Raw genomic sequence first — 115,343 nt, 5'->3', positions numbered from 1 at the left:
CGCTGCCCGAAGAGCTGGTGAAGGCCGCGCGCATTGATGGCGGTGGCTTCTGGCGCATCTTCTTCCAGCTGATGCTGCCCATGTCCACCCCCATCATCATCGTAGCGGTGATCATGCAGGTGACCAATATCTGGAACGACTTTCTGCTGGGCCTGGTGTTCGCGGGGCGCGAGAACCTGCCCATGACGGTGCAGCTGAACAACATCATCAACACCACCACCGGCGAGCGTTTGTACAACGTCAATATGGCGGCCACCATCCTCACATCTTCGGTGCCGCTGTTCATTTATTTCATATCCGGTCGCTGGTTTGTACGCGGTATCGCGGCCGGCGCAGTGAAGGGGTAACACCCCCAGGCTACAGCGCAAGCGCTTTTCGCCAACCCCCTTTCAGGGGGCAACACCTGCAGCCTGGCGGAGCCAGTTCTGCGGTGTTTCTGGAAGGGTGGTTCAGCACCCGCCGTTGGGCATTTACAAGAATTAGAGGAATCAATAAATATGGCTAGCGTTTCGATCCAACAACTCCACATCCGCCTGGGCAATGTGGACATCCTGCAAGACATGGACCTGGAGGTTCTGGACGGCGAATTTCTGGTGCTGCTGGGCCCCTCAGGCTGCGGCAAGTCCACCCTGCTGCACAGCATTGCCGGGCTTATCGACGTGTTTGATGGCGCCATCCACATTGGCGGCAAGGACGTGACCTGGGCCGACCCCAAGGACCGCTCCATCGGCATGGTGTTCCAAAGCTATGCGCTGTACCCCACCATGAGCGTGGAGCGCAATATGTCTTTCGGCCCCAGCATCAGCGGCATTGCCAAAGACGAGATTGCCCGCCGCGTCAAGAACGCCGCCGCCATGCTGCACCTGGAGCCGCTGCTGCAGCGCAAGCCCTCGCAGCTGTCCGGCGGGCAGCGCCAGCGGGTGGCGATTGGCCGGGCCCTGGTACGCGAGGCCGGCGTGTACCTGTTCGACGAGCCGCTGAGCAACCTGGACGCCAAGCTGCGCAACGAGCTGCGCCGCGAGCTGAAGCAGCTGCACCACGACATCGGCAAGACCATGGTCTACGTGACCCACGACCAGACCGAGGCCATGACCCTGGCAAGCCGCATCGCCGTGATGCGCGACGGCAAGATCCAGCAAATCGGCACGCCCGCCGAGGTCTACGACCGGCCGGTGAACCGCTTCGTGGCAGGCTTTCTGGGCTCGCCCACCATGAATTTTCTGGAAGGCAAGCTGGTGGGCGAAGACGGCCGCCTGCTGTGGCGCGCGCCCGCGCTGACCGTGGACGTCAGCGCCTACCCTTTCGCCACCCTGCCTGTACCCAACCAGCCGGCCGTGCTGGGCATACGCCCCGAGCACATCCAGCTCACCGCGCCCGACACATCGGCCGGCCAGGCCACGGTAACCCTGGCCGAGCCCATGGGTGCCAGCGTGGTGCTGTGGCTGGACCTGGGCGGCAACGCCGTGTCGGTGGTGGCAGAAAGCCACACACCGCACCAGCGCGGCCACAGCCTGGGTCTGCGTTGCGATGCACAGCGGGTGTCGCTGTTTGACACCGAAAGCGGCCAACGGCTATAGCCTATAGGCAGAGTATGCCCATGCACGCGAATGCCCGCCGCTTTCTGGTCCTGATGCTGTTGCAGGCCTTTGCGGTCGGCCTGTCCAGCCTGTTCGTCAACCTGTACATCTGGAACATTGACCGCTCGCTGCTCACCCAGGCCAGCTACAGCCTGAGCAGCTCGGCGGCGATTTTGCTGAGCTTTCCTTTGTGCAGCCTGCACGCGCGGCGTACCTCGCCCATGGCCAGCAGCCGCATGGGGCTGCTAATGTTCATGCTGACCTATGCCACCATCCTCTGGTTGCGCGAGGACTGTGCCCGGCACGTGGTGCTGCTGGGTGGCCTGTTCGGCCTGGCGGTGAGCTTCTTCGTCATCGGCCAGCACATGCAGTTTCTGGAGAACGCGCAGGACGCGCAGCGCGACCGCTTTCTGTACGCCGCCAACTTCCTCACCAGCTTTGCCGCCATCGTGGCGCCGCTGCTGTCGGGCTGGCTGATACGCCATATCGCCGGGCCGACGGGTTACTTCACCGTGTTCGGCCTGTCGCTACTGACCTTTGCCGTGGCCGCCTGGTGGTCGTACCGGGTGCAGGGTCAGCCGCTGGCCCGCCAGTCGAATCTGCTGGGCGCTTGGCGCAACCGACAGCCGCGCTGGCGCGGCATGCTGTGGGTCAGCGTGGGCTCGGCCATGGTGGAGGGCTCGTACACCAGCTTTCTGGTGACCATCATGGCCTATTCCATCCTGCAGGACGAGCTGGCCATGGGCGCCTACAGCGCGCTGGTCGGGCTGGTGGGCCTGCTGTCCAGCATTGCCCTGGCGCGCAGCTCACAGGCCCGGCACCGCATGGGCATTTACGCCAGCGGCGCGGTGCTGGTTTTTGTGGCATCGCTGGGCCTGGCGCTGCTGCCGCAGACCGCCAGCCTGGTGGCCTATGGCGTGGCCAGCGCTATAGGCTTCAACCTCATCACCACCAGCCTGATGGCCTGGAGCTACGCCGCCATCGAGTCCGCGCCCGACTACGCACAGCACAAGCTGGACTACATCGTGGTGCGTGAGATCCCGCTGGGCGCGGGCCGCATGGCGGGCATTGCGCTGTTCCTGGCGCTGCATGCCGCCTTCCCCACCCAGGTGCTGTCGATCGCCTTTGTGCTGTTCTCGGCGGTGTACCTGGCGCTGCTGCCAGCCCTGCAGCGTATCTGGCAGCCGCCACCCTTGGCACTACAAAATATATAGCTACCAGCGCAGGTAATATCTGCGCTAGAGGCCAAAATGACTAAGAACCATCATGGCCCTTAAATGCTGCGCATGCAGCTGTGGACAGCTTGCCGTCCTACATCAAACTACATTAAATCCAATATCCGCGCGGTGTAAATTCACCTAATATGACAAATACCTCTGAGTGGGGTCAGTTACAGTGCGGGAAATAGGCCTTTTGGCGTAAATTTGGCGTAAAGCTTCGTTTCATACCTGCGCTTGCCCACCCAAGCGGCAACATCTTCCGGTGTCAGACCTCCAGGACACCGATTTCTCCATGGATTTCATGGCTGCGTTTTCTGTAAGACGCGGCCATACATGCTACGTGCGCCTTCTCTCTTTGACGGACTAGAAGCGAAGCACGGCATGCACAGCGGGGAAACGTATGAAGCGTGAAGCCGTCACCACAGCCTTGACACGCCGCATCGGCAAATGCACCGACGCGCGCGGTAGCCCTGGCCTTTGCCAGCACCTGGCAACAAATCGCTGACGCGTTGGAAAAAGTGGTAGGCCGGCGTGGTGTTGGCGTGCTGCTGGACCGGGCGCTGTACCTCACCACCAAGCAGCACGGCTGGCTCCAGCCGTCCTCGGACCCAGGCAAAGAAGCAGACCCGCTACCGAATCTGATCGCAGCACTGGAGACCCAAAGTGCCAGCGAAAGCATAGAAGCCAGCCGTCTGCTGCTGGAGAACTTCACCGAACTACTAGATACCTTGATTGGCGATTCCTTGACCGACCGCCTGCTGGGCGCCATCTGGATTGCCCCGACCTCGGCCTCCGCAAAGAAAGACACCAATGAATGACAAAGTGACCATACGCCGCCTGGCCACAGGCGTGCCCGGTCTGGACGAGATCTTGGGCGGAGGCTTGCCGGAGTTTTCCTTCAACCTGATCGTCGGCGACCCCGGGGCCGGCAAAACCACCCTGGCCCACCAGACCATGTTCGCGCTGGCCACGCCCGAACGCTCGGCCCTGTTTTTCACCGTGCTCGGCGAGCCCGCCTGGAAGATGTTGCGCTACCAGCAGCAGTTCAGCTTCTTTGATTTTGACAAGATCGACAGCTCCATCCGCTTCATTAACCTCAGCAGCGAAGTGTCTTCGGGCCATTTTGACCAGGTGCTGGCGCGCATTGCGGAAGAGGTTCGGCTGCACGCCCCGGCGCTGGTGTTTGTGGACTCGTTCCGCTCGGTGATGATCGAGGCGCAGCGCATGGCCAGCGGGGCCGACAGCATGCAGCAATTCGTGCACCAGCTGGGCCTGGCGCTGTCGGGCTGGCAGGTCACGGCTTTTCTGGTGGGCGAATATTCGCCGCAGCGCGATGCACCCCCGGTGTTCACCGTGGCCGACGGCATCTTGTCGCTGGAGCAAAGCGTGCAGCGCAATTCCATGGTGCGCAAAATGCAGGTGCTGAAAATGCGCGGCCAGGCCACCAGCCCGGGCGTACATACCTTCCGCATCAACAACGACGGCCTGCACATCTTCCCCTCGGCCATCATCCAGGACGATAGCAATGCCAGCCGAGCACAAGGCCATGCACGCCAAACCGGTCGCGCGGCGATGGGGGTGCCGCTGTTAGACGAAATGCTGGGCGGCGGGCTGCCCTATGGCTACTCCCTGCTGGTGGCCGGCCCCTCGGGTTCGGGCAAGACCATTCTGGCCACGGCCTTCCTGGCCGAGGGCGTGCGCCTGGGCGAGGCCGGGGTCATCGTCGCGTTTGAGCAGACCCCCAGCCGCTCGCGCACCACCACCATCGACGACCTGGTGCAGGCTGGCTCCATTGGCCTGATCAATACCCGCCTGCGCGACTTGTCGGTGGACGAGGTGGTGCAGCAGCTGCTGCAAAGCATCCGCGACAGAAACGCCAAGCGGGTGGTGATTGACTCCATTTCCGGCTTCGAGCTGACGGTGGCCCCCACTTTCCGCGACGATTTTCGAGAGGCCCTGTTCCGCATGGTGGCCGTGCTGTCGGGCCTGGGCGTGACGGTGCTGATGACCTCGGAGCTGGAAGACCGCTACACCGACCTGCGCTTCAGCCCCTATGGCTCGGCCTTCCTGACCGACGCCATCATCGTGCAGCGCTACATCGAGCTGGACAGCCGTTTGCAACGTGTGATGGCCGTGGTGAAGGTGCGTGGCAGCGCCCACAGCGATGCCATCCGGCAGTACACCATCAGCGACGAGGGCATCTGTATTGGCGACCAGGTAGCCGACCACGAAGGCCTGTTCAGCGGCCGCCCCCGGCGCACGCATGCGCTCTCCCCCACCCCACGAGACCCCACGCCATGACCCACGATCGGATAGATGGCCCACCGCCAGCGCCCGGAGACAGCGACGAGGACCTGCGGCGCGCCGCTCTGGCCCAGCGCGAGGCGGCGTTGAAGGCTGGCGAGACGGCGATAGGGCAACGCGAAAGCGCCGTGCAGGCCCGGGAAGACCGCTCTTTCATCAAGGACGAAATGGCCTCGATCGCCAGCGCGCAGCTGGTGGAAGCCAACGAGCGCCTGGTGGTGGCGACCATCCATGCGCAGTCCCTCACCGAAGCCGCCGAAGCCGCCGCCACCCAGATGAGCTTCATGTCCAAGCACGATGAACTCACCGGCCTGCCGAACCGGGCCCTGCTGACCGACCGGCTGGCCCAAGCCATCACGCTGGCCCTACGGCAAGGCAACCGGGTGGCACTGGCCTACCTGGACCACTTCAAACACATCAACGACTCGCTCGGCCACGCGGTGGGCGATTCACTGCTGCAGGCCGTGGCCAAGCGCTTGCAGGACTGCGTGCGGCAATCCGATTCGGTCTTCCGCCAGGGCGGGGACGAATTTGTGGTGCTGCTGTCGCAGATCCACTCGGTGAACGACGCCACGCTGACGGCACAGAAAATCATCGAAGCCACCGCAGAGCCGTATCTGATCCAGCACCACAGGCTGCACGTCACGCTCAGCATCGGTGTGACCATCTACCCCGATGACTGCGGGGACGCCGAGGCCATGATGCGCGACGCCGATACGGCGATGTACTACGCCAAGAAGAGCGGCCGCAACAACTACCAGATGTTCTCACCGGAGATGAATGTGCGGGCGGTAGCGCGCCAGTCCATGCACAACGCTCTGCACCATGCGCTGGACGAGGGCGGCTTTATGCTGCAGTACCAGCCCAAAATCAATCTGAAGGACAACCAGGTCTTGGGTGTGGAAGCCTTGCTGCGCCTGGTGCGGCCCGACCGGACCCTGCTGCACCCCGAGCACTTCATCGGCATTGCCGAAGAAAGCGGCCTGATCGTATCGATAGGCCGCTGGGTGCTGCGCGAGGCCTGCACCCAGGCGGCGGCCTGGACACGCGAGGGCATTGCCTTCGGACAGATGGCGGTCAATGTGTCGGCCGTGGAATTCCACAGCAAAGGATTTCTGGCGAGCCTGCAAGCCATCCTGCAGGAAACCGGCTTGAACCCCGGCCTGCTGGAGCTGGAGCTGACCGAAAGCGGGCTGCTGCAGCACACCGAGCCCACCATTCTGCTGCTGCAGGCGCTCAAGGACATGGGCGTGCACATCTCCATCGACGACTTCGGCACCGGCTACTCCAGCCTGAGCTATCTGCGGCGCTTCCCGATCGACACCATCAAGATAGACCAGTCCTTTGTGCGCCATATCCAGAGCGACAACGGCGAATCCAAGCTGGTGGTGGCCATCATCGCCATGGGCAAGAGCCTGAACCTGCGGGTGCTCGCCGAGGGCATCGAGACCTCCGAGCAGCTCAACTACCTGAAGTCACAGGGCTGCCTGGAGGGCCAGGGCTACTTTTTCAGCCGCCCCTTGCATGCCAAGGCCTTCGCGGCCGGGGACTGGTCATCCTAGTCTTTGCAGGACTGTCGTCTTCTGCTATTTAATTTATAGCTACCAGCGCAGGAATTACCTGCGCCAGAGGGCTAAATGGCCTGTGTTCCGGAAAGTCTTGCGCGTCTTATACGATAGAGCGGTCCCAACCCCCGCCGCCCCATCTTGCCCGTCTCTCGCCCCAACCATCCCCCCTGGCAGCTGTATCTGCTGCTGCCGCTGCTGCATTTCGCCAGCCTGAAGCTGACCTTTCTGGCCGCTGTCACCCCCGAGAAGGAGGTCGTGGTGTGGCTACCCAATGCGGTGCTGCTGGCCGCCCTGCTGCGCTACCAGGGCCAGCGCGCCTGGGCCATGGCGGCGCTGACCTTCAGCACCGATGTGCTTGCCAACCTGGGGGTATTTGGCTGGCAAGGCGCGGTGCTGCTGAGCCTGGTGAATCTGACCGAGGTGGTGCTGGCTTTTCTGATGATGCGCCGCATGCGGGCCTCGATGGGGCTGCAGAGCTTTCGTGACTTTGGCCGCTTCATCGTCGCCGGGCCGGTGGTGGCGGCCCTGTTCGCCAGCCTTCTGGCTGCCGCGGTGCTGCAAAACCTGCATGCCACCAGCACGCCCTACCTCACCCTGGTGCGCCTGTGGTGGTTTGGCGACGGCCTGGGCCTGCTGATCTACACGCCACTGCTGCTGTCCCTGTCCTCATCGTTCACGCCACCGCCCGGCAGCATCCGCTTCAAGCCGCGCGACTGCGTGGTGCTGCTCATCAGCCTGGGCCTGGCGGCGCTGGTGTTTTCGGCCCATGGGGGTGAAATCCGCGGTGTATCGGCCACGCCCGACCTGCTGCTGCCCTCGGTGCTGTACATCGCGGTGCGCTTTGGCGTGCGCTGGACCGTGCTGGCCGTGGCGCTGGTGTCCTGGGCCACCTCCTGGGTGCTGACGGCCGGCCACCAGCCGTTTGGCGCGGTGGATGTGCACCTGGAGATCGTGCGCGCGCAGGAGTTCATCCTCACGCTGTGCACGGTGGGCATAGGCTTTGCCATTCTGCTGGCCGAGCTGAAGGCGCATGAACGCGAGCTGGAAGACAAGGTGCGCGCACGCACGCGGGAACTGGAAACCTCCAACACCCAGCTGGCCGCTCTGAGCGCCACCGACGGCCTGACCGGCATAGCCAACCGCCGCCGCTTCGACGAAGTGCTGGCCAGCGCCTGGAGCCGCGCCAGCCGCAGCCACCAAAGCCTGGCGCTGGTCATGCTGGATGTGGATTACTTCAAGAAATACAACGATCACTACGGCCACCTGGCCGGCGACGACTGCCTACGCCACACAGCCCAGGTACTGGCCGCGCAGTTTCGCCGCGCTGGCGATCTGGTGGCCCGCTACGGCGGTGAAGAATTCGTGCTGCTCTGCGAAGGCCCCACCGCCGCCGAGGCGCTGCAGATCGCCGAAACCGTGCGCCAGACGCTGCAAGACCTGGCCCTGCCGCATGCGCGCTCGCCGTTTGGCGTGCTCACGGCCAGTCTGGGTGTGGCGCTGGTCGTACCCAGCCCCGACGTCTCCATGGACAGCCTGGTGCAACAAGCCGACCAGGCGCTCTACCAGGCCAAGGCCCAGGGTCGCAACCAGGTGGTGCTGGCTTCTACAATCCCATCCACAAACCCTGCTGGAGTACCCCCATGAGCCTGCACACCTGGTGGCTGTTTTTGATGATGACCTTTCTGGTGTCGGCCACGCCAGGGCCGAACATGCTGCTGGTGATGAGCTCCAGCGCCCGCTTCGGCTTCCAGGCCGCGCTGGCCACCATGGCCGGCTGCATGGTGGTGATGATTCTGATGATGGGCATCTCGGCCGCCGGCCTGGGCGCGCTGCTGCAAAGCTTCCCGACCGTCTTCAACACCCTGCGCTGGCTGGGCGCCGCTTACCTGGCCTATCTGGGCATCCAATGCTGGCGCGCACCGGTGGCCCAGGAGGCGGATGGCAGCGTTGCCAAAGCCAGCGTCGTGCCCAGCAACGCCAGCCTGTTCCGCCAGGGCGTGCTGGTGGCCGGCAGCAACCCCAAGGCGATTCTGTTTGCCGTGGCCTTTTTGCCGCAATTCCTGGACGCCAGCGCCCCCCAGTTGCCGCAGTTCACGGTGCTGCTGCTGACCTTTGCGGTGATCGAGGCCGGCTGGTACCTGGTATATGCCGGCAGCGGCAAGACGCTGGCCAACTTTCTGCGCCGCGCCAGCGTGCTGAAGATGTTCAACCGCGCCACCGGCGGTGTGTTCGTAGGCTTTGCCGCCGTGATGGCCACCGTACGCAACTAAGCTTCCGGTTGCTACCAAAAAAATAGCTGCCAGCGCAGGTAGTACCTGCGCTGGCAGCTATTTTTGCTTACAACAACTACCGGGCAAACGCAATCTGCGGGCTGGCCGCCGTGCCGCCATTGCCCAGCTTGAACACCGCCACCGACTGCACCAGGGACGTAGCCTGGCTCTTCAGGCTGCTGGCCGCAGCGGCCATCTCTTCCACCAGTGCCGCGTTCTGCTGCGTGGCCTGGTCCATATGCACCACCGCCTCGCCCATTTGCGACATGCCCTGCGCCTGCTCTGAGCTGGCGGTGCTGATCTCGCCCATGATCTCGGTCACCTTCTGGATGGCCTGCACCACTTCGCTCATGGTGCTGCCCGCCTGGTCCACCAGGGCCGTGCCCTGGCTCACCCGCTCCACGCTGTCGCCAATCAAGGCCTTGATTTCCTTGGCCGCCAAGGCGCTGCGGCTGGCCAGGCTGCGCACCTCGCTGGCCACCACGGCAAAGCCACGGCCTTGCTCGCCCGCGCGGGCAGCTTCCACGGCGGCGTTCAAGGCCAGGATATTGGTCTGGAAGGCAATGCCGTCGATCACGCTGATGATGTCGCTGATCTTCTTCGAGCTGTCGTTGATGCCCTTCATGGTGTCCACCACCTGGCTCACCACCGCTCCGCCGCGAGTCGCCACATGGGAAGCGTTCAGCGCCAGCGTGTTGGCATGGCGCGAGTTGTCTGCGTTCAGGCGCACGGTGGAACTCAGCTCTTCCATGGACGCCGCCGCCTGCTCCAGCGCACTGGCCTGCTGCTCGGTACGGCCCGACAGATCATGGTTGCCGGTAGCGATCTCCGCGCTGGCGTTCGACACGCTGTCCGCCCCCTGGCGCACCCGCCCCACCACGTCGAACAGGCTGGCCTGCATAGTCTGCAGCGCAGTAAGCAACTGGCCGGTTTCGTCAGTGGAGTCCACCTGGATGACAGAAGTCAAATCACCCGACGCCACGGTTTGCGCCACCTGCACCGCCCTGCCGATCGGCCGCGTGATCGACATTGTCAGCAAGTAGGCCAGAGCTACCGCCAACAAGGTGGCACAGCTTGCAAGAACCAGCATCATGACGTTAGCGCTATGGGCCATGGCAGCGGCCTGGACGCCAAACGCCTCCATGCCATCGGTCTGGCTCTTCAAAAATGCCTCAATGGCTGACAGATAGACGGTTTGCGGCGGCAGCATCTCTTTGACCAGGTAGCTACGGCCCTCGTCAATCTTGCCGGTCTTGATCATGTCCAACAGTTGCTGCTCGTGCTTTTTGAAAATTTCGCGCGCCTCCAGCATGGCGCTGAGCGCCGCTTTGCCTTTATCGCTGTGCACCGTGTTTTGCAACTCCTCTGCCGCCTTGGCGATCGCAACGGCCGAGTCCTCGACCTTGACCAGTTCACCCTGCACCACGGCTGCATCCGACGCAATCAAGGCGGTGCGCAGTGCCCGCGATTGCCGGTTAACATCATTTTCAATAGTCTGCGCTAACGCCACTTTGTGGTAGCGGTCGTGCAAGATGATTTCGGTGTTGTCGTCGACCGCATCAATGCGGCTGATACCCACGGCGGCCATCGCCACCAGCAAGCCAATGACGACCGCGAAGCCCGCCGCCAAGCGGTGGCCGATCTTCATGTTTTTGAGGAATTGCATGTGGACACCTGCTTTCTATAAAAATAAAGTTCACCCGCCCCCGCAGGGCGTTGACGCAACATCCATCCTGCCACGCCCAGCGCGAGGAGGAAAGCCGCGAATACACGAACTGGACTATGCAGGTGTATACACCTAGGAGCCGGTCCATCGCTCTGCGCACTTGAAAAACGGTTGCCAACGCCTTGACCAACAGAAGCACACACGCCAGAGCGTAGCTGAAACAGCCCGCCCCCAAGCAAACCCGTGCATCCATTCGCCCCCGCACCACAATGGATACAAGTGCACCAATACGGGTTTATCATTACAAGGAAAACGTTTGCGCAATCGTTTTCCAATTTATTATGCACGCCACAGAGGTCGATAACCGTGATCACGGCGCACCGCTTTTGGCCTGGTGAAACACCTTCTGTGCATAACTTTCAGCCCCTTTTCCAGGAGACAGCTACATGAAACTGACCCGCCGCACCGCCCAAACCACCCTCGCCCTCAGCCTGCTGGCTGCACTGACCGGTGCCCCGGCCTTCGCCGCCGAGAAACCCAAGGTCGCGCTGGTGATGAAATCCCTGGCCAACGAGTTCTTCCGCACCATGGAAGACGGCGCCAAGGCCCATAACAAGGCCCATGCGTCCGAGTACACCCTGGTGTCCAACGGCATCAAGAACGAAACCGACACCGCCGCCCAGATCCGCATGGTCGAGCAAATGATTGCCCAGAAGGCTGACGCCATCATCATCGCCCCGGCCGACTCCAAGGCCCTAGTGCCGGTGCTGAAGACCGCCATCGACAAGGGCATCCTGGTGGTCAACATCGACAACCAGCTCGACGCCGATGCGCAAAAAGAAAAAGCCATCCAGATCCCCTTCGCCGGTCCTGACAACCGCGCTGGCGCCAAGCTGGTGGGCGACTTCCTGGCCAAGAGCCTGAAGGCAGGCGACAAGGTCGGCATCATCGAAGGCGTGTCCACCACCTTCAACGCACAGCAACGCACCCTGGGCTTCCAGGACGCGATGAAGGCCGCTGGCGCCACCGTGGTCGGCGTGCAGTCCGGCAACTGGGAAATCGACAAGGGCAACACCGTGGCATCCGGCATGCTGCGTGAACACCCCGACCTGAAGGCCCTGCTGGCTGGCAATGACAACATGGCCCTGGGTGCCGTCGCTGCCGTCAAGGCCGCAGGCAAGACCGGCCAGGTACAAGTGGTGGGCTACGACAACATCACCGCCGTCAAGCCCATGCTGAAAGACGGCCGCATGCTGGCCACCGCCGACCAGTACGGCGCCAAGCAAGCCGTGTTCGGCATCGAGATCGCCCTGAAGGCCATCGCCGAGAAGAAGAAGCAAGCCGACATGCCTGCGGCCATCCAGACCGACGTGGTGCTGGTGACCAAAGACACGAAGTAAGCCCCAGAACCGCAACGCGGCAGCCCCAGCTGCGTTGCGTCTCACACACATTGCCATGACCGCCACACCTGTTCTCTCCATCCGTTCCGTCAGCAAAACCTATGTCACGCAGGTGCTGCACGAAGTCTCGCTGTCGCTGCGCGCCGGTGAAGTACTGGCGCTGACCGGTGAAAACGGCGCGGGCAAAAGCACGCTGTCCAAAATTATTTCCGGCCTGGAAAAGCCCAGCGCCGGTGAACTCACACTGGCCGGTCAGCCCTACGCGCCCGCCGCGCGCCGCGAGGCCGAGGCCTTGGGCGTACGCATGGTGATGCAGGAGCTGAGCCTGATCCCCACGCTGACCGTGGCCGAGAACCTGCTGCTCGGCGCCCTGCCCCACCATGGCAGCTGGCGCGCCCACTGGATCGACAAGGCCCAGCTGTACGCCAAGGCCTCGCAGCAACTGGCCAAGATGGGCATCAGTGACATCGACCCACGCGCGCCAGTGTCGCAACTGGGCATAGGCCAGCAACAGATGGTGGAGATTGCCCGCAACCTGCAGGACAACACCCGCGTGCTGATCCTGGACGAACCCACGGCCATGCTGACGCCGCGCGAGACGCGCCACCTGTTCGACCAGATCGCCCGCCTCAAGGCCCAGGGCGTGGCCATCATTTACGTATCGCACCGCCTGGAAGAGCTGGTGCAGATTGCCGACACCCTGGCGGTGCTGCGCGACGGCCGCCTGGTCAAGGTCTGCCCCATGCACACCGTGAACGAGGCCGACATCGTCCAGCTCATGGTCGGCCACGCGGTAGACCAGGACATGGAACGCCCACGCCGCCCGCAGGGCAAGCTGCTGCTGCGCGCCACCTGCCTGCGCCGTGGCCGTGCGGTGCAGGACGTCAGCCTGGATGTGCATGCCGGCGAGGTCTTCGGCCTGGCCGGCCTGGTAGGCAGCGGCCGCACCGAGGTGCTGCGCCTGCTGTTTGGCGCCGACCGCGCCGAGCATGCCGAGATCAGCGTCACCGGGCAGCCACCCACCGACAACAAGGGCTGGCGCTCGCCGTTGCAGGCGATTGCCGCCGGCATCGGCCTGGTCACCGAAGACCGCAAATCCCAGGGCCTGCTGCTAAGCCAGCCGATCCGCGTGAACACCACGCTGAGCGACGTGGGCGCGGTATCCAAAGCCGGCTGGCTCAACTTTGCGCGCGAAAGCGCGATTGCCCAGGCCATGGTGCAGCGCCTGTCCGTGCGCTGCAACGGCCCCGAACAGCCGGTGGGCACGCTCAGCGGTGGCAACCAGCAAAAAGTGGTGTTCTCGCGCTGGCTGCACCACGAATGCAACATCCTGCTGCTGGACGAACCGACACGCGGCGTGGACGTGGGCGCGCGCGCCGACATCTATGCCGAGCTGGAAAAAATGGCCGAGGCCGGTAAGGGCCTGCTGATGGTCTCCAGCGATTTGCGCGAGCTGATGCAGATGTGCGACCGCATCGGCGTGATGGCACAGGGCCGCCTGGTCGCCATCTTTGAGCGCGGCCAGTGGACCGAAAAGTCCCTGCTGGAAGCCGCCTTCAGCGACACCCAGGACCGCACCGGCACCCACGGCTAAGCCCCCCCTATTTCTTCTTCCGATTTTTGCAATCCACCATGTCTACTTCTCCCTCTCCCCGCAGCAGCAGCCAGCTCGGTACCTACCTGGGCCTGAGCGCCGTGCTGGTCGGCATGGCCATTTTGTTTGGCAGCCTGAGCGAATACTTCTTCAGCATGGAGACCTTTGTCGCCATCGCCAACGAAATCCCGGCCCTGCTGGTGATGGCCGTGGGCATGACCTTTGTGCTGATCATCGCGGGCATTGATTTGTCGGTTGGCTCGGTGCTGGCGCTGTCAGCAGCGGCCACGGCTACCGCCATATTGCAGTGGCACTGGGCGACCCTGCCCGCCGCGCTGCTGGGCCTGCTGGTCGGCCTGGCCTGCGGTGCCGCCACCGGCTGGATCGCCGTGGCCTGGCGCCTGCCCTCGTTCATCGTCTCGCTGGGCATGCTGGAAGCCGTGCGTGGCGGCGCCTATGTGGTGACCGATTCGCGTACCCAGTACGTGGGCGATGCGATTGGCGGCCTGGCCGCGCCCTGGGTGGGCGGCGTGTCGGCCTCGTTCTTCATCGCCGTGGCCCTGGTAGTGGTGGCGCAGCTGGTGCTGAGCAAGACCGTATTCGGCCGCTACGTGGTGGGCATTGGTACCAACGAAGAAGCCATGCGCCTGGCCGGTATCAATCCCAGCCCGATCCGCATCGCGGTGTTTGCCGCCACCGGCCTGCTGGCCGGCTTTGCGGGCCTGATGCAGTCGGCCCGGCTGGAGGCGGCCGACCCCAACGCCGGCTCGGGCATGGAGCTGCAGGTGATTGCCGCCGTGGTGATCGGCGGCACCAGCCTGATGGGCGGGCGCGGCTCGGTCATCAACACCTTTTTCGGCGTGCTGATCATCGCTGTGCTCGAAGCCGGCCTGGCCCAGATCGGCGTCAGCGACCCGAGCAAGCGCATCATCACCGGCTGCGTGATCGTGGTGGCGGTGATCATCGACACCCTGCGGCAGCGTCGCGCCGCCACCCGATAATTTCGGCATGGCCTCCATCAAAGACGTTGCGCGCCACGCCAACGTATCCATCTCCACCGTTTCCCATGTGGTGAACCGCACCCGCTTTGTCAGCGACAAGGCGCGGCAGGACGTGGAAGCCGCGATCCGTGCGCTGGGCTATGTACCCAGCGCGGTGGCCCGCAGCCTGAAGAGCAACACCACCAAAACGCTGGGGATGCTGATCCCCAACTGCTCCAACCCCTACTTTGCCGAGATCGTGCGCGCGGTGGAAGACCACTGCTTTGCCAGCGGCTACACGCTGATACTGTGCAACACCGACGACGAGCCGCACCGCCAAAGCGTCTACCTGCAAGTGCTGGCCGAGAAACGGGTGGACGGACTCATCATCATCTCCACCGGCGAAGACAGCGACCTGCTGCAGCTGCTGCAAGGCCTGACCACGCCCACCGTGCTGCTCGACCGCGAGCTCACCCATGTGCACTGCGACCTGGTGGAAACCGCCCACGTGCAAGGCGGCCAGATGGCCGCCGAACACCTGCTGCAGCTGGGCCACCGGCGCATCGCCTGCATTGGCGGGCCGGCCGACCTGAGCTCCAGCGCGCAGCGCATCCAGGGCTGGCGCAATGCGCTGGCCGCAGCCGGCCTGGCGGAAGAGGCCCGCGACTTGCTGTGGCACAGCGACTTCACCAGCCAGGGCGGCTTTAGCGCCATGCAGGCGATTCTGCAATCGTCCCAGCCACCCAGCGCCGTGTTCGTCTGCAACGACCTCATGGGCATAGGCGCGCTCAGCGCCGCCCACGAGGCCGGGGTGCGCGTACCGCAAGACCTGTCGCTGGTCGGCTTCGACGACATCGAGCTGGCGCGCTTCACCAGCCCACCACTGACCACCATCGTCCAGCCCAAGCAGCGCATCGGCATGCTGGCCGTGGACATGCTGCTGGAACGCATACAGGGTGGGCGGCTGGATGCCAAACAAGTTCTTTTGCAGCCCACACTGACCGTGCGCGCGTCCACCGCACCCTATTCAAAACAATGAAACGCACCACCCTCCTCCACGCAGAACTTTCCCAGGTCATTGCCAGCATGGGCCATGGCGACATGCTGGTGCTGGGCGATGCGGGCCTGCCCATCCCCTTCGGCCCCGGCGCTCCGCAGCGCATCGACCTGGCCGTCTGCCCCGGCACACCGGGACTGCAAGAAGTACTGAAGGCCGTGCTGAGCGAGCTGCAGGTAGAGGCCAGCATCATCGCCACCGAAGCCCTGGTCGGCGACGAACGCCAACTGCCCGCCTGGTGTGCCGACCAGTTGCCCGCCAAACCGGCAAACCTCAGCCACGCGGACTTCAAAAAGCTCTGCGGCCAGGCCCGTGCCATGGTGCGCACCGGCGAATGCACACCCTACGCCAACATCATCTTGGTAGCCGGCGTCGCGTTCTAGCTATCGAAACAATAGCTGCTGACGCAGACAGAATCTGCGCCAGCAGCCTGTTCTTATCAAATCGTAACGGCGCGGTACGCCGGCGGCGCTTTCCGCTACAGTGGGTCGCACCATGCCGTCCCAGCGCCTTCAGCGCCTTCACCTCCCTCTGACCACAGCCCTGCTGCGCTGGGCCGGGGCGCTGATCTGCGCGGTACTGACAGGTTGCGCATCGCTGCCCAGCACGGTAGACCGGCCGGTGTCCACGGCCCTGGCCCAACCCGAAGACACGCGGCTGGGCGCGCTGGTGGCCGCGCGGGCGCAGCAGGCGGGCACGCGCAACGACTCGGGTTTTGCGCTGGTGGGCGATGCCCAGCAGGCCTTCAGCAGCCGCATGGCGCTGATCCAGGCAGCGCAAAAAACGCTGGACCTGCAGTACTACGCCATCTTTGCCGACGACACCACTGAGCGCCTGTTGGCTGCACTGCGCGATGCCGCGCATCGGGGTGTGCGCATCCGCATCCTGCTGGACGACTTCAACACCTCGGGCAAGAACGCCCAGGTGCTCAAGCTGGCGTTTGAAAGGAACATCGACCTGCGCCTGTTCAACCCGTTGCCGGGTGGCCGCGGCTCCATGGCGCTGCGGGTGTTGAGCAATCTGAAAGACACGGCGCGCATGCAGCGGCGCATGCACAACAAGATGCTGGTGGCCGACAACGCGGTGGCCATCACCGGCGGGCGCAACCTGGGCGAAACCTATTTCGGTCAGAGCCAGGACAGCAACTTCATCGACATTGACATGCTGGCAGCAGGCCGCATGGCCCGCGAACTCTCGCGCAGCTTCGACCAGTACTGGAACAACCCGCTGGCCTACCCCGTGGAATCGCTGATGACGGTGCAGGAAATCGAGGCCCTGAAGCCCCCGCCAGAGCCCGTATCCGCAGATGCGGCACCCGCCCCGCCCGCGTTGCCCGGGACCATGGACCTCGGCAGCTTCCGCTGGACCTGGGCGCCGTCTGCGCTGTTGGTGGACAAGCCCTCGAAAATCGCGGCCGACGCCGACACCACCGATGCCCAGCAGGACACCGCTGTCGATGGGCTGCTGCAGCTGATGGGGCAGGCCCAGCGCACACTGCTGATCGTGTCGCCCTACTTCGTGCCCGGCGAGCGCATGCTCAAGGCCTTTGCCGACCTGCGCCGGCGCGGCGTGCAAATACGTGTGCTGACCAATTCACTGGCCTCGACCGACGCGCCCGCCGCCCATGTGGGCTATGCGCGCTACCGCAAGGCCCTGCTCGGCCTGGGCATCGCGCTGTATGAAATGCGGGCCGAGCAAAAGGGCACGTTCCGCCGTCTGGGGACCACAGCCCTGGGCAGCGGCAACAGCGGTACACGCGCCAGCCTGCATTCCAAGATGGTGGTGGTGGACGACAGCTGGCTGGTGGTGGGCTCGATGAACCTGGACCTGCGCTCGCAGTTGCAAAACAGCGAGGTGGCCATCATCGTCCGCAGCAGCGCCATCTCCGCCGAAGCCACGCGCCTGGTCGAGCCCACGCTGGCCCATGGTGCTTACCACGTCGAACTGCAGGACCAGCGGCTGCTATGGCGTGCGCCGCCCGGGGCCGCGTTCTCTGATGCCCGTAGCGAGCCAGACGCCAGCCTGGGCCTGCAATTCTTCACCACGCTGATGGCGCCGTTTGCACCCGATGAAATGCTATGAAAACGAGAGCTTGCAGCGCAGATTCCACCAGCGGCACAGGCCCAAAAGGCCTGAATATCTACCTGCCTCAGATCGCAACCACGCACATTAAAGACCCCGTTCGCCCTGAGCCTGTCGAAGGGCTCTATTAGCAAGCCCTTCGACAGGCTCAGGGCGAACGGTTCTGGTGGTGTGTCTGAGCCAAGTATCGAATCAGGCCAAAAGGCTAAAAAGTCAGCCTGGGTTGCGGCGCCGGTACCACTTGGTCAGCTCAACGCTGGCAATGCACACCGCCAGCCAGGCCGTGCCGGACGCAAAGCCGGCCAGCACGTCGCTGGCAAAGTGCACCCGCAGAAACACCCGGCTGGTGCCTATGCTGAAAGCCAGCGCCGCGGCCGCCAGCACCAGGGGCAGGTGCCAGCGGCTGGGCAGAAAGCGCGCCAGCACATAGGCCAGCATGCCGTAGACCACCACCGAGCCCGAACTGTGGCCGCTGGGGAAGCTGTAGCCCTGGGCCATCACCAGGCCGTCCTCGTGCAGCGGCCGCACGCGGGCGAAGATCTGCTTCAGCGTGGTGTTCAGCACGCCGTTGCCAGCCACCGCCAGCACCCAGCCCAGGGCCAGCCAACGCCGCCCGCGCCACACCAGCGCGGCCGCCACCAGCACGCAGATCGCCACCAGGGTTTCGGTATTCGCCAGTACCGTGAGCCAGGCCGCGGCCTGGGCCACCGCTAAAGGCAGGTGCAGGCGCAAACTATCAGCCAGTGCCTGGTCGGCCAGGCCCAGGCCGGCATCGGCACCCAGGGCCTCGGCCAGCTCGGCAAACACCCAGGCGGCCGCCACGATCACCGCAAAGCCCCCGGCCAGGCGCACGGCCAGGTAGAGCGATGGCGGCAGGCTGCTTTCTTCGCGCGGCACGTGGTAGCGCCGCAGCAACCACCAGCTGGTGCCGCACAGCAGCAACAAGAGCAGCAGCAAGCCGGCGTATAGCGGCACCGCGTGGGCGCCGGCTTGCTGGGCCCAGGCTAGCAGCGGCTCTGCATCATTCGGCATGGAGGTTTCTTTCTCTGTCTACTTGCAGGGAATGGGTCTTGGCACACACGAATGCGGCGCTGGCTGCGGCGTAATCCCATTGCTCCACCGCGCAGCGGGCTTGGAGGGGCGACCAGCGCAGCAAGTTCACTGAATTGGGCACACCGGCCCGCACCCGCGACGACACGGCCGTGCCGGCCTGCACCACCCACATCGCCCGCGCCAGGCCGGCCAGCGGCGCCACATAGGGCAGATGGATGTGGCCACCCAGCACCAGGTCAGCCCCGGCGCGGGCCCAGGCACTCTGCGCAGCGGCATGGCCGTGCAGGCGGTCGCCCACATCGCGCGCGCGCACCACTTCCAACGGCTGGTGCACCACCACCACCCGTAGCTGTGCGGGCGTGGCGCCGGCCAGCCACTGGCCCACACGGTCGATCTGCGCGGCCGACACCGCACCGTCGATATGCCGGTAGGGCCGTGTGGTGTTCACCCCCACCACCAGTAACTCGGGCGATGCAAAAACCGGCTGCAGATCGGCACCAAACGCGGCACTGTGCCGCGCATAGGGCTGCACCAGGCGCTGCCACAGGCTCAGCGGAATATCGTGGTTGCCAGGAATAGCCAGCACCGGAGCGCCCAGCCGGTCCAGCAGCGCCCGCGCCGCACGGAACTGGTCCGCGCGCGCGCGCTGGGTGATGTCGCCCGACAGCACCACCAGGTCTGGCGGCTGCGCACGGGCCAGGTCCACCAGCGCCTCCACCACCGGCGCCTGCTCGGTGCCGAAGTGCGTGTCCGAAATGTGCAGCAGCAGTGTCATACAGGACCGGCAGCGCCATTGGGCGCAACCGGCTTCAGCAGATACAGCGGCTGCGGCGCCACGCGGAATTCCAGTGGCGTGCGCATGCGCGTGACCTCGCCGTCAAACGCCACCTTCATCTTGCGCAGTCTGGGCTTGACCACCATGTGCGAGAAGGCAAAGCTCTCCACCGTGTCGGCCTCGCCCAGCGTGCCCAGGGCACCGCGCAGCATCAGGCCCGCCATGGCCCAGGTGCTGATGGGTTTGAGCATGACGGCGGCAACGCTGCCTGCATCCAGAGCGCGCGGCGGTTGCGCGCCAGCCCCCTCACCACCGCCCTCGCCAAGTTGCAGGCCCACCTGCTCCAGCTGCAGCCGGTTATTGCCGACGAACAGCGTGGGCGTGCGCACATCCCGCAGCACGCCGCCCTGGTCTATGCGCAGGCGCAGCTGGCGGTGCACGCGCAGCAGCGTCATGCAGGCGGCGCCCAGTGCGATCCAGCGGCTGCGGCCAAAGCGCGACTTGAAGGTTTCGCGGTCTTCCAGCAGCACCGGGTACAGGCCCAGGCTGGCGTTGACCAGGAACACGTGGCCGTTCACCGTGCCCACTTGCACCGGCACCGGCTGGGCCTGCATCAGCTGCTGCGCGGCCAGCGCCGGCTCGGTGGGTATGCCATGGGTGCGGGCGAAGTAGTTGAAGGTGCCCAGCGGCACCACGCCCATGGCGCAGCCAGCGGCGTGCGCGGCCTGGGCCACGGCATTGATGGTGCCGTCGCCGCCCACCGCCACCACGGCCGAATGCGTGGCCAGGGCCTGGGCCGCTGCCTCGCGCGCCACACGCGGCAGATCGGCCGGGCGGGTGAAGCGCAACTCGCCACGCCGGCCGGCATCCTGCAGGGCCTGCTCGATCACGGCGCGCTTGGCGTCCGCGCCGCTGCGGCCGGATGCGGCGTTGATGATGAAGATCAAGGGCGAGGCGGGGTCAAGCTTGGGCACGATCAGATACTAGCAGCGCCGGTCTAGCACCCACCAAACGCTACCAAAATAATAGCTACCTGCGCTTATATCCATTGCGCCAATGGCATTTTTTACTACAAGACCCGACAGAGCAAAGGTTATCCACCACTTTTAAAATCACAGGGTTTTCCCGCACTTGGCTGCTCCCCCACCGCTCTCCCCCTACTCGCTATGAATCTCCCCTTGCTGGCCCTGGCCGTTGCCGCTTTTGGCATTGGCACCACCGAATTCGTGATCATGGGCTTGCTGCCCGACGTGGCTGCCGACCTGGCCGTGTCCATCCCCTCCGCCGGCATGCTGGTGTCGGCCTACGCACTGGGCGTAGCCGTGGGTGGCCCCATCCTGGCGGTAGCCACCGCGCGCCTGCCGCGCAAGACCACGCTGGCCTGGCTGATGGCCTTGTTCGTGCTGGGCAATGTGGGCTGCGCGCTGGCCCCCAACTACACCTGGCTGATGGTGGCGCGGGTGGTCACATCCTTTTGCCACGCGGCATTCTTCGGCATTGGCGCAGTGGTGGCGGCCAGCGTGGTCGAGCCGCACAAGCGAGCCCAGGCCATGTCGCTGATGTTCGCCGGCCTGACCCTGGCCAATGTGCTGGGCGTGCCGCTGGGCACGCTGCTGGGCCAGCACACCGGCTGGCGCTCCACCTTCTGGGCCGTGGCCGTCATCGGCGTGCTGGCCACGCTGGCGGTGCTGCGCTGGGTACCGGTGCTGCGCCAAACCTTGGTGGGCAGCCCGCTGGGCGAGTTCCGCGTACTGCGCATCAAGCAGGTCTGGCTGGCGCTGGGCATGAGCGTGCTGGCTTCCACCAGCCTGTTCACCATGTTCACCTACATCACGCCCATCCTGCGCGATGTGACCGGCGTGGCGCCGCAAAACGTCAGCGGCGTGCTGCTGCTGTGCGGCGTGGGCCTGACCATAGGCAATCTGCTGGGCGGCCGCCTGGCCGACTGGAAGCTGATGCCCTCGCTGATGGCCATCTTCGCCGCGCTGGCCGCGGTGCTGACCACCTTCTCCTATACCAGCGCCTGGCTGTGGCCGGCCATCATCACGCTGATGGTGTGGGGCATGGCCTCGTTCGCCGTGGGTGCGCCGCTGCAGGTGCGCGTGGTGTCGCAAGCGGGCGAAGCGTCCAGCCTGGCGTCGACGCTAAACATCGGTGCCTTCAACCTGGGCAACGCCCTGGGGGCCTGGCTGGGCGGCACGGTGATCGACCTGGGCTGGTCGCTGCAAACCCTGCCCCTGGTGTCGGCCGGCGTGGCCGTGTGCGCCCTGGGGCTGACCGCCTACACCGCCCGGCTGGACCGCCGCCCGGTGGGCCTGCAGCCGACCATGGCGGGTTGCAACCCAAGTTAGCGCGGGCTGCGCCCAAAAGTGGGGCGTTAGGTGGCTACACTCCAGGCCTCCCCTAACGCCTTTACTTGGTTCAGCATGGATTTCTTGACTCTGGCGATTCTGGCCGCCATGGGCGGCTTTGGGCTCAACGCCTATGACCAGCGCCAGCGCATCGCGCTTTTGGGCAGCCACCTCAGCAACTACCAGGTAGAAAAGCTGATGGAAGCCCTGACCCAGGGCTATCTGCGCGCGCTGGGCGAAAAAGACGCCGAGCGGCGCGACCAGATCTGGGGCCTGCTGGGCAGCACCGAGGCCCAGCTGTGCAGCCAATTCGAGCGCTTCGCCAATGAATTTTCTAAGGTCGATGCTGAGCAGGCCCGCGTCAGCACCCTGCCAGCCGGTCTGCCCTATGCCAGCCGCTGGTGGCCGCAAGCCAGCTTCGACCTGCGCGCCATGTTCAAACTGCACGCCCAGGGCCTGGCCCGGGCGGTAGCCAACCAAGCCCAGCGCTCGCCGCGCGACAAGGCCTTCACCGTGTCGGCCGAGCTGTTCTTGATGCAGCACAGCTGCCACTGGTTCTGCAAATCGAAAAACGTGGCCTCGGCCCGCCTGCTGGTGCGCCACCAGACCGCCTACGCCCAGGTGCTGGATGCTGTGGGCAGCGAAACCCGGGCTGCCTACGACAAGCTGGTCAACGGCTAAGGCCTATCCGCGCTACATAAAAAGTAGCTACCAGCGCAGTTAAATACTGGGCGGATTCAATCCCAAGTGCAACACAAGGGTCATTGGATAGGAGCGTGCTGGGGATGGTGTTTGGGCAAGAAGTCGCGATAGTCCTCGATAGCCTCGGCCGACGCAGTCTTGATCCACTCGTGGGCGCATTCGGGGCAGATGTAGAGCTCACCGTCTTCGTAGATGAAGGCGGATTAGCATTGGGGGTTGGCGAGCAAGATCACGGTGCATGGGATGTCGTGCCCACAGGAGCGTGATGGCCGACACTGTTCCCCCACTGGTGTCCGAGCTTCGGATCAGGCCTCCTGGGCCCGGTACGGGTTCTGCCGGTCTGCGGCGTCCTGCTCGCGGAACTGGCGTGGCGACTGACCGATGGTGCGCTTGAACACCTTGGAAAAACCGAAGGCGTCCTGGTAACCCACGGCCTGCGCGATCTGTTCCAGCGGCTGCCGGGTTTCGGCCAGCAGCTGCATGGCCTTTTGCATGCGCAGCGTACGCAGGTGGTTCAGCGGCGTGTCGCCCAGCGCGTTGCGAAAGCGCTCGGCCAGCGCCGAACGCGACAGGCCGGCCTGCTGGCCCAGTTCTTCGAGCGTCCAGCCGTAGCCGAGGTTGCCATGCATGAGTGTGAGTACCTGGCGGATCGGTCGATCGGCGATTGCGTGGTGCAAGCCCGGTCCGTTGGGGCTTTGGCGCTGTGCAATCTCGCGCAAGGCAAAGGCAAACAGCGCGTCGAGCAGGCCGTGGGTGGCCGAGCTGGCGCCCAGCCCCTCTTCACCCAGCTCGCGGTCCAGCAGGCCGAGGGTCAGGGGCAGGGCTGAGAGTGGCGGGAGAGTGTGGCCGCGCACCACGAACCACGGCGGCAGGCTGCGCAGGAAAGGATGCAGCGGGTCGTGCCAGAACTGGTAGGCCGCGCTGATGACTTGCGCGGAGGACTGGGTGCGCGGATTGTCGTCGGCCCCGGCCCTAGAGAACGGTGCTCCGTCTGCCAGACCAGCGCCTGCGAATGGTGTGATCGTCATGGTGGTGCTGTGCGTAGGCGTTGTGCGGTCCAGCGACAGCTGGTGCACGCAGCCGCGGGCCATCAACACCAGATCGCCCGCCTGCAGCTCCAGCGGCGCATCCAGGTTGGGCGCGTGCACGAAGGCGCGACCACGCGTGACCGCGTGCAGACCGAAGCTGCGGTCGCAGGGAAAGCGTAGCGACGCTCCGGACGCGAGCGCGTGCAGGTTGAGCAGGCGGCGGCGCAGTCCGGCGATACGCAGGATGTCAGAGAGTATGTCCATCATTGAAATTTTAGGACGTTTAGACATGAATTGTGGAATTTCATGCATTCATATTTTTGCGAGCACAGTACACACTGGAAGCCTTCCCAACCACAAACAGGAATTTTGCATGACCACCACCCTCGTGACCGGCGCCAATGGCCAGAACGGTTCGCCCCTTGTTGAGCTGCTCACCGCCCAGGGCCAGACCGTGCGCCGCGCCACCAGCCGCACCCCCACCCAGGCCGGCGAGGTTCACCTCAACCTGGCCACCGGCGAAGGCCTGGCTGCGGCCCTGGCCGGCGCCGACCAGCTGTTCCTGTTGACGCCTTCCGGCTTTTCCAACCATGACGAGTTGCTGATACCCGCCATCGACGCCGCCAAAACCGCCGGTGTGCACAAGGTGCTGCTGATGTCTGCCATGGGTGCCAACGCCGACGACAGCATCCCGCTGCGCCGCGCCGAGTTGCACCTTGAGCGTTCGGGTCTGGCCTGGAACGTGATCCGCCCCAACTGGTTCATGCAGAACTTCCACACCTTCTGGCTGCAGGGCATCCAGACCCAAGGTCAGATCCTCCTGCCGGTGGGCGCCGCGAAGGGCAGCTTCATCGACACGCGCGACGTCGCGGCCGTGGCCGCCAAGCTGCTGAGCAGCGACGACTTCGTGAACCAGTCGTACGACTTGACCGGCAGCGAGGCGTTCGACCACACCCAGGTGGCGGCAATCCTGTCGAAGGCCGCAGGCCGGACCATTGGCTACACCGACGTTCCCGAAGACGCAATGCGCCAGGGCCTGCTGGGCGCGGGCCTGCCGACGGACTACGCCGAGTTCCTGCTGGCGATCCTGGGTGCCTTCAAGACCGGCTATGCCGAGCACACCACCGACGCGGTGCAGCGCATCACCGGGAAGGCGCCGATCCGTCTGGAACAGTACGCGCAGGACTTCAAGGCCCACTGGGCCTAAACACCGACCGGGGTCGGAAATCTGTTTGCCCGCCAGCAAGCGCGGTCAGAACTCCGTTCGCCACCTCGGTTTGACGTGACCTGAAAAATATAGCGAAACAGGGCTCTCTTGGGATCTGCGCTAGAGCCGCTGAAGCGCTTCGGCACGCCCGAGGAGCTGGCCAGCGCCGTGGTCTACCTGGCGTCGCCCTTGGCGGCCCTCATCGTCGGCACCGAGCTGATCGTGGACGGCGGCATGAGCCAGCTGTGAGCAGGACGCTTGCTACACTTTCAATAGCTTCCAGCGCAGATGCCATCTGCGCCAGAGCCCCAAAAGATTCAAGAGTTCTCCGGGGCCTGCAGCAGCAATGACTCGCCCGTCACATAGAACTGCCCGCCGGCCACATAGTGCAGGCTGCGCAGTTCTTCCGGCGCAGTGTCGAAATGCCAGTGACCGTCGCTGAACACCCGCGGGTCGGCCCAGGCGGCCACCACCTCGGCGATGAACAGGTCGTACTGGTTTTGGTTGTGCGGCTCGGGCAGCACCCGGCATTCCAGCCAAGCCACACAGCCCTGCACCAGGGGTGCCTCGATCAAGCTGGCGGCAAAGGTGCTGACACCCAGGCGTGCCAGCTTGTCGGGCGTATCCAACGCACTCTCGGAACCCACGGCCAGCGTCTGCGCGGCGATGCCGCGGCAAGGCACATTCAGCGCCAACACGCCGCTGGCCTCAACCAACTGGCGCGTCAGCGTAGCCTTGTCGATCACTACCGTGACCTTGGGCGGGCTGAAGTCCAGCGGCATGGACCAGGCCGCCGCCATCACATTGCTGCGCCCGGCAGAGGCCGAAGACACCAGCACCGTGGGGCCATGGTTGAGCAGGCGGTAGGCTTTTTCAAGCGGAACAGGAAAACAGTGTTCAGGTAAGGACATGGCTGCACTGTAATGTCTTGTGGGTCCCCACTTGGTACCACTTGGCCCGCCACCCTGTAGGCCATACCATCAAGATGGACACCGCATCGATAAGCGGGACCGTGAACGCTTGTTCGCAGCCCAAAAATAAGAAAACCCCTGAGCACACTAGGCACTCAGGGGGTATCTTGGCGGAAACGGAGGGATTCGAACCCTCGATGAGGCTCTACACCCCATACTCCCTTAGCAGGGGAGCACCTTCGGCCACTCGGTCACGTTTCCAATCCAGCTATTATGGCATGGTTTTGGGTTGTTTTTATGCCGTCGGCTGGTCCAACTCGAAGGCTTTGTGCAGTGCGCGCACTGCCAGCTCCATGTATTTCTCGTCCAGCACCACCGAGGTCTTGATCTCGCTGGTGGAAATCATCTGGATGTTGATGCCCTCTTCAGCCAGGCAGCGGAACATCTTGCTGGCCACACCAACATGGCTGCGCATGCCGATACCGACGATGCTGACCTTGCAGATCTTGGCGTCGCCAATGATCTCGGTGGCCCCCAGCGTGGGTAGCACTTTTTCTTTGAGCAGATCCACCGTCTTGGCGAAATCATTGCGGTGCACGGTGAAGCTGAAGTCGGTTTTGCCATCTTTGCTGACGTTCTGGATGATCACGTCGACTTCGATATTGGCATCAGCCACGGTGCCCAGGATTTGGTAGGCGATACCGGGGGTGTCGGGCACGCCCAGCACGGAGATTTTGGCTTCGTCGCGGTTGAACGCGATGCCAGAGACAATGGCTTGCTCCATATTTTCATCTTCTTCAAAAGTGATCAGGGTGCCAGATTTGGCTTCGATTTCAATGCCGATGTCCCAAGGGGTGAAGCTGGACAAGACGCGCAGCGGCACCTTGTATTTGCCGGCAAATTCAACCGAGCGGATCTGCAGCACCTTGGAGCCCATGGAGGCCATTTCCAGCATTTCTTCAAAACCGATGGTGTGCAAGCGGCGCGCTTCGGGCACGACACGCGGGTCGGTGGTGTAGATGCCGTCCACGTCGGTATAGATCAGGCACTCAGCCGCCTTCATGGCCGCCGCCACAGCCACGGCCGAGGTGTCGCTGCCGCCACGACCCAGGGTGGTGATATTGCCGCCCTCGTCCACGCCCTGGAAGCCGGTCACTATCACGACCCTGCCTTCGGCCAGATCGGCGCGGACCTTCTGGTCGTCAATCGATTCAATGCGGGCCTTGGTGTGCGCGCTGTTGGTCAGAATCGGGACCTGCCAGCCGGCGTAGCTGACTGACTCCATGCCTTCCGCCTGCAACGCAATCGCCAACAATGCGACCGACACCTGCTCGCCGGTGGAAGCCAACATGTCCAGCTCACGCTGGTAGGCATCGCCGGGTTTGCTGGGCGCCAGCTCTTTAGCCAGGCCCAGCAGGCGGTTGGTTTCACCACTCATGGCACTGGGAACCACCACCATCTGGTGGCCGGCGCGCGCCCATTTGGCGACGCGTTTGGCAACAAGACGGATGCGCTCGGTAGAGCCCATCGACGTACCGCCGTATTTGTGAACGATCAATGCCATGGAGTGTAGAAGACGCTAGAAAAACTGCCGTGGGGCACGCATCAAGATGGATCAGGAGGTAGCGCAGAGCACATGCTGGCTACCACGCCTGAAGCCTTTGGATTGTACCAATCCAGTGCCGCGCCACGACGCAGTGCAAAGCCGGCGCCGATCTTGATATGGATCTTCTGCCCACGTGTCACGCAGGCCGCCACCTGGCGCAGTAGTTCCTGCAACTGGGCGGTACTGGGTGTGGTCTGGTGCGCGACAGCCAGCCAATGGCGCAACACATTCGCCTGGCGTGCCACCGACAAGGCTTGCAGGCGGGCAATTACGGGCGGGCTACCCACCGCAGCCAAGTCCTGCACCGCCACCTCGGTCAACAGGGATTGCGCCTGGGCCGCATGGGCTGCGCTGCGCGCGAAAGTCTCGCGGAACTGAGGAAAAGCGGAATCCAGCACGGGCAGTACGCGGGCGCGGATGCGGTTGCGAGTGTAGCGCTCGTCCGCATTGGTCGGGTCGGTCACATAGGCCACGCCGCGTTGCGCCAACCAGGCGCGGATGTGGTCGGCACGCACGCCCAACAATGGGCGCTGGTAGCAGATGCCGTCACGCTCCCAGCGTGCGGGCATGGAGGCCAGGCCGGGCAGGCCCGCACCCCGGCTCAGCGCCAGCAGCAGGGTCTCGGCCTGGTCATCGGCGTGCTGTGCCAACACTATGGTTTTGATAGCTACCTGCGCAGATTCTGCCTGCGCGAACTGGCTAAAAGCCTTGTAACGCGCACGGCGTGCCGCATCTTCCGGGCTGTCGCCTTGGGCCGGCCGCGCATCGACATGCAGCACGTGCAAAGGAACGTTTAAGGTGTCGCAAAAAGCCTGGCAATGGCGCGCAAAACCATCTGCCGCCGCCTGCAGGCCGTGGTGGATATGCAGCGCCCGCACCTGACCGGGCCAACGCTCAGCACAGGCCAACAGCAAGGCAGTGGAATCCGCTCCGCCGCTGAAGGCCACTGCCAGCGGCAGCTGGGGCGCGAAGGCCTGCATGGCCTGGTCCAGCGTCTGGCTCATAACGACTTAGGAGTACAGACGTCGCTCAATTTGGTTCTCGTGGTAGTAGCGGGTTTTCTCGACGTACATGGCGCGGTCGGCACGGTGCAACGCGGCTTCCAACTGGTCGCCAGCGTGGCAGGTGGAGGCACCGATGGCCATGCTCAGTTTATGGCCCGAGTAAAACTGGTTGTTCAATTCCAGCAAGGACTGGATGCGTTCAATGACGGCCTGCGCGCCGCGCTCGTCGGCCCCCGGCAACAGCATGGCGAATTCATCGCCTCCGGTACGGGCCACACAGGCATTCGGGTTGTTCACCTTGCCCAACACCTCGCCCGCGCGGCGCAACAATGCATCGCCGGCCACATGGCCGTCTTCGTCGTTCACCAGCTTCAGACCGTTCAGGTCGATGACCAGCACGCTCAGCGGCCAAGGGCCTTTGCGCGAAAGCCGGTTCAGCTCGTCCATGTAAAAGGCCCGGTTGCGCAGCTGGGTCAGGGAGTCGTGTTTGCCCAGGTATTCCAGATAAGCCTCGGCCTTCTTGCGGGCCGTGATGTCCACCAACGAAACCAGCACCAAATCCCAGTTGACCAGGTGGTCGGGCAAAACAGCGAATTGCATATGGATGTTAATCAGGTCGCCGCTGAGCCGGTAGTTGACCACCTCGCGCATCAAGGTGGTCTTGCCCTGCCACAGCTCAATCAATTGCTCGGCAAACGAGTCGCGCATCTCGCCGCGAAAGACTTCACTCAGGCGGGCCAGCAACTCGGCCTTGTTTTGCGCACCAAACATGCTGAGTGTCTGCTGGTTCACGTCGATGACGCGGATCTCTTGCATGCAGCGCGAGACGAATTCGGGGTGCACATTGATGAAGGTGCGGAAGTCCTCGATGCCGCGCATGCGCAACTCATCCAGCAGCAACTTGACCGCGCTGAAGTCCTCCACCCACAGCGATACCGGGGAGTAGTCGAACAAGTCGCGCGCGTGCTGTTCGCTGGCGACCAACTGCCGAGAAGTCTGCAGCTCTTGCGTGATGTCTTCCAGGGACACCATGACGCGGGCCCAGCTGCCCTCATAGCCTTGCAGCACACAGGCCTGGACCTTCACGTCCAGCCGCCGGCCGTCCAGGCTGTAGTTCACCGTCTGCACGGAAAAGCCCAGCGAGCCCTCCCACATGGGCAAAAGCTGCTCCATCAACCTGCCCAGCATGTCACCCCGGAACACCTGGTCCAGATTGGCCAGCAGCTCATCCTGACTGCGGGCGCCAAAAATCTCCAGGCTGCGTTGGTTGACCTGCAGCACCTGCAGGCAAGCCGCGCACTCTGCCAGGCTGTCCGGATGGGTCTGCACATGGGCGTTCAGGTCGGTGACCCCCTGGCTGCGCCAGCGATCGAACAGGCGCTTGAGCGCACTGAAATCTTCCAGCCACAGCGAAACGGGGGCCAAATCGAACAATTGCGCGTAATCGGCCGGGGATGACACATGGGACACAGCAGAACCTCCTGGCCGGTATTGTGCAGGTTGCCATCGAGCCTCGCCGGCTGGCGCTGCGCGCAGACGAAAAAAAAACAGGCCACAAGGGCCTGGTTTGCGAGGTACAAGAGCGCAGCGAATTAACGTGCGGGCTTGGTCAAACGCTTCTTGGTATCACGGGGCACAAACACCTTGCCGCCATTGCCAGCACCCGCGCCGGGCTTGCTGAAAGCTGGCTTGGAGAAAGCGGGACGGGGTGCATTGAAGTCACCACGTTCGGCACGGTCACCACGGGGAGCGCCGCCGCCGAAACCACGGTCTGCACCGCGATCGCCACCGCCGAAGCCGCCGCCGTTGTCACGGTTGCCTTGATAGCCACCGCCGGTACGTGCTGGTGGACGGCTGTTACGGTCGTTGAAACCGCTGGCGCCACCATAACCGCCACCGCCTTCACGGTTGCCGCCGCCGAAACCACCACGATCGCCGCGTGGCGAAGGACCGAAGCTACGGCCACGGGGAGCGCCGTCACGGCCGCCGAAACCACCGCCTGCACCGCGTGGAGGACGCGAATCGGGCTGGCGCTGTTGTGGCTCCATACCTGGAATCACTTCAGCCTTGAACTGCTGGTGGCTGTAGCTTTCGATGTCGAAAATCTTGCGACGATCGCGCATTTCAGCAAAGGTCACGGCGATACCGTCGCGACCCGCACGGCCAGTACGGCCAATACGGTGGGTGTAGTCTTCGGCCTTCATCGGCAAGCCGAAGTTGAACACGTGGCTGATACTGGGTACGTCGATACCACGAGCAGCAACGTCGGTGGCTACCAGGATCTGCACCTGGCCTTGGCGCAGGGCCATCAGGCGGCGATTGCGCAGACCTTGGCTCAGCGCGCCGTGCAATGCGACGGCGCTGAAGCCTTCTTGTTGCAGGTCGTTGGCCAAGCCATCGCACTCGATCTGGGTGCTGGCGAACACGATCGCCTGAGCGATGCTGGTGTCACGCAGCCAGTGGTCCAGCAGCTTGCGCTTGTGCTGTGCGTTGTCGGCCCAGAACAGGATTTGCTTGATGTTGGCGTGCTTTTCTTGCGGGCTGTCGATGGTCACGCGCTGGGGTTCGCGCATCACGCGGGAAGCCAGTTGCTGGATGCGCGGCGCGAAGGTGGCGCTGAACATCATGGTTTGCTTGCGGCCAATGGTCATTTGGTTCACATCGGCCAGGTCGTCCGAGAAACCCAGGTCCAGCATGCGGTCGGCTTCGTCCACCACCAGGAACTGGACTTGGTCCAGCTTGATTTGCTGCGAGCGCTGCAGATCCAGCAGACGGCCAGGGGTGGCCACGACCAGGTTGGCGTTTTGCAGCTTGGCAATTTGCAGTTGGTAAGGCATGCCACCCACCACGTTGGCGATGCGCAGGCCACGGCAATGCTGTACCAGGCCGATGGCGTCGTGGGCCACTTGCTGGGCCAGTTCGCGGGTCGGGCACAGGATCAGGGCGCCAGGGGTAGCGGCCTTGAAGTTGCGGGCATTGGTGGGGTCCTTGCGCTTGGCGCGCTTGGGAGCAGGTTCGCCCTTGGCAGCGGCTTCGGCGACAGCGGCTTCGTATTCGGCCTTTTCAGCGGCTTCGGCTTCGGCTTGCTGTTTCAGCAAGGTGTGCAGCACGGGCAGCAGGAAGGCGGCGGTCTTGCCGCTACCGGTTTGGCTGGAAACCATCAGGTCGACAAAGCGGGCGGACTCGCTTTGCATGGCCATGGGGATGGTTTGCATTTGCACGGCGGTAGGCTGGGTGTATCCCAGATCGGCCACGGCTTGCACCAGCTCAGGGGCCAGGCCCAGGGTCACAAAGCCATTCGGCACTTCAGGCTGCGCGGGAGCAGCCACTTCGGTTTCGGACTGCAAAGTCTCGGTCACGAAGGTGTCGTTGGAAGAAGAGAAGGAAGCTGCAGGCGAAAAGTCACCCGCGACGTCAAAAGAGTCGTTCATTTAATTACTCACATGGAGAGAACGCGAAGCTGCAATGGCTCGCGGACTGCCCCGTAAATGGTTAAAAAACATCAACCATCAAACGGAGCCGATACCTTTATAGGCCTGCTGGCCTGGCATCAGTTGGCGCAACTTTGTGCGCCAGATGAGTGAAGGGAGATGTGCAAAGTGCACTAATTGATTTCAGTGCAGCCTCGAATTATAGCCCGAATTCGGGTTTCCACCTAATTACTCTGCGGCCATCTTCAAAAAGTGTGTGCGGTAGTGCACAAGTTCTTCAATAGATTCATGCACATCGGCCAGAGCCGTATGCTTTTGCTGCTTTTTGAAGGAGGCAGCCACTTCGGGCCGCCAGCGCTTGGCCAGCTCCTTGAGGGTGCTCACATCCAGATTACGGTAGTGGCAGAAAGCCTCCAGCTTGGGCATGTACTTGGCCAGAAAACGCCGGTCCTGGCCGATGCTGTTGCCGCACAGGGGCGATGTGCCCTTGGGGATGTATTGCGCCAAGAAGGCGATGAGCTGCGCCTCGGCCTCGGCTTCAGTGGTGGTGGATGCCTTGACCTTGTCGATCAGGCCGCTTTTGCCATGCGTGCCCTTGTTCCAGGCGTCCATCTTGTCCAGTTGCGCGTCCGACTGGTGGATCACAAAAACCGGGCCCTCGACACGCGGCTCCAGAGTCGGGCCGGTGACGACCACGGCGATCTCGATCAGACGGTCCACTTCTGGGTCCAGACCCGTCATTTCACAGTCCAGCCAGATCAGGTTGTGGTCCGATTTTGCGAGCAAGGTCGCTGATGACACGGGGGATGGGGTATTGATTTCAGCCATAAATCGCATTGTCGCCGATGGCCTACACTCCCGCCCATGCAAGATACCGCCGTTTTTTCGCCCTCGGCCGCCCTCACGCTGGGCTTTGCCACCCTCCTGATCGTCGGTTTGTGGGTCAAGTTTTGGCTGGCTACGCGCCAGATACGCCACGTGGTCCGCCACCGGGATACCGTGCCCGCCGCTTTTACTAGCAACATCACCCTGGAAGCCCACCAAAAGGCAGCCGACTACACCGTGACCAAGGCGCGCTTCGGCCTGCTAGAGATGGCTTTGAGCACCACGGTGCTGCTGGGCTGGACCCTGCTGGGCGGCCTGAACTGGCTGAACCAAAGCCTGCTGGCCTGGCTGGGCGGCGGCATGCTGCAACAGCTGGCGGTGTTGGCCGGTTTTGTGTTGATTGGCGGCTTGATCGACATCCCCGTGGCGCTGTACCAGACCTTTGTGATCGAAGAGCGCTTCGGCTTCAACAAAACCAGCCTCAAGCTCTGGCTGGCCGACATGCTCAAGTCCAGCCTGGTCGGCATCGTCATCGGCCTGCCGATTGCCGCGCTGATTCTGTGGCTGATGGGCAGCGCCGGCCATTTGTGGTGGTTGTGGGCCTGGAGCGCCTGGATGGGCATCAACCTGTTGTTGCTGATGATTTACCCGACCTTCATCGCCCCGCTGTTCAACAAGTTCAAGCCACTGGAAGACGAAACCTTGAAGGCCCGCGTCACCGCCCTGATGCAGCGCTGCGGCTTTGCCGCCAAGGGCCTGTTCGTGATGGACGGCAGCAAACGCAGCGCACATGCCAATGCCTATTTCACCGGCTTTGGCGCGGCCAAACGCGTGGTGTTCTACGACACACTGCTGGCCAAGCTGGCCCCCGGCGAGGTGGATGCGGTGCTGGCCCATGAGCTAGGCCACTTCAAGCACAAACACATCTTGAAGCGCATCGTGACCATGTTTGCACTGAGCCTGGTCGGCTTCGCGCTGCTGGGCTGGCTGTCGGCCCAGGCCTGGTTCTACACCGGGCTGGGCGTGATCCCGAATATGTCAGGCGCACCGAATGACGCGCTGGCCCTGCTGCTGTTCATGCTGGCCACGCCGGTGCTGACCTTCTTCATCGCGCCGCTATCGGCCCAGGTATCGCGCAAGCACGAGTTCCAGGCCGATGCCTACGCCGTCCAGCAAACCAGCGGGCAAGACCTGTCTACCGCCCTGCTCAAGCTGTACGAAGACAACGCCTCCACCCTCACCCCCGACCCGGTGTTCGTGAAGTTCTATTACTCGCACCCGCCCGCCTCCGAACGGCTGGCACGCATGGCGCAAGGCGCTGCACAAGGAGCATCGGCATGACCTCCGATTTCAAGAAAAAAGACTGGGCAACGCAGAAGCGGCCTGCGTTGAATGCTGCACAAATCGTAGCAAAGCTATCCCACGTCGAGGGCTGGACCCTGGACGGTGACGGAGCCGAGGTAGCCATTACCAAGACCTTTCACTTCGCCAACTACTTTGAAACCATCGCCTTTGTGAATGCGCTGGCCCTGGTGGCCCACGCACAAGACCACCACCCGGACCTGCAGGTGTCTTACAACCGCTGTACGGTGCGCTTCAACACCCATGACGTGGGTGGCCTCACGTCCACCGACTTCGACTGCGCGGCACGCATCAACGGGCTATTGGCCCTGTGAGCAAACACCCTGCCCTGACCCGGGGCCTGGTGGTCGCCACCTATGGTCGGCATTGCATGGTGGAACGCGCGGATGGCAGCCGCCTGATCTGCCACCCGCGCGGCAAGAAGAGCAGCGCCGTGGTCGGCGACAAGGTGCTGTGGCTGCCTGCGGCCGCCGGCCAGGGCGAAGACGGCACTATTGAGAAGCTGGAGCCGCGCCGCAACCTGTTCTACCGCCAGGACGAGATCCGCACCAAGTCCTTTGCCGCGAATCTGGGCCAGGTGCTGATCCTGATCGCCGCCGAACCCGAGTTCTCCGAAACCCAGCTGTCACGCGCGCTGATTGCCGCCGAGGCCGAACGCATCACGCCGCTGATTGTGCTGAACAAGCAAGACTTGACCGTGCCCTTCGAGCGCGCCTGGGGCTGGCTGGCCGCCTACCGCGACATGGGCTACCGCATGCTGCCGCTGTCGCTGAAAGACGGCGGCGGCACCCTGGAGGCCGTGAAAGCCGAGCTGGCCGGCAAGACCACGCTGGTGCTGGGCCCGTCGGGGGCAGGCAAAAGCACGCTGACCAACCATCTGGTGCCCGGCGCGCTCGCCGCCACACGCGAAATTTCGCAGGCGCTGAACACCGGCAAGCACACCACCACCAGCACCACCTGGTACTGGGTGGACAAAGATGCCAACACCGCGCTGATCGACTCGCCCGGCTTTCAGGAGTTTGGCCTGCACCACGTCGATGCCCGGCATCTGTCGGGCCTGATGCCGGACATCAAACCATTCGTGGAGCGCTGCAAGTTTTACAACTGCACCCACTTGCACGAGCCCGGCTGCGGCGTGATGGCAGCAGTAAAAAGTGACGGCAGCGCAGGCAGTATCAGCGACAGGCGCTACAAAATATATAGTGACCTGTTCGCCGAGCTAAACGCCCCGAAGTTTTAGCCCAGGATTTCTGCGAGCGCCTGTACCAAGGCATCGCACTGCGCCGGCGTGCCGATGCTGATGCGCAGGTACTGGGCGATGCGCTCTTGCTTGAAGTGGCGCACCAGCACCGCGCGTTGACGCAGCTCAGCAGCGAGTCTGGCCGCATCGTGCTTGGGGTGACGAACAAATACAAAATTGGCCTGCGATGGCAAGACCTCGAAGCCCATGTCCTCCAGTTGCAGCGTCAGTCCTTCACGGCTGTGCACCACGGCGGCGCAGGTCTGCGCGAAGTAGGCCTGGTCCTCGAAGGCCGCCAAGGCGCCCGCCTGTGCCAGGCGGCCCAAGGGGTAAGAGTTGAAGCTGTTCTTCACCCGCTCCAGCGCCTCGATCAGATGCCGCTGGCCACAGGCCAGGCCGACCCGCAAACCGGCCAGCGAACGTGATTTAGACAGGGTCTGGGTCACCAGCAGATTCGGGTAGCGGTCAATCAGGCCCACGGCAGACACACCGCCAAAATCCACATAGGCTTCGTCCACCAGCACCACGCGCTGCGGATGCAGCAGCAACAGGCGCTCAATCTGCGCCAGCGGCAAGCCGATGCCCGTGGGCGCATTCGGATTTGCCAGCACCACGCCAGCCACCTCGCCGGGGTCAACCAGGGCTTCCACATTGACGCGCAGCCCTTCGTCCAGCGGCACCACATGCATAGGGATGCCGTACAGGCCGCAATACACCTGGTAGAAGCTATAGGTCACATCCGGCACCACCAGCGGCGCATCGCCATGCTGGAACAGCGCAAAAAAGGCATGGGCCAGCACCTCGTCCGAGCTATTACCCACGAACACCTGCTCGGGCTGCAGACCGTATTGCTGGGCGATGCGGCCGCGCAGCAGCGTGGATTCGGGGTCGGGATACAGCTGCAAGCCCTGCTGCGCCGCGGCCTGGATGGCGGCCAGCACCTTGGGGGACGGCGGGTAAGGGTTCTCGTTGGTGTTGAGCTTGGTCAGGTTCTGCAGCTTGGGCTGCTCGCCCGGCACATAAGGCACCAACCCGGCAACAACCGGGCTCCAGAAAGACGGTGGAGAAGAAGTCAAAATGCTACTACTTTCATAGCTTCCAGCACAGGCATTACCTGCGCCAGAGCCTTATTTCTTATAAACACTAGCCGAGCAGATTTGCCAGGGTCAGCAGGGCCAGCAAGCCCATCCAGAGGACAACAGTGCGCCACACCAGTCCGACCACGCTACGCAAGTGGCCCAGCTCGGGGTCGCGGCCGGGGGTGGATTCGGTATCCACATCCATCTCCAGCGGCAGGCCGTGGCCGGACTGCGGGGGTTCGGTGGTCTTCAAGGCCTCGCCGCCCAGGCGCACATTCAAGGCACCCGAGGTAGCGGCCAGCACTACGCCGTCGTTGTCGTTGGGAAAGCGCTGGGCGTAATTGCGCCAGCCGTCGATGGCATCTTCAAAGCTGCCCACAACGGCAAAACCAAACGCCGTGATGCGCGCGGGCAGCCAGTCGATCAAAGTCCAGGCGCCATTAGCCACCTGCTGCAGCGCAGGGCTGGCCAGTTGTTGTGGGTCCTTGTAGCGCCAGTAACGCGATACAAATTCACCCAGGCGGTAGAACACCGCACCAGCCGGGCCCAGGCCCAACGCTGCGCCGATGGAATACCAGGCCAGCACGCCAAACACGTGGCGGTGCGCGGCCAGCACCGAATACTCGATCACATGGCGCACGATTTCACTACGCGGCAGCTCGGTAGCATCGACCTGCTGCCACCGCGCGAGCAGCTGGCGCGCCAAGGGCTCGTCGCCGCTTTCCAACGCATCGCGGATCTCAGTGAAGTGGTGGCTGAACTGGCGAAAACCCAGAGTGACATAAAGCACGACCACGTTCCACACCACCGCGAATGGCCAGCCCGCGAACCAGGCCAGAACCCAATGCAAGCCCAAGGTCACCAGGCTGGGCAGGCCTACCGCCAACAACCAGGTCAACCAGCCATGCTGGGCGGAGCCCGTATCGAAATTACGGCTACAGCCGCGCACCCAGGCGCGCAGCATGCCGTGGATCGGGTTGTCTCGGGCCAGGGGGCGGACCTGCTCCAGCAGCAGCGCAAACATGATCGCGAAAAAGCTCATCCCACGATCATAACGACCTGCGGCGACGCGCTTTCAGGCCGATAGGAAACGGTAGAAGTTTCGCAGCATTCCGGCAGTGGCGCCCCATATGAAACGTTCGCCATGGGCATCCTGGTAGGGCATGGAAAACCATTCGCGCTGCCCGCCTTCCCAGTCGAAATGGTGGCGCCGGTGGTTGGCCGGGTCCATCAAAAATGCCAAGGGCACTTCAAACACATCGGCCACCTCCTCAGGCTGGTGCACCAGGGTGAAGCCGGGCTGCACCAGTGCCACCACCGGCGTAACGATGAAGGCTGTGCCGGTCAAATAAACCGGCAGCTCACCTATCACCTGCACATAGGCACGGGGCAGGCCCACCTCTTCCCAAGCCTCGCGCAAGGCCGTGGCGACAGCATCTACATCGGTGGCATCGGCCTTGCCACCCGGAAAGGCAATCTGACCAGAATGGTTGGACATGCGGGTGGTGCGCTGAGTCAACAGCACGCTAGGGCCGCCCCGCTCCCGGGGGTGCAGCACGATGGGGATCAACACGGAGGCATGCACCGGCGCGCGCTCGGTAAAACGCGGCTCGGCCCGTACTTCAGGCTGCCAGGACGGCGGGAACAGGAAACGCTGGCGCAAGGCATCCGGCTGCAAGGCCGTGGCGGTGACCGCCGGCAAATGCGCGTCGCTACCCACCACCGGCACCTGGCGCGGATCGAAGTTGGGCAGCTTGGACAAAGGAATGGGTGAAGGCTGGGTCACAGCAGCAGATGGTACGCCCCAAGAAAAAACCGCCGCAAGCTTAACGCTTGGGCGGTTTTTCCAAGGAGAACAGTGCGAATTAAGCGGCTGTTGCTGCTGCGGCCACTTTGACACGGTTAGGCAGCTTTTCCTTGATACGAGCCGACTTGCCGCTACGGTCACGCAGGTAGTACAGCTTGGCACGGCGGACATCACCGCGGCGCTTGACTTCAATACCAGCGATCAGCGGGCTGTAAGTTTGGAACGTACGTTCCACGCCTTCGCCGCTGGAGATCTTACGTACGGTGAAGCCGCTGTTCAGGCCGCGATTGCGCTTGGCAATCACAACGCCTTCATAGGCCTGCACGCGCTTGCGCGAACCTTCAACCACATTGACGCTAACGATCACCGTGTCGCCGGGGGCGAAAGCGGGGATGGTCTTGCCAAGACGGGCAATTTCTTCTTGCTCTAGGATTTCGATTAAGTTCATGGTTTTCCTCTAGTGATCATGCATGCGCCTAAAAAATGCTTTTACCGGGATGGCAAAGCGGCCAGGCAGAGGATCGAAAAGCCTTTGATTATAGCATTTCACCCCAACGACACCATTCAGCTACGGGACACTACCTTCAAGGCAGCTTCGTCCTGCCGACTGATGCGACCCGCAGCCCGTGCCGCCTCCAGCAAATCCGGGCGCCGCTGCGCCGTCAATTGCAGGCGCTGGTCTCGGCGCCAGCGCTCGATCTGCACATGGTGGCCGGACATCAACGCATCCGGCACCGGGTGCTCTTCCCATATTTCAGGCCGGGTGTAGTGCGGGCAGTCCAGCAGCCCATCAAGGGCGGGGTTGAAGCTATCCAATTGGTGGCTGCCCTCGTCATTCAACACACCGGGCTGTAACCGCGCCACCGCATCAAGCAAAGCCAGGGCCGCAATTTCGCCGCCGGACAGGACAAAGTCACCCAGACTGATCTGGTGGGTCACAAATTGATCAATGAAGCGCTGATCGATACCCTCGTAGCGCCCGCACACCAGCACGGCACCAGCGCTGGCGGACCAGGCTTCAACCGCTGTGTGATTCAGGGCCTGCCCAAGGGGAGAAAAAAGTACCACAGGCGCCGGCGAGGCATCGGCACGATCCACCTGGATTGCACGCAGACAGCGCGCCAGGGGCTCCGCCATCATCACCATGCCCGGACCGCCGCCAAACGGACGGTCATCGACGCGGCGGTAATTGCCGTCAGCAAAATCACGGGGATTCCAGATTTGGACTTGTACCAGGCCAGATAAAAACGCACGCCGTGCCACGCCGCTGGTCAAAAACGGCGAAAACATCTCGGGAAACAAACTGATGACGTCGAACCGCATACGCAGCGCCTTACAGCCTAGTAGTCCGGCTGCCAGTCCACGGTGATACAGCGCGTGGGCAAATCCACCTTGTCCACATAGGCCGCTACAAACGGGATCATGCGCTCGAGCGTCTGCGCAACGCCCGCGGCATCCAGGGCCTCGTAAGCCACCACCAGCACGGTTTGCGCACCGGTAGACATCAGCTCCTTGACCTGCCCCAATGCCACACCTTCGCGGTTCAGCACATCCAGACCGATCAGATCGACCCAATAGTATTCATCGGTCGCAGCACTTGGAAAGTTGGCACGCGCAATAAAAATACGAGAGCCACGCAAAGCCTCAGCGGCATCGCGCCCCACGACTTCATGCGCCTGGGCCACCACGCCGCCAGAATGTTCCTTGGCTTCAGCCACGCGCAACAGGCGAGCACCTTCAAAGTGCTTGGCGCCACGTTCGGTGGGGAGCAAATACCAACGTTTGGAAGAAAAAAGCGCCTCGGGTGCGGCGCTATGGGAGACGACTTTGAACCAGCCTTTGACTCCCCATGCATCACCGATGCGCCCCACTTCGACGGCATCCGCCGGCAATTCAGCGGTATCTAAAAGAGGCATCATGGGATTTTGCGGGGCAGGCGTGGCCGCATTAGCGACCCGGCTCTGCCCGAATACATTTAATTAAGCAGCAGGAGCAGCTTTTTTGGCCGCTTGTGCAATCAGGCGTTCCACCGTGGGGGAAGCTTGTGCACCAACGCCGCGCCAGTAGGTCAAACGGTCCTGGGCAATGCGGATGCTTTCTTCATTGGCGGTAGCGATCGGGTTGTAAAAACCGATACGTTCAATGAAACGACCATCGCGGCGAGTGCGCTTGTCGGTCACAACAATGTTGAAAAACGGGCGTGCTTTTGCACCGCCACGGGCGAGTCGAATAACGACCATGATTTATCCTTCGGGATGGTTGAACCATTTCAACCGATGTACCAGGCCCAACTTGATGTAGGGACCTAGCGATATATTCCAGCGTTGAGACACGCAACTGACCACCTAGCCAGTGACACGCTGAAAAGCCCTCCATTATAACGTCCTTCTACATGCCAACCATACGCCCCGCCCACGACAAAGATATTCCCGCCATCACCGCCATCTATGGCCACCACGTCCTGCACGGCACCGGCACCTTTGAAACCACCCCCCCCAGCGCCGAAGACATGGCCAGCCGCAGAGCCGACGTACTCGCCAAAGGCCTGCCTTATCTGGTGCTAGAGAACGCAGACCAGGTGTTGGGCTTTGCCTACTGCAACTGGTTCAAACCACGCCCCGCGTACCGATTTTCCGCCGAAGACTCCATCTACATGGCCCCCAATATTGGAGGCAAAGGCCTGGGACGCTTGTTGTTGACCGAGCTGGCCACGCAGGCCGAAAGAGTTGGTGTACGCAAGTTGATCGCCGTTATCGGAGACTCTGCCAACGCGGGCTCCATCGGCGTGCACCGCAACCTGGGCTTCACCCAGGTGGGCATACTCAAGTCTTGCGGCTGGAAATTTGGTCGCTGGCTGGACGTGGTGCTGATGGAAAAAGCCATCGGCGCGGGCGACACCCATTCACCCGAATAGACCCACACATGAAAAATAAAACACTCGCGGCCTGGCTAGCCTTTCTGGGCGGCCCGCTGGGTCTGCACCGCTTTTACCTACGCGGCATGGGCGATATCTGGGGCTGGCTGTACCCCCTTCCCTCGGCACTAGGCTTGTATGGCGTCATTCGTGCGCAGCAGATAGGTCTGGACGACCATTGGAGTTGGGTATTAATTCCGCTGCTTGGGCTGACCATTAGCGCGGGCGCGCTGTCTGCTTTGGTCTACGGACTCAAGACGCCAGAGAAATGGAATGCGGCCTACAACCCCGCGACAGACACCGAAGCGGCGCCTGGCCAATCCAACTGGCTTACAGTAGGCGCACTGGTCTGCGCCCTGCTGGTCGGCACCGGCACCCTAATGGCCAGCCTGGCTTTCAGCTTTCAGCGTTACTTCGAATACCAAATTGAAGTAACGCCCAAAAGCACTCCATGATCAGAAAATCTGCAGGCTGAACCAGTAGGCCACGGCAGCCACAAAAGCGCTGGCGGGGATGGTGAAAATCCAGGCCCAGATGATGGTTCCAGCCACCCCCCAACGCACCGCGCTGGCACGCTGGGTTGAACCCACACCCACAATGGCACCAGTGATGGTGTGCGTGGTGGAGACAGGAATGCCCAAGGCCGTTGCCAAAAACAAGGTCAATGCACCGCCAGTTTCAGCGCAAAACCCACCCACAGGCTTGAGCTTGGTGATCTTTTGACCCATGGTCTTCACGATGCGCCAGCCACCAAACATGGTTCCACCAGCAATCGCCGTGTAACAACTCACGATGGCCCACGTCGGCGGAGAGGCGTCGGTAGCAGCCGCGTGGCCGGTCGCAATCAGCAACATCCAGATGATGCCGATCGTCTTCTGCGCATCATTGCCGCCATGGCCCAAACTATAAGCCCCCGCAGATAACAATTGCAGCCGCCTGAACCAGCGATCCACCTTGGATGGCGTTGCACGGCGACAAATCCAGGCCACCGCCACCATCATCAGCGACCCCAAAAAGAAGCCCAGAATCGGGGACACAAAAATAAAGGCCACGGTCTTCAAAATGCCGCTAGCCACCAGCGCCCCCGAACCCGCCTTACCCACCACCGCCCCCACAATGCCGCCAATCAGCGCATGCGAGGAGCTGCTGGGAATCCCGTAGTACCACGTCACCAGATTCCAGAAAATCGCCCCCATCAGCGCACCAAACACCACGTGAACGTCAATCACACCCGGGTCGGCAATCCCCTTGCCTACCGTCGCCGCAACGCTTAAATGGAAAATAAACAAGGCGACGAAATTGAACAGCGCAGCAAACACCACCGCCTGCACCGGCTTCAGCACCCCCGTGGACACCACAGTCGCAATTGAATTCGCCGCATCGTGGAAGCCGTTCATGAAATCAAACAGCAGCGCCATAACGACCAGCACTACCACCACCCACAAGCCCACCTGCACCGTAGCCATCTAAAGCCCCGACTCAGGAGTTCTCGAGGACAACGCCCTCGATCAAATTGGCAACATCCTCACATTTGTCGGTGATGGTTTCCAGCAACTCGTAAATAGCTTTGAGCTTGATGAGCTCGCGCACATCGGGCTCCTCGCGGAACAGCTTGCTCATGGCGGAGCGCATGACCCGATCTGCATCCGACTCCAGTTGGTCGATCTCTTCACATGTTTTCAGGGCGGCCTCTGCAACCTTGGGCTCGGCAATCTTGGCCAGCATATAAACCGCATCCTTCAGGCGCTCACAGCACTTGAGACTCAACTCCGTCAAGCGGGACATGTCCTCCGTCATGTGGCGCACGTCATACAAAGACATGGTCTCCGCAGAATCCTGGATCACGTCCGCCACATCATCCATGGTGTTGATCAGCTGATGGATCTGCTCCCGGTCAATCGGCGTGATGAAAGTTTTGTGCAACATCTTGTTGACTTCGCGCGTGACGCGGTCGGCCGCATGCTCGGCCGTATCCACCTCACGGGTATAGCGCTCGCGCAACTGCGGATCACCATAGTTCGCCACCAACAAGGAAAAAGCCCGCGCCGCCTCCACAATGCGATCCGCATGCTGGTTGAACATTTCGAAAAAATTGCCTTCACGCGGCAACAGCTTGCCAAACAGCATGGCGAGACTCCTAAGGGGGATTGCGTCAGAAATATGACGAGAAAATGACAGCGCGGAGTTTAACCGCCTCACACACCTCACCCAGGCCCAAAGCCTCAGGCTCTAAACCACACAAGAGCGAGAAACACAAACAAACGCTGATGGTCACGGGGCACGCCTAACCCTCCCAAGTTACACCAGGCAAACACGACAGAAGACATGCGCCACGTCACCTGGCACAAAACATGCTTTTCTAGAAGATAAAACCCCAAAATGGAAACGATGTGCAATCCAACAACTAGTTCGGCTGCAGTTCCAATTAAATCTGCACCGAATGACGAACCAGAGGGCGGACCTGTAGCGTTCGCTTACGAAATTTCACGTCCAAGCTAGGCTTCGTGTCAAATTTCTAAGACATACTTGGGGTAAACACGGGGATGAGTCACAAAGCGAACCAAACATCAGTTTATAAACCCGCAAAAAGACCGCCCAACACCAAAGGTGCCGAAAGCTCAATTGACATAAATTTTCACCCCGAAAAAACTGTCATTTAATGAAATTAGCATTGCGATAATTTATCGCCATAAAAATGAAGTATTTCAGCAGGTAAAAAAGCTGCAGTACATTGGAGCGCCCCTTTATAGCGCCAGCGCCAATTTTCCAAACGATTTTTTACGAATATAGCAAAAAATCAAAGAAGATTAACACCGTTAGCAATTAGACATGCCTCAATTGCAAAAATATTCAGTGGTATTTTTAAAAATACACTAGATACATGTACAACCCGAGGACAGCGACCTCAATGGAATCTCAATCTCTTCTAAACCCCGCCCCAATTGCCCCAGGCAGTGACAGCCCCGGCACGCTCGGCAGAGACAATCTACTGAGCCTAATTGAATCTGCAATTGATCCAGGGGTATTAGTATTGACATTGTGGGCTATTGCTATATATTTTGAAAATAGCGTACCACCCGCATACCTAATCCTATCTGTAATTGTTTTTGCGATGACGTTCCCAGGAACGACGCACTTACAATCTTCGCTGAAAAAGCTTATTGCCCAAACGCTTATCAATTGGGCAGCCATCGCCACTCTTCTGCTTGCAGTTGGTGCCGTCACCCATTACATACAATATTTTCCACATAGCGCCGTAGTTACTTGGTTATGGGTAGCACCCTTAACCCAGATAGCAACACATCGGGCATTACGCCTAGCCGCACCTTTAATCATCAACCTGCAAGGTCCTCCGCATCGCGCGGTAATTGTAGGCATGAATACGCAAGGAATTGCACTTGCGAAACGTATTCGGGAAACCCCTTTTTCCCGCATTGATCTCATGGGATTTTTTGACGATCGCGAATTGCATCGCCTCAATGCGCCCTCTGGTTTTGCCCTTATAGATAAATTACACGCCTTGCCACAGTTTGCAAGAGACAATAACATTCAGAAAATTTATCTATCTTTGCCAATGGCATCCCAACCTCGCATACTGCAAGTGCTGGATGACCTGAAAGATACAACCGCCTCAATTTATTTTGTGCCGGACATGTTTGTCACAGACTTGATCCAAGGCCGGAGTGGTTCGGTGTGCGGTACTTCTGTAATTGCTGTTTGCGAAACACCATTTAGAGGAACCAACGGTGCTGTAAAAAGATTGAGCGATATTCTTCTTTCGCTAATCATTCTTTTGTTGGTTTCACCTGTTTTAATCGCAATTGCGATTGGTATAAAACTAGATTCCCCTGGACCAATTATTTTCCGGCAACGTCGCTACGGACTCGATGGGAAAGAAATAGTAGTATACAAATTTCGCTCGATGTCGGTTACGGAAGATGGCGAAAAAACATACACGCAAGTTACTCGAAATGATGCCCGGGTTACGCGCCTGGGGGCATTCATTAGGAAAACCTCATTGGATGAATTACCTCAGTTCCTCAACGTTCTTGAAGGAAAAATGAGTATCGTAGGCCCACGACCGCATGCTGTTGCAGTAAATGAGCAATATCGCAAGCTGATATCGGGCTATATGATTCGACACAAGGTGAAACCAGGCATCACAGGCTGGGCACAAGTCAATGGCTACCGCGGCGGCGACGATTTGGTTCATATGCGCCATCGCATTGAGTATGACTTGGACTACCTGCGCAATTGGTCGCTAAGACTTGATCTTTTGATTATTTTCAAGACGATTCGTGTTGTATTCAATGACAGCAAAGCTTTCTGATATATACAAAACACTTAGCTCAGACGAACTATTTTTCCCAAAATGTATTTTCAAGACCAATAATTCCATCTGTATGAACAAATGAAATTACAGCCTACACATTGGATAGCCATAACCGTTGCTGCATCCCTTTCGGGTACTTCAGCGGCATATGCAGATGCACAAGACACCTTCAATATGTCTGCAAAATATATGCGGCAGACTGATAGCAATGTGTTCCGAATTTCTTCAAATGTCACACCCCAATCAGCGCTGGGGGTATCAACCAAGTCTGACACAATTGATATCACCTCGATTGGATTGACGTTAGACAAAACTTATTCTCTTCAAGAGTTCCAGTTAAATGCCAACATAATCGACTCTCGGTATAAAAACTTCGACTATTTAAATTTTGATGCACTGAATTACGCAGGTGCATGGAATTGGAGTTTGACACCCCGAGTGCACGGCATCTTGAGCGCGGACCGCAAACAAGCACTCAACAATACGATTCAGTTCGTCACTACCAAAGAGCGCAACGTGCGCACCGATACGGCACTACGCTTTAGTGCAGATGCCGATCTGGGAGCAGCTGTCCACCTGATTGGCGGTATTGAGCAGGTGCGTAGCACCAACGAATTGTCCATATCCCAAGAAGGTGACTCTCGCGTCAACAGTGCATCGGTTGGCTTACGTTACGTTTTCCCATCGGGCAACTCCTTAAGTTATCGCCTGCGAAAAGGTAGCGGCGACTACTACAACAGAGAACAAGACCTCGTTCAGGCCATACCCAATAGCTTTGACGAAACCGAGCATGAGCTGCGCGCGGCGTGGATATTGACTGGCAAAACGAAATTGAGCGCACGTTTAGCCCATTTCCAGCGCAGTCATCCAGATCTAGCGCAACGCGATTACAGCGGGCCTGTTGGAGATTTAAGTCTGACCTGGGATGTCACATCCAAAGTAGATCTAACTGCAGTCGCCGCTCGCACTTTAAGTGCATACCAAACCGATACCAGTAGCTTTATTACAGGCAATAGGCTTGCACTGTCACCTGTGTGGCACGCCACAGCGCATACAAGTCTGCGATTCAACTATGCCTACCTACTTCAGGACTACCGGGGAGCCCTGCCGGGAAGCACGCTGTCCGTCAATAGGCAAGACACCACCCGCTCAAGCCTGATAGCACTGGACTGGAGCCCGAGGCAATCCATCGTGCTGAGCCTCGCCCTGCAAAACGAAAGGCGTTCGTCGAATGTGGCGGACTCTGACTTCAAAAGCAACGGCGCAAGTGTGAGTGCCCAGCTGAATTTTTGACGCAATGTATGACCGGCCCGCTTGGCCGTTACGGACAAATAATGACAAACCTACTGCGCACCTTTCGGTATTTCTTTTTGCTTTTATGCGCTTGTGCGGCCCTTCAGGTGCTGCCTGTCCATGCCCAAGACAAAGCCGACTTTCGGTTAAGCGCTGGGGATGCCATCCGAGTACTGGTATTCCAGAATCCCGACCTCACTGTGGAAGCCCGTGTTTCTGAAGACGGCACCATCAGCTACCCCTTAATTGGCTCTGTCGAGCTCATTGGCCTCACCATTGGGGCCGCAGAAAAGAAAATTGCCACCGCCTTGAAAAGCGGTGGATTTCTGCAGCAGCCGCAGGTCAATATCGTTCTAGTGCAAACACGTGGCAGCCAAGCTTCCGTACTGGGGCAAGTGAATCGTCCTGGACGATTCCCATTGGAAACCACCAATATCCGTGTGAGCGACCTGCTGGCAATGGCCGGAGGAACCACGCCCGTTGGTGACGACAAAGTCATCCTGACAGGTCTACGTGCTGGTAAACCTTTCCGCAAGATAATTGACGTACCATCTTTGTTTCTCGAGGGTAAACCCGAGGAAGACGAGATTATTGTCAGTGGCGACAGGCTGTATGTGCACAAAGCCCCCGTGTTTTTCATCTATGGCGAAGCGCAAAAGAATGGCCAGTACCGCATTGAGCGGGGCATGACGGTCATGCAAGCCCTAGCCACGGGCGGCGGCCCCACCAACAGGGGAAGTGAATCCCGGTTGCGCTTGTTCCGCAGAGATGCCTCAGGAGTTGTGCAACAAACAACCCCAGCACTGACAGATGTCCTGCAGCCTAACGATGTGATCTATGTTCGTGAAAGCCTTTTCTAAATCGCCGAGCACACCATGACACCGCAACAATTCTTCCTGATACTTCGGGCTCGCTACAAAGTCGCACTCATTACCTTGTTGGTAACGACTGCCGCCGCTATAGCAGTCACGCTATGGTTACCCAAACAATACACAGCCAATGCCGCCGTTGTATTGGACGTCAAATCTCCCGACCCCATCAGTGGTCAAATGCTGTCCGGCATGATCGCGCCCGGCTATATGGCTACGCAAATTGACATCATCAATAGTCAAAGAGTAGCCCAGCGAGTGGCCACGCTACTTCCCAAAGGAGAAGGCACTTGGATCCGCAACAAATGGCTGGAAGACGCTGAAGGCAAGGGTGACCTCGATTTATGGCTGTCCAATCTGCTGCAAATCAATCTCAATGCCAAGCCAGCACGCGACAGCAACGTCATTAACATCAGTTTTACCAGTGAAAACGCCGACTTTGCCGCCGCTGCAGCAAACGCATTCTCCCAAGCTTATTTGGACATTAACGTCGACCTGAAGTTAGCCCCTGCTCGCCAATACGCTGCATTTTTTGATGAGCAGCTCAAGCAAACGCGTGAGCGGCTAGAAAATGCTCAAAGGGCTCTCAGCACTTACCAACAACAAAATGGCATCGTGTCTGCCGATGAACGCCTGGACTACGAAACTGCCAAGCTGAACGACACGTCCAGCCAGCTAACCGTCATCCAAGGCCAAACAACCGACAGCGAAAGCAAACGTAAAAACAGCAAGGCCGATACCGTCGCAGAAGTCATGCAAAGCCCTCTGATCAATGGCTTGAAAGCAGACATCGCCCGGCTGGACGCAAAGCTACAAGACAACAACGTTATCTTGGGTAAAAACCACCCCCAAACCCAACGTACAGAAGCCGAATTGGCCATGCTACGCACGCAGCTAGATGCTGAAACACGCAAGATTACGAGCTCTATCGATACCACCTACCAGGTCAGCAAGCAACGCGAACAGCAACTGCAAAGCGCCTTGGCAGCCCAAAAAGCGCGTGTGCTAGTACTCAATAAACAGCGCGACGAACTCAACGTATTGCGCCACGATATCGAAACTGCCCAGCGCGCTTACGAAACCCTCAGCCAACGCTCCTCCCAAACCAATTTGGAAAGCCAAAACGGCCAAACCAACATCTCCGTCTTGAACGCCGCCCTACCTCCCACGCGGCCATCCAAACCCCGCACGCTTCTCAATGTTGTCTTGTCCATTTTCGTGGGTAGCTTGTTAGGCATAGGGCTTGCCGTAGTGCTCGAACTACTCAACCGACGTATACGCTCCACCTACGATTTGGTCGAAACACTGAACCTGCCGGTTCTAGGCTCCATTGCATCTGCCGGCACTATGATCAAACGGTCCAATCCAGGCAAGCTTGCAGCATTGACTTCCAATGGAGCACGCACATGAACGCGCCAGAAAGCCTAAGCAAGTCACCCATTCTGGCAAGTGCCGCCCGCTCTATTGGCGACATATTGGTTTCTAGCGGCCGTTTAACTGCCCAGGATGCAGAGCGTATCCTGCAACGCCAACAACAAGACAAATCCAACTTTGGCGATGCCGCATTGGCACTGCAGTTGCTGACTCGCGAAGATATCGACTTCGCCCTCTCCAGGCAGTTCGACTACACCTATCTCTCAGAGAAAGACACGAGCCGCAGTCCCGAACTAGTTGCCGCCTACAAACCCTTCAGCCGCGTTGGGGAAAATATGCGAGCCGTCCGCAGCCAACTGATGCTGCGTTGGTTTAACAACGAGACGGCCACCAAAGTCATCGCACTAGTAAGCCCAGGCCCCAACGAGGGCCGCAGCTTCATTGCGGCCAACCTCGCAATCGTATTTGCCCAGCAAGGCGAACGCACGCTGCTAATTGATGCCGACCTACGCAAAGGCCGCCAACACGAATTATTTGCCCTCGGCAAAAGTGCTGGTTTATCCGGCATCCTGGCAGACCGCGCTGGTATGGAGGCCGTGCTTGGAGTTCCTGGCCTAAAAAGCCTGTTCGTGTTGCCTGCGGGAGCCGTACCCCCCAATCCCCAGGAATTGCTGGGACGCAGCGCATTCGGCGCGCTGCTGCATGTCGCTGCAAAAGAATTCGACGTAATCATTGTCGACACCCCGGCCGGCACCGACTTTGCCGATGCGGAAATCATCGCCTCACGCGCTGGCGCAGCAGTCATGATCACCCGAAAGAACCTGAGCCGAGTATCAGAAGCAGCCCTGCTAGCCCGGAGGCTCCAGGACAACGGTGTAGCACTGGTTGGAAGCATCCTCAATGACGATTAAACAGATACGGTTACGGTCTATGTCGTCGCCCCGTGGTACAAATTTGGAATGCACCCAACGCCATGAGCTTTGATGCCACCCGCTCCATCCTCGTTGTTATTCCAACGTTGAACGAGGTCCGCACGATTGAAGGCGTGCTGCGCTCGCTCAGTCAAGAAACGCCACCTGGAGCACAAGTCACCTTCGTCATTGCCGATGGCGGTAGCACCGATGGAACTGTCGCGCATGTTCAACGCCTGGCACAGGCAGATTCCCGTCTGCATTACCTGCACAACCCTCGTCGAATCCAAAGTGCGGCGGTGAACCTGGCCGTCGCACAATTCGGCCAAGGTGTCGATGTTTTGGTGCGATGCGATGCACACGCCCAATACCCGCAACATTTTTTAGCACGACTTGTCGAAACGCTGGACCGCACCCAGGCCGACTCGGTGGTAGTGCCCATGGACTCCAGCGGCACCACTTGCCTGCAGAAGGCGGTCGCCTGGACATCCAACACCTGGGCCGGTACCGGCGGTTCCGCGCACCGCGGCGGGCGCCTCAGCGGCTTTGTAGACCATGGCCACCATGCTGCGTTTCGCATGGCCTCTTTTCAGCGGGTCAATGGTTACGACGAAACCTTTACCCACAATGAAGATGCGGAGCTTGACTGCCGCCAAAACCGACTTGGCGGCAAGATCTACCTGGATGCAGACATCCGCCTGGGCTACCATCCGCGCGCAACGCTGGCCAGCCTAGCCAAACAATACTTTGCGTACGGTCGTGGCCGCTCCCGCACCGTCCGGAGGCACCCTGGGTCCATGCGCGCGCGCCAACTGGCGGTGCCCGCCAACTTGGTGCTCTCTGCTCTAGCCATCATGCTCGGGGCCTGGTTCCCGCTACTGCTGCTATTGCCCCTCTGCTACCTTACAGCACTAACCCTTACCTCCATCTCCGTGGCGTGGCAACAGCGCTCGCCCTGCGGTTTGTTGGCCGGACTTGCCGCAGCCACCATGCATACCAGCTGGGCTTTGGGCTTCTTTGCCGGGCTCGCCTTCGTCCGAGAATCGGCCTGGCAACCTGGCGCGCAGCCCCTGCGACATGCTGACGCTACAGCCGGGGCCACCAACCCATGATCAAGTCCCCCCCTCTGCACGTATTGCTGGTGGACCCTTCGCTCTTTACGGCCCCCTACAACGCAGGGCTGACCGAAGGCCTCCTCGCCGCGGGAACCCAACCCATGTGGGCCACGCGCCCCACGCGCAAAGGCGACCGGCAGGAACTGCCCATTGAACGAACCGATCCCTTCTTCTACCGCCGCACGGACGAAGCCAACTGGCTGCCAGGCAAGCTCAAATCCGTTGCCAAAGGCATCGCCCATCTGGCCGGACTCACCAACCTGCTGTGGAAGATACGCACCCGCAAGCCAGACGTCGTGCATTTCCAATGGACCGTGCTGCCACCACTCGACGTGCTCGCCATGCTGCTGATACGGCGCTGGTGTCCACTGGTACTCACCGTGCACGACACGGTGCCCTTCAACGGCGAACGTCTTTCATTCATACAAAATTTCGGCTTTGACGTGCCCATGCGCCTGGCGCACCGGGTTATCGTTCACACCGAAAGCGGCCGCAACACACTTATCAACCGTGGCGTACCCGCAGAGCGCATCGAAACCATTCCGCATGGTGCCTTGCGCCTGCAAGTCCCACTGCCCTTGCCTGTGGAACGCACAGACAAGCGCTACAGCTTTCTGCTGTTTGGCGAAATCAAACCCTACAAAGGCATAGACCTGGCAATTGAAGCACTCCATATGCTGCCGCCAGACGTATTGCACCAAACGCGGGTAGTGATCGCCGGAAGACCACGCATGGACATTGCCCCTCTGCAGGCGCGCATTGCAGAGCTAGGTCTGAACGACACCATCGACCTGCGGCCCCAGCGCCAATCCGAAGAGGAAATGGCAGCACTGTTTGCCGAAGCCGACTGCCTGCTATTTCCCTATCGCCAAATTGATGCCAGCGGCGTATGGTTCCTGACCAAATCCTTGGGTAAATGGGTCATCGCCAGCCGAGTGGGCATCTTCGCAGCCGAGGTCGAAAAGGGCCAGCACGGTGTGTTGCTCCCCCCCGGTGACACTGCTACATTGGCCCAAGCCATTGAGCACGCTGTAACCCAACGGCCGTTGGCAAAAGCCATCAGTGCAGGCGACGAATGGGCGGAGATTGGAATCAAGACCCGCCGTTTGTACGAATCATTGATACCCGTGCAAAGCGCTTCTGCGCATATCCGGAGCTCAACATGACCCTGTCCACTCTGCACAATCTCCTGTACCGTTGTGTGCTGCTGATCGCCACATTGGCAGCCCCCACCCTGACAATGGCCGCCGATCCAGGCACACCCACACCCATCGCAGACCAAAGCTACCGCCTCATCAAAGACTGGACCTTCGGCCGCACCATCCTGAACCTGGATGACATGCGCGCAGAATTCTATACACGGTACGTCTACAACGGTGGCACGCTCGACAGGTTGAACAACGAGTGGGAACGCTACCGCGACAACAACAACCACGAGTTCAGCAACACCGGCTTTTCCTTGGTCGCACGCGTACCCCTTGAACTGAAAAGCGGACAAATCGAAAGCGGCATGTTGCGTTCCAAGTGGATCGGACAATACGGCTACTTCGAAGCCCGCATGAAAGTACCAACCGGGCGGGGCTTGTGGCCCGCATTCTGGCTAAACCCACAAGACCAAACTTGGCCACCCGAGATCGACATCATGGAGATCGTCAACAACGGCCGAGACACCACCAAAAACAGCTTCCACATACTGCACAGCGGCGATGGCAAAAGCTTTCCGTCCACCATGTCGCTGCTCGATCAATGGGGTAGCTACCGCCCGGGTTTCGACTACGCCAATGACTTCCACACCTTCGCTGTGCTGTGGGAACCAGGGCGGGTACGCCATTACGTCGATGAAAAACTGATCGCTGATCGTCCCTTCTACTGGCTGCACAAAAGTGGGGCCGATGCAGGCTCTGCCCACGTCCTGGTCAACCTGGCAGTAGGTGGCGATTGGCCTGGTGCGCCGCAGGACATCAACGACTTCCCCGCACGGCTGCAAATCGACTACATCCGCATATGGCAAAAGTGACAGCGGCCCATGGTTGAGAAGCTTGTACTTGCTTCCACGCAATCCTCTTTGCCAACACATACGAACCATATAGCACCGCCTAAGACGGCCGCCATGGTCGAACCGACTCGACCGCGCCCGGCTATCCGCTATATCCTGATTGCCCTGATCATCAGCCTGGTGATGACAGATAGGCTGGGTATATCCGTCGATACGCTGTCACTCGGCCCGAGCTTGCCACTGACCTATGGTTTGCTGGTGGTAATGGCCCTAACCGGGTGGTTCGCAATTGATGTCCCAGCGTTGCTGATCTATATCTGCATCTGCGCCGTCGCTGTTGCCAGCTTTTGGTTCAACACCTATATGCAGAACGGTGCGTCCGGCACGATGGGCTCGATGTTTTTGCTGATGGTGATTTATTTGCCCTTCGTCTTTGGCATGCGGGTGCACCCCGACAACCGAGGCCACTGGCTATGGACCATGCGAGTACTCAGCAACACCCTGCTGGTGGGCGCTGCAGCCGGCATCATCCAGTTCTATGCCCAGTTTGTGATCCATGAACCCTGGCTGTTTGACATCTCGCAACTGATTCCCGAAGGCATTCGCGCCCAAGGCATTTACAACAGCACCATTCCGGTTGGCTCGTTCTTCAAAGCCAACGGCATCTTTTTTCGTGAACCGTCCAATTTCTCTTACATGATGGCATTTGGGCTCGTGCTTGAAGTGGCCGTATTCAAACGCATCAAACGCATGCTCTGTTTCGGGCTTGCACTGGTCCTGTCGTATTCCGGAACCGGGATACTGGCGCTCGCCATTGGATTGCTCCTGCCACTACGGGCCAAAACGCTGGTGCGCCTGGGTATCGCCATCGCAGTCATCTTGCTGGCCAACGCGATGGCAGGTGACCCACTCAACCTGGCCTTCACCCTGTCACGAGGCAGCGAATTCAGCAGACCAGGCACCAGCGGTTACGCACGCTATGTGGCCCCCATGCAAGTTGTAGATGCTTTCATCAACGCCAAAGCTTGGTCCATGTGGGTGGGCAATGGCCCAGGCTTGTTCATCCGCACCGCCTACGACTTCGAGGCACACGACCCCACCTGGGCCAAGCTGCTTTTTGAATACGGCCTACTGGGCTTCGTGCTGTTCCTCAGCCTCTTGGCATACAAGCTGTCGGCCTTTCCAGCCCCATTTCAGCTCCGGGCCGTACTGTTTGCAAACTGGCTTGCGATGGGCGGCTACCTGCTCATTCCAGAAACCGTGTGTTTCGTCTACCTCGTGCTCGCCCTGTGGCCCACGCCCCCACTACCCGATCCCAGCATCAGCACCAGCCGCAATATGGCGAAAGAACAATTTGCATGAACGCTACAGTCGATCCACAGCGCCCATTGCGGCTGACAGTCATCATTCCCAACTTCAACTACGCCGAATTTCTGGGCCAGGCCATTGACAGCGCCCTGAACATCGACTGGCCGCACATACAAGTCATTGTGGTGGACGACGGATCTACCGACGGTTCTCGCGATCTCCTCACCAAATACGAAGGTCGCATCACCACCCTGCTGCAAGCCAACGCAGGCCAATTTGTGGCCTACAACGCCGGCTACAAACTCGCAGAGGGCGATGTCGTCGTGTTTCTCGATTCCGACGACCTGCTGGACCGCGAACTGATGCGTGAAATTGCCGCTGTGTGGCGCCCCGGCATCAGCAAGGTGCAGTTCCGCTTGCGCACGGTAGACGGCGCAGCCCAACCTCTGGGCAACACCATTCCGCAGTTCCAAGGAACTCCCACTCCGGAAGAAATCCGCCAGTGCGCCACCTTGACCACCACCTACCCCACCCCACCAGGCTCCGGCAACGCCTACGCCCCCGCCTACCTGAACCAGATATTTCCGCTGGACGACGCCTGCGGCCGGCCAGGCGACTCCATCTGCATCGCTGCAGCCCCCTTTCTGGGCGATGTCATCACGATCCCCAAGGCACTGGGCTGCTACCGGGTACATGGCCGCAATGATGGGGCAGCCTCCAAGCTCGACGCCAAGCAATTCAACCTGCACGTGGTACGGGCCTTGCAGCGCCAAACCTACACGCGGCGCATCGCACTGCGCGCAGGCACCCAAATCCAAGACGACGCTATCAACAACAGCCTGCACTACCTCCCCTACCGCCTGGCATCGCTGCGTATTGGCCCCAGCACCCATCCCATACCCAACGACAACGCGGGCCGCATCTGGCTCAACGTACTGCGCGCCTTATTGATACCGCAGGGCATGTCGGCCAAGGGCAAAACAACGATTGGCGTCTGGGCCACGCTGGTGGCACTGCTACCACAAGCCATGGGTATGAAACTGATACTGTGGCGTTTCGTGCCGGCTGCGCGCCCCCAATTCATTCGAACCACATTGCTCAAGCTGGGTGTCATCCGGTAATGCGGGCGCTACGCCAAGGCGGGGGCAACCAGGTGCACAGATAAGCACCACCGCATGAAAGTAGGCCAAGTGCTGCTTTCACACACCACCGCCCCCCAGCCCTCTGCGCCCCAGGCCCTGCAAGTACCCGATGCAGCACCATCCATACCGAAAGAACCCACCAGAATGTCCGCGCTTTCCAACGCACGTTGGTTAATCCTGATCCAGGGCTACAAGATTGCCCTGCAATTGGTAGCAATGAGCGTTTTGACGCGCCTGCTCCCCCCCAGCGACTATGGCCTCATGGCCATGGCGTGGACTGCGGCCAACTTTGCCTCCCTCATACGCGACCTGGGCACCTCATCGGCCATCATCCAAAAGAAAGAGCTGACCGAGCGAACCAAATCCACCATCTTCTGGCTGCAAATGTCGCTGGGCATGGCGCTCTGCATAGGCCTCATTGCACTGTCGGGCGTGATTGCAAACGGGTTCAAACAAATTGCGCTGCAACCCATACTGTGTTTTTTGGCGCTCACCTTTCCCATTGGCAGCCTGTCTGCCGTGCACCAGGCGCTAATGGAGCGGCAGTCCGGCTTTCGCGCCCTGGCTCGCATTGAAATCGTGGCCTCGTCGGTAGCACTGCTCGTCGCCATCGTGGCGGCAATGCAAGGTGCCGGCGTTTACAGCTTTGTCTGGCAGTCGCTCACCAGCACCCTGCTCTACGTCATACAGTCCTGGCTGGCATTCAAATGGCGCCCGCACCTCACCTGGGACCGCGAGGGCATCAAGCAAATATTTGGCTACAGCGGCAACCTCAGCGCCTTCAACCTGATCAACTTCATGTCCCGCAACGCCGACAGCATGATCATCGGCCGCTACCTGGGCGCTGCGGCCCTGGGCTCCTACTCCATGGCCTACAAGCTCATGCTGTTTCCGCTGCAAAACCTCACGTTTGTCGCAGGCCGGGCCCTCTTCCCGGTGATGAGCCGCCAGCAAGACTCCAATGCCGACATGGCCGCCCTGTATGTACGTGCGGTCGCCATGGTGGCCGCCATTGCAACCCCTATGATGGCCGGGCTGTATGTACTGCGAGAACCCTTCACCCAGTTCATCTTCGGCGGCCAATGGGGCGACGTAGCCCACGTCATTGGCTGGCTCGCCCCCGTGGGCGCCATGCAAGCCATCATCAGCACCACAGGCGCCATCTACTCCGCCAAGGGGCGCACAGACATCTTGTTCCGGGTGGGCTTGCTATCGGCCATCGTTACCGTCTGCTCGTTCTACCTGGGCCTGTCGCAAGGCGTTGTGGGCGTTGCGATGTATTACTTTTTGGCCAACTTGCTCATGTTTGGCCCCCAAACCTACTACGTCAGCTACCTGATCGACCTCTCATACCGCAAATTCTGGCAAAGCCTCTTGCCCCCCCTCGTGTGCAGCGCACTCATGGTGCCCGCGGTCTACTTCGTATTCCAAAAGCTGGCTTCCTTTGGCGACATCCCCGCCTTGGTGGCCGCATCCGTCGCAGGTGCGCTTGTGTATTTTGTGGGCTACTTTGTGCTGTTCCGCAAAGGCATGATGGAGTTGCTGCGCGTGGTGCTGGGCTCCAAACTCAGCGGCCAAAATCGCGCCGCCCCCGACGCACCTGCCAGCCGCCGCGTATGGCTGTTTATTGACCTGGCCACAGAATTTGGTGGCCACGAAGTCATGCTGCTGCGCTGGATAGACGAGCTCAAAGCCGCAGGCACCGTCGACCCCGTGCTGGTATGCCAGCCAGATAGCCGGCTGGCCCAGCAAGCCAGTAGCCGCTGCCAGGTCATCCCCCTGCACAAGGCCGGCACAGGCCAAGGAAAGCTGGGCAAGCTCAAGTTCCTTGCACGCTTGCTCATGGTGCTGGCCCGCGCCAAAAGAATGCTCTCCCCCGAGCTGGCCGTGGTGGCCGAAGGCGGCCTGTTTGCCCAGCGCTTTGGGCTCTACGCGGCACGACTCACACGGCTGTACACCGTGATGTACGTCCCCATACTCGCCAGCTTCGAATCCATGGACATGCCCCAGGGTGCCACGCTAGACAAAAAAGTCCGAGGCTTCTACGGCAAGCTGCCGCACGCCTGGCTCGCCATCACCCCGAGCCAGGCCACCGAGTTTCGTGCCTGGTCAGGTGTCACACAGCCCATCTTCACCCTGCCCAACACCGTGCAAACCGCCATTGAACAGCGCTACGCTCAGGGCCTGGGCACCCGTGCGGCAAACCCAGATGCGCCACTACACATCCTGGTGCTGGGCCGCCTGGAGCACCACCAAAAAGGCCTTGACCTGCTGCTGGCCCACATCCAAGGCAAACCCGAGCTCACCGACCGCTTCGTCATACACATCACGGGCGAAGGCCCTTACCATGACACCCTGCTGCGCGCCAAACAACAAGATGCCAAGCTGGACCGCTGCCTGGTGCTGCAACCCTGGGGCAACCCACTGGACGAATTCGCCAAACACGATGTGGTGCTCATACCGTCGCGATACGAAGGCGTGCCACTGGTAATGCTTGAAGCCATGGCATTTGGGCTACCCGTGCTGGCCAGCGACCTTGCCGGCACCCGCGACTACCTGCCGTCGGTCTGCCTCTTTCCCGTAGGGCAGCTGGACAAAGCCTTCGACCGCCTGGCCACCCTGCAGCGGTCCCCTACCCGTGCCACGCGCATTGCGCGGCGCAACCTCAGCGCCTTCAAGGCACAAGCATCCGGCGCGGCATTTGCTACAGCCGTGCAAACACTCACACTGCAGCTCAGCCAAGCAGCCAGCACCCGATAAAGACCCACCCCTTGCAAGCCACACACACCGCAGACCCCATGCTAGTTTCCATCTACATGCCCACCAAAAACCGGCCGGACCTGCTGCGCAGAGCCGTGGCCTCGGTACTCGCCCAGACCCACCGCAACATTGAGCTACTGGTAGTGGACGATGGTTCCACCGACGACACCCCCGCCGTGCTGCAAGCACTGGCCGAGCAAGACAACCGCCTGCGCTTCTTCCGCAACGAAACCTCCCGGGGGGCTCCCTACTCGCGCAACCTCGCCATCAGCGCCGCCAACGGCCAATGGATCACCGGCCTGGACGACGACGACACCTTCATGCCCGAGCGCATCGCCAGCCTGCTAGCCTACTGGCAGGTACTAGAGGCCTCCAAAGCCGCCTTCTCCTGCCTCTATACCCAAGACATCTACGACGACGGCCACACCCTCGTGCCCTCGCAAAAGCGCGGCTCCATGGGCTGGCTGGATATGCTGGAATACAACGTGGTGGGCAACCAGATCTTCACCCTGACCAGCCGCGTCAAAGAAAGCGGCATGTTCGACGTAGACATGCCCGCGTGGCAAGACCTGGACCTATTTGTGCGGGTCATGAAGCAGTTTGGCCCCGCCAGGCTGCTGGATGCCGCCCTGTACCAGCTCAGTGTGGACGACCGCCCCGACCGCATTTCCAAGTCCAAAAAAGCCAGGATCGTGAATGCCTTTGAGCGTATATCTGCCAAGCACCCGGAAGTGGACGACACCGTACGGCAAACCTTGTTTCTCCAGGTGTTTGGCAAGTTGTATGGCCATCGCCCAGACTTGGATGACATCAAGAGATTTATTTCCTATGGTTGGAATTTCAAAAACTCAAAGAGATTTTTGAAACATCTCATTTCCATCTAAATACACGCTACCGTAAACACCTATGAATATAGCTTACGTTCTCGTATCTTTTCCAGAGCCAAGTCAAACCTTTATATCGGAAGAAGCTTTATCTGCCCAGCAATTAGGGCAAAACATAAGCATTCTTTACGCCAACCAAGGCAGCACTTCCGTGGTTCATGATTCTGCTCGTGCATTGATAGAGACGAAACAACCATTCAAAATCAGCCAAACAAAAATCGCCGAGAAAATTGAGGCACTTGCCTATTTATTTATCAAAAATCCAGCAAGAACCATTCGCACACTAATCAGCGCGCTGCAACACAGAAGCCGGGGGTATTTTCGAACACTACCCGCCGCAGCCTGGTGTAAAAAGCAGAACATCCAGTTCCTGCACGCTCATTTTGCCGACACCAATTTTGTCAATGCTGCCGCCATTTCCGAATGGACCGGAATTCCATATGGTGTAACCACACACCGCTATGATATTTTTGACGACCCGCTCAGCGTACCGGATGCATCCAGGCTTTTCAAAAATGCCGGCGCCGTAGTAACCATTAGCGAATTTAATCAAAATCTGATGGTTGAAAAATATGCCCTCAGTCGAGAAGCCATACACCTTGTGCATTGCGGCATTGATTTAAACCAGTTTGCCTATTCACCCCCTCAAACCACCCCCAAAGCCAAAATTAAAATATTGAATGTGGGCCGATTGGTTCCCATGAAAGCACAAGATATTCTGATTCGGGCGCTGAAAATCGCCAAAGACCTTGGGGTCGATTTTCAACTGAATATTGTGGGTGATGGCCCTTTGCTCAATGACCTACAGGCTTTGGCATACAGTCTTGGCTTGGCAGACAACGTCACCTTTTGCGGCGCACAGCCAGGAAATGTGGTGCGAGATGAGTTCAACAATGCGGACCTGTTCGTGCTGTCATCCCGCTCCGAGGGACTACCCGTTGCCTGCATCGAATCTATGGCGATGGGCGTACCCGTTATTGCCACCCGAATCTTTGGCATACCAGAACTAATTGAACACAAAGTAAGCGGATTACTGGTGCCGCCAGACGATCCACAGGCTTTGGCGGAAGCAATCCACTGGGCTTACACGCACACCGAGTCCTTGGTAGAAATGACCCAACAGGGGCGCAAAGTTGTAGAAACCAGTTTTGAAAGAACAGACTGCAGCAAACAGCTGATCTCCCATTGGCAAAAGGCCATTCAACAGAGCTAATGCATCGGCAATAGACTCTTCGCATTTTTTGAATCAATTCACACGGTGCGGTACTGAAAATATCCGTTGCACGCATCCACTCATGCATTGTGTCTTTTCGGGCCAGCATCACCGCTAATAAACCCAAAAGACAAAATATCTGGCTTTGACCCCAGGAAAACGGCCCGCGTAACACGACTGCGTTGAAGCAAATAAAACAACATCCACGGCAAAGCCAGAGCCAAAGCCATACGGACGTGCCGATTTTCGGTCACCCATTCTTGCAATCCCATATGGACCATAGGGTGCAAGAACATAATCACCATGGATGCCTGACCTGCGCTGGCAAGAGCGCTACCCACAAATGATTTTTCGGGTATTTTCTGAGTAACCCGTACAAGCAAATGAACCACGGCCAGGCAAAAAAATAGCGTTATGCCAGGGGTGCCATAGTCAACGTACTTCAGGTTAAGAGTGCGAATGACGCCGCTGACAACCAGCACCAAGCCAAGAGTTGAAACAACCGCCGCGGCCAAGTCAAACCTGCGCATCTGAGCCAAACCATGGGCCTTGTACTGCCACCCCAGAAAGAACAAGGGCAAGGCAAACAACACCACGTCGGCGTTCCATGGAATATGCCATTTGGCTGTAAGGCCCGAAGTGGCATATGCCACGACTAGCAAGAGCGCCATCAATGGCCACAAGACTCTTAGGCTGAAACGCGGAAACAGAACATTGGCCAACTGCTGCGTAAGAAAAAGGCAGGTGATAAACCAAAAGACACCAATCCATTCAAATAAATATCGGCCTCCAAGTAGATCCTTTAGTACGTATTTAGCCAGATTAATAAAGGTTTCAACTTGTGCCACTGCAATAAATTCGCGCAAACCCAGTAACACCAGAAATGCAAAATACGGCACAAGCAAATAGATTGCCTTATCTTTGAAAAAAGCTATTTTATCTGGTTGTGGTTTGAACAAATAACCACTGAGCAGAAAAAATAACGGCATATGCCAAAGATAAATACCACCCAAGATAGGCCCGACGTATATATGACCGGCCACCACCGAGATGATTCCGATGCCTTTGAGCTGATTGATCCACACTATTTTCTTCATATAGCATTGATCATGCCCCTGAATAAGCAAATAAAATGCAGTTATTTGTTACAGCATTAAGGATGTGATCTATGAATCATTCATTTTCAATATACACATTGACACACTTGCACGGGAATGATCACAGCCCCAAACGATGTAAGTACGTCGACATAGATGAAAATTAATCGAAATACTCTGACGAGGCAAGCACCTGCCCCCCTAAAGGAGCCCTATTCAGCCTAATCTTCGCAGATGTAGCGGACATCCGCCGATGCCAAAACTAGAAACTCAACTCGCTCCCAGCGCAATGAATACGAGCACAAGAAGCTATCAATAATAGAGCAAGCTACAGACTGCCACAGTCCTTAAGCGAGTTGTCCGTGGCAGTGCGCATGCAGGCCTAATTTACTCGTTCGAAGATTTTTTGGATTTAAAATCTGAACGATAAACATCATAGTCAGTAAGTCGTTATCACTGCTGGATGAAAATCAGCGACTATTATGCTGACTGCGCTACGGCAACCACATTGTAAGAATTAAACCTATTGCGATGCCGTAAGATTGGCCTCTCAAAATACTTCCAACTGATAGCACTTACAGCGACAGTTACACTAAAAACAATTGTTGCGCTTATAGCCGCCAATAAGTCTTTGGAAAAATGTACAGTCATATATTCAGGCCAATGTACCAGATAGCGCCAACCATGGATAGCAGCGGGATGCATCAGGTAAAAACCATAGCTTATGGTTCCAAGTCCAGCGATGGGCCACCATTCCAGAGCTCGAACAACGACGCTTTGCTGATTTAACACAATCCATAATACTGCGATCGCAAGACTGACAATCGTGAACATGAAAAATAACGAATGTTCCAACAAGGATATTTCACGTACTTTTACACTAAAAAACAAGAAAGCGGCTATCACCACAAAAGCAGACAAACCCGGAATCACAGATAAGGACTTAATAAAACCACGACGATACAACAAAGATGCCAATCCGCCGGCAGCAAGCATTGAAAAGTTACCCAGCGAAAGTAAATATTTTTTGCGTCTGCAACTCAGCATAAAACGATGCCGCAAATATAAAACATATTCCCACAAAAAATGTAGCCGTCAAGATTCTTATATGATGAGCAAAAGCAACATAAAGAAGCAACGGAGCCAAGAAAACGTAAAACTGCTCTTCAATGGAAAGACTCCAGAAGTGGCACAACATCACATCACAAGAACCATTATTTATTTGCCAGAGATTCGCCACATATATTATATACGACCATAATCCATTAGGCATATTTCCATCTCTAACATAAATCCAAACCGTGAATGCAATGAGCACAGCGAAGTAAATTGGAAAGATACGAAGTGATCGACGATAGTAAAAAATCATCATTTCGGAGAAAGCGTTCCCTCCCTTTTCCACATTTTTGCGGTGATCACTGAGAATACCAGTAATTAGAAATCCGCTCAGCACAAAAAATAAGTAAACCGCCATCGCGCCCGCGGGAATACTGACAGGGCGCATATGCCCAAAAAATACAGCTACAACCGCGATTGCGCGTAGTCCATCAAAGCCTTTAATTCGATCGATGCTCATAAAATAATTTTCAATGGAAATGTGATGGAGAAAGTCCGATTAAATGGAAGCTTGAGTACGTTGGCGAAACGACCGGCGTCCGAGCAGCATTCGAGCACCTTTCAACAACGGGCGCTCGACTATGAAGTAGCACAACAATCCTGCGCCAACGCAGACAAGGACGGCTGTTAGGGCGGCGAGTTCAGCCGCAACGCTCGTGAAACCGTACGTGTCAAACCGCCGTAGTGCAGGTTGTGTCACCCGGTAGATCAACAAAATGTGCACCAAATAGATCGAATAGGATGCATTACCCAGGATGACTAACGGTCTTGGCCATCCGCTCTTGGGGGTCATATGAAGCATGCCTACAAACAGCAATGCTGCGGGCAAACCTCGGGACAAGATGCGCAAGCTGCCATCAGCAGGAAATTGTGCTAAGTAGGCCAATGCGACAGCACCAATTAGCATCCAAGGCAAAGGTTTCGGAAAAGGAATACGCTCAGCAACATAGGCAGAAGCAATGGCTGCACCAACTACAAATTCGAAAATCACTGAATTTGCAAAAAAAACATGTGCAGCAGAGTTAGATGGAAATGCCCACCCCAAGATGTAGACCGCCAAGATCACCGTTGCCAACCCGACAAAAACTCGCTGCCTAGCGAGAATCAACACGGCGGCGAAAACCAAATAGAAGAACGCTTCATAGTTCAGTGTCCAGCCGACACCCAATATCGGCTGCAAAATCCCCGACGCGTTAAATGAGGGGATAAAGATAAAAGAAAGCAAGCGCTGGGCCGAAAGGTCAAATGGTAGACCTGGACCAGGCGCTGATTTATAAATAAAAAATACTGCAATGGCTGTGATGACTACGTATAGCGGCCAAATTCTTATGATTCGGTGGATAAGAAAATCAACCACCGACTTCTCTCCAGTCACATACGGCTTGGAAATATAAACCATCAAAAAACCGCTGAGAATGAAGAAAATATCGACGCCCATTGCTCCAATTTCTACCAAGATTGGATTTGATAGAAGCAACGGACTTGGCAGATTGAGCTCTGGCGGTCGATTTATGGTCACGGCCCTAAATGCATGGTGAAAGACCACAGCAAGCGCTGCAAATCCTCTAAGTACCTGCAGTGCAGGGATTTCACGACGTGACATAAATTTCCCAGTCCTTTCAATGACGTATCTAAACGCCGTGTTGTCATAAAAATCGAAATTGCTATATATTTAATAGCGAATCTCGCAGGTACAGTAAGCACAAGTAGCCCCAAAATACCTAAGCATGGGCGGAGATTTATGGCGCAGTCACAAGCTCTGTGGCCTAACTGCCAGATCCCGCGCCCATAGGCCCCACCATCTTCTCGAAACTTCCCACCAACTTTGAATTGCCAAACCCGCTGAGGTGGTCTCCGTCAAAGAACAGTGGCTTGCCGTCTTGGTAAGAACTGCAGGTGTCGGCCGGGCACAGCACCGGTAGTGGGTCCCAAATGGTGGCACCAGGCAACGTAGCCACTACAGCTTGCATGCTGCCCATGGTCTGCGCCCGCCGCTCCTCCACTTCGGCACGCTTTGTCTCCAGGCCACCCTGGCAAATGGGGTTGTGGCTGTTAAACCAGTCTGAGCAGCGGAATGGCGGCGCCTTGAACACCGGCTTCGGAGCCTCAAACACAACCTTCACACCCCGCTGCGCCAACGGCAGCAACGTCTGGGTAGCTTCTGCAACGGCTTCTGCACGTGCCTCTACGTTCCCAGGCAAAGTAAGCGTTACGCCGCCCCACTGGTCGCGCAGACGTGGTACCCGCAGCCCAGGCAGAAAGAACAGGTCACCGGCCTTGGCCACCGCGTTCACCTGGCTCAGCATGGACCTTGTGAACGCAATGCACTCTGGCCGCCCCAAGCGCGTGGGGCCACCCAAGCCGAAGACGGAACAGCCTGGCCCGGTGAACAGCTCGACCGACATGCCAGACTCGCGCACCAACTTTTTCAGCATGGCGGTGTACGCCCCGGCGTGAGAGTCTCCAGCCACAAACAGTGTGCGCGGGTCGGCTGTGCAGCCTTGGGGTTTGAAAGTCTGGCGGTGTTCTCCACCCATAAACTGCTCGGTGGCGATAACGGTGCAGCGCGCTCCTGGCGCGGGCAGATCGCCGTAGGCATCCCAGACGGACAAGTCTCGCGTGACGCTCAGATTGATCCAAGGTCGTGCGGCGGCCACGCTCGCAGCTGCGCCTCCGCAGCAAAGCAAAGCCAGTAAACCGAGGGTCGCCACCTTCCAGCGATCCAGTCGGCTGGCAAATTGGGAGTAGCGCACAGGTTGCTCTACATAACGATACGAAGCGGCTGCCAACAGGAGCGACAGGGCCACGGCCACGCTCTGTTCCACCATGCCCTCCAACCCCACGGTCCAACGGAACAGCACAAACACTGGCCAGTGCCACAGGTATAGCGAGTACGAGCGTTTTCCGACCCACAGTGCCGGGACACTGGCCAGGATTCGGCCAACAAAGGTGGCCTTCGCGCCAATGACCGACACTATCAGCAGCGCAGTCGACAGTACTGGAAGCAAAGCCCAAGGCCAGGGAAATGCCTTGTTGTCGGCAGCTATTAGGCCCAACAGCAGCGCCGTAGCAGCACCCAGCGCCAGCACCTGCTGCACACCGCGCGGCAAGCTGGCCACCACAGGCTGCCAGCGGCCCAGACCAAATGCAAGGGCCACGCCCAGCGCCAGTTCCCAGAAACGGGCATGCAACGAGTAAAAAGCAAAGATGTGCGCAGACGGTGAAACTGCCAGCGAAGCCGCCACCAACGAAGCCAGCGCGAGCGTGCCCAAAATGGCAGCAGCCCATCGCCGATGACCCCGCAGCCAGGCAAACAGCAAGAATGGCGAGAGCAAGTAGAACTGCTCCTCCACCCCGAGTGACCAGGTGTGGGTGAACGGGTTGAATTCTGAACGGGGCGACCAGTAGTCACCTGCCGTCAACGACAACACCACATTGCTGAAGCCAAAGAAGGCGGCCATACCGGTCTTGGTGTTGGTGGCGCTGAGCCAGCCACCACCGGGAACGAGCAGCGTAGCCAAGGTCATGGTGACCAGCAAGCACGCCACCAGCGCAGGAACGATGCGCAGCAACCGACGGGCGTAAAACGCAGCCATGAAGTTGCCCAGCGTTTGGGTAGGTAAGCTGGTGGCGGCATTGGCCACCACAAAGCCAGAGATCACGAAGAACACGTCAACACCCACAAAGCCCGCAGGAACAGAGCCATTCAGGTGGTAGAGAAGCACCGAAAGCACTGCCACCGCACGAAGACCGTCTATACCTCCAAAGTAATTGGAAGGGGAATGCCGTGTTTGGACGTTCATTTTTAATCTTTCGTGTCATTTTTCTGGGCTTCTATCGCGAGCCCACCAACAGAAAAGTGGGGGAACCCACTCCGTCTTCATGCCGATCGACCTAAAACTCGCCCTCCCAGTGGTACACCCACGAGAATTACGAATAAGACACTGGAAACCAAACCGGCCGTTCACGCAATCAAATCGCACAGCACAACCGGTATTTCCATTCAAGCAGTAACCTAGGGCGGCAGGCCCAGATTACATACAAAAACAGCCTCTGGCGCAGTATTTACCTGCGCAGGCAGCTATATTTAATATAGCAACTCAAATCCCACCAGGCCAAGGCTGGAATCGCCCGCCACTCCTTACTTGGCCCCTTACTGCCTCACGCAGCAACGGCTGTACGCCATAGCGTCTTAACAGCCTCGTCCACTACCGATTGAAACCGCTCTTCGGTGAGGGTGGTGGTGATGCGTGTGTACCCACGGCGTGCGATGTCGCTGGCCTGCTGGGGGGTGCGCAGCATGTCTATGCAGTGCTGTGCCAGACCCTGTGCGTCGCTGGCAACAAGCACGTCGCTGCCGGCAGTGAACAGGGGGCGGTGGCCCTCGACCACCAGGGGCGTGGCAATGACCATGCGGCCATAGAGGTAGGGCTCCAGCGCCTTGATGTTGGTGCCCGCGCCCGAGCGCATGGGCACCACGCAGGCGGTGGCCTGGGCATAGGCATCGGCCAGCGAGTCCACAAAGCCCAGCGTTTCCACTTGCGGCGCGCTGCGCCAGCGGGCCAGTCGCTCTGCCTCGCCACTGCCGACTATCAAAAACCGCGCCGGTGGCACCTGCTGCAATACCTGGGGCCAGATGGCTTGCAGGAACCAGTCCACGGCATCGTGGTTGGGCATGTAGTCGAGCAGGCCCACAAACATCAGCACGGGTGCGGAGGGAGGGGCAAAGTCTGGCGGGCCCGCGCGGTCGGCGGGGGGCGGCAGATTGGGCAGTACCGAGCCTGGCAGGTGGGCAAAGACTTTGCGCTCGGCATCGCGGCAGAAGAAGTAGTGGGCGCTGCGCCAGGCGGCGCCCTTCAGGCGACTACGCACGATGACGCGGTCATTCAACAGGCGCAGGCCTACGCCCACCCAGCTTTTCAGGCCACTCAGGGCGCGCCACGGCGGCTCGTATACGGCATCGTCAAAGTCCACCAGCAGCGGCACGCTGGGTGGCAGGGCGAGCTTGAGGGCGGGTTTGACGTAGCGGCTGACCAGCAGGTCATAGCGGGCCAGGTCTACGTGCTGGGCCACTTGGCCGGTGACGTAGTCAGAGGTCAGGTCAAAACGCGGACGGCCCAACAGACCTTTTTGCGCGATTTGCAGGTCCATCACCTTGATGCCCTGCCATTCGGTGGTGGTCAAGGGGTTACCCACCACGGGGCCGTCAACAAAGCTAAGGGCCAGCACCTCCACCGTGCCGTGGCGCTTCAAAGCGTCAATCAGAAACCGCGAGCGCTTGGCCGAACCCCATTTTTGCAAAGGGGATATGTAGGTCAGCAGCAGGATGCTACGAGGTGGGGTCACGTGGGCAGGCTGGTGGGCGGTCAAAGCATCAGGCATTCATGGCTTCCGCCGCTGGCGCGAATCCGCTGCGCTGGATGGCAATGGGTAGCTCCACCAATGACGCGTCTTGCACATGCAACTCCCATACGGTGCTGCCGTCTGCGTGCTTATCGAGCAAGGTAAAGCCGAGCTTGGCGTAGTGGTCTTCGACCAGCTTGTTCTTTTCAGTAGGCAGGTAGCGGCCTATGAGGCGCTGTACGCCGTGGACGCGGGCCTGGGTGATCAGCTCTTGCAGCACGGCGGTTTCGGCTTTGCGGCCCAGCACGCGGCAGCTCATGAGCCAGGTGTCGATGTCCCAGTCGTCCTGCTGGCGGCGGCAGATGATCACGCTGATCATGCCGTTATCACCAAAGGTGTCGGCCAACCGCACTTGCAGGGTGAAAGCGTTGGGGTCTTGCTGCGCGGCGGCCACGTCGGCCTCGGTGTAGCGACGGGTGGTGAGGTTGAACTGGTTGGATTTGTTGATGAGCTGGGCGATACGGGCACGGCCGGTGTCGTCAAAGGGCTGCAGAGTCATCTGCATGTTGAGCGACAACAGGTAGGCGTCCACATCACCCGCCTGTTTTTGCAGAGTGACACGGCGGGCGTTGTCCTGGTAGAAGTCGGCGCGTTTGCGGTCTTCGCCCGAGAAGGCGATGGCTTCAAAGTAACCAGCGGCCAGCAAGGTGCGGGCGTACAGCGCGGCGTTGTCGGGCAGCTCGGGCACGGCCACCTGGGGCAACATTTTGCGTACCAGGCCGCGCTCTACGGGGTTGTCGTCCAGAAACACCATGGCGTCCAGGCCCAGGGAGAGCTCTTCGGCAATGGCTTTGATGTTGGTGGCCTTGTCATTCCAGTTGGCCTGGAAGACGGCAATGTGGTCTTCACGCAGCAGCATTTCAGGGTGCTTCTGGAAGGGCTGACGGGCGATGTTGTCGGTGTTCTTGGACGATACCGCCAGCACCACGCCGCGGTCACGCAGGGCCAGCGCGGTGCGCTGCACATGCAGATGTGCCTCACCGGTAGCGTCACCTTGGCCAATGACGATGCCGTCCAGACCGTCGTCGCCAATCACGCCGCCCCAGACGGTGTTGTCCAGGTCCAGGATCAGGCATTTGCGGCTTTTGCCGCGCAAGGCTGCGATCAGGCGGCAGACGTGGTCTGCGTACAGCGGCAGGAATTCGCTGGAAAAGGGCATTTTGGCCATGTTCCACAGCGTTGGGTCGTGCCAGTCAGCCAGCCCAACTGTTTCAGCCAGATGGGCCACATCAAGCAGCAGATCTTCGGTTCCGGCCACGCTCTGGGCAATGCCCCGGTTCACGTCGTCAATCAGTTGGCGCGGGGTGCCTGGCAGCGCCATGTCCAGGCTGCCAAACGCCGACTCTACCGGGCGAGGCAGGGTTTGCAGGATGCAGATGGCCCTGCTGTTGGTGCGCAGGCCGTTGCGGATCATGGACAGATGGCCCAGGGCCGCCTGCACTGTGTTTTGGGCTGCCTGGGCATCACCTGGCGCAGCATTCAGCGGCAGGCCGCGGTAGTCCACGGCCACCAGCACGGCATCGCACTGGGCCTGGTTGATGGTGGAGTCTGGCGACAAGGCCTCTTGCATGACCTGGTCGAAGTCGGCTTCGACACATTCCAGCGCAATACCGTGGCGGGCGGCTGTGGCCACCAGGGCTGGCACGATGAAATGCGAGGTGGCATTGCTGAGAATGCCAAGGCGAAACGGTACCAGCGGCGCCATAGACAAGCCGCCGTCGCGGGCTTTCTGGACCACTTTGGCCAGCCGATTGAGCTGGTTTTCATCCAGCGCGTGGTTGGCCAGGTGTTGCAGGCGCAAGCCCAGATGGGTTGGTTCGGGCAGCAGTTGACGGCACTGGGTGGAAAAGTCTTCAGGCGCAGCTTGCAGCCAGCCCAGCTGGGAATAGAGATGGTTGCTCATACGCCAATGGCCTCCTCAACAATAAGCGACGCCACTTGTGCGGGCGTCTGGAATGGGGCTTTCTCGCGCTGGGTGGCCAGAAAGCGTTCGTCAAATGCTTCGAGCATGGGTGTTTCGGTGTAGCCAGGCTTCACGGCCCGCACGCGCAACCATGCGTAGTCGGCTGCCAGCATGGCCAGCATGCCAGCCATGCCGTGCTTGGCGATGACGTAGGCGCCCATGCCGGAGGATGCGCCTTCGATGCCGTTTATGCCGCTCCCCATGGCTTGGGTCAACACCCCTACAACGGAACCCTGTTTGTGCTTGCGAAAGCACCGGCGTACAAGCTCAGCCAGCAGGCGCTGCGGGCCCTGCACGTTGACTTGCCACTGCTGCTGCATTTCTTCGGCGGTGATCTTGCCGAAGGGTACAAGGGATAAGGGAGGCGAGCCCGCCAGCACTACGCCGGCCAACATTGGCAGGGCTTCCAGCTCGGCGACCGCCGCCTGGATGGAGGTCTCGCTGGACAAGTCCAGCGCCAGAGCTCGGCCGCCACAGCGCTGTGCTACGGCCTGGGCTGCAGCGGCGTTGCGGTGATAGCCCACAAGGGGCGTGAAGCCTTTTGCGGCGAGCAAATCACATACGGCAGCACCGATACCGCCAGAGCCGCCGGAAACCAGAAACCATTTCTGTGCGTCCATGTTATGCGTGTCCAACGATGACCTCCGCCCTGCCCTTGGCCAACACTTTGCCAGCCGCGCGCACGGTTAGTTTCAATACGACCATGCCGGTGGAGTCCGAGGCCTCTTCGACAATGCCCTCGGCCTGCGCGGCTTGATCTACGTACAGCGGTTTGCGAAAGTCCAGTGCCACACTGGCCCAGACGCTGTTGCGCCCTGGCAGCTGCATGCCGATCAGCTGTGAGACCTTGGCCACCATCAAGGCCCCGTACACCACGGCCCCCTCAAAGCCTTTGCTGCGCGCAAACGCAGCATCGGTGTGCAGGGGGTTGAAGTCTCCCGACAGTTCCGCAAACTGCTGCATCTGCTGGGCACTGATGGTGAAATCGACAACGGCGCGCAGGCCCTCGGTCAGCTCGCCCAATGCCAGGATCTGCGCCTGTGGCTGGGTGGTCATTTCGCCTTGGATTGGATCAAGGACACAAATTCACCGACGTTCTTGAGGCGACCCACTTCAGCGGCCGAGAACTTCAGGCCGAATTTCTTCTCGATGGCCAATACCAGGCGGATGTGGGCCAGGCTGTCCCATTCATCAACATCGTCGGCGGTGAGCTCTGGTGTGACCACGATACTTTCGTCATCGAACACATCGTGAAAAATGGCAGTGAGTTGTGTGTAAATTGCGTCGATGTCCATGGCTGCTTTCTTTTAAGGATGAGGTTGTAATCTGTCAGGGAGTCTGGGCACTTAAAACGGAGGCCAAACGTTGGGCCCAGGCGGGGGTGACCCGGGGCTTGGGATGTACTTCATCGCTGAAGTCATTGTCGGCATTGGCATCTTCCATTTTCAGCACCTTGACTGCCGCATGGGTCTGTAACTTGGCGAGCAGTGGGTCGACTCGGCGACGGTAGTCTGCCCACAGCGGAGATCCTTGTGCGTGCCATTGAGGAATAGGCATGTCCACCAAAACCACTTTTCCGCCATCTGCCAGGATGCCGTTGACCATGGTCTCCAATACCTGAAATGGGGCATCTGTCAGCGCATCGGTGTCACCCATGTACGCGCGCCAGAATTCGAAATACTTGCGCTTTTCCTCCGTGCTCAAGACGACTGCATTGCGCTGGGCGTCCGTCAGGCCTGCGGGGCGACCAGACATGGATGCTCGCAGTGCACTGGTCAGGTCACGGGCCGTGCGATCGAGCACCAGGTAGGGGTGTATGAGAGTGGTACCAAAGTCCAGGTAGCTGGGTGGCAGCACGGGTTTGGGGCCCTCTTCGGTGCGGCGATAGAAGCCGTAACGGTAACGCTCTATGTCGATATCGGTGTCGCCACCATGCCGGTCAGGGGTAAACCAGCGCGCCCGGTCCTCGGCAAAAACTCCGTACCACAGGCCAATCACCCAGGTGTTGTGGCGCCGCGCGTCCGGGGTCTGAACTTCTCTGACTAGGTCTACGATCTGGTTGATCTGCGTGATGTTGGAGCCACCCACTGAGAGGTTATGCACTTGCATGCTAGGCACCAGAGCCTGCACCTGCGGCTGCTTGAAACCGACCAGCATGTTGGACGCCCCCACCAGGATGGCCTTGTCGTCCAGCGAATTAAGCTGGGAGCGCGCCATGAACACATATTTGGGCTCAGTCAAAAACAAGGACGATCCAGCACTGCCTGCATTGAGCCGCTGGCTTAACTCAATGCGCGGCACCAACAATAAGCACGCCACCAGTAACACACCATACATGGCCACCAAAGCGCCGAGCAAGAGCCCAATTTGTTTGAAAATCAGCTTCATCAAAACGCTCGGTAAACGAATTCTGGTGCCTTGTGGAAGAACGAGGCGACTGTCGCAATCAATAGTATTTGCAGTGCAAGCACCATATTGCGCGCAATTACACCACTGGAAGCTTTAGCCATCGCTACACGCAGAGGCACAAGCTGTGCCAACAACGCATCCCACACATAAAACACCAAGCCCGCCAACATGGCCAGCGCCAAGTAGCAGCCCAAGTACCCCACCGCCCCCAAGCGCCGCAGCAAAGCCAGAAGCTGTGGCATATCGACCCATAAGCAGGTCAGTGCCAGCGCAAAATAGGCCAGCGTCAGCCCGCGCGAAAAGTAGATGGCAAGCGGGGTTTCAGCCCGGGCTTTGTAAACCTTCTTGCCCAGGCGTTTGACGATCATGACCTGCCAAAGCTTGTTGATGCTAGCGCCTGCCCCCATCAGCAAGCCATAGACCACAAACACGGAAGTGGTGCCGTGCCACACACCCATGATGAGAAAGGTCACAAAAAATGCCACAACGCCTAGATACGGGCCTGCCTTGGGCGAGGTGAACCGCGTCGCCAATACCGTTAGAAAGGGGTTGAAAACATAGGTTTTGAACCAATCCGACAAGGTCATGTGCCAACGCGACCAAAAGTCGAGAAAGCTGCGCGCCAGGAATGGCTGGTTAAAGTTTTCAGGCAGTTGCATGCCCATCAGTTCGCCGACACCAATGACGATGTCCATATAGCCCGCAAAATTGGCATACAGGTAAACCATGTAGCACACAGCCGCCGCCACATACATTGCGCATAACAGGGGCCACGCCGTGGTTGCAGCAGTGTCCAGCACACGCCCTGACAGGCTGTCAAACAGGTATTTGAAGATGGCCGAAAACACGCCCACTTTCACAAAACCCAGGATGACGCGGGCAAAAGCCTGGAATACCCGGTGTTCGTCCAATGCCAGAGACTGCTCTTTAAAGCGCATGTAGTCCTGGTAGCGCTGGATCGGCCCCGCCACAAATGTCAGGAAATTGCAGGTGTAATTCAAAAAATCCAGCAATGACACTGGGCCCGACAAACCGCCCTGCTTGGCATCGACCATAAGGTGCAATACGCGAAACAACACGTAAGACAACCCGATGATCAGGTAAGGAAACGGCAGCAGCAATGACGCGTCTAGAAAACTAAACTTCTTCAGATAAATGAATCCGACGATGGCAACAACTACACCAAGCCAGAGACTGAGCGCAGAACGGCTGCGCCGCACCATTTCGATCAAGCCGTAGCACACCAGCAAAAATACCGCCAACGGCAGAAGCTGAACGGCGCTGTCGACATAGCACCAGATGAACACTGCATTCGCACCCAATAAAACGGTGCTGCGGACAATGGCTTGGTTGGTCGCATTAAAAAGCAGCACAACGGCTGCTACAAAGACCAAAAAGATCGGAGAAGTAAATGCCACAGGTGAAATTCAGCCTAGGTTGAACTGTTTCAGTACCGGCTGCAGGGCGTCACGAACGCGCTGGTAACCCAGGGGTGAGATGTGCAACTTGTCCGCACCAAAGTATTCGGCATGGGGCGAGCCGTCTGGATCAACCAGCAAACCATAGACGTCCAACACCGCAACATTTTTGCGACCTTGGGCAGCTGACGTAATGAGCTTGTTCAGCTCAATCACCTGACGCGGGTCCACTGGGGACTGTGGATGGTTGCGCGGCGGTACCGTGCACAGCACGATAGGAACACCGGGCAATTCCTTTTCGGCTTTGTCCAGCATGTCAACGATATTGCTACGGCTTTGCTGCACATCCTGCAATGCGCTCAGGTCATTGGACCCTGTCAGCAACACGATGGCTTTGGGGTGCAGGTCGAGAACGTCTTCCTGGAATCGAAACAGCAGACCACGGGTAGTTTCACCACCGATGCCACGGTTGGCCACCGGCAAGCCCGGCAAATCTTTGGCCAAGCTACCCCAGCCGCCCACCAGCGAATCGCCAGCAAACACCACACTGCCCTGCTTGCGCGTACGCTCTTGCCAGAAGCTCTTGCGGTTGTCGTTCATCCAGCCAAACACGCGGATAGCCCCTTTGCCCGGCCAGTCCTTCGCATCAGTAGGAAACGGTGTCGGCCCCGAAGCCATCTGCGCGGCGGAAGTATCCGACTGGTTTGCGCCAGGCACCTGGGCATAACCCGAAGTCACGAACAAGGATGCCCAACTCAATAAAAAAACTGCAGCCGATTTATGCATCTTATGACTCGAAAAAGTTGACCCATTTCATCCATCAAAATTTTCGGACAGCTTTGCATGAAACCAGCAGATCCACACTCTCTCGGCTTCAGCGATCAGAAAATCTGATTCCGTTCAACTCAGGAACGACCAATACCGAAGTACTCGATACCAAGTTGCCGAATGAACTTAGGCTCATAAAGATTGCGCCCATCGAATACAACGGGCTGCTTCAAGCGGCTCTTGATTGCATCAAAGTCAGGACTACGGAATTCCTTCCACTCGGTCACAATGACCAGTGCATCAGCTCCGTCGAGAGCGCTTTTGGGACGACCAGCAAACGTCAACCGAGGTTCATCCCCAAAGATGCGCTCAGCTTCGGTCATGGCCACGGGGTCGTAGGCGGTAATGGTGGCACCACGGCGTAGCAACTCAGCCACAATCACGCGGCTGGGCGCATCACGCATGTCGTCGGTATTGGGCTTGAAGGCCAAGCCCCACAGCGCAAAGCGACGACCAGCCAAGTCTTCACCGAAGCGCTCAACGATTTTTTGGACCAACACGTGCTTCTGGGCATCGTTCGCGTCTTCCACTGCCGAAAGCACGCGCAACTCTCTTCCATGCTGGTTCGCGGTTTTGATTAATGCTTTGACATCCTTGGGGAAGCAAGAGCCGCCATAGCCACAGCCAGAATACAAAAAGTGGCTGCCAATGCGTGGATCGCTACCAATACCGGAACGCACCAACTCGATATCTGCACCGAGCACTTCGGCCAGATTGGCAAGTTCATTCATGAAGCTGATACGGGTTGCCAACATGGCGTTGGCGGCGTACTTCGTGAGTTCTGCCGAACGCACGTCCATTAACACCAGTTTTTCATGGTTACGCTGAAACGGGCCGTAGAGTTGGCGCATCAGGCCAATAGCCTGCTCGTCGTCTGCGCCCACCACGATACGGTCGGGGCGCATGAAGTCTTCAATGGCTGCGCCCTCTTTCAAGAACTCGGGATTAGACACAACGCTGAATTCGAGCTTGCTCTCACGAGCCTGCAATTCCGACTGCACTGCGTCACGCACCTTGTCAGCGGTACCCACGGGTACGGTGGATTTGTCCACCACAATACGGTAGCCATCCATGTGCTTACCGATATTGCGGGCGGCCGCCAGCACATATTGCAGGTCGGCAGAACCATCCTCATCAGGTGGCGTACCCACCGCAATAAATTGGACGGTACCGTATTGCGCAGCCCGCTTCACGTCGGTTGTGAAGGATAGACGGCCCGCCTCGACGTTACGACGTACCACCTCCTGCAAGCCAGGTTCATGGATGGGTATACCGCCGCTCTCCAAAATCTTTATCTTGGCCGGATCCACGTCCAAGCACAGCACATCATTGCCTACATCCGCCAAACAGGCCCCCGAAACCAAGCCTACGTAACCGGTACCAATAACTGTGATCTTCATGAAAAGCGGCCTCTTATCAAAATATTACGGAGAGAACTAGATCAAATGAATTCAAAGCAAAATTCATGCATGAACTGCTCAAATCAAACAAGTTTAGTGTTGTAGGTGTGACAGCTTAGCTGGCACAGGCACTTTCTCTCCGAAACGACATGATCGACAGAGGAGCGAGGACGCCTCAAGATGGCTAAGAATATTGCCGCCAACTCTTGACCAGCCACCCCAAAAACCAAAGTTTGGATACAGGCATAGCAACAAAACCATGACGGCATACGGGGCATTAAGGAGGTTTCAGGAGAGTGGCCCCGAACTCTCCTGATTGTTAAATAAGGATGTGAAAAACCACCAAACTAACGTGCGTAAAGCAATGCCCTGCCAGCAAGCCAAAGTTCACTCCAACTTTGGCTTCGTACATCTAGCGAGACAACCGGCGTTTACCAATAACAACAATCATAGCCAAAGCCCCCAGCAACGCCAGGGCACTATTCTGCGGTAACTCATTGGCGAGCGGCTTGACATCAGCCACCGATTTCGCAGCCTCACTCATGGAAACTTGCGATGATTGCCCCATTGCAGGAGGCACGTAGGACGTCTTCACCATACGGGCTGCAACTGCTGCTTCCATACGTGAAGCATGGGTGCCAGCATTTTGTGATGCCAAAGCACTTGCCGCCGAGGCCAGGCCCAATACCGAAATGGCCAATAAAGATGTCATTTTTTTCATAAATCCCCCTAGAGTCAACTATCACGAGGCACAAGAAACTTTTTGAGCAGCATCAAACTTTTGCCACTCACTATTCGCGTTAACCCTAGTCTATCGAAAATACTATGCAGCAACACCAAATAATGCTGCACCGCAACAGATTGTTTCAATCATTACGCAGAGATGGCATGGCTCATGGGTGACCAGAAGACGCGTGCAGGCCACACTTTGGCAAGGAAAGCCATGGGCGAAGTGGCCGGAGCCGCTTCAAACTGCTAACGGATATAGATATGAAACCCACGGCGCGGAAGGAACTCGCGCATACGAGACTTGGCACCATGTCAGAGACTTACCCCCTTCGTATGGGTGGTAATAACGTCAGGATTCCAGGCGTACCGTGACTTGATCTGAAACGTTCTGCAGGCAATTGACTGGCACGAGGCCCGCAGCCATCTCCGCCAAGGGGTGCAATACAAAAGCACGCTGCCACATGCGCGGGTGCGGCACGGTCAACGCCGGGCTCTCGATTCGGGCTGCGCCAAACAACAGAATATCCAGGTCCAGCGTGCGTGGTGCGTTCCGGTACGGGCGCAGGCGCCCCGCCGATTGCTCTATTTTCTGTAGCTGCACCAGCAGATCAGGCGCGCACAAACCCGTTATTACTTCAACAACCGCATTGACATAATCTGGACCAGCCGAGTCCACGGGGGCGGTGCGGTACAGCGAGGAACGTTGCACCACCTGGGTCTGCGGCAGCGCGTGGATGGCATCCATGGCGGCCAATAGCGTGCCCGCGGCATCACCCAGGTTGGCGCCGAGAGCGATGTAGGCGGTAACTGGTGCGCGTTGCTGCTCAGGCATCGGAGCCGGCCGCGGGCGCGGCACCGCCCGCACCGGGCTTGCGACGGCGGCGGCGCTTCTTAGGGGCAGCTGCTACGTCAGACTCAGGGGCCGCGTCCACGGCGGCTGGCTGGTCTGCAGGCACACGTGGCTGTGAGACCACACGGGGTACACGCACGGCCTTCTGGCGGCGACCCTGCTCTTCGCGGGCCTGGGCCAGCAGGTCTTCGCGCTGGTCATCGCTGCCGGTAGTGAACTCCTGCCACCAATCGGCGATAGATTGATCCACCTCGCCGGCATCGGCGCGCAAGCGCATGAAGTCGAAGGCAGCACGGAAGCGCGGCTGGTCGATCATGCCGTAGGGGCCGCTGCCCACGCGCTTTTCAAAGCGCGGCTGCATCAGCCAGGTCTCGCGCATGTCGCCGGCCAGCTTGCCGCGACCGGATACGTCACCAATGCGGGCGTTGAACACGTCTTCGATAGCATCCTGCAGCGCCACGAAGGGCGGCTGGCGGCCCGTCCGGGCAGCCCAGCCTTCACGCACATCGGCCCACAGCACACACGCCAACAGGAAGCTGGGTGCAACGGGCTTGCCCTCGCCGACACGGCGGTCCGTGTCTTGTAGCGCGGCCAGCACAAAGGGCTGGTCGGCGCGCTCCACCACCACGTCCAGCAAGGGGTAGATACCAGTGGCCATGCCGAGCTTGCGTAGTTGGGCGATGGTGGCCACGGCGTGGCCCGTTTGCAGCAGCTTGAGCATTTCATCGAACAAACGGCTTTGCGGCACATCGGCCAGCAACTTCTGCGAATGCACCAGCGGCGCGGCGGTTTTAGGCTCGATAGTGAAACCCAGGGCCCCCAGCTTGGCAGAGAAGCGTACGGCGCGGATGATGCGCACCGGGTCTTCGCGGTAGCGGGTGGCCGGGTCGCCAATCATGCGGATGACGCGGTTCTTGGTGTCCTTGATGCCGCCGTGGTAGTCCACCACGATCTGACTCTTGGGGTCGTAGTACATGGCGTTGATGGTGAAGTCGCGGCGGGCCGCGTCTTCATCTTGCGGGCCCCAGACGTTGTCGCGAAGCACTCGGCCACTGGAATCGACCGCGTGCTTCATGTTCGCCAGCTCGCTCTTGCTGGTGCGCTCGTTGCCGGCCACCTGCTCGGCGGCGGCGTTGTCCATATAGGCGCGGAAGGTAGAAACCTCGATGACCTCGTTTTCGCGACCCCGCCCATACACCACGTGGACGATGCGAAAGCGACGGCCAATGATGAAGGCGCGGCGGAACAGGCCCTTGACCTGCTCGGGCGTGGCATTAGTGGCCACGTCAAAATCCTTGGGGCGCAGGCCCACCAGCAGGTCGCGCACGGCGCCGCCGACGATATAGGCCTCGAAGCCAGCCGCCTGAAGCGTGCTGACCACATTGATGGCGCGCTCGTCCACCAAAGAGGGGTTGATGCCGTGCTCGGTGACCGGTATTTCAGCGCGTTTGCCGAATTTCGGCTGTTTCGCGACGGGCTTTTTGCCCAGCAGTTTGTCGATAAATGTCTTGATCATTGGGAATTAGGAAAACAGCTCCAGTATGCGCCAGCCGCGCTCCTGGGCAATTGCGCGTAAACGCGCGTCGGGGTTGGTGGCGACAGGATGCTGGACTTTTTCCAGCAGTGGCAGGTCGTTGATGGAGTCGGAATAAAAGGTGGCGTCCACATCCTGCCAGCCCAGGCCCCGTTGGGCCAGCCATTGTTCCACGCGGGTGATCTTGCCCTCGCGAAAGGACGGCACGCCCTGGATGTTGCCGGTGATCCAACCGCTCGCGTCCTGCTCCAGATCGACCGCAATCAACTCCTCCACGCCCAGCGCCTGGGCGATGGGCCGGGTGACGAAGGCGTTGGTGGCGGTGACGATGACCAGCTGTGCACCCGCCTCGCGATGCTGTTGAAGCAAGTCCAGCGCCTGCGGCGTAATGGAAGGCTGCACGACTGTGCGCATGAAGTCTACGTGGGCAGCTATGGATTTAGTAGCACCCTGGCGCCGAGCTGCCGCGGTGGCAAAGAGCACGTACTCGTGGATATCCAGCGTGCCGGCCTTGTAGTGGGCGTAGAAGTCGTCGTTGCGCTGCTTGAACACTACAGGGTCGGTCCAACCGATATCGGTGGTGAAGCTGCCCCAGGCGTAATCGGAATCCATGGGGATCAGCGTGTGGTCGAGGTCGAACAGCGCCAGTTTCACAGGTTGCTCTTTCAAATTGTCTCCAGCATGGATTTGACCAAAGGAATGGTGATGGCGCGCTGGGTCTGCAGCGCGTAACGGTCCAAGTGCTCCAGCAACTGCATCAAGCTGCCCAGGTCGCGGCTGAAGCGGCGCAGCATGAAGTCCACCACCTCGTCGCTGAGCACCAGGCCGCGAGCCTGTGCCTCGCGGCGCAGCACGGCGCGGCGCTCGTCTTCACTCAGCACCTGTAGCGCAAACACGTGGCCGCCGCCCAGGCGGGTACGCAGGTCTTCCCGCAGCGCCAGGTCGGCCGGTGGCACATCGCCCGCGCCCAGCACCCAGCAGTTACAGGTCTGCGCATTCACAAACCACTTGAAGGCCATATGCTGCTGAGCGGGGTTGTACAGATGCACATCATCCAGCAGCACAGCCGCCCAACTATCGTCAAACTCGGGCGGTTCGTAGACGCTGGGGTCCAGCCAGCCCACCTGGGCGGCCTGCATGCGGTAGGCCTCGCGCACCGCGCGCAGCAAATAGGTTTTGCCGGTGGCGGGCTCACCCCACAGATAGGTTTGCAAAGGACGGCCGGTGTCCACCACGGCCTGCTGCACATGCTGCAGCGCAGCCTGGTTCTGACCGGCAAAGAAATTGCCCAGCGTCGGGCTGGTAGCCAAGCCGATATCCAATACCAGTTGCTGCATGCTCATCCCCGGTAAAACGGGCTGGCCAGGTAGCGCACGCGCAAACGGCGTATGCCCACCAACATCACCGCACTGACAGGCAAGGCCACCAGCACGCCGACAAAACCGAACACCTCGCCAAACGCTAGCAAGGCAAAAATCACCGCCAGCGGATGCAGACCTATGCGCTCACCGACCAGACGAGGGGTCAGGAACAGGCTTTCCAGCACCTGGCCAGAGCCAAATACGACAGCCACCATGACCACCGCCTTGATGGAGGCAAACTGCAATATCCCTGCCAGGCTGGCTAGCACCAGGCCCACACCAAACCCCAGGTAAGGTACGAACATGGCCAGGCCGGTGAAGATGCCGATGGGCACGCCCAGGTCCAGACCGAACAGGCTCAGGCCTACCGCGTAGAAAACCGCCATGATCAGCATCACCAGCAACTGACCACGCAGATACTGGCCCAGCACCTGGTCGGCCTCTTCCACAAAACGGTCAAAGCCCGCGCGCAGGCGGGTAGGCACGAACTGCACCACCAGGGCCACAAAACGGTCCCAATCCATCAGCAGGTAAAACAAGGCTGCAGGAATCAGCAGCAGATTCCCCACGACCGACAGCGCCACGCTGCCGCCTAGCTTGAGCGAAGACAGCAGGGAGCCCAGCGCCTCCTCAACATTGGCATTCAGGTACTTGAAGGCAAAGGCCTTGATGCTGGCCGGGTCCAGCGATATCTTCAGTCCCAGCTGGGCTAACAAGGGCTGCAGCCAGCGCACCAGGCCGTCCAGCAGGCCCGGCAACTGCTCGCGCATCAGAGGCGCCTCTTTGACCACAATCGGCACGATCAGCAGCGCCAGCATCAAAAATGCCAGCACGAAACCCAGCTCAACGACGGTCACCGCCAGCCAACGCGGGACTCGCCCCCGGCACAGGCTGTCCAACGAATCCACCAGCGGCGTGAGCACATAGGCCAACACCGCCGCCACCGCGAACGGCGTCAACACCGGCCCCAGCAGCCACAGGGCCAGCACCATGCCCAGCACAATGGAAATCCAGGTGAAACCGCGCATTTGGGTGGGGGTAAATTGCATCAGGAGGTGGGTTGGGGTCGAAAAGGAGGGCGGCGCAGGAAGCCGGCTGTGCGGACATGCACACGCAAGCCCTTAAAATCTGCCCAAATTCTATAGGGCTACACGGCTAAATCCCGTCGGCCCGCTTATCTGGGCAGTAATGCCCGCATCTTTCGCCCTCTTCTAAACGCTCCGACCATGACCACTTCCCACACTTCTCCCCTCTCGTACAAGGACGCAGGGGTCGATATCGACGCCGGCGACGCCCTGGTCGAGCGCATCAAGCCTCTGGCCAAAAAGACCATGCGCGAAGGCGTGCTGGCAGGGATTGGCGGCTTTGGCGCGTTGTTTGAAGTACCCAAGCGCTACAAAGAGCCGGTGCTGGTCAGCGGCACCGACGGCGTGGGCACCAAGCTGCGCCTGGCGTTCGAGTGGAATATGCACGACACCGTGGGCATCGACCTGGTGGCCATGAGCGTCAACGACGTGCTGGTGCAAGGCGCCGAGCCGCTTTTCTTCCTGGACTACTTTGCGTGCGGCAAGCTGGATGTGGATACCGCTGCAGCCGTGGTCGGCGGCATCGCCAAGGGTTGCGAGCTGTCTGGCTGCGCGCTGATTGGCGGTGAAACCGCTGAAATGCCCGGCATGTACCCGGCGGGCGAATACGATCTGGCCGGCTTCGCTGTCGGCGCCGTCGAAAAGTCGAAGATCCTGACCGGCAAGGAAGTCGCCCCCGGCGACGTGGTACTGGGCCTGGCCAGCAGCGGCGTGCATTCCAATGGCTTCAGCCTGGTGCGCAAGTGCATCGAGCGCGCCGGCGACACCGCACCCGCCACGCTGGACGGCAAGCCCTTCAAGCAAGCCCTGATGGAACCCACCCGCCTGTATGTGAAAAACGTGCTGGCCGCGCTGGCTGCGCACCCGATCAAGGCCCTAGCCCACATCACCGGTGGCGGCCTGCTGGAAAATATCCCCCGCGTACTACCCGAAGGCACGGCCGCCCACCTGGTGAAGGGCAGCTGGCCCCAAACCGAGCTGTTCGCCTGGCTGCAAAAGACAGCCGGCATTGACGACTTTGAGATGAACCGCACCTTTAACAACGGCATCGGCATGGTAGTGGTGGTGGACGCGGCAAACGCCGCAGCCACCGCAGCCACCCTGCGCAGCCTGGGTGAAGCGGTGTTTGAAATCGGCAAAATTGCACCGCGCGGCGACAGCGCCCCCGTTGTAGTTGCCTGACACTCGGAATGCGGGCTTATTTTTGAATTTATAAAAAATAGGCCTCTAGCGCAGACATTACATGCGCTAGCAGCTATTTAAAAGATAGCACCCACTTCCAACCGAGACCCGCCATGTCAGCTTTGACCGAAGACCAAGCCCGCAGCTATATGCACAAGCTGCTGACTGCCATGCACCAGGCGGGTGGCTCAGACCTATTCATCGCCTGCGACTTCGCACCGAGCATGAAGGCCCATGGCCAGATGAAGGCCTTGTCGGCCCAAAAGCTGGCCGGCGACGTCACCCGCATGCTGGCCCACGCCATGATGAACGAGCGCCAGCGCGAAGAGTTCGCCAAGGAAATGGAGTGCAACTTCGCCATGGCTCTGCCCGGCGTGGCGCGCTTCCGCGTCAACGTCTTCGTGCAGCAGCAAAACGTCAGCATGGTGATACGCACCATTGCGGCCGAAATCCCCAGCTTTGCCAGCCTGGTCCTGCCCGAGGTGCTGAAGGAAGTCATCATGCACAAGCGCGGGCTGGTGCTGGTGGTGGGTGGCACGGGCTCGGGCAAGTCCACCTCGCTGGCGGCCATGATCGACCACCGCAATGCCAGTACCGGCGGCCACATCATCACCGTGGAAGACCCGGTGGAGTACGTGCACACCTCCAAAATGTCGCTGGTCAGCCACCGCGAGGTGGGCGTGGACACGCATTCCTGGCACCACGCACTGAAGAACACGCTACGCCAGGCCCCTGACGTCATCCTGATCGGCGAAATCCGCGACCCGCAGACCATGGAGCACGCGATTGCATTTGCCGAAACCGGCCACCTTTGCCTGGCCACGCTGCACGCCAACAATGCCAACCAGGCGCTGGACCGCATCATCAACTTCTTCCCCGAAGAACGGCGCAACCAACTGCTGATGGATTTGTCGGCGAATATGCGCGCCATCGTGTCGCAACGCCTGGTGCGCATGGAGGACGGCAAGGGCCGCCGCGCTGCGGTAGAGGTACTGTTGAACACGCCCATCGTGGCCGACCGTATTTTCAAGGGCGCGTTTGGTGACCTGAAAAGCATCATGGACAAGTCGCGCGAGCTGGGCATGCGCACCTTCGACTGGGCCCTGTTCGAGCTGTACAACGCAGGCGATATCTCCTACGAAGAAGCTATCCGCAATGCCGACTCAGCCAACGAGCTAAGGCTGAACCTGAAGCTGAAGAGCGTGCGCGGCGAACCCGCTACCGCCGCAGGCATGGAGCTGACCTTCGACAAACCACTGACCGAAGAAGAAATCGAAGCGTTGCGCGCGGAAGAGCTGGAGAAGCAGCGGCAAAAACGCCGCCAGATGGAAGACGAGCAAATGGCCCGCCTGCGCCAGGCTAAGCTGGATCAGCAGTCTCAATAGCCATAGCCAGCACCTTGTCTATGCGCTTGCCGTCCAGGTCCACAACTTCGAACAGCCAGCCCGCGCACTCGATACGCTCCGCCGTCGCCAGCATCCGGCCCGACACTGACATCAGCAAGCCTGCCACGGTGTTGTAGCGGCCCCGCGCCTCGTCGGGCAGCTCCTTGATGTCCAGGCGCACCTTCAGCTCCGTTACCGGCATCAGGCCGTCCAGCAGCCAGGAGCCATCTTCGCGCTGCGTGGCCCAGGCATCGGCCTGCGCACCGGGCTGCAGCTCACCGGTGATGGCTTCCAACAGGTCACGCGGAGTCATCAAGCCCTGCACCACACCGTATTCATCCACCACGAACACCATGCGGCCCGACTTGGCGCGGAACTGCTCCAGCAGTTCCATGCCACTCAGGGTTTCGGGTAGAAAAGCTGCAGGCAGCACATGCGGCTCCACCGGGCCGGCCTGGTCGGCGCCCAGCTCCAGCAGACGGGCCACGCTGATCACACCCACCACATCGTCCAACGAACCACGGCACACCGGGTACCAGGAGTGCGCCCCCTTGTCGCCACCACTGCTGGCCATCTGCAGGCATTGCGCCACGCTGTGGGTGGCTTCCAACCACTCCACGTCGGTACGCGGCACCATCAGGGATGTCAACGGCCGCTCGTCCAGGCGAAACACGTTCTGCACCATCAGATGCTCATGCTCTTCGATCACGCCGGCATCCACGCCCTCTTCCAGGCTGGCAACGATTTCCTCCTCAGTCACGGACCGGCCCGCTGCGTTGTCGATGCGCAACAGCTTTAACACGGCCTGGGTGCTGAAGGACAGCAAACGCACAAACGGCTTGGCAGCCGTAGCCACCCACGCCATAGGCCGCGACACATAGCGCGCCACCAGTTCAGGATGTAGCTGGCCAATGCGCTTGGGCACCAACTCACCAAACACGATGGTCACAAAGGTAATCACCGTCACCACAATCACCGTGGCAGACACATCCGCCGCTCGTGCCGCCACACCCCAGTGCTGGATCCAGGCCGACACGCCATCGCTGAACGCGGCCTCACCCAAAATACCGTTGACCATGCCGATCGATGTGATGCCGACCTGTACCGAAGACAGAAATTGCGTGGGGTTGTCCAACAAATCCAGCGCAGCCTGCGCTCCCTTGTCCCCCGCCTCGGCCATCGCCGCCAGACGTGCCTTGCGGCTGGACGCCAAGGCCAATTCAGACATAGAAAAAACGCCGTTGAGCAAGGTCAACAGCACGATCAGCAATAAATCCATGGATCAGATGTGAGAATGAGGAGATGGCACTTTACTTCATCGATGCTCTTGCAGCATTTTTCACGAATCTGGCTTTAACACGAGCAACTCTGTCAGCATGCGCGCCCAACGTCGCCGATCCGCAAGCAATAACGAAATAGAAACAGGTACGCTTAATTACGACACAAAAGGTTCGTATTTAATAGCTACATTCAATCGCAGCAACGCCCTAAACCTGAAGATGCATTCAAATGCTCTATCACATTTAAAAATATCGCCTAGATTTACTGATCAGGATATACAAGCTAGCCACAGCGATCATGCGAACGTATGGGAATAACATTTATTCCAAGACAAAGCACAAAAATCTTCAACCATAGAAGAACTTAGTGCATGTACAGGCGAAAATTCAATAGATTCTCTATTGAAAAATAAAACCACCCAAATACACCCAAGCCAACACCGACTCATTCAGCAAAAATTACACGAGCCGTTTCCGTCGGTGAATTCACAAAAGTTGCCAAAGCCTTAGCCAATATTAAAGCCTTGTGCTTAATATTTACATCCCCAGCCTCAAGCGAAAGAAAGCTCAAAACAACAATGTGCGCATGATAATCATTAGTCGAAGTTTGACTATGTTCAATATAATCTATTGAGAATGAAATCTTAGACACCACCTCCTGAACTGAAAATGCTGACCACCCCTTCAACGGATAATTATCAAGCACACAAACTTGATTAGCAGCAATTAATTTGGCCTTGATAGCACTCAACTTTGGTTGCGGAGTAGAGTTCCAAAGCACATCAATAGACAAGGGACTTGGCCGCGTATCAAAAAATGCCCCAAACTGCATGGCGATAGTATCACCACACATCATTATATGTTTAGGAGTATCTTGAAACCGGCGCCCCACAATTTGCGAGGAAGCGACCTTCATGCGATAGCAGCGATATATTTCCGGCCTATCTCAACAATGGAATCTATCGTTGGATTAACACCCAATATTGAGGTAGCAACATTTATATTTCCATCGGGCAACACAACTGCATACATCGCAACAGTTTCTTTATCATTTAGAACAAAAGTTAGTGAGTTTCGGGGATCCCCACTTTCGATCACCACGCTCTCATCATCACTCTGATAATTCCAACTTTCCAATGACAAATCTTTTTCAAGGGCACTGGAAATTTCGAAAACCCTTTCTTTTTGCGAGGGCACAGCAACAGATTCAGACTTCAAAACCTCAGAATAAGATTGCATATTAGCCACATATCGGCCAATTGAAGCTCCAGATACTTCAAAATTCCTAGATAATTCAAAGGCAGGTAATGCGTGCGACATTCCATTTGGACCTTGCTCGCGAAGCATCTGCAAAGGCTGCGGCCCCAAACGAATAGCACTACGAAAATAATCCGACGATACCGTATTAACCAAATTGATAGACTGAAGCGTACCAACACTCGTACCAACAAAATCAGTCTTAGCAAACGAACTAATTGAAGTAGTGGAAACTGCAGCCCATACCGCGATGTATCCACCACGACGCAACAACCGCAATAATAAATCTCTTGTACCTTTTACTGCAGCGCCAATACTCCGATTCTTCGGACTAGCGTCATATGACTGCAGTTCGAAAGGAGAGGGAACTATTGCTACCCGCTCAAAAATAGGGTCTTGTCCAAATACGCTCACACCGCCTCCCCGAAACGCGCAACTGTAATATCTTTGCAATACTGCAAGAAAGAACTAAACAACGGGAAAACCATCTGAACCCTTATTACCGGATCAACAGCTATGTGCGTCTGACCCTCTTCCATTTTAGACAGAGCGAGTCCAGACGTATAAATGAAATCCATAACTGCACCTGCAGCAGTTCCATGCGCTCGCACATACGTCGCTTCAAAGGCACGCGTTTCATTTGGTTCTTCGACTGGCATTAAAGGAGCAAATACATTTTTAACAGTCTTCGAATCCAAAACAACTGATCGTGAAAACATCAAGAAATTCTCTTCGGCCATGTGAATAACCACCAAAGCACGAGCATTCAAAGAGGAATTGAGCTTAAGCTGAGTCAAATAAAAACGAACTTCACCATCCCGAAAGACCACTTCCGCAGCATCGCAAACAAACTTCAGGGCAGGACTCGGAGCTTGCGTGACATCAATTTCATACTGTAAGCGGGTCGTGTTTGGCGCATCGCCTTCGGTAGACAAAAGCTTTACCACCTTCACAGGAACGACAATCCCTTCACTGTTGCGCACGTTGCTCACCGCACTGGCGGATTGCATTTTCTTTTTTTGAGTTGACATGGAAAAAGGTTAAATCGCTAGTAGATAGAGCTTTTCCATGTTAACGGAAGTAGCCATGTTTAAACGTTGCATTGAACCTGAACTATTGCTCTAAGGTGATGAAAAACATGGCTACCAACTCAACTAGACAGCAAAATTTCGATAAAGCCACCCATTGAAAAGCCAACTACATGATACGTGCAACACATGCCCGCTGTAGTACAGACCAACACAACACAACGGCCAAATTGATGACTACATCAAAGCGACTACATCTTAAAAAATCAAGACACACCGGCGCAACGTCATATATAGCGCCCAATCACAGGACAGCCACGATGGCGCAGCTTTTTTGCATCCGGCTTGCGGTGGGTCCAGTAGGTGTACCAAACGGTAGACACCGACACACCGAATATTTCAGCTAGGAGCTTGGGGCCGAACAAGCCGGTATCTTTCAACGCCACAAGTTCTAGCGCATCTTCCTGGCTGATGGCCCGAGGACTTCCACCCCAAGTAACACCCCGGTGTCTAGCGGCTACCTGCCCCGCTATTGCACGCTCACGGATCACAGAGCGCTCAAACTGGGCGAAAGCACCGAGCATGTGCATGCTCAGTTGACCGAAAGACGACGTCGTATCGACCGGCTCTGTCACGCTACGCAGACCCAAGCCAAGAGCGTTTAAACGGTCAACGATGCTCAGCAAATCTTTCATACTGCGGGATACCCGGTCCATCTTGTAGACCACCAGCACATCACCTTTTTGCATTTCCTCCATGGCAAGGTGCAGCTGCGGCCTAGCGCCCACGGAACTGGTTTTCTCAGAATAGATTTTCTGAACACCAGCACGCGCCAGGGCATCAATCTGCAAATTTGTTTCCTGCTCATTCGTAGACACACGCGCATATCCAACAAGCATCACACTCCCCTACTTGAAAAAATCTACCGTAGGCTTCTCAGGCTGAGCCTGCCGCGCCCTCTGAATCTGCGTATTGGCCTCATCAACCTTTTGTCGCTTCGCTTCAATTTGCTTACGCTCAACAACACGAAAAACAACAAAAAGCACTGCAACCAAAGCCAACCAAAACAACACCTTCGTTGCCCAATGCCAATTAGCACCCGGTAGATCAGGCGGGCCAGAATCCGGGATCGATGAACGAAACCTATCGCGTCTAAACAACTTAGGAAAGTAACGCACGAGCTTTGCGTCATACCGCATCCCATGCTTCTTTGCGTAGTCCTCCCGGTAATAGTCTCTGTCCTCAATTCCCATCACTAAGCTCCCAAGCAAAACTCGCTAACACCGCAACCGAAACTGAATATCCCGTAACCGCCTACGCTCAGCTGTAATCCAATCTTGGGTCTGGCCGGTTTGCGGCTGCCTTGCCATGGAATCCAAATTGGCGATACGCCCGTTCAAGTCCGCGCAAGTAGCCTTGTTGTCGGTAGATGACGACTGGCTTTGCTGCTGCACGCTGGGCTGTTGCTGCGGGGCTTGGTACAACTGCTGCGCCTTATCTCTTTGCTGGCTTGCCATGTTGACCTGTTGATCAAATGGCAGGCCGTCCGGCACAGTCTCCATGCGATCGATCAACGCCTGCTTTTCCCGACAGTGCACCGAGGACCAAAATTTGCCGCCGCTATAACCCTCGCAGAGGTAAATCGTCGCCGCGAACGACTGGCTACTCAGACAGAGCAAAACCACCCCAAAAAATCTGAGCATAGAGCCGCCTTGGTTAACATTTCGCTACAGATACTAGCCATAAGCAAAGCGGCAAACCTCGCAAACAGGCATCATGAACAAGTCTTATTTGCAGACGTCATTCTTTTTAATGACACCGGAAACGAAACTCGCACAGAGCAACGACAGGGCAAACCCTGACCAGCAGCAAAACAGGAATAACGGCACTTGCAGCCAATCACCGATACCGAGCCACAACGTCAACCAGTGAAACAGCTTTTTTCAGTAGCTGTCCCACTCGTAGACGACGGCCAAGGCCATATTGCCCATGCGGCGGATGCGCAGATGGAGCCCGACCAACTGGACCTTGTTGGAGTGGATCGGCATGGGGTGCTGGGTTAACAGGATACAGTCCACACCCATATACTTGCGACTGTGAAAGACGTGAACTTCTTGACCCTTGCAATAGAACTGACGGCTCTTGAAGCAAAGAAAGATGCCGTCAAAAGCACAGGCTATGCGCGACCCATGAAATCGCTTCAAAACACGTGGCAATTTATTTAATTGGCGACATCCAGGGCTGCGACGCCCCATTGCAACGCTTGCTGGACACGCTGGATTTCTCACCCAGCCGCGATACCGTTTACCTGCTGGGCGATCTGGTGAACCGGGGTCCCGCTTCGGCCCAGGTGCTGCGGCGCCTGATGGGCTACGGCGATGCTGCACGCTGCCTGCTGGGCAACCATGATCTGCATTTACTGGCTGCAGCCCATGGCATACGCCCCGCGCACCGCCAGGACACCCTGCAGGGCATTCTTGAAGCGCCAGACAGGCCCGCGTTGCTCGACTGGATCCGCCACCAGCGCCTCGCAATACTGGAGCGCCTACAAGGGCAGGAAATCCTGATGGTGCACGCCGGCGTGCTGCCTGGATGGAGCGCTGAACAAACCCTAGCTTTGGCATCCGAGGTAGAAGCCGTTTTACGCGGCCCGGAGTTGGTAGCATTTTTAGGCCAGATGTACGGCAACACGCCCGCCCAGTGGAGCGATGACCTGCAAGGCGCGGACCGACTGCGCGTCATCGTGAATGCGCTGACGCGGCTGCGGTTTTGCTCTGCGGACGGTCAGATGGAATTTGAAAGCAAAGAAGGCGCGGGCGGGGCGCCGGCCGGCTATATGCCCTGGTTCGATGTGCCAGGACGGCGCACAGCGAGCACTACGGTTGCTTTTGGCCATTGGTCCACGCTGGGCTGGTTGGACCGCAGCGACGTGCTGTCGCTGGATACGGGCTGCGTTTGGGGAGGATGCCTGAGTGCGCTGAAGCTAGGCAACACTGCGGCAGACAACCAACTGATACAGGTACGCTGCGAGCAGACGCAGCGCCCTGGCACCTAAGAAAGCAGACTCAGGCCGACACAGAGTTGTCTATCGCCTTGAACAAGGCGGCGACTTTACGCTTGGGCTTGATATTGGCCGAAATACCCCGCACGGTCGCATGCTTAGCCGCTGCCTCCCAGGAGGGTGCAGCCTCGCTAGCAGCGGTTTGCTCATATGGGCGGTCAAAGAATGGATCTCGTGGGGCTCCCGCCTGGCGGGGAGCACGCGGCGCCGGACGGGGCGTATCCATCACGTCTCGTGGATCATCGCCACCCCAAGCACGGCGGCCATCGTTGATGCGGCCCTGCACGCGGATCTTGGGGATGTCTTCTTCAAACTCGATAGCTTCGAGTTCAATCTTGGTCTTGACCAGCTTTTCGATGTCGGCCACCAAGCGGGCATCGCTGCCAGACACAAAGCTCACCGCCAGCCCCGAAGCACCTGCCCGACCAGTGCGGCCGATACGGTGCACATAATCTTCGGCATTGAAAGGCACGTCGAAGTTGAACACAGCGGGCACATCCTTGATGTCCAGGCCGCGTGCAGCCACATCGGTGCATACCAGCAAATCGACTTCACCCTTCTTGAAGGAGTCCAAGGCTTTCAGACGCTCGTCCTGGCTCTTGTCGCCATGCAAGGCAGCAGTTTTCAAGCCTTCCTTTTCCAGCGAACGGGCCAGTCGGGCGCAGCCTAGCTTGCTGTTCACAAATACAAAGGCCTGCTTCATACCGCGGGTTTTGAGCACCTGGTGTAAGGCACGGCGCTTGTCGTCTGCGTTGATGCTGTAGAAATGCTGCTCAACAGTCGACGCTGTGGCGTTGGAGCGGGCCACTTCGATAGTGACCGGGTCTTGCAGATAACTGCTGGCCAGACGCTTAATTTCAGAAGAAAACGTTGCCGAAAACAACAAGGTGGTGCGCTGCTTGGGCAGATAGCTCAGGATACGCTGCAGATCCGGCAGGAAGCCGATATCCAGCATACGGTCGGCTTCGTCCAGCACCACGTATTCCACCTGGTTCAGAACCGCATTCTTGGCCTCGATATGGTCGAGCAAACGGCCAGGAGTCGCAACCAGAATTTCAACGCCTTTTTTCAATTCCAGTGTCTGCGGCTTCATGTCCATGCCACCAAACACCACCGCACTACGCAGATTCGTGTATTTGGCGTAAGACTTTACGGCCTGGGCAACCTGGTCAGCCAGCTCGCGCGTAGGCAGCAAAACCAAGGCCCGCACAGGATGGCGTGCTGGCGAAGTAGACGGGTTTTCATGCTTCAGCATGCGCTGCAGCAAGGGCAACGAAAACGCCGCCGTTTTACCGGTTCCGGTTTGGGCTGCTCCCATTACATCGCGCCCCTGCAAAACCACGGGAATGGCTTGCGCCTGAATCGGCGTCATCGAGGTATAGCCCATGTCGGCCACGGCACGCGACAAGGGTTCTGCAAGCTGCAGTTGCGAGAAAGAATCCAGGGGGGTATCGCTCATCAAATCCAGAGGTAAGTAGCTATTCAAACAATAGCAAATTGCACCCACGCGACGTGGGCAAACCCCGATTATCCCTGAAAACGCAAAAACCGCTTTTTAAGCGTGCATTGGCACACGCTTTGAAAGTGCAAAACTGGCGGAAACCTGGGCCTCCGCCAGCCTTGAACGGTCTAGTGCTTGACCGGCACCACAGGTGTTACGGCAGCTTCCAGCGCAGGAGCCACGGCCACGGGTTCCTCATCCGGCAAAGCCTGGGGCATGCGCTCCAATGCTAGCTCCAGAACCTGGTCAATCCATTTAACGGGAACGATCTCCAGCCCATTCTTTACGTTAGCCGGAATGTCTTGCAAGTCTTTGGCGTTTTCCTCGGGAATTAACACCGTCTTGATGCCACCACGCAGCGCAGCCAACAGCTTTTCCTTCAGGCCTCCGATGGCAGTAACCTCGCCACGCAAGGTAATTTCACCGGTCATGGCAACGTCGCCACGGACCGGGATGCCCGTCAATGCAGACACAAAAGCCGTCGTCATTGCAGCTCCCGCACTAGGGCCATCCTTGGGCGTTGCGCCATCAGGCACATGGATATGGATATCCTTCTTCTCGAACACCTCATCCTTGATACCCAGGCGCTTCGACCGGCTACGCACCACGGTACGAGCGGCCTCCACCGACTCTTTCATCACATCGCCCAGCGAACCGGTACGGGTGATTACGCCCTTGCCCGGCATGATGGCGGCTTCAATGGTCAGCAAATCGCCACCTACCTCGGTCCACGCCAAGCCGACGACCTGACCGATCTGGTTCTTTTCTTCAGCACGGCCATAGGTGTACTTTTGCACACCCAGGTACTCATTCAGGTTGTCCGCCGTCACCTTGACCTGCGCAGTCATTTGCTTGAGCAGAAGCCCCTTGACGACCTTGCGGCAAATCTTGGAGAGTTCGCGTTCCAATGAACGCACGCCTGCTTCACGGGTGTAATAACGCACGATGTCACGAACGGCATCTGGCGTAAGCAATAGCTCCTCTTCCTTCAAACCATTGTTCTTCAACTGCTTGGGCAACAGGTACTTGACGGCAATATTCGTCTTCTCGTCTTCCGTGTATCCGGCAAGACGGATGACTTCCATACGATCCAGCAAGGCCGAAGGAATATTCATGGAATTCGACGTTGCGACAAACATTACATCGCTCAAATCGAAATCCACCTCTACATAGTGATCGCCGAAGGTATGGTTTTGCTCCGGATCCAGCACTTCGAGCAAGGCGCTGGACGGATCACCCCTGAAGTCTGTCCCCAGCTTGTCGATTTCGTCCAGTAAAAACAGCGGGTTGCGCGTGCCAATCTTGTTCAGGCTTTGCAAAACCTTACCAGGCAGTGCCCCGATATAGGTGCGCCGATGACCGCGAATCTCCGCTTCATCACGCATGCCGCCCAAGGCCATTCGCACATATTTTCGCCCTGTCGCCTTGGCGATCGATTGCCCCAAAGATGTCTTACCCACACCCGGAGGGCCAACCAAGCACAAGATCGGAGCCTTGACCTTGTCCACGCGCTGTTGCACTGCTAAATATTCCAGGATGCGGTCCTTGACCTTGTCCAGCCCGAAGTGGTCTTCGTTCAATACCTCTTCAGCATTACGCAAATCGTGCTTGATCTTGGTCTTCTTGCTCCAAGGTAAAGCGGTCAGCACATCAATGTAGTTACGCACCACCGTCGCTTCAGCCGACATGGGAGACATCAGCTTAAGCTTTTTCAGCTCGCTCTCAGCCTTCTTCAATGCCTCCTTGGGCATTTTCGCCAGCTTGATCTTCTTTTCGATCTCGTCGATGTCTGCGCCCTCTTCCCCTTCGCCTAGCTCCTTTTGAATGGCCTTGACCTGCTCATTCAAATAGAAGTCGCGTTGGTTCTTCTCCATCTGACGCTTGACGCGGCCACGGATCTTCTTGTCAACGTTCAGAATATCCACTTCACGCTCAAGCTGACCATACAGGTTTTCCAAACGTTCGCGCACGTCGGACAAATCCAACACAACCTGCTTGCTATCCAACTTGAGCGGCAAATGCGCAGCAATGGTGTCCGCCAGACGGCCTGGATCATCAATGCTGGAAATGGACGTCAGAATTTCGGGTGGAATCTTCTTATTGAGCTTGACGTACTGGTCGAACTGCTGCATCACAGCACGGCGCAATGCCTCGATCTCCGTCGTTTTGTGTGCAACCGCCGACGCAACCACCGGCGTGATGCTGGCCACAAAATGTGACTCGCCATCTTCAATACGATTTACCGTCGCACGCTGCTGACCTTCCACCAGCACTTTCACCGTGCCATCAGGAAGCTTCAGCATCTGCAAGATTGTGGAAATGCAACCCACATCAAACATGTCAGCTACAGAAGGCTCATCTTTCGCTGCAGCCTTCTGCGCCACCAGCATGATGCGGCGTTCGGCCTCCATCGCAGCTTCCAGCGCCTTGATACTTTTGGGACGCCCAACAAAGAGAGGGATCACCATATGAGGGAAGACCACCACGTCGCGCAAAGGCAGCAAGGGCAAGTCGATCGGCTCGGCAGGTAGGGAAATGTGTCCGGACATGAAGATCCTTTATGTAACCTGTTGAATATGGACTTCTAGCGGCAGTTTTCAAGCCACCCTCGCCGCCTAAACCGCAGCAGGGCAGAAAAGATGCATCCACCCAGGACGCAACACTTCGTCTCAGGCCTTCTTAGCGGCTTCGCGGTACACCAGGAGCGGCGGCTTGTTCTCGTCAATTGTGGATTCATCCACAACAACCTTGTCCACATTGTGGTTGGTGGGCAAATCAAACATCGTATCGATGAGCGACTGCTCCAGTATCGAGCGCAAACCACGCGCCCCCGTCTTGCGCGCCAGAGCCTTCTTGGCAATGGCTTTCAAGGCAGATGGGCGAATTTCCAAATCCACACCCTCCATGGCCAGCAACTTGCTGTATTGCTTCACCAAGGCGTTCTTGGGCTCCGTCAGGATCTGAACCAGCGCGTCTTCACTTAGTTCCGCCAGGGTGGCCACCACAGGCATACGCCCGACCAGTTCGGGAATCAAACCGAACTTGATCAAATCCTCCGGCTCCACCTCGCGAAACACCTCGGTCAGGCTGCGTTGCTCCTTGCTTTTGACAGTAGCGCCAAAGCCAATACCCGAGGATTCGGTGCGGTTACCAATGACTTTTTCAAGTCCAGAGAAAGCGCCACCCAGAATAAACAGAATATTGGTCGTATCGACCTGCAAAAAATCCTGGTTAGGGTGTTTGCGCCCACCCTGCGGTGGCACGCTGGCCATCGTGCCTTCGATAAGCTTCAGCAAGGCCTGCTGCACGCCTTCGCCAGACACATCCCGGGTAATGGAAGGGTTGTCCGATTTGCGCGAAATCTTGTCGATTTCGTCGATATACACAATGCCGCGCTGGGCACGCTCAACTTCGTAGTTGCAGCTTTGCAGCAGCTTGGCCACGATGTTTTCCACGTCTTCACCCACATAGCCGGCCTCCGTCAGCGTAGTCGCGTCCGCCATCACAAACGGCACATCCAGCATGCGCGCCAATGTTTGCGCCAGCAAGGTCTTCCCGGAACCCGTGGGGCCGATCAGGAGAATATTGCTCTTGGCCAGCTCGACATCGTCCTTCTTGGCACTTTCCTTGTGGCGCAGGCGCTTGTAATGGTTGTAGACCGCCACAGCCAAAGTCCGCTTGGCAACATTCTGGCCAATGACATAGTTATCAAGGTTGTTCTTGATATCCAGCGGCGTAGGCAGCGCAGCTCCGGCCTCGCGAGACTCGGTCCCGGCGGGCAGCTCATCACGAATGATGTCGTTGCACAGGTCGATACATTCGTCACAAATGAATACCGACGGTCCTGCGATCAGCTTCTTGACTTCATGCTGGCTTTTGCCACAGAAGGAGCAGTACAGAGTTTTTTCGCTGGAGGAGCCTTTTTTTTCGGCCATGGAGAAATGCCTTTTCAGTCGTTGCTGAATGATAACCAAATAAAAACGGCGCTTTCCTTTCCAGAAAACGCCGTTAGGGGCCGCAAAGCCTCTTGTTTTACGCTCAGGGCCGCTTGCTGATCACCTCGTCCACCAAGCCATAGGTCTTGGCTTCATCGGCAAACATGAAGTAGTCGCGCTCCGTGTCGCGCTCGATCTTCTCGATGGGCTGACCGGTGCGCTCCGCCAGGATGCGGTTCAACTGGTCCCGGGTTTTCAAGATGTCACGCGCATGAATTTCGATATCAGTGGCCTGACCTTGCGCGCCGCCCGAAGGTTGATGGATCATCACACGCGAATTTGGCAAGGAGAAACGCTTACCCTTGGCACCAGCCGCCAGCAAGAACGCGCCCATACTGGCAGCCATACCCACGCACAAAGTGGACACATCAGGCTTGATGAACTGCATGGTGTCGTAAATCGCCATACCAGCCGTCACGGAACCGCCAGGCGAGTTGATGTAGAACGAGATGTCCTTGTCGGGATTTTCACTTTCCAGGAACAGCAGCTGCGCCACCACCAGATTGGCGGTCTGGTCATTGACCGGGCCGACCAGGAAAATCACGCGCTCCTTGAGCAGGCGCGAATAAATATCGTACGAACGTTCACCACGCCCCGACTGCTCGATGACCATGGGCACCATGCCAAGGCCTTGAATTTCTTGTGTGCTATTACGGATGAACATGGTGTATTTACCTTATTGAAGAGCCATCACAAATAAATAAGGGCTTGCGCCAGAAACACAAGCCCTCTTTGTACCAAATCCGGCAGCAGACTAGTTCTGACCCATCAGCTCGTCAAATGCAACGGCCTTGTCAACGACCTGGGCCTTGCCCAGAACGAAGTCGGTCACATTGCTTTCAATCACGATGGCTTCGACTTCGGCCAGACGCTGGTTGTCGCTGTAGTACCAACGCACGACATCGGCTGGCTTCTCGTAGCTGGAAGCCAGCTCTTCGATATGGGCCTTGATTTGTTCCGTCGTGGCTTGCAGAGCATTGCTGCGAACTAGTTCTGCAACCACCAGGCCCAGACGCACGCGACGCTCCGCCTGGGGACGGAACACGTCATCAGGGATCGGCGCCTTGTCAGCGTCCTTGATGCCGCGTTGCTTCAGGTCAGCACGTGCGGACTCCACCATGCGGTTCAGTTCCGACTGCACGCTGGCGTTTGGCAGATCGAGTTCAGCCTTGGCAATCAGCGCATCCATCACGGCTTGCTTGTTGCGCGCCAGCACGCGGAATTTGACTTCGCGCTCGAGGTTCTTGCGGATATCGGCACGCAGACCTTCGACGGTGGCGTCGGCGATGCCCAGCGACTTGGCCAAAGCCTCATTCACTTCTGGCAGGTGGGCAGCTTCGATCTTGTTGACCGTAACCATGAAGTCAGCTTGCTTGCCAGCCACGTCCTTGCCATGGTAGTCGGCAGGGAATGCCAGAGGGAAAGTACGGCTTTCACCGGACTTCATGCCACGCACGGCGTCTTCGAATTCCTTCAGCATCTGGCCTTCGCCAACCAGGAATTGGAAGGCTTCAGCCTTGCCGCCCTGGAAAGTTTCGCCATCGATCTTGCCTTCGAAGTCAACAGTCACGCGGTCACCATCTTCAGCGGGGGCATCGGCCGCGCGCTGTGCGAAGGTGCGGCGCTGTTTGCGCAGAATTTCAACCGTCTTGTCGATCGCGCCGTCGTCCACAACGGCGGAAATCTTTTCCACCTGGGCCGTTGCCAGATCACCGATCTTGACTTCGGGGAACACTTCGAAGATGGCGTCAAAAGCCATTTGACCTTCGGGGGATTGTTCGTTTTCACTGATACGGGGCTGGCCGGCCACACGCAACTTGGCTTCATTGGCAGCAACAGCAAAAGCCTCGCCCACCTTGTCGTTCATCACTTCGTAATGCACGGAATAACCATAGCGCTGCGCCACCACGTTCATGGGCACTTTGCCTGGACGGAAACCGTCCATCTTGACAGTGCGCGCCATCTTCTTGAGACGGGTAGCCACTTCGTTCTGGATCACTTCCACTGGCAGGGACAACGTAATCTTACGTTCCAGCTTTTCAAGGGTTTCAACAGTAACTGCCATCAGGGTCTCGTATAAAAAAGTGTGGTGCGCGGGGGGGGACTCGAACCCCCACACCATTGCTGGCGTCAGGACCTAAACCTGGTGCGTCTACCAATTTCGCCACCCGCGCAAATACAGAACTAAACAGACGACTAAACAAGGCACCCAATAGCGCATCGCATAAAACCGTCTGCTGGAAATCGGTCAGCCCTCTATTTTAGCGCGCTTCAAACCCGATTTTTAGCGTGCCCCGGAAACCGCCGTTGGGCGGTTCAAGGGCGGCCTTCGTGGCTTGCTGGGCGCTTCACCCGGAACCAGGCGGCATACATGGCAGGCAAAGACAGCAGAGTCAGCACCGTTGCCACAATCAACCCGCCCATGATGGCGACCGCCATGGGGCCCCAGAACACCGAGCGCGATAACGGAATCATGGCCAGCACGGCCGCTGCGGCGGTCAGCACAATCGGCCGCAGACGCCCCACGGCGGACTCGACGATAGCATCCCAGGTCGGCACGCCACGGGCCCGCTCATGCTCAATCTGGTCGATCAAAATCACCGAATTTCGCTGGATCATGCCCATCAACGCGATCACGCCCAACAAGGCCACGAAGCCAAAAGGACGTCCCAGCGCCAGCAGCGCACCCGCCACGCCGGCAATGCCCAGCGGACCGGTCAAAAACACCAGCATGGCCCGGCTGAAGCTCTGCAGTTGCAGCATGAGCAAGGTAAACGTCAAAAACAGCATGACAGGGACGCCCGCCACGATGGAATCCGAGCCCTTGCTACTCTCCTCCACTGCACCTGCCACCTCAATGCGGTAGGCAGTCAAGCCCTTGGCCGCCCATTGTGCTTCCAGCTTTTTCAATGCCGGCAGCAGCTCGTTGGTGACCGTGGCACCCTGCAATCCCTCGGGAATATCTGCCTGCACCGTGATAGCGAAGTCGCGGTTTTCACGCCACATCACACCCGGCTCCCAATCGAACACGGGCTGGGCCACCTGTAGCAAGGGGACGGATTGACCCGTCGCCGTGGGCAAATAAGCATTGCCAATATCGGTGATGACGCTGCGCTCGTCCAAGGGCTGGCGCATGACAATGTCGATCAGCTTGTCGCCCTCACGGAACTGCCCGACCGTGGTGCCGCTCAGAATGGTCTTGGCTGCCTGCGCAATGGACTGGCTGCTCACACCCAGCGCCAAAGCCTTGGTCTGGTCGATCTGCAAACGCATGACCTTGACCGACTCATTCCAGTTGTCATTCACTCCGCGCGTATTGGCGCTCTCGCGCATCACCGCCTTGACCTCGTCCGCGCGCAAGCGCAAAACCTTGGGGTCGGCACCGACAACTCGGAACTGCACCGGATAGGACACCGGTGGGCCGGTGGACAAAAGCTTGGTGCGGCCCCGGACTTCCGGGAATTCGGCGGCCAGCAAAGCCGGCAGCTTGGCGCGCAGAATTTCGCGCTGCTGCAGGTCCTTGGACATAAGAAGGAACTGCGTCACGTTCGTCTGGGGAAATATCTGGTCCAGCGGCAAGAAGAAGCGCGGCAAGCCCGAACCGACCCATTCGGTCACCGTGCTCACACCCGGCTCCTTAAGTAAACGGGCTTCCAGGCGCTTGGTGGTCGCCTCGTTGGCCGCGAAAGAAGTGCCCTCGGGGAACCAGATGTCGATCAATATCTCCGGCCGGCTGGAATCCGGAAAGAACTGCTGTTGCACCCGCCCCATGCCCACAATACCCAGGGCAAAAATCAGCAGGGTGGCCGCGATCGTGAGCCAGCGGTGCAGCACGCACCAATGCACCAGGCGACGAAAACGGTTGTAGAAGGGCGAGTTGAACGTTTCATGAACGACAGGCTCCTCACCCGACTGCGCAGCTTGAACGTGCGGCGGGGCCTTGAGCAGCAACACCCCCAGGTAGGGCACGAAGTACACCGACACCACCCAGCTGATCAGCAAAGCCAGCACGGTCACGGCAAAAATGGCAAAGGTGTATTCACCCGTGGTGGACTTGGCGATGCCAATGGGCAAAAAGCCGGCCGCCGTGATCAACGTGCCTGTCAGCATGGGCATGGCGGTAATCTCGTACGCGAAGGTGGCCGCGCGCACCTTGTCGTAGCCCTCCTCCATCTTGCGCACCATCATCTCCACGGCAATGATGGCGTCGTCCACCAGCAGACCCAGCGCAATGATCAGCGAGCCCAGCGAAATCTTGTGCAGACCGATTCCCCAGTACCACATGCCCAGAAAGGTCACGCCCAGCACCAGCGGAATGGTGATGGCCACCACCAAGCCTGGCCGTATGTCCAGGGTGTAGCTACGCCAGAATGGGTGGCTGCCAGGACGCTTGTGCAGGCCCAGGCTGATGAAGCTGACCGCCAGCACGATCACCACGGCTTCGACCAATACGTGGATGAACTCGTTGACCGAAGTGCTCACCGTCTTGGGTTGGTCCTGCACCTGGGCCAGCAACACGCCAGCGGGCAAATTTGCACCAATCTTCTTGACGGCAAGGTCCAAGGCCTTGCCCATGGCAATGATGTCCCCACCCTTGGCCATGGACACACCCACGGTAATCACCTCCTTGCCCTGGTGGCGCACCTTGACGCTCGGCGGATCTATATAGCCACGACGGACATCGGCAAGATCCCCCAGGCGGAACTGGCGACCGGACGCCACGGCCGGCCGGATAGGCATGGCGCGTAACTGGTCCAACGATGCAAACTGCCCGGCCACGCGCACCTGCACCACGTCCAGTGGGGTCTGTACCGTGCCGGCGCTCTCCACCGCGTTCTGCTGGCCCAGCTGGGCCAGCACCTGGTTCAAATCCAGCCCCAGCTGGGCCAGGCGCTTTTGGGATATCTCGATGTAAACCTTCTCATCCTGCACACCGAAGAGATCCACCTTGGCCACGTCCGGTACGCGCAGCAGTTGCTGGCGCACATCGTCGGCAAAATCCTTCACCTCGGCGCTACTGAAGCCATCCGACTCCAGCGCGTAAATCACGCCATACACGTCACCAAAATCGTCATTGAAAAACGGCCCCTGCACACCGGGCGGCAAGGTGTAACGCATGTCGCCGATCATCTTGCGCACGACGTACCAGCTGTTGGTGACGTCATTGCCGCGGATTGCCTCCTTCACATAAAAGATGATCTGCGACTCGCCCGGCTTGGAATAGCTGCGAATCTTGTCGGCATACGGCACCCCCTGCAGGGTGCGCTCCAACTTGTCTGTCACCTGCTCGGCCACCTGCTGGGTCGTCGCCCCGGGCCAATAGGTGCGCACCACCATTGCACGGAAAGTAAAAGGCGGGTCCTCATCCTGCCCCAGCTGGAAATAGGAGGCAAAGCCCAACACCATCAGCACCACCATCAGGTAGCGGGTCAGCGCCGCGTGCTCCAGCGCCCATTTGGAAAGATTAAAGCCCGGCTTGGCCGGAGTGGAATTGTCGGCTTGTGTCATCTAAAAACTCACTTGGCCGCTGAAGCCGACAGGGCCGCAGGAGCTGCACTTGCTGCAGAATTCATAGCTGCTTGCGCACGTATATCCTGCGCTACAGGCTCTTTTGGCACATAAACCGAAACCTTCTGCCCCGGGGCCAGCACATGCACACCGGCCGTCACCACCTGCATGCCCGGCGCCAGGCCGCTGGCCAGCACCACCTCGTTACCGTCGGCCGTGGCCACCACCACGGGCTGCGACTTCACCGTCATGCTGGCGGTATCCAGCACCCAGACCGCCGTGCTGCCATTGGCTTCCTGCTTGAGGGCGCTGGTGGGCAGCTTGATCACCGGCACGCCACCGCGGGTCAGCGATGCCAGCACCACCGATACCGTGGTACCCAGGGGCGGCGCCGTCTGCGCATCGATCGCCACCTTGACCAGGAAGGTCCGGGTCGCCGGATCGGCACTGGCCGCCACCTCACGCACCGTACCGGCCAGCTTGGTGTCTGAGGACCAGACCCGCACCTCCACGGCCGAGCCCAGCTTGACGCTGGCTACCCGGTCCTCCGGCACCGAGAACACTACGTCACGCGCACCGTCCCTGGCCACCTTCAGCACCGGCGCGCCGCCGGCCACCACTTGGCCGGGCTCGGCAGACACCGCTGTCACCACGCCAGCCACATCCGACACCAGGCGGGTGTAGGCCGCCTGGTTGCCCTGGGAAGAGAGCTGCGCCTGGGCCTGCTCCACCTGGGCCTGGGCAGCCTTGAGCGTGCTGTCGCGCCGCTCCAGCTCGGCGCTGCTGATGAAGTTCTGGTCCTTCAGCTCCTTGTAGCGCTTGTAGTCGGCATTGGCCAGGTCGCGGTTGGTGGTGGCCGCAGCCACCTGGGCGCGGGCGGCATCGGCCGCCAGCTTGTAATCCTGCGGGTCCAACTGGGCCAGCACCTGGCCCACTTTTACGCGCTGGCCCAGCTCGGCCTGGCGCTGGAGGATCTTGCCCGCCACCCGAAAGCCCAGCACCGACTCCACCTGCGGCCGCACCTCGCCCGCGAATTCAAACTGGGCCCCCATGTCACCCAGCGCCACCGTCATCACCTTGACGGCGCGCACCGGCTCGGGCGCCGACTGGGGCTTGGAGCAAGCAGCCACCAGCAGGGCCGCAGCGACCCAGATGGCGCCCATGCGGAACGACGGACGCAAAACATGCGACGAAGAAGAATGCTGGGGCATAACAAACCTACTGAAAACTGCGGGGGGATTGAATTACTGACTGACTGGTTAGTAATTTATGGGAATGGGGCCAGCATGTCAAGCGACAATCCGGGCCGTGAAAGCCCTAGACCCATCCCAAAATGCTACCCCACAAACCACCAGCCACTACGAAAACTTCCCCGTAGCGTCCATCCTGTGCCCAGCCCGGCTGCGCCCGCCCATCGCGGCGATCTACTGGTTCGCCCGCACCGCCGACGACATTGCCGATGAAGGCACGGCCCCGCCACCGCAGCGCCTGGACGACCTGGCCGCCTACCGCGCCGATCTGGCCGCCGTGGCCGCGGGCCGCGCACCCTCGCCACGCTGGCAGCGGGTGTTTGTACCGCTGCAAGCCGCCATGGCGCAATTCGCCCTGCCCGAGCAGCTTCTAGCCGACCTGCTCAGCGCCTTCACCCAGGACGTCATCAAGACCCGCGACCAGGCCGGCTACGCCGACCGCGCCGAACTGCTGGACTACTGCCAGCGCTCCGCCGCCCCGGTAGGCCGCCTGCTGCTGCATCTGTATGGTGTGAACGATGCCACCTCCTTGCAGCACAGCGATGCCATCTGCAACGCCCTGCAGCTGATCAACTTCTGGCAGGACCTGAGCCTGGACCTGCCGCGCGGCCGCTACTACCTGCCGCAAGACCGCAGCCTACACCACGGCGTGGACGCGCAAGCCCTGCAGCAAAACCCGCAAAGCCCCGCGCTCACCGCCCTGACCGCCGAAAACGTGGCCTGGGCCCGCGCGCTGATGGCCAGCGGCGCCCCGCTGGTGCACCGCGTGCCTGGCCGTGCCGGCTGGGAGCTGCGCCTGGTGGTGCAAGGCGGCCTGCGCATCCTGGACAAAATCGAGGCCCTGGGTTTCGCCACCCGCCATATACGGCCAAAAGTCAGCGGCTGGGACGTGCCGCTGATGCTCTGGCGTGCGCTTTGGATGTAACAATACAAACAACTAAACACCAATCCCACGCCGCGCACGATATACCTGCTTCCAGAGATACCGCAAAACCGGCTGTGCCGGGCTGCTGGTATCGCCCCCAGCACTTCGCATCGATTTCTCAAACCGATGCGAGGGGGGTTGGCGAAGACACGAAGTGCGCAGCCTGGGGGTGAGCCCCAATTTATGACCCCCGAGCAATACGTCCAAGAAAAAGCCGCCTCGTCCGGCAGCAGTTTTTATTACGCCTTCCTGTTCCTGCCCAAGCAGCGGCGGGCCGCCATCACCGCTTTCTATGCCTTCTGCCGCGAGGTGGATGATGTGGTGGACGAAACCACCGACCCCGGCGTCGCCGCCACCAAGCTGGCCTGGTGGCAGACCGAAGTGAGCAGCGCCTTTGCCGGCAAACCCACCCACCCGGTGATGCAGGCCCTGATGCCGCTGGCGGCCGAGTTCAAGATCGAACCGCGCCATCTGCACGCCATCATCGATGGCTGCCAGATGGACCTGGAGCAGACCCGCTACCTGGACTTCCCCGGCCTGCAGCGCTACTGCCACCTGGTGGCCGGCGTGGTGGGTGAGGTGTCGGCGCAAATATTTGGCCAGACCGACCCCGCTACCACCCAGTACGCCCACACCCTGGGCCTGGCCTTCCAGATGACCAACATCATCCGCGACGTAGGCGAAGACGCCCTCATGGGCCGCATCTACCTGCCGGTGAACGAGCTGCAGCAGTTCGACGTAAAGGCGCATGAAATCCTCAAGCGCACCTATTCCGAGCGCTTCGTCGCCCTGATGCGCTTCCAGGCCGAACGCGCCCACGGCCTGTACGAACAGGCCTTCGCCATGCTGCCCGCCGCCGACCGCCGCGCCCAAAAGCCCGGCCTGATGATGGCCAGCATCTACCGCACCCTGCTGCGCGAGATCGAGGCCGACAACTTCCAGGTACTGCACCAGCGCGTCAGCCTGACGCCGCTGCGCAAGCTATGGCTGGCGTGGAAAGTCCAGGCGCTCAACAAATTATGAGTCTATGAACACCCCCAGGCTTGCCCACTGCGTGTGGCCTCCAACCCCCTTGCAGGGGGCGATACCAGCAGCCCGGCAAAGCCGGTTCTGCGGTATCTCGCGAATGGGCCAGGCGCAGCTTTTACCGACTTTTAGACTGTGAAGATCGCCATCGTCGGCGCAGGCTGGGCAGGCTTGGCCGCCGCCGTCACCGCCACCCAAGCGGGCCACCACGCTACAGTTTTCGAAGCATCTCGCGCACTGGGTGGGCGCGCTAGAGCCCTGTTTGACACAGAAAACCCGGACGGCCTGGACAATGGCCAGCACATCCTCATTGGAGCTTACGCCGAGACCCTGCGGCTGATGCAGACCGTGGGCGTGGATGCAAACGCCGCCCTGCTGCGCCTGCCGCTGACCCTGCTGTTCCCCGACGGCCAGGGCCTGCGCCTGCCCAGCCTGCCCGCGCCCTTCGACGCCATGGCGGGCATCCTGTGCGCACGCGGCTGGGGCTGGGCCGACAAGGCAACTCTGCTGCGTACCGCCGTGGGCTGGCAGTTAACCGGCTTCCGCTGCCGGGCAGAACAGTCGGTGGCCGATCTGTGCGCACCACTCACACCGCGCGTCACGGCCGAGCTGATCGAGCCGTTGTGCGTGGCCGCGCTCAACACCCCGGCAGCGCAATCCAGCGGCCAGGTGTTTCTGCGGGTGATCAAGGATTCGCTGTTTGGCGCACCGGGTGGATCGAACCTGCTGCTGCCCCGGGTGGACCTGGGCGCCCTGTTCCCCCTGCCCGCCGTGGACTGGCTGCAGCGGCATGGCGCCAGCGTTAAAACCGGGCAGCGCGTGCACCACATTGCCCCCGAAGGCAGCCAATGGTGGGTGGATGGCGCCGCCTTCGACCACCTGCTGCTGGCTTGCCCACCCTGGGAGGCCGCACGCCTGGTCGCGGCCAGCGGTATCGCGGGTACAGCGGCCGATGCCTGGCTGCAACACACCCAGGCCCTGCAGTTTGAGGCGATAGCCACCGTCTACGCCCATAGCGGCACGCGGCTGGCCCAACCCATGCTGTCGCTGCGCGGCGATGCTTCAAACCCTGCCCAGTTTGTGTTTGACCGCGGCCAGCTTGGCGGCCCGGCCGGCCTGCTGGCCTTTGTGGCCAGCGCCAGCCAGGGCGACCGGCAAGCGCTGGAGGATGCGGTCATCGCCCAGGGCAAGGCGCAGCTGGGTCTGCGCGATCTGCGCCCCCTGCGCACCGTGGTGGAAAAACGTGCCACCTTTGCCTGCACGCCCGGTCTGCAACGCCCGGCGCAACACATTGCGCCTGGTCTGGACGCCTGCGGTGACTATGTGGACGGGCCTTACCCCGCAACGCTAGAGGGCGCGGTGCGCAGCGGTGTGGCGGCTGTGCAGTCACTGTCCACTAAAACCTGAACTGACTTAGGCGCGTTCCTTGTACTGGTCGCGCAGGGCCTTGATCTGGTCGTGGTTTGCCTGGGTACCCCTCATCTGGCGCTCAACCAGTACGCGCACGTCGTTCGGCAGCACGTGCTTCATCGCCTTACGGTAGTGCGCCAGGGCCATGTCCTCGCCGCGTTCGCATTCATCGAGGATCGCGTAGTCGCTGTTACCGCTGAGCAGGCCACGCACAGCCGCCCAGCCGCGCTGCACGGCACCACCGGCGGTACCGCCTTCTTCCGGCGTGCCGCCGAGGTCCAGCACCTGCGCATACAGCTCCAGCGCCGCCGACGTGCACTCCTTGGAACGCTGCTCAAAAATGGCTTTCAGCTCGGGGTTGGACGTGCGACTGGCACAGGCGTTAAAGCCGTATTCACCGTCGCGACAAGTCTCCAACAGCTCGTTGAGCGTGGAAACCACGGCTTGATCGATATCGGATGTGGTTTGCATACTTGACTCCTTAGGGAAATGGAACACATAGGACCGACTCGGCCCATGGAGTCCATCTTGGACCTGTTGGCGGCCGATGTACGTCAGCCATACAAGTGCATGCCCGTAGGAGGATGCCCCGCATCCCGGCGGTCAAGAGCAGCCAAATAGCTATAAATTAAATAGCCACCTGCGCAGCTGGGATGTGCGTAAACGCCATTATTTTCATTATTTTTTCTGCGGCAAATAGGCCGTGGCCTCCACCTCCACCAGCACCGCGTCGCTGGGCAAAAAGCGCGACACCTCCACCACGGTGCTAACCGGCGGCTCGGTGAAAAACTGGCTGCGCACGCGGTTGTAGCGGGGGTAGTCGCGCAGGTCGCGGAAGTACTGCACCAGCTTGAATACGTCGGACATCTGGCCGCCCTCGGCCTCGATCAGCTGGCGGATGCGCTCCAGCACAAACCAGCTCTGCGTCAGGATGGGCGCCTCGAAAATGTCCACCGACATCTGGCCGGTTTCGCCCAGCTGGGCCCGTACGGCGGGCGGCACGTCGGCATAGCTGGACACCACCTTGCGCGCCACCGGGTCCACCGCGATCACGCCGCTCATGAAGATGAAATCACCCACGCGTTTGCAGGCGGCATAGTTGGCCAGCGGCTGGCCTATGGGTTGGCTGGATGTAGAGGTGTTGCTCATGGCATGGCTCTCAAGGTATGCGCCACCCGCTGCAGAAAGCGGCTGCAGTCCTCGCGAGTGACGTGGTTCATGTTGTACATCTGCAGCCAGGTGGTGCGACAGCGCAGGGCAAAGGTGGCGCGCAGGCCGCGCAGAAACAGGCGCCGCCCGGGGTTGCCAATGGCGAACAACCACCAGCGTGGCGAGCCGCTGGTGGTCACCACCGTCAGCCGGCGGATGTGGCGCATGCCGGCCTGGGCCGGCAGCCCCTTGGACTTGGCCGGCAAAAAGGCCACGCCCGGCAGCCAGACACGCTCCAACCAGCCCTTGAGCATGGCCGGCGGGCCGTAAAACCAGGTAGGGAAGACGAACACCAGGTGCTCAGCCCAGCGGATGTTGTCCACATGCTGGGCCACCCGCGCCTGCAGCAGGCCGGTGTTATCCAGATAGGCCACGCGCTCCTCGCAGCTCATGACGGGCTGGAAGTTCTCGGCATACAGGTCGGTACGGCGCATTTCGTGACCGGCCTCGCTCAGCGCCTGGCAGGTGGTATGGAACAGAGCCGTGTTGAAGCTCTGCGGATTGGGGTGGCAATGGACAACCAAGGTGCGCACGGCAAGATAACCATTCACGCTGGGCCAGCAAGCTGGGGCCCAGGCCAGGCCTGGCGAGGCGGTGAAGAAACCGGGTACCAGCCCATCGCCAGGCAGGTGGCCAGTACCCGGTAAGAAAAAAACCTTAGCCGCCCAGCGCCTGCCCGCCACGCAGCACCGTGCGCTGGCGCGCGCGCGGGGTCAGCAGCTCGTAGCCGCTGCGCGCGGCCAGCACCACCAGGTCGGCCGGGCAGCCAGGGGCGATGCGGCCGTCCCAGGCCAGGCCCAATGCCGCAGCCGGGTGGGTGGTGATGCTGGCCAGCCAGTCCTGCGCCGGCGCCAGGTGGGCCATCTGCACGCCCAGGGCAAAGCTGTCCAGCATGTCGTAGCTGCCATAGGGGTAAAACGCGTCTGCTACGTTATCTGTAGCTATGCACGCAGGTATTCCGTGCGCCACAGCCTCTTTTAACCTTGTAATTCCACGCTCCACCGGCGTGCCGTCCCAGGCGCCTTGCAGGTACAGATTGGTGGTGGGCAGGGCCACTATGTGGATGCAGGCCTGGGCGCACAGAGCGAGCGTGTCCTGCGCCTGGGCCACGGGCTGGGCGGACAAGGAACACACATGGCCGCACACCACCCGGCCCTGCAGACCGTAGTCCAGCGTGAGCTGCGCAATGCTGTGCAAGCCGGTGGCGTCTGCGTCCAGGCCTTCGTCCACATGGAAGTCCAGCGCCAATCCGTATTGCCGGGCCAGCGTGAACACGCGCTGCAGCTTGGCTTGCAAGTCGGCATTGCGGTAGACAAAAGCTCCCAGCACGCCACCGCCTGTACGTACGGACTGGGCGATGGCATCGCCCGTGGCGGCGTCGGCAAACAAGTCCAGCGGGGTCAGCGACACCCATTGCAGATCAACGCGGCCACGCCAGGCAGCCTGCACTTGGGCGAACACCGGCAAGGCGGCAGGCGCTGCGGCCTGCTCCCAGTTCAGGTGCGTGCGCATGGCACGGGTACCGCAGGCATAGGCCTCCTGCAGGGCACGCTCCATGCGCGGCTGCAGCGTGGCCACACCCTCGTCTGCCATGAAGCGGCCCATGCGGGTAATGGCGGTCATCAGGTCGCCCTCGGCGCCGCCTACGGACTCGACCGCGTAGTTCTTATCCAGGTGCACATGGGCATCAACGCAGGCGCTGAGCAACATGCCCTGGGGCGGGCCGGCCACCGGGGTGATCGCAGCCACCACAGCGCCCTGCAGGCTGATATCAAAAGCCTGGTCGGCGGGCGCGTCGGACGCGAAGCCGCGCAGGCACAGAGGGATGGCAAGGCTGTGGAGCTGCATACGGCTACAGCGGCAGGCCGTGCTGTGGGCGCAAGGTGTCCAGCGGCAGGCTGGAAACTTCTTGCAGCATGCGCACTAGCTGCTGGGCGGCGGCCTCGATCACGCGCAAGCCCTTGTCGGCCGTGGCCAGCGTGGCGTTGCCGGCGGCGCCCATGGGGTTGTAGTCCTGGATCTGCCAGGCCAGCTTGGCGCTGCGGCCATCGCCCACCAGCGGGTAATCACGCGCGCGCTGCTGGGCGCTGGAGACAAAGTCGCGCGCTTGCGCCATGTCCACGTATTCGGGGCGGGTGGCCAGCAGCATGGAGGTTTCCATGTCGCCAGCGTGGATGCCGAAGCGGTGCTCCTCGGGGCTGAACAGCGACTCCACCTCGGCCGGCAGCGGCAGACTGAACCAGTTGCTGCTGAACACCTGCATGCCGTGGCGCACGCGCAGGTCGCGCGCCACGATGTCCATCACCGTGATCTGACCGCCGTGCGAGTTGAACAGCACCAGCTTGCGGATGCCGGTGCGCGCCACGCAGTCGCCCAGCTCCATCCAGACGCGGATCAGCGTCTCCACGCCCAAGGTCAGCGTGCCCGGAAAAGCCTGGTGCTCATTGCTCTTGCCGACCTGCTGGGTGGGCAAGAACAACACGGGCAGATCGGCGGGCAGCTGGGGCACGGCGGCGGCGATCACGCTGTCCACAATGGTGGTGTCCACGCTCACCGGCAGGTGCGGGCCGTGCTGCTCAATGGCAGCCACCGGCAGCACCGCCACCACGGAACCCACATCGGCCGAGGCCTGGATGTGCGCGAAATCGCGGGTCGTCAAATCGGCCCAGAACGCTGACTTCAGCTGCATAGAGACATTCCCTTTTGTCGATTTAACACGTACTCAGGCCCGCGCCATGTCGGGTGTCCAGCCACGGGTCTTGCCGGGGTTCATCAGGCCATGCGGGTCGGCTTCTTTCTTGAAATCGATCTGCGCCGTGTCGATGACCTTCATGCCGCCGTCTTCGATGGTGTAGACATGGTTGTCAAACACCGCACAGCCATCGGCCTCGAATTCGGCAATGATTTCGTACAGCCGTTCGCGGTCAAAGTAGGCCACCAGCGGCAGGCCGAACACCACAGGGCCGTGGCGGTCGCGGCCAAACTCGTGGTGCATCAGCACCTCGTTGTCCCAGTGCTGCATCTGGCGCTCGATCAACGCCACATCCAGCGGCCAGGCGTGGACGGTTTGCAGATTGGTCCAGCTGCGGTCGTGCCGCAAGGCCATCAGCGTGGTGTGGTTCCAGCCGCATTCAAATGCCGGTATCAGCTTCTGCGCGGTCAGCGCCTCTTCGGTCAGGGCCATGGTTTCCACGCCACCGTGCTGCGCCACCGTGGCGCGCCAGCGCTCCAGGTAGTCGGGGTGAACCATGGAGAACACGGCGTCCCGGTCAGCCGGGAAACGCGCGCCAAAGGCCTCGGCGTAGTACGGGGCAAAGCGCCGCTCCACCGCGGTGATGAGAAAGGCGTCGAGCACATCGGCCTGGGGTGGCCCGCCGTCCAGCGGCACGGTCTGCGCCAGGGCTTCGGTCGCGGCCACGCCCATGCGCAGGGCCTGGCTATAGCTTTCAAACAGGGCGATGTGGTGCACCCATTCCACGGCGGGCTGCAGGCCCAGCGTGAGGGTGGTGACGATGCCATTGGTACCAAAGGCGTGGTGCACCTTTTGAATGTCCGCGCCCTGCAGCGTGACGACGCGGGGCTCGGCCTCCACCGTCACCACGCGTACCTGGGTTACGTTGCCGGGGTCTTTCAGGATGCCGTTGCGCGCCGAGCCCACGCCGCCGTAGCCGCCGCCGATGAAGCCGCCAATGGTGGCGATGTCACGCGTGCTGGGGTACATCAGCAATTGCTGGCCGCCGGGCACACAAGGGTCCGCATGCACGGCCTGCTCCAGGTCCAGGATCAGGATGCCTGCCTCGCACTGCACCTGGCCGGGGCGGATGGACAGCACACGGTTCAGCCCGGTCATGTCCAGAATCACCCCACCCTCCAGCGGCACACATTGGCCGTAGTTGCCAGTGCCGCCGCCGCGCAGCGTGAGCGTGATGCGGTGCCGCGCCGCCGCACTGGCCACGCGAATGACCTCGACCTCGTTCGCAGGCTTGACCCAGACCTCGCCTAGCTTGTCGCCCAGCGCCTCTTGAAGCAAGGGGCTGTACCAAAAGTAATCCTTGCTCTTGGTGCCAAGCAGGCCGGGGTTCTGCGACTGCTCGATGCCGGCAATATCGGCCAGGAAAGCCGTCAACGAAGCAGCGATAGAAGTGGCCAGAGTGGGGCTGGGCATGGGCGTCTACATCCTTTGTACAACAAGGGCTGGGGGCAATTTACCTCAGCCATGCAACTTTCAGACCAATTGGTCAAACTCATCAGTCACATTTATTTTGACCCCGCTGCGGCCAGCGCCCTACGTACACTCGGCCCACCTGAACGAACCGATTTCAACAGCTGTCATCCGCGCATGAGCCCACCTTCCTCCCCCTCTTCCGCAACCCGGCCCGGGCGCGCGCAAATCATGGCGCAGATCCGCGAGGCAGCGATTGCCGAGTTCAGCCTGCACGGCTTCAAAGGCGTGTCCACCCAGATGATTGCCCAGCGCGCGGGCATCACCAAGCAGCAGCTGCACTACTACATCAAGGGCAAGGAGCATTTGTACGAAGAGCTGCTGTTTGGTCTGTTAAAAAACTGGACCGATGCCTTCACCTTCGACCACCAGACCGAAGACCCGCGCCACACCCTGGCCCACTACATCCGCACCAAGCTCGATTACGCGCTGGACCAGCCCGAGCTGTCGCGCCTGTTCACCAATGAGGTGCTCAGCGGTGGCACCAATTTGGAGAAATACTGGCCAATAGCGGTGCGCGACACGAACAAGGCAGTCGCCGCCATCCAGCACTGGATGGACCGCGGCCTGATGCGCCGCATGGACCCGCATCTGCTGCTGATGCACATCTGGGCCATGACCCAGCACTATGCCGACTACGGTGTGCAGGCCCGGGTGATGCTGAGGCTGGAGGCCGGCGCCGCCCTGCCGCGCGAGCAGATCGCCGACGAGCTGGTAAACCTGGTTTTATTGGGCTGCGGTCTGCCGGCGCTGTAAGCCGCCAAGAAGGCGTAGCACGCCACCGGCAGTGGCTTGGCACATGTTTTGCGTAATTTGTCCAAGTGGTCAAACCGTCCAGTCTCTGGCGCGAATGACGCTTGCACCGGTTTCTCAACCCACTGCCACGACGGAGTCTTACCCATGTCCCTCGCACGCCGCACCTACCCACCCGCCCTAAGCCGCTTATTCGCCACCGCCCTGGCCTGCATCGCCTGCGCCCCCGGGCTGACCCAGGCCCAGAGCACCGAGAAGTTCATCTACATGACCGACTGGTTTGCCCAGGCCGAGCACGGCGGCTTCTACCAGGCGATTGCCGACGGCACCTACAAGAAATACGGGCTGGACGTGACCGTCAAGATGGGTGGCCCGCAGGTCAACCAGATTCAGATCATGGCCGCCGGCCAGGCCGACTGCGTGATGGCCTCCAGCGACTTCCAGGTCATGCAAATCCGCGAAAGCGGTGTGCCCATCGTGGCCGTGGCCGCCATGTTCCAGAAGAACCCGCAGGTCTTCGTGGCCCATGACGATGTGAAAAAGATGGAAGACCTGAAGGGCAAGACGCTGCTGATCTCGTCCACCGCAGGCCGCGACTACTGGGCCTGGGTCAAAGCCAAATACGGCCTGACTGACGCGCAGACACGGCCCTACACCTTCAACATCCAGCCCTTTCTGGCCGACAAGAACGTGGCCCAGCAGGGTTATTTGACCTCCGAGCCCTATGCCATCCAGAAGGCCGGCGTAAAGGCCACCACCCTGCTGTTCAGCGACTTTGGCTACCCCGCTTACTCCACCACCATCTCCTGCATGGAGAAGACGCTGAAGGACCGCAACAAGGCCGTGGCCGCCTTCGTTAAAGGCTCGGCCGAAGGCTGGAAGAACTACCTGAAAGACCCGGCCCTGGGCAACGCCCTAATCAAAAAAGAAAACCCCGACATGACCGATGACCAGCTGAGCTACAGCGTGGCCAAGCTGAAGGAAACCGGCCTGGTCACCGGTGGCGACGCGGCCACGCTGGGCATAGGCGTGATCACCGATGCGCGCGCCAAGGCCAGCTACGACTTCCTGGTCGGCGCCAAGCTGCTGGACCCAGCCAAGGTGCCGCTGGCCAAGGCCTACACCACCGAGTTCGTCAAAGACCTGAAGGTCATGCCCTAAGCGGCGTAGCAGCAGTACCCCCGCCCCCACCATGACGAACATGCCACCACCCGTGCCCACGCCCGCCATCCCGGCCATCGAGGTGTTGTCCGCCGAGATGGTCTACCCGAACGGCACGCGGGCCCTGCAGCCGGTACAGCTGAGCGTGGCCGAGGGTGAATTCGTCACCCTGCTTGGCCCCTCGGGCTGCGGCAAAAGCACGTTGCTGAAAATGGTGGCCGGCCTGCTGCAGCCCAGCGATGGCCGCCTGTTGCTGTGGCGCAAGCCGGTGGACCAGATGCACGGCAGCGCGCACAAGCTGGCCTTTGTATTCCAGTCACCCACGCTGATGCCCTGGGCCAGCGTGGCCACCAATGTGCGCCTGCCGCTGGACCTGGCCGACGTGCCGCGTGCCCAGGCGCAAGAGCGGGTGGACGACGCCCTCGCTTTGGTCGGCCTCAGCGGCTTTGCCCAGGCACTGCCGCGCACGCTTTCGGGTGGCATGCAGATGCGCGTGTCCATCGCGCGCGGCCTGGCCACCCAGCCCGACCTGCTGCTGATGGACGAGCCCTTTGGCGCGCTGGACGAAATCACCCGCCACAAGCTGGACGCCGAGTTGCTGGAGCTGTGGCAGAAGAAAAAGCTCACCGTGGTGTTCGTCACCCACTCCATCCACGAAGCCGTGTTCCTGTCCACCCGCGTCGTCATGATGGCGGCACGGCCCGGCCGCGTGGTGGAGGAATTCCGCATCGACGAGCCCTATCCGCGCAAGGCGGACTTCATGGTCAGTCCGCAATTCAGCCGCTATGCCCAGCAGCTGCAGCACAGCCTGCTGCGCGCCAGCGAGGAGACCGCATGAAACCCACGCCCCTGCTCATGCGCGCCAACGTGCAGCGCGTTGCGTACCCCGGCATCATCGGCATCCTGGTGCTGGCCCTGTGGGAGGGTCTGGTAGTGGGGCTGGAGCTGCCACCCTACCTAATACCGTCGCCCTTCCTGACCCTGCAGACCCTGGTGAGCGATAGCGCCGTACTGTTCGGCGCCCTGCTGGTGACGCTGAAGATCACGCTGCTGTCCTTCCTGATGGCCGTGGTGCTGGGCGTGCTGGTGTCGTTTGTGTTTGTGCAGAACAAGGCCATCGAGACCGCGCTGTTCCCGTACGCCGTGCTGCTGCAGGTCACGCCCATCGTGGCCATTGCGCCGCTGATCATCATCTGGGTAAAGGACCCCACGTTGTCCATGGTGTTATGCGCCACACTGGTGGCCCTGTTCCCCATCATCAGCAACACCACGCTGGGCCTGCGCAGCATCGACCCCGATCTGCAAAGCTACTTCCGCCTGAACCATGCCAGCCGCTGGAAGACCCTGGTCCGCCTGCGCATCCCCAGCGCCCTGCCGTATTTTTTTGGTGGGCTGCGCATCTCCAGCGGCCTGGCGTTGATAGGCGCAGTGGTGGCCGAATTTGTGGCCGGCACCGGCGGCACCGGCGGCGGCCTGGCCTACCAGATCCTGCAGGCGGGCTTCCAGCTCAACATCCCGCGCATGTTTGCCGCCCTGCTGTTGATCTCGCTGACCGGCATAGCACTGTTCGCCACCATGGCCTGGGCATCGCAGCGAACCCTGCGCGGCTGGCACGCCAGCGAAAACCCTGGTAGTTGAACTGCGCGCAGGCGGCGGCCCATGCCCGCCCGGAAACGAAAGCGCCACAGCGCAGACCTCCCCCTTTTTAGGGACAAGCGGTTACAGCTGCTTTCGTAAATTGCCTAGGCGCACGGGATAGGGGCGCATTTCGCGGCAAACTGCGGCC

At 59.6% G+C, this 115,343-nt stretch carries 105 protein-coding genes, 2 tRNA genes and 2 pseudogenes (1 of these 109 running past the window's edge); 46 read left to right on the top strand and 63 right to left on the bottom strand.

Annotated elements, in window-relative coordinates:
* The 8 genes from AC07O2_RS19645 to AC07O2_RS19610 all read left to right on the top strand — a co-directional run.
* Positions 1 to 347: the final stretch of a carbohydrate ABC transporter permease gene (locus AC07O2_RS19645; protein ID WP_495077427.1), read on the top strand. 553 nt of this gene lie to the left of the window's left edge; the window shows 347 of its 900 coding nt (coding positions 554-900); the start codon falls outside the window, past its left edge; its stop codon occupies positions 345 to 347.
* A gap of 150 nt (positions 348 to 497) precedes the next feature.
* Positions 498 to 1,577, top strand: a complete 1,080-nt coding sequence (locus AC07O2_RS19640) for an ABC transporter ATP-binding protein (protein WP_495077426.1) — start codon at positions 498 to 500, stop codon at positions 1,575 to 1,577.
* A 20-nt stretch (positions 1,578 to 1,597) separates the two neighbouring features.
* Positions 1,598 to 2,791, top strand: coding sequence for an MFS transporter (locus AC07O2_RS19635; protein WP_495077425.1), 1,194 nt, complete (start codon positions 1,598 to 1,600; stop codon positions 2,789 to 2,791).
* Positions 2,792 to 3,306: 515 nt separating this feature from the next.
* A complete protein-coding gene (locus tag AC07O2_RS19630) occupies positions 3,307 to 3,615 on the top strand; it encodes a hypothetical protein (protein WP_495077424.1) in 309 nt (102 codons plus the stop codon).
* Positions 3,608 to 5,098 (top strand): ATPase domain-containing protein, encoded by a 1,491-nt coding sequence (locus AC07O2_RS19625; RefSeq protein WP_495077423.1) that lies wholly within the window; start codon positions 3,608 to 3,610, stop codon positions 5,096 to 5,098. Before AC07O2_RS19630 ends, AC07O2_RS19625 begins: the two co-directional genes overlap by 8 nt.
* Complete coding sequence (locus AC07O2_RS19620; protein WP_495077422.1) at positions 5,095 to 6,663, top strand: putative bifunctional diguanylate cyclase/phosphodiesterase; 1,569 nt, start codon at positions 5,095 to 5,097, stop codon at positions 6,661 to 6,663. Before AC07O2_RS19625 ends, AC07O2_RS19620 begins: the two co-directional genes overlap by 4 nt.
* A 144-nt stretch (positions 6,664 to 6,807) precedes the next feature.
* The gene (locus tag AC07O2_RS19615) at positions 6,808 to 8,313 is read left to right on the top strand and encodes a sensor domain-containing diguanylate cyclase (RefSeq protein WP_495077421.1); all 1,506 of its coding nucleotides are present in this window, start codon (positions 6,808 to 6,810) and stop codon (positions 8,311 to 8,313) included.
* Positions 8,310 to 8,939, top strand: coding sequence for a LysE family translocator (locus AC07O2_RS19610; protein WP_495077420.1), 630 nt, complete (start codon positions 8,310 to 8,312; stop codon positions 8,937 to 8,939). Before AC07O2_RS19615 ends, AC07O2_RS19610 begins: the two co-directional genes overlap by 4 nt.
* 76 nt (positions 8,940 to 9,015) lie before the next feature.
* Here AC07O2_RS19610 and AC07O2_RS19605 read toward each other — a convergent pair whose 3' ends face one another.
* On the bottom strand, positions 9,016 to 10,605 hold the full coding sequence (locus tag AC07O2_RS19605) for a methyl-accepting chemotaxis protein (protein ID WP_495077419.1): 1,590 nt from the start codon (positions 10,603 to 10,605) through the stop codon (positions 9,016 to 9,018).
* A 446-nt stretch (positions 10,606 to 11,051) separates the two neighbouring features.
* Between AC07O2_RS19605 and AC07O2_RS19600 the strand changes: the two genes are divergently transcribed.
* The 6 genes from AC07O2_RS19600 to AC07O2_RS19575 all read left to right on the top strand — a co-directional run bounded on the left by AC07O2_RS19600 (position 11,052) and on the right by AC07O2_RS19575 (position 17,718).
* The gene (locus AC07O2_RS19600; RefSeq protein WP_495077418.1) at positions 11,052 to 12,005 is read left to right on the top strand and encodes a sugar ABC transporter substrate-binding protein; all 954 of its coding nucleotides are present in this window, start codon (positions 11,052 to 11,054) and stop codon (positions 12,003 to 12,005) included.
* A 55-nt stretch (positions 12,006 to 12,060) separates the two neighbouring features.
* The gene (locus AC07O2_RS19595; RefSeq protein ID WP_495077417.1) at positions 12,061 to 13,599 is read left to right on the top strand and encodes a sugar ABC transporter ATP-binding protein; all 1,539 of its coding nucleotides are present in this window, start codon (positions 12,061 to 12,063) and stop codon (positions 13,597 to 13,599) included.
* A gap of 38 nt (positions 13,600 to 13,637) precedes the next feature.
* Positions 13,638 to 14,600, top strand: a complete 963-nt coding sequence (locus AC07O2_RS19590) for an ABC transporter permease (protein WP_495077416.1) — start codon at positions 13,638 to 13,640, stop codon at positions 14,598 to 14,600.
* Between the two features lie 7 nt (positions 14,601 to 14,607).
* A complete protein-coding gene (locus AC07O2_RS19585; RefSeq protein WP_495077415.1) occupies positions 14,608 to 15,618 on the top strand; it encodes a LacI family DNA-binding transcriptional regulator in 1,011 nt (336 codons plus the stop codon).
* Positions 15,615 to 16,019, top strand: coding sequence for a D-ribose pyranase (rbsD, locus tag AC07O2_RS19580; protein ID WP_495077414.1), 405 nt, complete (start codon positions 15,615 to 15,617; stop codon positions 16,017 to 16,019). Before AC07O2_RS19585 ends, rbsD begins: the two co-directional genes overlap by 4 nt.
* A gap of 112 nt (positions 16,020 to 16,131) precedes the next feature.
* Positions 16,132 to 17,718 (top strand): phospholipase D-like domain-containing protein, encoded by a 1,587-nt coding sequence (locus AC07O2_RS19575; RefSeq protein WP_495077413.1) that lies wholly within the window; start codon positions 16,132 to 16,134, stop codon positions 17,716 to 17,718.
* 213 nt (positions 17,719 to 17,931) lie between these two features.
* Here AC07O2_RS19575 and AC07O2_RS19570 read toward each other — a convergent pair whose 3' ends face one another.
* The 3 genes from AC07O2_RS19570 to AC07O2_RS19560 are packed head-to-tail and all read right to left on the bottom strand — an operon-like array spanning position 17,932 to position 20,520.
* Positions 17,932 to 18,750: a phosphatase PAP2 family protein gene (locus AC07O2_RS19570; RefSeq protein ID WP_495077412.1), complete on the bottom strand. Its 819-nt coding sequence runs from the start codon at positions 18,748 to 18,750 to the stop codon at positions 17,932 to 17,934.
* Positions 18,740 to 19,546 (bottom strand): metallophosphoesterase family protein, encoded by an 807-nt coding sequence (locus tag AC07O2_RS19565; RefSeq protein WP_495077411.1) that lies wholly within the window; start codon positions 19,544 to 19,546, stop codon positions 18,740 to 18,742. The genes AC07O2_RS19570 and AC07O2_RS19565 overlap by 11 nt, the downstream gene beginning before the upstream one ends.
* Complete coding sequence (locus tag AC07O2_RS19560) at positions 19,543 to 20,520, bottom strand: diacylglycerol/lipid kinase family protein (protein WP_495077410.1); 978 nt, start codon at positions 20,518 to 20,520, stop codon at positions 19,543 to 19,545. The genes AC07O2_RS19565 and AC07O2_RS19560 overlap by 4 nt, the downstream gene beginning before the upstream one ends.
* Before the next feature lie 192 nt (positions 20,521 to 20,712).
* On the opposite strand from AC07O2_RS19560, the gene AC07O2_RS19555 reads away from it, so the two are divergent.
* Together AC07O2_RS19555 and AC07O2_RS19550 are read left to right on the top strand one after the other, a co-directional pair.
* Positions 20,713 to 21,897 (top strand): MFS transporter, encoded by a 1,185-nt coding sequence (locus AC07O2_RS19555; RefSeq protein ID WP_495077409.1) that lies wholly within the window; start codon positions 20,713 to 20,715, stop codon positions 21,895 to 21,897.
* 75 nt (positions 21,898 to 21,972) lie between these two features.
* Entirely contained in the window at positions 21,973 to 22,578 is a 606-nt protein-coding gene (locus AC07O2_RS19550) for a hypothetical protein (protein ID WP_495077408.1), read from the top strand.
* A gap of 122 nt (positions 22,579 to 22,700) precedes the next feature.
* On the opposite strand, the pseudogene AC07O2_RS19545 reads toward AC07O2_RS19550, so the two are convergent.
* Together AC07O2_RS19545 and AC07O2_RS19540 are read right to left on the bottom strand one after the other, a co-directional pair.
* Positions 22,701 to 22,802: pseudogene (locus tag AC07O2_RS19545) on the bottom strand (alkylphosphonate utilization protein); the annotation flags it as partial.
* Between the two features lie 102 nt (positions 22,803 to 22,904).
* A complete protein-coding gene (locus tag AC07O2_RS19540) occupies positions 22,905 to 23,891 on the bottom strand; it encodes an AraC family transcriptional regulator (RefSeq protein WP_495077407.1) in 987 nt (328 codons plus the stop codon).
* Between the two features lie 109 nt (positions 23,892 to 24,000).
* On the opposite strand from AC07O2_RS19540, the gene AC07O2_RS19535 reads away from it, so the two are divergent.
* Positions 24,001 to 24,834: an NmrA family NAD(P)-binding protein gene (locus AC07O2_RS19535; protein ID WP_495077406.1), complete on the top strand. Its 834-nt coding sequence runs from the start codon at positions 24,001 to 24,003 to the stop codon at positions 24,832 to 24,834.
* Positions 24,835 to 24,942: 108 nt separating this feature from the next.
* On the top strand, positions 24,943 to 25,083 hold the full coding sequence (locus AC07O2_RS19530; RefSeq protein WP_495077405.1) for an SDR family oxidoreductase: 141 nt from the start codon (positions 24,943 to 24,945) through the stop codon (positions 25,081 to 25,083).
* A gap of 68 nt (positions 25,084 to 25,151) precedes the next feature.
* On the opposite strand, the gene AC07O2_RS19525 is transcribed toward AC07O2_RS19530, so the two are convergent.
* The 7 genes from AC07O2_RS19525 to orn form a co-directional block, all read right to left on the bottom strand.
* Entirely contained in the window at positions 25,152 to 25,745 is a 594-nt protein-coding gene (locus AC07O2_RS19525) for a flavin reductase family protein (RefSeq protein WP_495077404.1), read from the bottom strand.
* Between the two features lie 168 nt (positions 25,746 to 25,913).
* Positions 25,914 to 26,006 (bottom strand) — tRNA-Ser (locus AC07O2_RS19520).
* A 34-nt stretch (positions 26,007 to 26,040) separates the two neighbouring features.
* Positions 26,041 to 27,309, bottom strand: a complete 1,269-nt coding sequence (locus tag AC07O2_RS19515) for an aspartate kinase (RefSeq protein WP_495077403.1) — start codon at positions 27,307 to 27,309, stop codon at positions 26,041 to 26,043.
* Positions 27,310 to 27,350: 41 nt separating this feature from the next.
* Entirely contained in the window at positions 27,351 to 28,355 is a 1,005-nt protein-coding gene (tilS, locus tag AC07O2_RS19510; RefSeq protein WP_495077402.1) for a tRNA lysidine(34) synthetase TilS, read from the bottom strand.
* 6 nt (positions 28,356 to 28,361) lie between these two features.
* On the bottom strand, positions 28,362 to 29,825 hold the full coding sequence (locus tag AC07O2_RS19505; protein WP_495077401.1) for a sensor domain-containing diguanylate cyclase: 1,464 nt from the start codon (positions 29,823 to 29,825) through the stop codon (positions 28,362 to 28,364).
* A 122-nt stretch (positions 29,826 to 29,947) separates the two neighbouring features.
* The gene (locus AC07O2_RS19500) at positions 29,948 to 31,786 is read right to left on the bottom strand and encodes a DEAD/DEAH box helicase (protein ID WP_495077400.1); all 1,839 of its coding nucleotides are present in this window, start codon (positions 31,784 to 31,786) and stop codon (positions 29,948 to 29,950) included.
* 228 nt (positions 31,787 to 32,014) lie between these two features.
* Entirely contained in the window at positions 32,015 to 32,614 is a 600-nt protein-coding gene (gene orn / locus AC07O2_RS19495) for an oligoribonuclease (protein WP_495077399.1), read from the bottom strand.
* A gap of 36 nt (positions 32,615 to 32,650) precedes the next feature.
* Between orn and AC07O2_RS19490 the strand changes: the two genes are divergently transcribed.
* Genes AC07O2_RS19490 through rsgA form a run of 3 tightly spaced genes read left to right on the top strand, consistent with a single transcriptional unit; the run spans position 32,651 to position 35,213 of the window.
* On the top strand, positions 32,651 to 33,952 hold the full coding sequence (locus AC07O2_RS19490) for a M48 family metallopeptidase (RefSeq protein WP_495077398.1): 1,302 nt from the start codon (positions 32,651 to 32,653) through the stop codon (positions 33,950 to 33,952).
* Complete coding sequence (locus AC07O2_RS19485) at positions 33,949 to 34,287, top strand: 4a-hydroxytetrahydrobiopterin dehydratase (RefSeq protein ID WP_495077397.1); 339 nt, start codon at positions 33,949 to 33,951, stop codon at positions 34,285 to 34,287. The genes AC07O2_RS19490 and AC07O2_RS19485 overlap by 4 nt, the downstream gene beginning before the upstream one ends.
* A gap of 56 nt (positions 34,288 to 34,343) precedes the next feature.
* The gene (rsgA, locus tag AC07O2_RS19480; RefSeq protein WP_495077457.1) at positions 34,344 to 35,213 is read left to right on the top strand and encodes a ribosome small subunit-dependent GTPase A; all 870 of its coding nucleotides are present in this window, start codon (positions 34,344 to 34,346) and stop codon (positions 35,211 to 35,213) included.
* Here rsgA and hisC read toward each other — a convergent pair.
* The 7 genes from hisC to rpsP all read right to left on the bottom strand — a co-directional run bounded on the left by hisC (position 35,210) and on the right by rpsP (position 40,339).
* Positions 35,210 to 36,289 carry a histidinol-phosphate transaminase gene (hisC, locus tag AC07O2_RS19475; RefSeq protein ID WP_495077396.1) on the bottom strand — a complete coding sequence of 360 codons (1,080 nt, stop codon included), beginning with the start codon at positions 36,287 to 36,289 and terminating at the stop codon, positions 35,210 to 35,212. The two genes, rsgA and hisC, sit on opposite strands and share 4 nt — an antisense overlap.
* A 67-nt stretch (positions 36,290 to 36,356) precedes the next feature.
* Positions 36,357 to 37,334: a CobD/CbiB family protein gene (locus tag AC07O2_RS19470; RefSeq protein ID WP_495077395.1), complete on the bottom strand. Its 978-nt coding sequence runs from the start codon at positions 37,332 to 37,334 to the stop codon at positions 36,357 to 36,359.
* A 33-nt stretch (positions 37,335 to 37,367) separates the two neighbouring features.
* Positions 37,368 to 38,078, bottom strand: coding sequence for a CoA pyrophosphatase (locus tag AC07O2_RS19465; RefSeq protein WP_495077394.1), 711 nt, complete (start codon positions 38,076 to 38,078; stop codon positions 37,368 to 37,370).
* Positions 38,079 to 38,157: 79 nt separating this feature from the next.
* Positions 38,158 to 38,547, bottom strand: coding sequence for a 50S ribosomal protein L19 (rplS, locus tag AC07O2_RS19460; protein ID WP_490593509.1), 390 nt, complete (start codon positions 38,545 to 38,547; stop codon positions 38,158 to 38,160).
* Positions 38,548 to 38,663: 116 nt separating this feature from the next.
* Positions 38,664 to 39,422 carry a tRNA (guanosine(37)-N1)-methyltransferase TrmD gene (gene trmD, locus AC07O2_RS19455; RefSeq protein WP_495077393.1) on the bottom strand — a complete coding sequence of 253 codons (759 nt, stop codon included), beginning with the start codon at positions 39,420 to 39,422 and terminating at the stop codon, positions 38,664 to 38,666.
* A gap of 17 nt (positions 39,423 to 39,439) precedes the next feature.
* Positions 39,440 to 40,018 carry a ribosome maturation factor RimM gene (gene rimM, locus AC07O2_RS19450; protein WP_495077392.1) on the bottom strand — a complete coding sequence of 193 codons (579 nt, stop codon included), beginning with the start codon at positions 40,016 to 40,018 and terminating at the stop codon, positions 39,440 to 39,442.
* A 60-nt stretch (positions 40,019 to 40,078) separates the two neighbouring features.
* Positions 40,079 to 40,339, bottom strand: a complete 261-nt coding sequence (gene rpsP, locus AC07O2_RS19445; protein WP_495077391.1) for a 30S ribosomal protein S16 — start codon at positions 40,337 to 40,339, stop codon at positions 40,079 to 40,081.
* 152 nt (positions 40,340 to 40,491) lie between these two features.
* On the opposite strand from rpsP, the gene AC07O2_RS19440 reads away from it, so the two are divergent.
* The gene (locus AC07O2_RS19440) at positions 40,492 to 41,013 is read left to right on the top strand and encodes a GNAT family N-acetyltransferase (RefSeq protein ID WP_495077390.1); all 522 of its coding nucleotides are present in this window, start codon (positions 40,492 to 40,494) and stop codon (positions 41,011 to 41,013) included.
* Positions 41,014 to 41,021: 8 nt separating this feature from the next.
* Positions 41,022 to 41,468, top strand: coding sequence for a TM2 domain-containing protein (locus AC07O2_RS19435; RefSeq protein WP_495077389.1), 447 nt, complete (start codon positions 41,022 to 41,024; stop codon positions 41,466 to 41,468).
* Here AC07O2_RS19435 and AC07O2_RS19430 read toward each other — a convergent pair whose 3' ends face one another.
* Together AC07O2_RS19430 and AC07O2_RS19425 are read right to left on the bottom strand one after the other, a co-directional pair.
* A complete protein-coding gene (locus AC07O2_RS19430) occupies positions 41,469 to 42,479 on the bottom strand; it encodes an inorganic phosphate transporter (RefSeq protein ID WP_495077388.1) in 1,011 nt (336 codons plus the stop codon).
* Between the two features lie 13 nt (positions 42,480 to 42,492).
* A complete protein-coding gene (locus tag AC07O2_RS19425; RefSeq protein ID WP_495077387.1) occupies positions 42,493 to 43,140 on the bottom strand; it encodes a DUF47 domain-containing protein in 648 nt (215 codons plus the stop codon).
* Between the two features lie 781 nt (positions 43,141 to 43,921).
* Between AC07O2_RS19425 and AC07O2_RS19420 the strand changes: the two genes are divergently transcribed.
* The 13 genes from AC07O2_RS19420 to AC07O2_RS19360 all read left to right on the top strand — a co-directional run bounded on the left by AC07O2_RS19420 (position 43,922) and on the right by AC07O2_RS19360 (position 60,211).
* Positions 43,922 to 45,343 carry an undecaprenyl-phosphate glucose phosphotransferase gene (locus AC07O2_RS19420; protein WP_495077386.1) on the top strand — a complete coding sequence of 474 codons (1,422 nt, stop codon included), beginning with the start codon at positions 43,922 to 43,924 and terminating at the stop codon, positions 45,341 to 45,343.
* A gap of 81 nt (positions 45,344 to 45,424) precedes the next feature.
* Positions 45,425 to 46,639 carry an XrtB/PEP-CTERM-associated polysaccharide biosynthesis outer membrane protein EpsL gene (gene epsL, locus AC07O2_RS19415; protein WP_495077385.1) on the top strand — a complete coding sequence of 405 codons (1,215 nt, stop codon included), beginning with the start codon at positions 45,425 to 45,427 and terminating at the stop codon, positions 46,637 to 46,639.
* Between the two features lie 41 nt (positions 46,640 to 46,680).
* On the top strand, positions 46,681 to 47,499 hold the full coding sequence (epsE, locus tag AC07O2_RS19410) for a polysaccharide export protein EpsE (RefSeq protein ID WP_495077384.1): 819 nt from the start codon (positions 46,681 to 46,683) through the stop codon (positions 47,497 to 47,499).
* A 15-nt stretch (positions 47,500 to 47,514) separates the two neighbouring features.
* Positions 47,515 to 48,918 (top strand): chain length determinant protein EpsF, encoded by a 1,404-nt coding sequence (gene epsF / locus AC07O2_RS19405; RefSeq protein ID WP_495077383.1) that lies wholly within the window; start codon positions 47,515 to 47,517, stop codon positions 48,916 to 48,918.
* Positions 48,915 to 49,793: a chain length determinant protein tyrosine kinase EpsG gene (gene epsG / locus AC07O2_RS19400; protein ID WP_495077382.1), complete on the top strand. Its 879-nt coding sequence runs from the start codon at positions 48,915 to 48,917 to the stop codon at positions 49,791 to 49,793. The genes epsF and epsG overlap by 4 nt, the downstream gene beginning before the upstream one ends.
* Positions 49,794 to 49,855: 62 nt before the next feature.
* Positions 49,856 to 50,905, top strand: coding sequence for a glycosyltransferase family 2 protein (locus AC07O2_RS19395; protein ID WP_495077381.1), 1,050 nt, complete (start codon positions 49,856 to 49,858; stop codon positions 50,903 to 50,905).
* On the top strand, positions 50,902 to 52,074 hold the full coding sequence (locus AC07O2_RS19390; protein WP_495077380.1) for a glycosyltransferase: 1,173 nt from the start codon (positions 50,902 to 50,904) through the stop codon (positions 52,072 to 52,074). The genes AC07O2_RS19395 and AC07O2_RS19390 overlap by 4 nt, the downstream gene beginning before the upstream one ends.
* Positions 52,071 to 52,925: a glycoside hydrolase family 16 protein gene (locus AC07O2_RS19385; protein ID WP_495077379.1), complete on the top strand. Its 855-nt coding sequence runs from the start codon at positions 52,071 to 52,073 to the stop codon at positions 52,923 to 52,925. The genes AC07O2_RS19390 and AC07O2_RS19385 overlap by 4 nt, the downstream gene beginning before the upstream one ends.
* Positions 52,926 to 53,018: 93 nt before the next feature.
* Positions 53,019 to 54,266 (top strand): hypothetical protein, encoded by a 1,248-nt coding sequence (locus AC07O2_RS19380; protein WP_495077378.1) that lies wholly within the window; start codon positions 53,019 to 53,021, stop codon positions 54,264 to 54,266.
* Positions 54,263 to 55,333: a glycosyltransferase family 2 protein gene (locus AC07O2_RS19375; protein WP_495077377.1), complete on the top strand. Its 1,071-nt coding sequence runs from the start codon at positions 54,263 to 54,265 to the stop codon at positions 55,331 to 55,333. The genes AC07O2_RS19380 and AC07O2_RS19375 overlap by 4 nt, the downstream gene beginning before the upstream one ends.
* Positions 55,334 to 55,387: 54 nt before the next feature.
* Complete coding sequence (locus AC07O2_RS19370) at positions 55,388 to 58,114, top strand: MOP flippase family protein (protein WP_495077376.1); 2,727 nt, start codon at positions 55,388 to 55,390, stop codon at positions 58,112 to 58,114.
* 38 nt (positions 58,115 to 58,152) lie between these two features.
* The gene (locus AC07O2_RS19365) at positions 58,153 to 58,998 is read left to right on the top strand and encodes a glycosyltransferase family 2 protein (protein WP_495077375.1); all 846 of its coding nucleotides are present in this window, start codon (positions 58,153 to 58,155) and stop codon (positions 58,996 to 58,998) included.
* Positions 58,999 to 59,020: 22 nt separating this feature from the next.
* Complete coding sequence (locus AC07O2_RS19360; protein ID WP_495077374.1) at positions 59,021 to 60,211, top strand: glycosyltransferase family 4 protein; 1,191 nt, start codon at positions 59,021 to 59,023, stop codon at positions 60,209 to 60,211.
* A gap of 80 nt (positions 60,212 to 60,291) precedes the next feature.
* On the opposite strand, the gene AC07O2_RS19355 is transcribed toward AC07O2_RS19360, so the two are convergent.
* The 20 genes from AC07O2_RS19355 to AC07O2_RS19260 all read right to left on the bottom strand — a co-directional run bounded on the left by AC07O2_RS19355 (position 60,292) and on the right by AC07O2_RS19260 (position 81,368).
* Entirely contained in the window at positions 60,292 to 61,308 is a 1,017-nt protein-coding gene (locus tag AC07O2_RS19355) for an acyltransferase family protein (protein WP_495077373.1), read from the bottom strand.
* A 480-nt stretch (positions 61,309 to 61,788) separates the two neighbouring features.
* Positions 61,789 to 62,304: an acyltransferase family protein gene (locus AC07O2_RS19350; protein ID WP_495077372.1), complete on the bottom strand. Its 516-nt coding sequence runs from the start codon at positions 62,302 to 62,304 to the stop codon at positions 61,789 to 61,791.
* A 7-nt stretch (positions 62,305 to 62,311) separates the two neighbouring features.
* Complete coding sequence (locus tag AC07O2_RS19345; protein WP_495077371.1) at positions 62,312 to 62,884, bottom strand: acyltransferase family protein; 573 nt, start codon at positions 62,882 to 62,884, stop codon at positions 62,312 to 62,314.
* A 39-nt stretch (positions 62,885 to 62,923) separates the two neighbouring features.
* On the bottom strand, positions 62,924 to 64,027 hold the full coding sequence (locus AC07O2_RS19340) for an acyltransferase family protein (protein ID WP_495077370.1): 1,104 nt from the start codon (positions 64,025 to 64,027) through the stop codon (positions 62,924 to 62,926).
* A gap of 163 nt (positions 64,028 to 64,190) precedes the next feature.
* Positions 64,191 to 66,227, bottom strand: coding sequence for an acyltransferase family protein (locus tag AC07O2_RS19335; protein ID WP_495077369.1), 2,037 nt, complete (start codon positions 66,225 to 66,227; stop codon positions 64,191 to 64,193).
* Positions 66,228 to 66,585: 358 nt separating this feature from the next.
* The gene (locus tag AC07O2_RS19330) at positions 66,586 to 67,770 is read right to left on the bottom strand and encodes a glycosyltransferase (protein WP_495077368.1); all 1,185 of its coding nucleotides are present in this window, start codon (positions 67,768 to 67,770) and stop codon (positions 66,586 to 66,588) included.
* 28 nt (positions 67,771 to 67,798) lie between these two features.
* Entirely contained in the window at positions 67,799 to 69,730 is a 1,932-nt protein-coding gene (locus tag AC07O2_RS19325) for an HAD-IIIC family phosphatase (protein ID WP_495077367.1), read from the bottom strand.
* Entirely contained in the window at positions 69,727 to 70,410 is a 684-nt protein-coding gene (locus AC07O2_RS19320) for an SDR family NAD(P)-dependent oxidoreductase (RefSeq protein ID WP_495077366.1), read from the bottom strand. The genes AC07O2_RS19325 and AC07O2_RS19320 overlap by 4 nt, the downstream gene beginning before the upstream one ends.
* A gap of 1 nt (position 70,411) precedes the next feature.
* Positions 70,412 to 70,846: a MaoC/PaaZ C-terminal domain-containing protein gene (locus AC07O2_RS19315; RefSeq protein WP_495077365.1), complete on the bottom strand. Its 435-nt coding sequence runs from the start codon at positions 70,844 to 70,846 to the stop codon at positions 70,412 to 70,414.
* Positions 70,843 to 71,085 (bottom strand): acyl carrier protein, encoded by a 243-nt coding sequence (locus AC07O2_RS19310; protein WP_495077364.1) that lies wholly within the window; start codon positions 71,083 to 71,085, stop codon positions 70,843 to 70,845. The genes AC07O2_RS19315 and AC07O2_RS19310 overlap by 4 nt, the downstream gene beginning before the upstream one ends.
* Before the next feature lie 34 nt (positions 71,086 to 71,119).
* Positions 71,120 to 72,031 (bottom strand): hypothetical protein, encoded by a 912-nt coding sequence (locus AC07O2_RS19305; RefSeq protein ID WP_495077363.1) that lies wholly within the window; start codon positions 72,029 to 72,031, stop codon positions 71,120 to 71,122.
* A gap of 146 nt (positions 72,032 to 72,177) precedes the next feature.
* Complete coding sequence (locus tag AC07O2_RS19300) at positions 72,178 to 73,617, bottom strand: MBOAT family O-acyltransferase (RefSeq protein ID WP_495077362.1); 1,440 nt, start codon at positions 73,615 to 73,617, stop codon at positions 72,178 to 72,180.
* Between the two features lie 9 nt (positions 73,618 to 73,626).
* Positions 73,627 to 74,376, bottom strand: a complete 750-nt coding sequence (locus AC07O2_RS19295) for a GDSL-type esterase/lipase family protein (protein WP_495077361.1) — start codon at positions 74,374 to 74,376, stop codon at positions 73,627 to 73,629.
* Between the two features lie 146 nt (positions 74,377 to 74,522).
* Positions 74,523 to 75,845, bottom strand: coding sequence for a UDP-glucose dehydrogenase family protein (locus AC07O2_RS19290; RefSeq protein WP_495077360.1), 1,323 nt, complete (start codon positions 75,843 to 75,845; stop codon positions 74,523 to 74,525).
* Between the two features lie 412 nt (positions 75,846 to 76,257).
* On the bottom strand, positions 76,258 to 76,566 hold the full coding sequence (locus tag AC07O2_RS19285; RefSeq protein WP_495077359.1) for a hypothetical protein: 309 nt from the start codon (positions 76,564 to 76,566) through the stop codon (positions 76,258 to 76,260).
* A 357-nt stretch (positions 76,567 to 76,923) separates the two neighbouring features.
* Positions 76,924 to 77,406, bottom strand: a complete 483-nt coding sequence (folK, locus tag AC07O2_RS19280) for a 2-amino-4-hydroxy-6-hydroxymethyldihydropteridine diphosphokinase (protein ID WP_495077358.1) — start codon at positions 77,404 to 77,406, stop codon at positions 76,924 to 76,926.
* Positions 77,399 to 78,940 (bottom strand): polynucleotide adenylyltransferase PcnB, encoded by a 1,542-nt coding sequence (gene pcnB, locus AC07O2_RS19275; RefSeq protein ID WP_495077357.1) that lies wholly within the window; start codon positions 78,938 to 78,940, stop codon positions 77,399 to 77,401. The genes folK and pcnB overlap by 8 nt, the downstream gene beginning before the upstream one ends.
* 6 nt (positions 78,941 to 78,946) lie before the next feature.
* Positions 78,947 to 79,612, bottom strand: coding sequence for a histidinol-phosphatase (locus AC07O2_RS19270; RefSeq protein ID WP_495077456.1), 666 nt, complete (start codon positions 79,610 to 79,612; stop codon positions 78,947 to 78,949).
* Between the two features lie 11 nt (positions 79,613 to 79,623).
* Positions 79,624 to 80,295 carry a DnaA regulatory inactivator Hda gene (gene hda / locus AC07O2_RS19265; protein ID WP_495077356.1) on the bottom strand — a complete coding sequence of 224 codons (672 nt, stop codon included), beginning with the start codon at positions 80,293 to 80,295 and terminating at the stop codon, positions 79,624 to 79,626.
* A 2-nt stretch (positions 80,296 to 80,297) separates the two neighbouring features.
* The gene (locus tag AC07O2_RS19260; RefSeq protein ID WP_495077355.1) at positions 80,298 to 81,368 is read right to left on the bottom strand and encodes an AI-2E family transporter; all 1,071 of its coding nucleotides are present in this window, start codon (positions 81,366 to 81,368) and stop codon (positions 80,298 to 80,300) included.
* A 177-nt stretch (positions 81,369 to 81,545) separates the two neighbouring features.
* On the opposite strand from AC07O2_RS19260, the gene purM reads away from it, so the two are divergent.
* Together purM and AC07O2_RS19250 are read left to right on the top strand one after the other, a co-directional pair.
* Complete coding sequence (gene purM, locus AC07O2_RS19255) at positions 81,546 to 82,586, top strand: phosphoribosylformylglycinamidine cyclo-ligase (RefSeq protein WP_495077354.1); 1,041 nt, start codon at positions 81,546 to 81,548, stop codon at positions 82,584 to 82,586.
* Between the two features lie 122 nt (positions 82,587 to 82,708).
* Positions 82,709 to 83,824: pseudogene (locus AC07O2_RS19250) on the top strand (PilT/PilU family type 4a pilus ATPase); the annotation flags it as partial.
* Between the two features lie 121 nt (positions 83,825 to 83,945).
* Here AC07O2_RS19250 and AC07O2_RS19245 read toward each other — a convergent pair.
* The 7 genes from AC07O2_RS19245 to AC07O2_RS19215 all read right to left on the bottom strand — a co-directional run bounded on the left by AC07O2_RS19245 (position 83,946) and on the right by AC07O2_RS19215 (position 89,239).
* A complete protein-coding gene (locus tag AC07O2_RS19245; protein WP_495077353.1) occupies positions 83,946 to 85,250 on the bottom strand; it encodes a hemolysin family protein in 1,305 nt (434 codons plus the stop codon).
* A gap of 446 nt (positions 85,251 to 85,696) precedes the next feature.
* Positions 85,697 to 86,167 carry a hypothetical protein gene (locus tag AC07O2_RS19240; RefSeq protein ID WP_495077352.1) on the bottom strand — a complete coding sequence of 157 codons (471 nt, stop codon included), beginning with the start codon at positions 86,165 to 86,167 and terminating at the stop codon, positions 85,697 to 85,699.
* Positions 86,164 to 86,922 (bottom strand): hypothetical protein, encoded by a 759-nt coding sequence (locus AC07O2_RS19235; protein WP_495077351.1) that lies wholly within the window; start codon positions 86,920 to 86,922, stop codon positions 86,164 to 86,166. The genes AC07O2_RS19240 and AC07O2_RS19235 overlap by 4 nt, the downstream gene beginning before the upstream one ends.
* Positions 86,919 to 87,539, bottom strand: coding sequence for a hypothetical protein (locus tag AC07O2_RS19230; RefSeq protein WP_495077350.1), 621 nt, complete (start codon positions 87,537 to 87,539; stop codon positions 86,919 to 86,921). Before AC07O2_RS19230 ends, AC07O2_RS19235 begins: the two co-directional genes overlap by 4 nt.
* 284 nt (positions 87,540 to 87,823) lie before the next feature.
* On the bottom strand, positions 87,824 to 88,435 hold the full coding sequence (locus AC07O2_RS19225) for a recombinase family protein (RefSeq protein WP_495077349.1): 612 nt from the start codon (positions 88,433 to 88,435) through the stop codon (positions 87,824 to 87,826).
* 9 nt (positions 88,436 to 88,444) lie between these two features.
* A complete protein-coding gene (locus AC07O2_RS19220) occupies positions 88,445 to 88,789 on the bottom strand; it encodes a hypothetical protein (RefSeq protein WP_495077348.1) in 345 nt (114 codons plus the stop codon).
* A gap of 24 nt (positions 88,790 to 88,813) precedes the next feature.
* Entirely contained in the window at positions 88,814 to 89,239 is a 426-nt protein-coding gene (locus AC07O2_RS19215) for a hypothetical protein (RefSeq protein ID WP_495077347.1), read from the bottom strand.
* A 506-nt stretch (positions 89,240 to 89,745) separates the two neighbouring features.
* Between AC07O2_RS19215 and AC07O2_RS19210 the strand changes: the two genes are divergently transcribed.
* Positions 89,746 to 90,591 carry a symmetrical bis(5'-nucleosyl)-tetraphosphatase gene (locus tag AC07O2_RS19210; RefSeq protein ID WP_495077346.1) on the top strand — a complete coding sequence of 282 codons (846 nt, stop codon included), beginning with the start codon at positions 89,746 to 89,748 and terminating at the stop codon, positions 90,589 to 90,591.
* Positions 90,592 to 90,601: 10 nt separating this feature from the next.
* On the opposite strand, the gene AC07O2_RS19205 is transcribed toward AC07O2_RS19210, so the two are convergent.
* From AC07O2_RS19205 to AC07O2_RS19170, 8 genes are all read right to left on the bottom strand, one after another.
* A complete protein-coding gene (locus AC07O2_RS19205) occupies positions 90,602 to 92,056 on the bottom strand; it encodes a DEAD/DEAH box helicase (protein WP_495077345.1) in 1,455 nt (484 codons plus the stop codon).
* Positions 92,057 to 92,226: 170 nt separating this feature from the next.
* Positions 92,227 to 94,647, bottom strand: a complete 2,421-nt coding sequence (gene lon / locus AC07O2_RS19200) for an endopeptidase La (protein WP_495077344.1) — start codon at positions 94,645 to 94,647, stop codon at positions 92,227 to 92,229.
* Between the two features lie 120 nt (positions 94,648 to 94,767).
* A complete protein-coding gene (clpX, locus tag AC07O2_RS19195) occupies positions 94,768 to 96,033 on the bottom strand; it encodes an ATP-dependent Clp protease ATP-binding subunit ClpX (RefSeq protein WP_495077343.1) in 1,266 nt (421 codons plus the stop codon).
* Positions 96,034 to 96,136: 103 nt separating this feature from the next.
* Positions 96,137 to 96,757 (bottom strand): ATP-dependent Clp endopeptidase proteolytic subunit ClpP, encoded by a 621-nt coding sequence (clpP, locus tag AC07O2_RS19190; protein ID WP_490593529.1) that lies wholly within the window; start codon positions 96,755 to 96,757, stop codon positions 96,137 to 96,139.
* A 90-nt stretch (positions 96,758 to 96,847) separates the two neighbouring features.
* Positions 96,848 to 98,158 carry a trigger factor gene (tig, locus tag AC07O2_RS19185; protein WP_495077342.1) on the bottom strand — a complete coding sequence of 437 codons (1,311 nt, stop codon included), beginning with the start codon at positions 98,156 to 98,158 and terminating at the stop codon, positions 96,848 to 96,850.
* Between the two features lie 22 nt (positions 98,159 to 98,180).
* Positions 98,181 to 98,267, bottom strand: a tRNA-Leu gene (locus AC07O2_RS19180).
* 142 nt (positions 98,268 to 98,409) lie between these two features.
* A complete protein-coding gene (locus AC07O2_RS19175) occupies positions 98,410 to 101,601 on the bottom strand; it encodes an efflux RND transporter permease subunit (protein ID WP_495077341.1) in 3,192 nt (1,063 codons plus the stop codon).
* 8 nt (positions 101,602 to 101,609) lie between these two features.
* Positions 101,610 to 102,812, bottom strand: coding sequence for an efflux RND transporter periplasmic adaptor subunit (locus tag AC07O2_RS19170; RefSeq protein ID WP_495077340.1), 1,203 nt, complete (start codon positions 102,810 to 102,812; stop codon positions 101,610 to 101,612).
* Between the two features lie 97 nt (positions 102,813 to 102,909).
* Here AC07O2_RS19170 and hpnC point away from each other — a divergent pair, with 97 nt between their 5' ends.
* From hpnC to hpnE, 3 genes are all read left to right on the top strand, one after another.
* Positions 102,910 to 103,776, top strand: a complete 867-nt coding sequence (gene hpnC / locus AC07O2_RS19165) for a squalene synthase HpnC (RefSeq protein ID WP_495077339.1) — start codon at positions 102,910 to 102,912, stop codon at positions 103,774 to 103,776.
* A gap of 183 nt (positions 103,777 to 103,959) precedes the next feature.
* Positions 103,960 to 104,799, top strand: a complete 840-nt coding sequence (gene hpnD / locus AC07O2_RS19160; protein WP_495077338.1) for a presqualene diphosphate synthase HpnD — start codon at positions 103,960 to 103,962, stop codon at positions 104,797 to 104,799.
* A 138-nt stretch (positions 104,800 to 104,937) separates the two neighbouring features.
* On the top strand, positions 104,938 to 106,209 hold the full coding sequence (gene hpnE / locus AC07O2_RS19155; RefSeq protein ID WP_495077337.1) for a hydroxysqualene dehydroxylase HpnE: 1,272 nt from the start codon (positions 104,938 to 104,940) through the stop codon (positions 106,207 to 106,209).
* Positions 106,210 to 106,215: 6 nt separating this feature from the next.
* Here hpnE and AC07O2_RS19150 read toward each other — a convergent pair whose 3' ends face one another.
* The 6 genes from AC07O2_RS19150 to AC07O2_RS19125 form a co-directional block, all read right to left on the bottom strand.
* Positions 106,216 to 106,683, bottom strand: a complete 468-nt coding sequence (locus tag AC07O2_RS19150; protein WP_495077336.1) for a ferritin-like domain-containing protein — start codon at positions 106,681 to 106,683, stop codon at positions 106,216 to 106,218.
* Between the two features lie 207 nt (positions 106,684 to 106,890).
* Positions 106,891 to 107,361, bottom strand: a complete 471-nt coding sequence (locus tag AC07O2_RS19145; protein WP_495077335.1) for a RidA family protein — start codon at positions 107,359 to 107,361, stop codon at positions 106,891 to 106,893.
* Positions 107,358 to 107,954, bottom strand: coding sequence for an NAD(P)H-dependent oxidoreductase (locus tag AC07O2_RS19140; protein WP_495077334.1), 597 nt, complete (start codon positions 107,952 to 107,954; stop codon positions 107,358 to 107,360). Before AC07O2_RS19140 ends, AC07O2_RS19145 begins: the two co-directional genes overlap by 4 nt.
* 124 nt (positions 107,955 to 108,078) lie before the next feature.
* Complete coding sequence (locus AC07O2_RS19135; protein WP_495077333.1) at positions 108,079 to 109,269, bottom strand: amidohydrolase family protein; 1,191 nt, start codon at positions 109,267 to 109,269, stop codon at positions 108,079 to 108,081.
* 4 nt (positions 109,270 to 109,273) lie between these two features.
* Entirely contained in the window at positions 109,274 to 110,110 is an 837-nt protein-coding gene (locus tag AC07O2_RS19130; RefSeq protein WP_495077332.1) for a creatininase family protein, read from the bottom strand.
* A gap of 33 nt (positions 110,111 to 110,143) precedes the next feature.
* Entirely contained in the window at positions 110,144 to 111,586 is a 1,443-nt protein-coding gene (locus tag AC07O2_RS19125; RefSeq protein ID WP_495077331.1) for an FAD-binding oxidoreductase, read from the bottom strand.
* A gap of 174 nt (positions 111,587 to 111,760) precedes the next feature.
* Here AC07O2_RS19125 and AC07O2_RS19120 point away from each other — a divergent pair, with 174 nt between their 5' ends.
* The 4 genes from AC07O2_RS19120 (at position 111,761) to AC07O2_RS19105 (ending at position 115,195) form a co-directional block, all read left to right on the top strand.
* Complete coding sequence (locus AC07O2_RS19120) at positions 111,761 to 112,399, top strand: TetR/AcrR family transcriptional regulator (RefSeq protein ID WP_495077330.1); 639 nt, start codon at positions 111,761 to 111,763, stop codon at positions 112,397 to 112,399.
* Positions 112,400 to 112,543: 144 nt separating this feature from the next.
* Positions 112,544 to 113,557 (top strand): ABC transporter substrate-binding protein, encoded by a 1,014-nt coding sequence (locus tag AC07O2_RS19115; RefSeq protein ID WP_495077329.1) that lies wholly within the window; start codon positions 112,544 to 112,546, stop codon positions 113,555 to 113,557.
* A 40-nt stretch (positions 113,558 to 113,597) separates the two neighbouring features.
* Positions 113,598 to 114,395 carry an ABC transporter ATP-binding protein gene (locus AC07O2_RS19110; protein ID WP_495077455.1) on the top strand — a complete coding sequence of 266 codons (798 nt, stop codon included), beginning with the start codon at positions 113,598 to 113,600 and terminating at the stop codon, positions 114,393 to 114,395.
* Positions 114,392 to 115,195 (top strand): ABC transporter permease, encoded by an 804-nt coding sequence (locus AC07O2_RS19105; RefSeq protein ID WP_495077328.1) that lies wholly within the window; start codon positions 114,392 to 114,394, stop codon positions 115,193 to 115,195. Before AC07O2_RS19110 ends, AC07O2_RS19105 begins: the two co-directional genes overlap by 4 nt.
* The last annotated feature ends 148 nt before the right edge of the window (positions 115,196 to 115,343 follow it).

The sequence above is a fragment of the Rhodoferax sp. GW821-FHT10B06 genome (assembly GCF_059415605.1).
This window is presented reverse-complemented; position numbering and strand designations above follow the sequence as displayed.

Excerpts from the sequence above, each read along its gene's own strand:
- AC07O2_RS19640 (WP_495077426.1), top strand. The coding sequence starts at position 498 with ATGGCTAGCGTTTCGATCCAACAACTCCACATCCGCCTGGGCAATGTG.
- AC07O2_RS19635 (WP_495077425.1), top strand. The coding sequence starts at position 1,598 with ATGCACGCGAATGCCCGCCGCTTTCTGGTCCTGATGCTGTTGCAGGCC.
- AC07O2_RS19625 (WP_495077423.1), top strand. The coding sequence starts at position 3,608 with ATGAATGACAAAGTGACCATACGCCGCCTGGCCACAGGCGTGCCCGGT.
- AC07O2_RS19620 (WP_495077422.1), top strand. The coding sequence starts at position 5,095 with ATGACCCACGATCGGATAGATGGCCCACCGCCAGCGCCCGGAGACAGC.
- AC07O2_RS19610 (WP_495077420.1), top strand. The coding sequence starts at position 8,310 with ATGAGCCTGCACACCTGGTGGCTGTTTTTGATGATGACCTTTCTGGTG.
- AC07O2_RS19605 (WP_495077419.1), bottom strand. The coding sequence starts at position 10,605 with ATGCAATTCCTCAAAAACATGAAGATCGGCCACCGCTTGGCGGCGGGC.
- AC07O2_RS19600 (WP_495077418.1), top strand. The coding sequence starts at position 11,052 with ATGAAACTGACCCGCCGCACCGCCCAAACCACCCTCGCCCTCAGCCTG.
- AC07O2_RS19595 (WP_495077417.1), top strand. The coding sequence starts at position 12,061 with ATGACCGCCACACCTGTTCTCTCCATCCGTTCCGTCAGCAAAACCTAT.
- AC07O2_RS19590 (WP_495077416.1), top strand. The coding sequence starts at position 13,638 with ATGTCTACTTCTCCCTCTCCCCGCAGCAGCAGCCAGCTCGGTACCTAC.
- AC07O2_RS19585 (WP_495077415.1), top strand. The coding sequence starts at position 14,608 with ATGGCCTCCATCAAAGACGTTGCGCGCCACGCCAACGTATCCATCTCC.
- rbsD (WP_495077414.1), top strand. The coding sequence starts at position 15,615 with ATGAAACGCACCACCCTCCTCCACGCAGAACTTTCCCAGGTCATTGCC.
- AC07O2_RS19575 (WP_495077413.1), top strand. The coding sequence starts at position 16,132 with ATGCCGTCCCAGCGCCTTCAGCGCCTTCACCTCCCTCTGACCACAGCC.
- AC07O2_RS19570 (WP_495077412.1), bottom strand. The coding sequence starts at position 18,750 with ATGCCGAATGATGCAGAGCCGCTGCTAGCCTGGGCCCAGCAAGCCGGC.
- AC07O2_RS19565 (WP_495077411.1), bottom strand. The coding sequence starts at position 19,546 with ATGACACTGCTGCTGCACATTTCGGACACGCACTTCGGCACCGAGCAG.
- AC07O2_RS19555 (WP_495077409.1), top strand. The coding sequence starts at position 20,713 with ATGAATCTCCCCTTGCTGGCCCTGGCCGTTGCCGCTTTTGGCATTGGC.
- AC07O2_RS19550 (WP_495077408.1), top strand. The coding sequence starts at position 21,973 with ATGGATTTCTTGACTCTGGCGATTCTGGCCGCCATGGGCGGCTTTGGG.
- AC07O2_RS19540 (WP_495077407.1), bottom strand. The coding sequence starts at position 23,891 with ATGGACATACTCTCTGACATCCTGCGTATCGCCGGACTGCGCCGCCGC.
- AC07O2_RS19535 (WP_495077406.1), top strand. The coding sequence starts at position 24,001 with ATGACCACCACCCTCGTGACCGGCGCCAATGGCCAGAACGGTTCGCCC.
- AC07O2_RS19525 (WP_495077404.1), bottom strand. The coding sequence starts at position 25,745 with ATGTCCTTACCTGAACACTGTTTTCCTGTTCCGCTTGAAAAAGCCTAC.
- AC07O2_RS19515 (WP_495077403.1), bottom strand. The coding sequence starts at position 27,309 with ATGGCATTGATCGTTCACAAATACGGCGGTACGTCGATGGGCTCTACC.
- tilS (WP_495077402.1), bottom strand. The coding sequence starts at position 28,355 with ATGAGCCAGACGCTGGACCAGGCCATGCAGGCCTTCGCGCCCCAGCTG.
- AC07O2_RS19500 (WP_495077400.1), bottom strand. The coding sequence starts at position 31,786 with ATGAACGACTCTTTTGACGTCGCGGGTGACTTTTCGCCTGCAGCTTCC.
- orn (WP_495077399.1), bottom strand. The coding sequence starts at position 32,614 with ATGGCTGAAATCAATACCCCATCCCCCGTGTCATCAGCGACCTTGCTC.
- AC07O2_RS19490 (WP_495077398.1), top strand. The coding sequence starts at position 32,651 with ATGCAAGATACCGCCGTTTTTTCGCCCTCGGCCGCCCTCACGCTGGGC.
- AC07O2_RS19485 (WP_495077397.1), top strand. The coding sequence starts at position 33,949 with ATGACCTCCGATTTCAAGAAAAAAGACTGGGCAACGCAGAAGCGGCCT.
- rsgA (WP_495077457.1), top strand. The coding sequence starts at position 34,344 with ATGGTGGAACGCGCGGATGGCAGCCGCCTGATCTGCCACCCGCGCGGC.
- AC07O2_RS19470 (WP_495077395.1), bottom strand. The coding sequence starts at position 37,334 with ATGAGCTTTTTCGCGATCATGTTTGCGCTGCTGCTGGAGCAGGTCCGC.
- rplS (WP_490593509.1), bottom strand. The coding sequence starts at position 38,547 with ATGAACTTAATCGAAATCCTAGAGCAAGAAGAAATTGCCCGTCTTGGC.
- trmD (WP_495077393.1), bottom strand. The coding sequence starts at position 39,422 with ATGCGGTTCGACGTCATCAGTTTGTTTCCCGAGATGTTTTCGCCGTTT.
- rimM (WP_495077392.1), bottom strand. The coding sequence starts at position 40,018 with ATGATGCCTCTTTTAGATACCGCTGAATTGCCGGCGGATGCCGTCGAA.
- rpsP (WP_495077391.1), bottom strand. The coding sequence starts at position 40,339 with ATGGTCGTTATTCGACTCGCCCGTGGCGGTGCAAAAGCACGCCCGTTT.
- AC07O2_RS19440 (WP_495077390.1), top strand. The coding sequence starts at position 40,492 with ATGCCAACCATACGCCCCGCCCACGACAAAGATATTCCCGCCATCACC.
- AC07O2_RS19435 (WP_495077389.1), top strand. The coding sequence starts at position 41,022 with ATGAAAAATAAAACACTCGCGGCCTGGCTAGCCTTTCTGGGCGGCCCG.
- AC07O2_RS19430 (WP_495077388.1), bottom strand. The coding sequence starts at position 42,479 with ATGGCTACGGTGCAGGTGGGCTTGTGGGTGGTGGTAGTGCTGGTCGTT.
- AC07O2_RS19425 (WP_495077387.1), bottom strand. The coding sequence starts at position 43,140 with ATGCTGTTTGGCAAGCTGTTGCCGCGTGAAGGCAATTTTTTCGAAATG.
- AC07O2_RS19420 (WP_495077386.1), top strand. The coding sequence starts at position 43,922 with ATGGAATCTCAATCTCTTCTAAACCCCGCCCCAATTGCCCCAGGCAGT.
- epsL (WP_495077385.1), top strand. The coding sequence starts at position 45,425 with ATGAAATTACAGCCTACACATTGGATAGCCATAACCGTTGCTGCATCC.
- epsE (WP_495077384.1), top strand. The coding sequence starts at position 46,681 with ATGACAAACCTACTGCGCACCTTTCGGTATTTCTTTTTGCTTTTATGC.
- epsF (WP_495077383.1), top strand. The coding sequence starts at position 47,515 with ATGACACCGCAACAATTCTTCCTGATACTTCGGGCTCGCTACAAAGTC.
- epsG (WP_495077382.1), top strand. The coding sequence starts at position 48,915 with ATGAACGCGCCAGAAAGCCTAAGCAAGTCACCCATTCTGGCAAGTGCC.
- AC07O2_RS19395 (WP_495077381.1), top strand. The coding sequence starts at position 49,856 with ATGAGCTTTGATGCCACCCGCTCCATCCTCGTTGTTATTCCAACGTTG.
- AC07O2_RS19390 (WP_495077380.1), top strand. The coding sequence starts at position 50,902 with ATGATCAAGTCCCCCCCTCTGCACGTATTGCTGGTGGACCCTTCGCTC.
- AC07O2_RS19385 (WP_495077379.1), top strand. The coding sequence starts at position 52,071 with ATGACCCTGTCCACTCTGCACAATCTCCTGTACCGTTGTGTGCTGCTG.
- AC07O2_RS19380 (WP_495077378.1), top strand. The coding sequence starts at position 53,019 with ATGGTCGAACCGACTCGACCGCGCCCGGCTATCCGCTATATCCTGATT.
- AC07O2_RS19375 (WP_495077377.1), top strand. The coding sequence starts at position 54,263 with ATGAACGCTACAGTCGATCCACAGCGCCCATTGCGGCTGACAGTCATC.
- AC07O2_RS19370 (WP_495077376.1), top strand. The coding sequence starts at position 55,388 with ATGAAAGTAGGCCAAGTGCTGCTTTCACACACCACCGCCCCCCAGCCC.
- AC07O2_RS19365 (WP_495077375.1), top strand. The coding sequence starts at position 58,153 with ATGCTAGTTTCCATCTACATGCCCACCAAAAACCGGCCGGACCTGCTG.
- AC07O2_RS19360 (WP_495077374.1), top strand. The coding sequence starts at position 59,021 with ATGAATATAGCTTACGTTCTCGTATCTTTTCCAGAGCCAAGTCAAACC.
- AC07O2_RS19355 (WP_495077373.1), bottom strand. The coding sequence starts at position 61,308 with ATGAAGAAAATAGTGTGGATCAATCAGCTCAAAGGCATCGGAATCATC.
- AC07O2_RS19350 (WP_495077372.1), bottom strand. The coding sequence starts at position 62,304 with ATGCTTGCTGCCGGCGGATTGGCATCTTTGTTGTATCGTCGTGGTTTT.
- AC07O2_RS19345 (WP_495077371.1), bottom strand. The coding sequence starts at position 62,884 with ATGAGCATCGATCGAATTAAAGGCTTTGATGGACTACGCGCAATCGCG.
- AC07O2_RS19340 (WP_495077370.1), bottom strand. The coding sequence starts at position 64,027 with ATGTCACGTCGTGAAATCCCTGCACTGCAGGTACTTAGAGGATTTGCA.
- AC07O2_RS19335 (WP_495077369.1), bottom strand. The coding sequence starts at position 66,227 with ATGAACGTCCAAACACGGCATTCCCCTTCCAATTACTTTGGAGGTATA.
- AC07O2_RS19325 (WP_495077367.1), bottom strand. The coding sequence starts at position 69,730 with ATGAGCAACCATCTCTATTCCCAGCTGGGCTGGCTGCAAGCTGCGCCT.
- AC07O2_RS19320 (WP_495077366.1), bottom strand. The coding sequence starts at position 70,410 with ATGGACGCACAGAAATGGTTTCTGGTTTCCGGCGGCTCTGGCGGTATC.
- AC07O2_RS19315 (WP_495077365.1), bottom strand. The coding sequence starts at position 70,846 with ATGACCACCCAGCCACAGGCGCAGATCCTGGCATTGGGCGAGCTGACC.
- AC07O2_RS19310 (WP_495077364.1), bottom strand. The coding sequence starts at position 71,085 with ATGGACATCGACGCAATTTACACACAACTCACTGCCATTTTTCACGAT.
- AC07O2_RS19290 (WP_495077360.1), bottom strand. The coding sequence starts at position 75,845 with ATGAAGATCACAGTTATTGGTACCGGTTACGTAGGCTTGGTTTCGGGG.
- AC07O2_RS19285 (WP_495077359.1), bottom strand. The coding sequence starts at position 76,566 with ATGAAAAAAATGACATCTTTATTGGCCATTTCGGTATTGGGCCTGGCC.
- folK (WP_495077358.1), bottom strand. The coding sequence starts at position 77,406 with ATGCCTGAGCAGCAACGCGCACCAGTTACCGCCTACATCGCTCTCGGC.
- pcnB (WP_495077357.1), bottom strand. The coding sequence starts at position 78,940 with ATGATCAAGACATTTATCGACAAACTGCTGGGCAAAAAGCCCGTCGCG.
- hda (WP_495077356.1), bottom strand. The coding sequence starts at position 80,295 with ATGCAGCAACTGGTATTGGATATCGGCTTGGCTACCAGCCCGACGCTG.
- AC07O2_RS19260 (WP_495077355.1), bottom strand. The coding sequence starts at position 81,368 with ATGCAATTTACCCCCACCCAAATGCGCGGTTTCACCTGGATTTCCATT.
- purM (WP_495077354.1), top strand. The coding sequence starts at position 81,546 with ATGACCACTTCCCACACTTCTCCCCTCTCGTACAAGGACGCAGGGGTC.
- AC07O2_RS19245 (WP_495077353.1), bottom strand. The coding sequence starts at position 85,250 with ATGGATTTATTGCTGATCGTGCTGTTGACCTTGCTCAACGGCGTTTTT.
- AC07O2_RS19240 (WP_495077352.1), bottom strand. The coding sequence starts at position 86,167 with ATGAAGGTCGCTTCCTCGCAAATTGTGGGGCGCCGGTTTCAAGATACT.
- AC07O2_RS19230 (WP_495077350.1), bottom strand. The coding sequence starts at position 87,539 with ATGTCAACTCAAAAAAAGAAAATGCAATCCGCCAGTGCGGTGAGCAAC.
- AC07O2_RS19225 (WP_495077349.1), bottom strand. The coding sequence starts at position 88,435 with ATGCTTGTTGGATATGCGCGTGTGTCTACGAATGAGCAGGAAACAAAT.
- AC07O2_RS19220 (WP_495077348.1), bottom strand. The coding sequence starts at position 88,789 with ATGGGAATTGAGGACAGAGACTATTACCGGGAGGACTACGCAAAGAAG.
- AC07O2_RS19215 (WP_495077347.1), bottom strand. The coding sequence starts at position 89,239 with ATGCTCAGATTTTTTGGGGTGGTTTTGCTCTGTCTGAGTAGCCAGTCG.
- AC07O2_RS19205 (WP_495077345.1), bottom strand. The coding sequence starts at position 92,056 with ATGAGCGATACCCCCCTGGATTCTTTCTCGCAACTGCAGCTTGCAGAA.
- lon (WP_495077344.1), bottom strand. The coding sequence starts at position 94,647 with ATGTCCGGACACATTTCCCTACCTGCCGAGCCGATCGACTTGCCCTTG.
- clpX (WP_495077343.1), bottom strand. The coding sequence starts at position 96,033 with ATGGCCGAAAAAAAAGGCTCCTCCAGCGAAAAAACTCTGTACTGCTCC.
- clpP (WP_490593529.1), bottom strand. The coding sequence starts at position 96,757 with ATGTTCATCCGTAATAGCACACAAGAAATTCAAGGCCTTGGCATGGTG.
- tig (WP_495077342.1), bottom strand. The coding sequence starts at position 98,158 with ATGGCAGTTACTGTTGAAACCCTTGAAAAGCTGGAACGTAAGATTACG.
- AC07O2_RS19175 (WP_495077341.1), bottom strand. The coding sequence starts at position 101,601 with ATGACACAAGCCGACAATTCCACTCCGGCCAAGCCGGGCTTTAATCTT.
- AC07O2_RS19170 (WP_495077340.1), bottom strand. The coding sequence starts at position 102,812 with ATGCCCCAGCATTCTTCTTCGTCGCATGTTTTGCGTCCGTCGTTCCGC.
- hpnD (WP_495077338.1), top strand. The coding sequence starts at position 103,960 with ATGACCCCCGAGCAATACGTCCAAGAAAAAGCCGCCTCGTCCGGCAGC.
- AC07O2_RS19150 (WP_495077336.1), bottom strand. The coding sequence starts at position 106,683 with ATGCAAACCACATCCGATATCGATCAAGCCGTGGTTTCCACGCTCAAC.
- AC07O2_RS19145 (WP_495077335.1), bottom strand. The coding sequence starts at position 107,361 with ATGAGCAACACCTCTACATCCAGCCAACCCATAGGCCAGCCGCTGGCC.
- AC07O2_RS19135 (WP_495077333.1), bottom strand. The coding sequence starts at position 109,269 with ATGCAGCTCCACAGCCTTGCCATCCCTCTGTGCCTGCGCGGCTTCGCG.
- AC07O2_RS19130 (WP_495077332.1), bottom strand. The coding sequence starts at position 110,110 with ATGCAGCTGAAGTCAGCGTTCTGGGCCGATTTGACGACCCGCGATTTC.
- AC07O2_RS19125 (WP_495077331.1), bottom strand. The coding sequence starts at position 111,586 with ATGCCCAGCCCCACTCTGGCCACTTCTATCGCTGCTTCGTTGACGGCT.
- AC07O2_RS19120 (WP_495077330.1), top strand. The coding sequence starts at position 111,761 with ATGAGCCCACCTTCCTCCCCCTCTTCCGCAACCCGGCCCGGGCGCGCG.
- AC07O2_RS19115 (WP_495077329.1), top strand. The coding sequence starts at position 112,544 with ATGTCCCTCGCACGCCGCACCTACCCACCCGCCCTAAGCCGCTTATTC.
- AC07O2_RS19110 (WP_495077455.1), top strand. The coding sequence starts at position 113,598 with ATGCCACCACCCGTGCCCACGCCCGCCATCCCGGCCATCGAGGTGTTG.
- AC07O2_RS19105 (WP_495077328.1), top strand. The coding sequence starts at position 114,392 with ATGAAACCCACGCCCCTGCTCATGCGCGCCAACGTGCAGCGCGTTGCG.